95 protein-coding genes and 1 tRNA gene (2 of these 96 running past the window's edge) are annotated in these 115,343 nt (G+C 61.7%); 56 read left to right on the forward strand and 40 right to left on the reverse strand.

Features of this window, described 5'->3' with window-relative positions; all coding sequences use genetic code 11:
* Positions 1–1,625: the 5' portion of a carboxypeptidase regulatory-like domain-containing protein gene (locus QMN23_RS09035; protein WP_282003561.1), read on the reverse strand. The gene continues 2,053 nt to the left of window position 1, outside the view; the window shows 1,625 of its 3,678 coding nt (coding positions 1–1,625); its start codon is at positions 1,623–1,625; the stop codon falls past the left edge of the window.
* Between the two features lie 854 nt (positions 1,626–2,479).
* On the opposite strand from QMN23_RS09035, the gene pyrR reads away from it, so the two are divergent.
* The 9 genes from pyrR (at position 2,480) to QMN23_RS09080 (ending at position 12,024) form a co-directional block, all read left to right on the forward strand.
* The gene (gene pyrR, locus QMN23_RS09040; protein ID WP_282003563.1) at positions 2,480–3,016 is read left to right on the forward strand and encodes a bifunctional pyr operon transcriptional regulator/uracil phosphoribosyltransferase PyrR; all 537 of its coding nucleotides are present in this window, start codon (positions 2,480–2,482) and stop codon (positions 3,014–3,016) included.
* 20 nt (positions 3,017–3,036) lie between these two features.
* Complete coding sequence (locus QMN23_RS09045; RefSeq protein WP_282003843.1) at positions 3,037–3,972, forward strand: aspartate carbamoyltransferase catalytic subunit; 936 nt, start codon at positions 3,037–3,039, stop codon at positions 3,970–3,972.
* A 75-nt stretch (positions 3,973–4,047) separates the two neighbouring features.
* A complete protein-coding gene (locus QMN23_RS09050; RefSeq protein WP_282003565.1) occupies positions 4,048–5,322 on the forward strand; it encodes a dihydroorotase in 1,275 nt (424 codons plus the stop codon).
* Between the two features lie 70 nt (positions 5,323–5,392).
* Positions 5,393–6,514: a glutamine-hydrolyzing carbamoyl-phosphate synthase small subunit gene (carA, locus tag QMN23_RS09055; RefSeq protein WP_282003567.1), complete on the forward strand. Its 1,122-nt coding sequence runs from the start codon at positions 5,393–5,395 to the stop codon at positions 6,512–6,514.
* Positions 6,515–6,607: 93 nt separating this feature from the next.
* Complete coding sequence (locus tag QMN23_RS09060) at positions 6,608–7,510, forward strand: radical SAM protein (RefSeq protein WP_282003568.1); 903 nt, start codon at positions 6,608–6,610, stop codon at positions 7,508–7,510.
* A 3-nt stretch (positions 7,511–7,513) separates the two neighbouring features.
* A complete protein-coding gene (locus QMN23_RS09065) occupies positions 7,514–7,843 on the forward strand; it encodes a DMT family protein (protein WP_282003569.1) in 330 nt (109 codons plus the stop codon).
* 87 nt (positions 7,844–7,930) lie between these two features.
* Positions 7,931–11,173 (forward strand): carbamoyl-phosphate synthase large subunit, encoded by a 3,243-nt coding sequence (gene carB, locus QMN23_RS09070; protein ID WP_282003570.1) that lies wholly within the window; start codon positions 7,931–7,933, stop codon positions 11,171–11,173.
* A gap of 106 nt (positions 11,174–11,279) precedes the next feature.
* A complete protein-coding gene (gene greA / locus QMN23_RS09075) occupies positions 11,280–11,756 on the forward strand; it encodes a transcription elongation factor GreA (protein ID WP_282003571.1) in 477 nt (158 codons plus the stop codon).
* 70 nt (positions 11,757–11,826) lie between these two features.
* On the forward strand, positions 11,827–12,024 hold the full coding sequence (locus QMN23_RS09080) for a DUF1858 domain-containing protein (RefSeq protein WP_282003845.1): 198 nt from the start codon (positions 11,827–11,829) through the stop codon (positions 12,022–12,024).
* A 68-nt stretch (positions 12,025–12,092) separates the two neighbouring features.
* Here the strand turns inward: QMN23_RS09080 and QMN23_RS09085 are convergent, their stop codons facing one another.
* Positions 12,093–13,295 carry an MFS transporter gene (locus QMN23_RS09085; RefSeq protein WP_282003572.1) on the reverse strand — a complete coding sequence of 401 codons (1,203 nt, stop codon included), beginning with the start codon at positions 13,293–13,295 and terminating at the stop codon, positions 12,093–12,095.
* A 256-nt stretch (positions 13,296–13,551) separates the two neighbouring features.
* Between QMN23_RS09085 and QMN23_RS09090 the strand changes: the two genes are divergently transcribed.
* The 14 genes from QMN23_RS09090 to QMN23_RS09155 all read left to right on the forward strand — a co-directional run bounded on the left by QMN23_RS09090 (position 13,552) and on the right by QMN23_RS09155 (position 30,119).
* On the forward strand, positions 13,552–14,448 hold the full coding sequence (locus tag QMN23_RS09090) for a LysR family transcriptional regulator (RefSeq protein ID WP_282003574.1): 897 nt from the start codon (positions 13,552–13,554) through the stop codon (positions 14,446–14,448).
* 108 nt (positions 14,449–14,556) lie between these two features.
* Positions 14,557–16,851, forward strand: a complete 2,295-nt coding sequence (recG, locus tag QMN23_RS09095; RefSeq protein ID WP_282003576.1) for an ATP-dependent DNA helicase RecG — start codon at positions 14,557–14,559, stop codon at positions 16,849–16,851.
* 26 nt (positions 16,852–16,877) lie between these two features.
* Positions 16,878–18,155 carry a serine dehydratase subunit alpha family protein gene (locus tag QMN23_RS09100; protein WP_282003847.1) on the forward strand — a complete coding sequence of 426 codons (1,278 nt, stop codon included), beginning with the start codon at positions 16,878–16,880 and terminating at the stop codon, positions 18,153–18,155.
* Between the two features lie 2 nt (positions 18,156–18,157).
* On the forward strand, positions 18,158–18,616 hold the full coding sequence (locus QMN23_RS09105; RefSeq protein ID WP_282003577.1) for an acyl-CoA thioesterase: 459 nt from the start codon (positions 18,158–18,160) through the stop codon (positions 18,614–18,616).
* Positions 18,617–18,727: 111 nt separating this feature from the next.
* A complete protein-coding gene (locus QMN23_RS09110; protein ID WP_282003578.1) occupies positions 18,728–19,126 on the forward strand; it encodes a surface-adhesin E family protein in 399 nt (132 codons plus the stop codon).
* Between the two features lie 62 nt (positions 19,127–19,188).
* Positions 19,189–20,295, forward strand: a complete 1,107-nt coding sequence (locus tag QMN23_RS09115; protein WP_282003579.1) for a cytochrome-c peroxidase — start codon at positions 19,189–19,191, stop codon at positions 20,293–20,295.
* 11 nt (positions 20,296–20,306) lie between these two features.
* Entirely contained in the window at positions 20,307–21,380 is a 1,074-nt protein-coding gene (locus QMN23_RS09120; RefSeq protein ID WP_282003581.1) for a metallophosphoesterase family protein, read from the forward strand.
* A 17-nt stretch (positions 21,381–21,397) separates the two neighbouring features.
* Positions 21,398–21,808, forward strand: a complete 411-nt coding sequence (locus tag QMN23_RS09125) for a c-type cytochrome (RefSeq protein ID WP_282003582.1) — start codon at positions 21,398–21,400, stop codon at positions 21,806–21,808.
* A gap of 168 nt (positions 21,809–21,976) precedes the next feature.
* Positions 21,977–22,291, forward strand: a complete 315-nt coding sequence (locus QMN23_RS09130; protein WP_282003583.1) for a pyrimidine/purine nucleoside phosphorylase — start codon at positions 21,977–21,979, stop codon at positions 22,289–22,291.
* A 37-nt stretch (positions 22,292–22,328) separates the two neighbouring features.
* The gene (gene gluQRS / locus QMN23_RS09135; protein WP_282003584.1) at positions 22,329–23,264 is read left to right on the forward strand and encodes a tRNA glutamyl-Q(34) synthetase GluQRS; all 936 of its coding nucleotides are present in this window, start codon (positions 22,329–22,331) and stop codon (positions 23,262–23,264) included.
* 318 nt (positions 23,265–23,582) lie between these two features.
* Positions 23,583–24,857 carry a TolC family protein gene (locus QMN23_RS09140; RefSeq protein WP_282003586.1) on the forward strand — a complete coding sequence of 425 codons (1,275 nt, stop codon included), beginning with the start codon at positions 23,583–23,585 and terminating at the stop codon, positions 24,855–24,857.
* 42 nt (positions 24,858–24,899) lie between these two features.
* Complete coding sequence (locus QMN23_RS09145; protein WP_282003588.1) at positions 24,900–26,267, forward strand: efflux RND transporter periplasmic adaptor subunit; 1,368 nt, start codon at positions 24,900–24,902, stop codon at positions 26,265–26,267.
* Between the two features lie 79 nt (positions 26,268–26,346).
* Positions 26,347–29,484, forward strand: a complete 3,138-nt coding sequence (locus tag QMN23_RS09150) for an efflux RND transporter permease subunit (RefSeq protein ID WP_282003589.1) — start codon at positions 26,347–26,349, stop codon at positions 29,482–29,484.
* Between the two features lie 137 nt (positions 29,485–29,621).
* On the forward strand, positions 29,622–30,119 hold the full coding sequence (locus QMN23_RS09155) for a hypothetical protein (protein WP_282003591.1): 498 nt from the start codon (positions 29,622–29,624) through the stop codon (positions 30,117–30,119).
* A gap of 87 nt (positions 30,120–30,206) precedes the next feature.
* Here the strand turns inward: QMN23_RS09155 and QMN23_RS09160 are convergent, their stop codons facing one another.
* From QMN23_RS09160 to QMN23_RS09175, 4 genes are all read right to left on the reverse strand, one after another.
* Entirely contained in the window at positions 30,207–31,586 is a 1,380-nt protein-coding gene (locus tag QMN23_RS09160) for an IPT/TIG domain-containing protein (RefSeq protein WP_282003592.1), read from the reverse strand.
* 211 nt (positions 31,587–31,797) lie between these two features.
* The gene (locus QMN23_RS09165) at positions 31,798–32,244 is read right to left on the reverse strand and encodes a hypothetical protein (RefSeq protein WP_282003594.1); all 447 of its coding nucleotides are present in this window, start codon (positions 32,242–32,244) and stop codon (positions 31,798–31,800) included.
* Between the two features lie 27 nt (positions 32,245–32,271).
* Positions 32,272–33,027, reverse strand: a complete 756-nt coding sequence (locus QMN23_RS09170) for a TerC family protein (protein WP_282003596.1) — start codon at positions 33,025–33,027, stop codon at positions 32,272–32,274.
* Between the two features lie 223 nt (positions 33,028–33,250).
* A complete protein-coding gene (locus tag QMN23_RS09175; protein WP_282003597.1) occupies positions 33,251–33,439 on the reverse strand; it encodes a hypothetical protein in 189 nt (62 codons plus the stop codon).
* Between the two features lie 59 nt (positions 33,440–33,498).
* On the opposite strand from QMN23_RS09175, the gene QMN23_RS09180 reads away from it, so the two are divergent.
* From QMN23_RS09180 to QMN23_RS09190, 3 genes are all read left to right on the forward strand, one after another.
* Complete coding sequence (locus QMN23_RS09180) at positions 33,499–36,489, forward strand: cytochrome c3 family protein (protein WP_282003598.1); 2,991 nt, start codon at positions 33,499–33,501, stop codon at positions 36,487–36,489.
* 217 nt (positions 36,490–36,706) lie between these two features.
* Positions 36,707–37,489 carry an ABC transporter ATP-binding protein gene (locus tag QMN23_RS09185; protein WP_282003599.1) on the forward strand — a complete coding sequence of 261 codons (783 nt, stop codon included), beginning with the start codon at positions 36,707–36,709 and terminating at the stop codon, positions 37,487–37,489.
* Positions 37,479–38,267: an ABC transporter permease gene (locus QMN23_RS09190; protein WP_282003600.1), complete on the forward strand. Its 789-nt coding sequence runs from the start codon at positions 37,479–37,481 to the stop codon at positions 38,265–38,267. The genes QMN23_RS09185 and QMN23_RS09190 overlap by 11 nt, the downstream gene beginning before the upstream one ends.
* Positions 38,268–38,346: 79 nt before the next feature.
* Here QMN23_RS09190 and QMN23_RS09195 read toward each other — a convergent pair whose 3' ends face one another.
* From QMN23_RS09195 to QMN23_RS09295, 21 genes are all read right to left on the reverse strand, one after another.
* A complete protein-coding gene (locus tag QMN23_RS09195; protein ID WP_282003601.1) occupies positions 38,347–38,979 on the reverse strand; it encodes a carbonic anhydrase in 633 nt (210 codons plus the stop codon).
* A 246-nt stretch (positions 38,980–39,225) separates the two neighbouring features.
* Entirely contained in the window at positions 39,226–39,594 is a 369-nt protein-coding gene (locus tag QMN23_RS09200) for a response regulator (protein ID WP_282003602.1), read from the reverse strand.
* 72 nt (positions 39,595–39,666) lie between these two features.
* On the reverse strand, positions 39,667–40,014 hold the full coding sequence (locus QMN23_RS09205) for a hypothetical protein (RefSeq protein ID WP_282003603.1): 348 nt from the start codon (positions 40,012–40,014) through the stop codon (positions 39,667–39,669).
* Positions 40,015–40,353: 339 nt separating this feature from the next.
* On the reverse strand, positions 40,354–40,929 hold the full coding sequence (locus QMN23_RS09210; RefSeq protein WP_282003604.1) for a TetR/AcrR family transcriptional regulator: 576 nt from the start codon (positions 40,927–40,929) through the stop codon (positions 40,354–40,356).
* 433 nt (positions 40,930–41,362) lie between these two features.
* Positions 41,363–41,629, reverse strand: coding sequence for a hypothetical protein (locus tag QMN23_RS09215; RefSeq protein ID WP_282003605.1), 267 nt, complete (start codon positions 41,627–41,629; stop codon positions 41,363–41,365).
* 139 nt (positions 41,630–41,768) lie between these two features.
* The gene (locus QMN23_RS09220) at positions 41,769–41,987 is read right to left on the reverse strand and encodes a hypothetical protein (RefSeq protein WP_282003607.1); all 219 of its coding nucleotides are present in this window, start codon (positions 41,985–41,987) and stop codon (positions 41,769–41,771) included.
* A 452-nt stretch (positions 41,988–42,439) separates the two neighbouring features.
* Positions 42,440–42,913, reverse strand: coding sequence for a hypothetical protein (locus QMN23_RS09225; protein WP_282003608.1), 474 nt, complete (start codon positions 42,911–42,913; stop codon positions 42,440–42,442).
* On the reverse strand, positions 42,880–43,803 hold the full coding sequence (locus QMN23_RS09230) for a nuclease-related domain-containing protein (protein ID WP_282003610.1): 924 nt from the start codon (positions 43,801–43,803) through the stop codon (positions 42,880–42,882). The genes QMN23_RS09225 and QMN23_RS09230 overlap by 34 nt, the downstream gene beginning before the upstream one ends.
* A 27-nt stretch (positions 43,804–43,830) precedes the next feature.
* Positions 43,831–44,808, reverse strand: a complete 978-nt coding sequence (locus QMN23_RS09235; RefSeq protein WP_282003611.1) for an HNH endonuclease — start codon at positions 44,806–44,808, stop codon at positions 43,831–43,833.
* A 39-nt stretch (positions 44,809–44,847) separates the two neighbouring features.
* Positions 44,848–46,299 carry a hypothetical protein gene (locus QMN23_RS09240; protein WP_282003612.1) on the reverse strand — a complete coding sequence of 484 codons (1,452 nt, stop codon included), beginning with the start codon at positions 46,297–46,299 and terminating at the stop codon, positions 44,848–44,850.
* Positions 46,300–46,303: 4 nt separating this feature from the next.
* Complete coding sequence (locus QMN23_RS09245) at positions 46,304–50,680, reverse strand: NACHT domain-containing protein (RefSeq protein WP_282003614.1); 4,377 nt, start codon at positions 50,678–50,680, stop codon at positions 46,304–46,306.
* A gap of 97 nt (positions 50,681–50,777) precedes the next feature.
* Positions 50,778–53,906 (reverse strand): DUF3427 domain-containing protein, encoded by a 3,129-nt coding sequence (locus QMN23_RS09250; RefSeq protein ID WP_282003616.1) that lies wholly within the window; start codon positions 53,904–53,906, stop codon positions 50,778–50,780.
* Positions 53,903–54,307 carry a (deoxy)nucleoside triphosphate pyrophosphohydrolase gene (locus QMN23_RS09255; RefSeq protein WP_282003618.1) on the reverse strand — a complete coding sequence of 135 codons (405 nt, stop codon included), beginning with the start codon at positions 54,305–54,307 and terminating at the stop codon, positions 53,903–53,905. The genes QMN23_RS09250 and QMN23_RS09255 overlap by 4 nt, the downstream gene beginning before the upstream one ends.
* 430 nt (positions 54,308–54,737) lie before the next feature.
* A tRNA-Gly gene (locus QMN23_RS09260) sits at positions 54,738–54,812 on the reverse strand.
* Between the two features lie 149 nt (positions 54,813–54,961).
* Positions 54,962–55,147 carry a hypothetical protein gene (locus tag QMN23_RS09265; protein WP_282003620.1) on the reverse strand — a complete coding sequence of 62 codons (186 nt, stop codon included), beginning with the start codon at positions 55,145–55,147 and terminating at the stop codon, positions 54,962–54,964.
* A 290-nt stretch (positions 55,148–55,437) separates the two neighbouring features.
* Positions 55,438–57,141, reverse strand: a complete 1,704-nt coding sequence (locus QMN23_RS09270; RefSeq protein ID WP_282003622.1) for a cytochrome b/b6 domain-containing protein — start codon at positions 57,139–57,141, stop codon at positions 55,438–55,440.
* Positions 57,142–57,159: 18 nt separating this feature from the next.
* Positions 57,160–58,860: a nickel-dependent hydrogenase large subunit gene (locus tag QMN23_RS09275; protein WP_282003624.1), complete on the reverse strand. Its 1,701-nt coding sequence runs from the start codon at positions 58,858–58,860 to the stop codon at positions 57,160–57,162.
* Between the two features lie 60 nt (positions 58,861–58,920).
* On the reverse strand, positions 58,921–60,123 hold the full coding sequence (nrfD, locus tag QMN23_RS09280) for an NrfD/PsrC family molybdoenzyme membrane anchor subunit (protein WP_282003625.1): 1,203 nt from the start codon (positions 60,121–60,123) through the stop codon (positions 58,921–58,923).
* A complete protein-coding gene (hybA, locus tag QMN23_RS09285; RefSeq protein WP_348835258.1) occupies positions 60,116–61,222 on the reverse strand; it encodes a hydrogenase 2 operon protein HybA in 1,107 nt (368 codons plus the stop codon). Before hybA ends, nrfD begins: the two co-directional genes overlap by 8 nt.
* A complete protein-coding gene (locus QMN23_RS09290) occupies positions 61,209–62,360 on the reverse strand; it encodes a hydrogenase small subunit (RefSeq protein WP_282003629.1) in 1,152 nt (383 codons plus the stop codon). The genes hybA and QMN23_RS09290 overlap by 14 nt, the downstream gene beginning before the upstream one ends.
* Before the next feature lie 329 nt (positions 62,361–62,689).
* A complete protein-coding gene (locus QMN23_RS09295) occupies positions 62,690–63,298 on the reverse strand; it encodes a TetR/AcrR family transcriptional regulator (RefSeq protein ID WP_282003631.1) in 609 nt (202 codons plus the stop codon).
* A gap of 293 nt (positions 63,299–63,591) precedes the next feature.
* Between QMN23_RS09295 and QMN23_RS09300 the strand changes: the two genes are divergently transcribed.
* From QMN23_RS09300 to QMN23_RS09360, 13 genes are all read left to right on the forward strand, one after another.
* Complete coding sequence (locus QMN23_RS09300; RefSeq protein WP_282003632.1) at positions 63,592–64,524, forward strand: YeiH family protein; 933 nt, start codon at positions 63,592–63,594, stop codon at positions 64,522–64,524.
* A gap of 23 nt (positions 64,525–64,547) precedes the next feature.
* Positions 64,548–65,003, forward strand: coding sequence for a universal stress protein (locus tag QMN23_RS09305; RefSeq protein ID WP_282003634.1), 456 nt, complete (start codon positions 64,548–64,550; stop codon positions 65,001–65,003).
* A 333-nt stretch (positions 65,004–65,336) separates the two neighbouring features.
* Positions 65,337–65,792, forward strand: coding sequence for an SRPBCC domain-containing protein (locus QMN23_RS09310; protein ID WP_282003636.1), 456 nt, complete (start codon positions 65,337–65,339; stop codon positions 65,790–65,792).
* 81 nt (positions 65,793–65,873) lie between these two features.
* On the forward strand, positions 65,874–67,400 hold the full coding sequence (locus QMN23_RS09315) for a mercuric reductase (protein ID WP_282003638.1): 1,527 nt from the start codon (positions 65,874–65,876) through the stop codon (positions 67,398–67,400).
* A 314-nt stretch (positions 67,401–67,714) separates the two neighbouring features.
* Positions 67,715–68,419, forward strand: a complete 705-nt coding sequence (locus QMN23_RS09320) for a GntR family transcriptional regulator (protein ID WP_282003639.1) — start codon at positions 67,715–67,717, stop codon at positions 68,417–68,419.
* A gap of 114 nt (positions 68,420–68,533) precedes the next feature.
* The gene (locus QMN23_RS09325) at positions 68,534–69,850 is read left to right on the forward strand and encodes a citrate (Si)-synthase (RefSeq protein ID WP_282003641.1); all 1,317 of its coding nucleotides are present in this window, start codon (positions 68,534–68,536) and stop codon (positions 69,848–69,850) included.
* A 60-nt stretch (positions 69,851–69,910) separates the two neighbouring features.
* A complete protein-coding gene (locus QMN23_RS09330) occupies positions 69,911–71,503 on the forward strand; it encodes an acetyl-CoA hydrolase/transferase C-terminal domain-containing protein (protein WP_282003642.1) in 1,593 nt (530 codons plus the stop codon).
* Positions 71,504–71,532: 29 nt separating this feature from the next.
* Positions 71,533–72,135, forward strand: coding sequence for an acetate uptake transporter (locus QMN23_RS09335; protein WP_282003644.1), 603 nt, complete (start codon positions 71,533–71,535; stop codon positions 72,133–72,135).
* 378 nt (positions 72,136–72,513) lie between these two features.
* Positions 72,514–74,232, forward strand: a complete 1,719-nt coding sequence (locus tag QMN23_RS09340) for a SulP family inorganic anion transporter (RefSeq protein WP_282003646.1) — start codon at positions 72,514–72,516, stop codon at positions 74,230–74,232.
* A gap of 33 nt (positions 74,233–74,265) precedes the next feature.
* On the forward strand, positions 74,266–75,138 hold the full coding sequence (locus QMN23_RS09345; protein WP_282003648.1) for a polyphosphate kinase 2 family protein: 873 nt from the start codon (positions 74,266–74,268) through the stop codon (positions 75,136–75,138).
* A gap of 291 nt (positions 75,139–75,429) precedes the next feature.
* Positions 75,430–78,834 carry a right-handed parallel beta-helix repeat-containing protein gene (locus QMN23_RS09350; RefSeq protein WP_282003650.1) on the forward strand — a complete coding sequence of 1,135 codons (3,405 nt, stop codon included), beginning with the start codon at positions 75,430–75,432 and terminating at the stop codon, positions 78,832–78,834.
* A gap of 105 nt (positions 78,835–78,939) precedes the next feature.
* Complete coding sequence (locus QMN23_RS09355; RefSeq protein WP_282003652.1) at positions 78,940–80,616, forward strand: FecR domain-containing protein; 1,677 nt, start codon at positions 78,940–78,942, stop codon at positions 80,614–80,616.
* A gap of 22 nt (positions 80,617–80,638) precedes the next feature.
* The gene (locus QMN23_RS09360) at positions 80,639–82,582 is read left to right on the forward strand and encodes a CHASE2 domain-containing protein (protein ID WP_282003654.1); all 1,944 of its coding nucleotides are present in this window, start codon (positions 80,639–80,641) and stop codon (positions 82,580–82,582) included.
* 33 nt (positions 82,583–82,615) lie between these two features.
* Here QMN23_RS09360 and QMN23_RS09365 read toward each other — a convergent pair whose 3' ends face one another.
* From QMN23_RS09365 to QMN23_RS09385, 5 genes are all read right to left on the reverse strand, one after another.
* A complete protein-coding gene (locus QMN23_RS09365) occupies positions 82,616–84,085 on the reverse strand; it encodes a sensor histidine kinase (protein WP_282003655.1) in 1,470 nt (489 codons plus the stop codon).
* Positions 84,086–84,163: 78 nt separating this feature from the next.
* Positions 84,164–85,675 (reverse strand): circadian clock protein KaiC, encoded by a 1,512-nt coding sequence (kaiC, locus tag QMN23_RS09370; protein WP_282003657.1) that lies wholly within the window; start codon positions 85,673–85,675, stop codon positions 84,164–84,166.
* A 24-nt stretch (positions 85,676–85,699) separates the two neighbouring features.
* Positions 85,700–85,981 carry a circadian clock protein KaiB gene (kaiB, locus tag QMN23_RS09375; protein WP_282003658.1) on the reverse strand — a complete coding sequence of 94 codons (282 nt, stop codon included), beginning with the start codon at positions 85,979–85,981 and terminating at the stop codon, positions 85,700–85,702.
* The gene (locus tag QMN23_RS09380; protein ID WP_282003660.1) at positions 85,971–86,849 is read right to left on the reverse strand and encodes a PAS domain S-box protein; all 879 of its coding nucleotides are present in this window, start codon (positions 86,847–86,849) and stop codon (positions 85,971–85,973) included. Before QMN23_RS09380 ends, kaiB begins: the two co-directional genes overlap by 11 nt.
* Before the next feature lie 27 nt (positions 86,850–86,876).
* Positions 86,877–87,194, reverse strand: a complete 318-nt coding sequence (locus QMN23_RS09385) for a circadian clock KaiB family protein (protein WP_282003662.1) — start codon at positions 87,192–87,194, stop codon at positions 86,877–86,879.
* 730 nt (positions 87,195–87,924) lie between these two features.
* On the opposite strand from QMN23_RS09385, the gene QMN23_RS09390 reads away from it, so the two are divergent.
* The 3 genes from QMN23_RS09390 (at position 87,925) to QMN23_RS09400 (ending at position 91,094) form a co-directional block, all read left to right on the forward strand.
* On the forward strand, positions 87,925–88,386 hold the full coding sequence (locus QMN23_RS09390) for a (2Fe-2S)-binding protein (protein ID WP_282003663.1): 462 nt from the start codon (positions 87,925–87,927) through the stop codon (positions 88,384–88,386).
* Complete coding sequence (locus QMN23_RS09395; protein ID WP_282003665.1) at positions 88,383–90,626, forward strand: xanthine dehydrogenase family protein molybdopterin-binding subunit; 2,244 nt, start codon at positions 88,383–88,385, stop codon at positions 90,624–90,626. Before QMN23_RS09390 ends, QMN23_RS09395 begins: the two co-directional genes overlap by 4 nt.
* A 120-nt stretch (positions 90,627–90,746) precedes the next feature.
* The gene (locus QMN23_RS09400) at positions 90,747–91,094 is read left to right on the forward strand and encodes a hypothetical protein (protein ID WP_282003666.1); all 348 of its coding nucleotides are present in this window, start codon (positions 90,747–90,749) and stop codon (positions 91,092–91,094) included.
* A 12-nt stretch (positions 91,095–91,106) separates the two neighbouring features.
* Here the strand turns inward: QMN23_RS09400 and QMN23_RS09405 are convergent, their stop codons facing one another.
* Together QMN23_RS09405 and QMN23_RS09410 are read right to left on the reverse strand one after the other, a co-directional pair.
* Positions 91,107–91,418, reverse strand: coding sequence for a hypothetical protein (locus QMN23_RS09405; RefSeq protein ID WP_282003667.1), 312 nt, complete (start codon positions 91,416–91,418; stop codon positions 91,107–91,109).
* Positions 91,419–91,536: 118 nt separating this feature from the next.
* Complete coding sequence (locus QMN23_RS09410; protein WP_282003668.1) at positions 91,537–92,415, reverse strand: transporter; 879 nt, start codon at positions 92,413–92,415, stop codon at positions 91,537–91,539.
* Positions 92,416–92,865: 450 nt separating this feature from the next.
* Here QMN23_RS09410 and QMN23_RS09415 point away from each other — a divergent pair, with 450 nt between their 5' ends.
* Entirely contained in the window at positions 92,866–93,336 is a 471-nt protein-coding gene (locus QMN23_RS09415; protein WP_282003670.1) for a hypothetical protein, read from the forward strand.
* A 127-nt stretch (positions 93,337–93,463) separates the two neighbouring features.
* Positions 93,464–93,931 carry a hypothetical protein gene (locus tag QMN23_RS09420; protein WP_282003671.1) on the forward strand — a complete coding sequence of 156 codons (468 nt, stop codon included), beginning with the start codon at positions 93,464–93,466 and terminating at the stop codon, positions 93,929–93,931.
* 39 nt (positions 93,932–93,970) lie between these two features.
* Here the strand turns inward: QMN23_RS09420 and QMN23_RS09425 are convergent, their stop codons facing one another.
* Positions 93,971–94,450 (reverse strand): carboxymuconolactone decarboxylase family protein, encoded by a 480-nt coding sequence (locus QMN23_RS09425; RefSeq protein ID WP_282003673.1) that lies wholly within the window; start codon positions 94,448–94,450, stop codon positions 93,971–93,973.
* A gap of 301 nt (positions 94,451–94,751) precedes the next feature.
* On the opposite strand from QMN23_RS09425, the gene QMN23_RS09430 reads away from it, so the two are divergent.
* Positions 94,752–94,910: a helix-turn-helix domain-containing protein gene (locus tag QMN23_RS09430; protein ID WP_282003849.1), complete on the forward strand. Its 159-nt coding sequence runs from the start codon at positions 94,752–94,754 to the stop codon at positions 94,908–94,910.
* Positions 94,911–95,366: 456 nt separating this feature from the next.
* On the forward strand, positions 95,367–98,240 hold the full coding sequence (locus QMN23_RS09435) for an Ig-like domain-containing protein (RefSeq protein ID WP_282003674.1): 2,874 nt from the start codon (positions 95,367–95,369) through the stop codon (positions 98,238–98,240).
* Positions 98,241–98,416: 176 nt separating this feature from the next.
* Here QMN23_RS09435 and QMN23_RS09440 read toward each other — a convergent pair whose 3' ends face one another.
* The 4 genes from QMN23_RS09440 to QMN23_RS09455 form a co-directional block, all read right to left on the reverse strand.
* Positions 98,417–98,917, reverse strand: a complete 501-nt coding sequence (locus QMN23_RS09440; RefSeq protein WP_282003676.1) for a DUF2059 domain-containing protein — start codon at positions 98,915–98,917, stop codon at positions 98,417–98,419.
* Positions 98,918–99,479: 562 nt separating this feature from the next.
* Positions 99,480–100,508 (reverse strand): aldo/keto reductase, encoded by a 1,029-nt coding sequence (locus tag QMN23_RS09445; protein ID WP_282003679.1) that lies wholly within the window; start codon positions 100,506–100,508, stop codon positions 99,480–99,482.
* 63 nt (positions 100,509–100,571) lie between these two features.
* Positions 100,572–101,240: a flavodoxin family protein gene (locus QMN23_RS09450; RefSeq protein ID WP_282003680.1), complete on the reverse strand. Its 669-nt coding sequence runs from the start codon at positions 101,238–101,240 to the stop codon at positions 100,572–100,574.
* Positions 101,241–101,337: 97 nt separating this feature from the next.
* Positions 101,338–102,345 (reverse strand): aldo/keto reductase, encoded by a 1,008-nt coding sequence (locus QMN23_RS09455; RefSeq protein WP_282003682.1) that lies wholly within the window; start codon positions 102,343–102,345, stop codon positions 101,338–101,340.
* A gap of 231 nt (positions 102,346–102,576) precedes the next feature.
* Between QMN23_RS09455 and QMN23_RS09460 the strand changes: the two genes are divergently transcribed.
* The gene (locus QMN23_RS09460) at positions 102,577–103,485 is read left to right on the forward strand and encodes an AraC family transcriptional regulator (protein WP_282003684.1); all 909 of its coding nucleotides are present in this window, start codon (positions 102,577–102,579) and stop codon (positions 103,483–103,485) included.
* Between the two features lie 110 nt (positions 103,486–103,595).
* The gene (locus QMN23_RS09465; protein ID WP_282003685.1) at positions 103,596–104,060 is read left to right on the forward strand and encodes a nitrous oxide reductase accessory protein NosL; all 465 of its coding nucleotides are present in this window, start codon (positions 103,596–103,598) and stop codon (positions 104,058–104,060) included.
* 41 nt (positions 104,061–104,101) lie between these two features.
* Here QMN23_RS09465 and QMN23_RS09470 read toward each other — a convergent pair whose 3' ends face one another.
* The gene (locus tag QMN23_RS09470; RefSeq protein ID WP_282003686.1) at positions 104,102–106,888 is read right to left on the reverse strand and encodes a PAS domain S-box protein; all 2,787 of its coding nucleotides are present in this window, start codon (positions 106,886–106,888) and stop codon (positions 104,102–104,104) included.
* Positions 106,889–107,131: 243 nt separating this feature from the next.
* Between QMN23_RS09470 and QMN23_RS09475 the strand changes: the two genes are divergently transcribed.
* From QMN23_RS09475 to QMN23_RS09510, 8 genes are all read left to right on the forward strand, one after another.
* Positions 107,132–107,902, forward strand: a complete 771-nt coding sequence (locus tag QMN23_RS09475; protein ID WP_282003688.1) for a Ku protein — start codon at positions 107,132–107,134, stop codon at positions 107,900–107,902.
* 15 nt (positions 107,903–107,917) lie between these two features.
* Positions 107,918–108,706: a Ku protein gene (locus tag QMN23_RS09480; RefSeq protein ID WP_282003689.1), complete on the forward strand. Its 789-nt coding sequence runs from the start codon at positions 107,918–107,920 to the stop codon at positions 108,704–108,706.
* On the forward strand, positions 108,703–109,608 hold the full coding sequence (gene ligD, locus QMN23_RS09485; RefSeq protein ID WP_282003691.1) for a non-homologous end-joining DNA ligase: 906 nt from the start codon (positions 108,703–108,705) through the stop codon (positions 109,606–109,608). The genes QMN23_RS09480 and ligD (QMN23_RS09485) overlap by 4 nt, the downstream gene beginning before the upstream one ends.
* Positions 109,609–109,772: 164 nt before the next feature.
* The gene (ligD, locus tag QMN23_RS09490; protein WP_282003692.1) at positions 109,773–111,374 is read left to right on the forward strand and encodes a non-homologous end-joining DNA ligase; all 1,602 of its coding nucleotides are present in this window, start codon (positions 109,773–109,775) and stop codon (positions 111,372–111,374) included.
* Complete coding sequence (locus QMN23_RS09495) at positions 111,371–112,087, forward strand: DUF72 domain-containing protein (RefSeq protein ID WP_282003693.1); 717 nt, start codon at positions 111,371–111,373, stop codon at positions 112,085–112,087. Before ligD (QMN23_RS09490) ends, QMN23_RS09495 begins: the two co-directional genes overlap by 4 nt.
* 187 nt (positions 112,088–112,274) lie before the next feature.
* Entirely contained in the window at positions 112,275–112,565 is a 291-nt protein-coding gene (locus tag QMN23_RS09500) for a metal-sensitive transcriptional regulator (RefSeq protein WP_282003695.1), read from the forward strand.
* 12 nt (positions 112,566–112,577) lie between these two features.
* Positions 112,578–114,971: a heavy metal translocating P-type ATPase gene (locus QMN23_RS09505; protein ID WP_282003697.1), complete on the forward strand. Its 2,394-nt coding sequence runs from the start codon at positions 112,578–112,580 to the stop codon at positions 114,969–114,971.
* 119 nt (positions 114,972–115,090) lie between these two features.
* On the forward strand, positions 115,091–115,343 hold the 5' portion of the coding sequence (locus tag QMN23_RS09510; RefSeq protein ID WP_282003698.1) for a NifB/NifX family molybdenum-iron cluster-binding protein. Its footprint extends 125 nt past the window's final position; only the first 253 of its 378 coding nucleotides appear in the window; its start codon is at positions 115,091–115,093; the stop codon falls past the right edge of the window.

Below are 115,343 nucleotides of genomic sequence, written 5' to 3' on the forward strand. Positions count from 1 at the left end.
GGGTCTTTCTGTACGGTCTGGCGGATGTCCATTCCCATGAACCAGTCTTCGGTCATCGTGGTATCGGTATAGAGGTTGTAACGGCCGATCTGCTCCAGGGTGGCGGGGTCGAAGATCCCCAGCCCCAGCTCTTTCATACAGACAAACAGTTTGCCGCCGTAGAGCTTGAGGTCGATGGGGCCGCCCCAGGGATTCTCGCCGGCAAACTGCAGGGTGTAGCGGTCCAGTTCGACGAGCAGCGTGCCGTCCGTTTCCAGGATCGGGCCGGCTGCGCCGAGCAGGTTGGCCAGGGCGGTCTTGTGCAGGCCGTAGTCGCTGTCGGCAATGTAGAGGGTCGTGCCGTCGGTCTCCAGGGCCGCCACCGGCGCCGCCGTGCTGGAAATTACGTTGCCGGTGAGGATGTCGCCACCCCCCTCGGTGTAAGTGATGCCGTCCCGGTAGTAGTTGAGTCGGGCAACGTTCACCTGGCGCAGGGCGGTCGGGTCGGTGATGTCCACCACCACGATCCCGGCGGTCCCGGCGGAGAGCAGGGCGTAATTCACACCATTGAAAGTGACCAGGTCGATGTCGTTGATGAAGCCGGGGGCGTAGAGCGAATAGACGGCTCCTTTGCCGATGCCGATCGGCGTGACGCACAACCGGTTGCCGATGTTGAAGATGCTCCATTCGGCGCCATTGAAGGGGAACTTCTTGACTGCGGTGGTGGAGCCGCCGATCTGGATGTCGGCGCCGAGCACCGGGTACATGTCCGCCGGCTGGACAAATACGCTGACCTCCCGGGACGTCGGTACGTTATCGGCGCCCGTGACGGTAAGCCGGAAGACCAGTTCGGTGTCGACCGCGACGCTCAGGGCACTGACGTCGGCGGTGGCGGTGGTGGCGGCGGTGGCGGTCAGGGGGACCTTGGGACCCTTGACCTGGCTCCACTGGTAAGAGGCGACCGTTTCGGACAGGGTAGCCGCCAGGGAGACGGTACCGGCGGCCGCTTCGGTGAACAAACCGGGCGTGGCGGTCAGTGACGGGATACTGATGGTGACGGGAGCCATGGTTGCATTGCTGGTAACGGTTGTCCCTGCGTTGACGGCGAGCTGCTTGGTGATGGTGGCGAAGCCCGTTTTGGCAACGGTTTCGGTGTAGCTGCCGGCGGCTACGTTGGCGATGCTGTAGTGGCCGGCGGTATCGGTGGTCGTTGCGTAGCTGCCGGGGCTCAGGGTAACGGCTGCCGCCTGGATCGCGGCCCCGGTGGCACTGCTGGTAACGGTGCCGGTGATAGTGCCGGTCGTTGCGGCCTGTTTTGCCAGGGCGAAGTTGAGGGTGGTCTTGATGCCGCTCTGGATGGTGGCTGCTGCGGTCTTGGCGCTGAATCCCGGTGCCGTACAGGTTACCGAATAGCTGGCCGGTGGTAGCGCTACGGAATATGAACCCTTGGCATTGGTGGTTGCGGAAAATGTTCCCGCGCTGCCAGCGGCGGTTACCGTGGCTCCGGCAATCCCCGTCGACGAACCGGCAATCGTGACTTTCCCTGCCAGCGTGCCGTCTGCCGCAATGGCGGCGCCGGTGCCCAGGCAGAAGCCCAGTACCATGATGAAGAACAGACTCGGCCATCGTCTGAAATTCGTACTCATTTGCTTGCTCCTTTCCTTTCCCTTTCGTTGTCCTGCCTGCATCCTTCCGAAACTGTCGGCCCTCCTTTCCTTGGTTGTTTCGAGTCCCTCCTGTAATCCGGAATGTTTCCGGCGGTTTCCGCTCATTGCGCCGACCCTCACGATGTACAAAGATCGGCGAAGCAACGCCGGTGCCAGCATGGTGTGCAAACGTTAATTAGCCAATATTAAAGAGTATTCGGGAAAATCCCCGGGCGTACCGCGGGGAAAAGGGGGCAACCACGGTTGCCGGATTTTGCCAGTCATTGCCCGCCTTGCCTGGTCTATCGCCATAACGTAGCGGTTGCAGGGCGTTCCTTTCCCCTGTAGCGATGCAGGCAACAATGGTTGCACCGCAACTTTCGTTGCGGGGGTTCGACCTGTTGCCTCTGCGTTCTGTCCTGGCCTGTGCCGTCTCAGGGCGATAACTTCGGCTGCGGGTGCTTCGTTCCGTGGGCATATCGTAACAATTGGGCGACTGCGGGCGGGAACCTGGCAAACTGCGGGGGTCCGAGGCAAAGAGTGTGGAAAATATCATTAGCAAATTTTATTGCAAGCAAAAAGTGCCGGCGCTGGGGAGGGCCTCGGGATGAATTCGTCGCGCGGATGAAAAACTGCCTTGACTCTCTGGCGGGGTGATGCTATCTTCCTTGAAAAATCAGCTTCTTCCTTTTAATTTAACCCCGTGAGGTTAGAAAAGGTGGCAATGTTCGGACTCCTGAGACAGTCTTGAGAGAGCCTTTCCGCCTGCGCGTGGAAGGGCTCTTTTTCGTGATGCGCTTGCAGCTGGCAGGGGAGCGGTCAGACGACCGGCTTCCCGGGGAAAGGGGGCGAAGATGGGAGCAGAGAAAACGGTCATCCTCGATGGTGCGGGAGTCAGACGGGCACTGACGCGGATCGCCCATGAGATTCTCGAACGAAACAAGGGGGTAGCCGATCTGGTGCTGGTCGGAATCAGGACCGGTGGGGTCCACCTGGCCCGCGAGCTGTCGCTCCGGCTGGAGGAGATCGAGGGGGAGCGGCCGCCGGTCGGGGAGGTGGACATCACCCTGTACCGCGACGATTTCAAGGGGCACACCCCCCATCTGCCGGTCGGCAAGACCGATATCCCCTTCGCCATTGAAGGGAAGAAGGTGGTGCTGGTCGACGATGTGCTCTTTACCGGCCGGACCATTCGGGCGGCGCTGGACGCGCTGATGGATCATGGCCGGCCCGACTGCATCCAGCTGGCGGTGCTGGTCGACCGGGGGCACCGGGAGCTGCCGATCCGGGCCGATTTCGTCGGGCGCAACGTCCCGACCAGCCGCAAAGAGAATATCCTCGTCACGTTTGATGGTGATAACCGGCCGCTCGAGGTGGTCCTGGAAAAATGACGCACGACAAGGGGGGGACGATGGGGTTCAAGCACAAGGATATCATCGGATTGCAGGGCCTGACGCGCGAGGAGATCGAACTGCTCCTCGATACCGCCGAGAACATGAAGGAGATCATGGGCCGCGACATCAAAAAGGTACCGACCCTCCGCGGCAAGACGGTCGTCAACCTTTTCTACGAGGCGTCGACCCGGACCCGGACCTCTTTCGAGATCGCCGCCAAGCGGCTGTCCGCCGATACGATCAATATTTCCGCCTCCACCAGCTCGGTGACCAAGGGTGAAACCCTCTCCGATACGGCGCGCAACGTCCTGGCGATGAAGCCGGACATCATCGTCATGCGCCATGCCGCTTCGGGCGCCCATCACTACCTGGCCCAGCGGGTTTCCTGCTCGGTGATCAATGCCGGCGACGGTGCCCATGAGCATCCTTCCCAGGGGTTGCTCGACATGCTGACCATGCGGCAGAAGTTCGGCCGGCTCGAAGGGCTGAAAGTGGCCATCGTTGGCGACATTACCCACAGCCGGGTCGCCCGCTCCGACATTTTCGGCCTGACCACCATGGGGGCCCAGGTCTGCCTGGCCGGTCCGCCAACCATGATGCCGCCGGGAATCGAACGGCTCGGCAACGTCGTGGTCTGCAGCGACATGCGGGAGGCGATCAGCGGCGCCGACGTGGTGATGATGCTCCGCATCCAGCTGGAGCGGCAGGGAAAGACGCTGTTGCCGACCCTCCGCGAATACGCCCGTTACTACGGCCTCAACCCGGAAAAACTGAAGCTGGCCAAGCCGGAGGCCATTGTCATGCACCCCGGGCCGATCAATCGCGGCGTCGAGCTCTCCTCCTACGTGGCGGACGGCGATCAATCGGCCATCCTGACCCAGGTGGAGAACGGGGTGGCGGTGCGGATGGCGATGCTGTACCATGTTTCCGGTGGCGAGCTGCCGACGGCCTGAAACGTCCCCGGTCGCGTCAATGACCGTACCGGGGCCGAATCCAGAAATGAAAACCAAGATTCCGCGAGGTGACCAATGAATCTTTTGATAAAGGGCGGCCGGGTGATCGACCCGTCGCAGGGGATTGACGGAACGTTCGACATTCTCGTCGAGAACGGGCTGGTGAAGGAAGTCGGCAGTATGCTGCCGGCGCCGGCGGGGACCGAGACGGTAGACGCTGCCGGCCTGATCGTCACCCCCGGGCTGGTCGACATGCATGTCCATTTGCGGGACCCGGGGCTGGAGTACAAGGAAGATATCGTCAGCGGCACGAAAGCGGCGGCGGCCGGCGGTTTCACCACCGTTGCCTGCATGCCGAATACCAAGCCGGTCAACGACAACAAGGCGGTGACCAGCTATATCATCGCCAAGGCGCAGAACGAAGGGGTCGTCAACGTCGTGCCGGTCGGCGCGATCACCCAGGGGAGCAAGGGGGAGGCGCTGGCCGAGATGGGCGACCTCAAGGAAGCGGGCTGCGTAGCGGTTTCCGACGACGGCCACCCGGTGACCAACTCGGAGCTGATGCGCCGGGCCCTGGAATATGCCAAGGGGATGGGGATCATGGTGATCTCCCATGCCGAGGACCTGTCGCTGGTGGGGGACGGGGTGATGAACGAAGGCTTCACCGCCACCGAGCTCGGCCTGAAGGGAATTCCATGGGCAGCCGAAGACGCGGCGGTGGCCCGCGATGTCTACCTGGCTGAGTGTACCGCTTCGCCGCTCCATGTGGCTCATATCTCCACCGCCGGTTCGGTGCGGATCATCCGCAACGCCAAGGCGCGGGGCGTCAAGGTCAGCTGCGAGACGGCGCCGCACTATTTCTCCCTGACCGACGACGCGGTCCGCGGCTACAACACCAACGCCAAGATGAACCCGCCGCTGCGAGGCGCCGCGGCCGTGGCGGCGATCAAGGAGGGGCTGCGGGACGGAACCATCGATGCTATCGCCACCGACCATGCGCCGCACCACCTGGACGAGAAGGACGTTGAGTTCAATATCGCCCTCAACGGCATCGTCGGCCTGGAGACCTCGCTGCCGCTGTCGCTCAAACTGGTCGAAGAGGGGGTCCTCACCCTGCCGGCGCTGGTTGAGAAAATGTCCTGCAACCCGGCGCGGATCCTCGGCCTCGACCGGGGGACACTAAAGGTCGGTGCCGTTGCCGACCTGACGGTCATCGATCCGAATGCCGCCTGGACCGTGACGGCGGAAGGGCTGGCCAGCAAGTCGAAGAACTCGCCCTGGCTCGGTGAGCCAATGAAGGGTGGCGCGGCGTACACCATCGTTGGCGGAAAAATCGTCTATCAACGTTAATGCCGTCCGGGGCTGCTTTCGAGCTCGCCCCGACGGATCGTTTCAATAATTTGCAGACAGGAGCATGTTCATGAAAGCAGTGCTAGCGCTCGCGGACGGGCGCGTTTTCGAGGGAAAATCGTTCGGTGCCGCCGGCGAGGCGACCGGCGAGGTGGTCTTCAATACCGCCATGACCGGTTACCAGGAAGTGCTGACCGACCCCTCCTATCGGGGGCAGATGGTCACCATGACCTATACCCAGATCGGCAACACCGGGATCAACCCCGAGGATATCGAGAGCAAGCAGCTCTACCTCTCCGGCTTCATCGTCAAGGAGTACCTCGACTGTTACTCCAACTGGCGGGCGACCATGAGCCTCGACGCCTACCTGAAGGAGAACGGGGTGGTCGGCATCCAGGGGCTCGACACCCGGGCCCTCACCCGGCACCTGCGGGACAAGGGGGCGCAGAACGGCATCATCTCCACCATCGACTTCGACCACGAGAGCCTGGTGAAGAAGGCCCGGGCGGTACCGAGCATGGCCGGCCTCGACCTCGCCAGCGGCGTCAGCTGTACCGCGCCGTATCACTGGAGCGAGAAGCTCTGGGAGCTGGAGGCGGGATATACCGCCGCTGCGCCGCCGGAGCTGAAGTACAAGGTGGTCGCCTATGATTTCGGCATCAAGTACAATATCCTCCGCTGCCTGGTGTCGGCCGGCTGCGACGTGACGGTGGTTCCCGCCACCTTCCCGGCGGCGGAAGCGCTGGCGATGAACCCGGACGGGATCTTCCTCTCCAACGGCCCCGGCGATCCGGAGCCGATGACCGAGGTGATTGCCAACATTCGCCAGTTCGTCGGCAAGAAGCCGATCTTCGGCATCTGTCTCGGTCACCAGCTGCTCGGGCTGGCGCTCGGCGGTAAGACCCTCAAGCTCAAGTTCGGCAACCACGGCTCCAACCTGCCGGTAATGGACCTCGATACCCGGCGGGTCGAGATCACCGCCCAGAACCACGGCTTCTCGGTCGATATCGTCTCCCTCGGCCACGCCTGCGAACTGGCCCACGAAAACCTCAACGACCAGACGGTCGAAGGAATGAAACACAAGGAGCTGCCGATCTTCTCGGTCCAGCACCACCCGGAGGCGTCGCCCGGCCCCCACGATTCGCATTACCTGTTTGGCCGGTTCGTGGAAATGATGGAGCGCTGCAAGTAGGCGGCGACCGCTTTCCCGCCAGCCCGGCATTACCCGGGGGCTCCTTCCGGGCGTCGCCGGGCTGGCGAAGAATCGACCGCCGGACGATTTAACGTGAACTATCTCGATCTGTACACATCGGGCGAGCTGCTGGCGCGGGTCAAGGCGGCCTACGCCCGGCTGCGCAGCTGCGATCTCTGCCCGCACCGCTGCGGGGTGGACCGCCTGGCCGGTGCCGTCGGCAGTTGCGGGGCGGGGGCGCAGGCGCGGGTTGCCTCGGTCAGCGTCCATCACGGCGAGGAACCGCCGATCTCCGGCAGCCGCGGTTCGGGGACGATCTTTTTCTCCCACTGTACGCTGCACTGCCGGTTCTGCCAGAACTTCCCGATCAGCCAGCTGGGAAACGGCAACGACCTGACACCGCGCCAGCTGGCGGAAAAAATGCTCGGGCTGCAGCGGAAGAGGGTGCACAACGTCAATCTCGTCACCCCGACCCACATGTTGCCGCAGATCCTGGCGGCGCTGTACCTGGCGGTGCCTCGGGGATTCACCCTGCCGCTGGTCTGGAACTCCAGCGGCTACGAGACGGTGGATGCGCTGCACCTGCTCGATGGGGTGGTGGATATCTACCTGCCCGACATGAAATATGTTGCCGAGGAGCCGGCGGTCGGCTTCTCCGCGGCGCCCGGCTACCGGGCGGCGAACCGGGCGGCGGTGGTCGAGATGCTCCGGCAGGTGGGGCATTTCACCGCAGATGATAATGGTATCGGCGTCCGCGGGCTGATCATCCGTCATCTCGTCCTCCCGGAAGGGGCGGCGGGGAGTGGGGAAACATTCCGCTGGATCGCTGCACTGCTGGGAAAAGAAACCCACGTGGCGTTGATGAACCAGTATTTCCCGGCCCATCGGGCGCCGGAAACCCCCGGCCTGCAGCGGAAGATCACCGCCGACGAGTATGCCGCGGCGGTGGCGGCCCTGGAAGCGGCGGGGCTGGAGAACGGCTGGGTGCAGGAATAGCGGATGCGAACGATTGCTTTACTGGCGCTGTCGAATGTGTTCATGACCTTTGCCTGGTACGCGCACCTGAAGAACCTCCGGGCAGCCCCCTGGTACATCGCGGTGGTGGCGAGCTGGGGGATCGCCTTCTTCGAGTACCTGGTGCAGGTGCCGGCCAACCGGCTCGGCTACGGCACCTTCAATCTCGGCCAGCTGAAGATCCTCCAGGAGGTGATCACCCTGACGATCTTCATCCCCTTTGCCGTTTTTTACATGGGACAGCCGCTAAAGCTCAACTTCCTCTGGGCGGGCTGCTGTCTGGCGGGGGCGGTCTTCTTCATCTTCCGGGGGTGACATCGCCTTCGCCGCGCAATCGGTACATGGTGCGATCAATCACGTTTCTTGACAAGACGGACGCTTATTCAATAACAGGAGTCGTAGATGCCTAAAAGAACAGACCTTAACAAGATCCTCATCATCGGCGCCGGCCCGATCGTCATCGGCCAGGCGTGCGAATTCGACTATTCCGGCACCCAGGCCTGCAAGGCGCTGAAGGAGGAGGGGTTCGAGGTGGTGCTTTTGAACAGCAACCCGGCCACCATCATGACCGACCCGGATTTTGCCGACCGGACCTACGTCGAGCCGGTCACCCCGGAAGTGCTGGCGAAGATCATCGAGAAAGAGCGGCCCGACGCGGTGCTGCCGACCCTCGGCGGCCAGACCGCCCTCAACACCGCGGTGGCGGTGGCGGAGAACGGTACCCTGGAGAAGTTCGGCGTTGAGCTGATCGGCGCCAAGCTGCCGGCGATCAAGAAGGCCGAGGACCGGACGCTGTTCAAGGAGGCGATGGAGCGGATCGGTCTTGCCGTCCCCCGCTCCGGGCTGGCCCACAACTACAACGAGGCGATGGAGGTCGTCAGGCACGTCGGCTTCCCGGCGATCATCCGCCCTTCCTTCACCCTTGGCGGAACCGGCGGCGGCATCGCCTACAACATGGAAGAGTACGAGAAGATGTCGATGGCCGGCATCGACGCCTCGCCGACCGACGAAATCCTCGTCGAGGAGTCGGTGATCGGCTGGAAAGAGTATGAGCTGGAGGTGATGCGCGACACCGCCGACAACGTGGTGATCATCTGCTCCATCGAGAACTTCGACCCGATGGGGGTCCATACCGGTGATTCGATCACCGTCGCCCCGGCCCAGACCCTGACCGACAAGGAGTACCAGATCCTTCGCGATGCGGCGCTGAAGATCATCCGCGAAATCGGCGTCGATACCGGCGGCTCGAACATCCAGTTCGGCATCAATCCGCGGGACGGCCGGCTGGTGGTGATCGAGATGAATCCGCGGGTCTCCCGCTCCTCGGCCCTCGCCTCCAAGGCGACCGGCTTCCCGATCGCCAAGATCGCCGCCAAGCTGGCCGTCGGCTACACCCTCGACGAGATTCGCAACGACATCACCCGCGAGACCCCGGCCTGCTTCGAGCCGACCATCGACTACGTAGTGACCAAGGTGCCGCGGTTCACCTTCGAGAAGTTCCCGGCTGCCGATGCCACCCTGACTACCCAGATGAAATCGGTGGGCGAGGTCATGGCGATCGGCCGGACCTTCAAGGAGTCGTTCCAGAAGGCACTTCGCTCGCTGGAGATCGGCTCCTGCGGCTTCGAGTCGCGGCTCTTCGCCAACGGCGACAGCCGCCGGGCGCTGACCGACAAGGAACAACAGCTGCTCCACGACAAACTCCGGGTCCCCAACTGGGAACGGCTCTGGTATCTGGGCGATGCCTTCCGCTGCGGGATGAGCGTCGAAGAGGTTTTTGCGCTGACCGCCATCGACCCCTGGTTCCTCCACAATATCCGCCAGATCATCGAGATGGAGAAGGAACTGCGCGCCCTCGACATCAAGGCGGTGGGGCCGGAATTCGCCGCCCGGCTGCGGGAAGCCAAGCAGTGGGGCTTCGCCGACAAGATGCTCGGCCGGTTCTGGGGGATGAACGAGGAGGAACTGCGCCAGCTCCGGCTGTCGCTCGACATCCGGCCGGTCTTCAAACGGGTCGATACCTGCGCCGCCGAGTTCGTCGCCTACACCCCGTACCTCTACTCGACCTACGAAGAGGAGTGCGAGGCGGAGGTGACCGAGCGGCCGAAGATCATGATCCTCGGCGGTGGCCCGAACCGGATCGGCCAGGGGATCGAGTTCGACTACTGCTGCGTCCACGGGGTCTTCGCCCTGGCCGAAGACGGCTTTGAAACGATCATGGTCAACTGCAATCCGGAAACGGTCTCCACCGACTACGACACTTCCGACCGGCTCTACTTCGAGCCGCTCACCTACGAGGATGTCCTCTCGATCGTCGATATCGAGAAACCGCAGGGGGTGATCGTCCAGTTCGGCGGCCAGACACCGCTGAAGCTCGCCGTGGCCCTGGAGAAGGCCGGCGTGCCGATCATCGGCACCTCGCCCGACGCCATCGACCGTGCCGAAGACCGGGAGCGCTTCCAGGCAATGCTGCACAAGCTGAACCTCCTCCAGCCCGAAAACGGCACCGCTCGCTCCTTCGAGGAGGCGGAGGAGGTGGCCAACCGGATCGGCTACCCGGTGGTGGTCCGCCCCTCCTACGTCCTCGGCGGGCGGGCGATGGAGATCGTCTACGATGTGGATAACCTCCGCCGCTACATGCATACCGCCGTCCAGGCGTCGCCGGAGCACCCGATCCTGATCGACAAGTTCCTCGACAAGGCGATCGAGATCGACGTCGATGCTCTCTGCGACGGGACCGAGGTGGTGATCGGCGGGATCATGGAGCATATCGAGGAGGCGGGGATTCACTCCGGCGACTCGGCCTGCAGTCTGCCGCCGTATTCGATCTCCCAGGAGCTGATCGAGGAGATTCGCCGCCAGACCGAGCTGATGGCCCTGGAACTGAATGTCAAGGGGCTGATGAACGTCCAGTACGCCATCAAGGACAACGTCATCTATATCCTCGAAGTCAATCCCCGAGCTTCCCGGACCGCGCCTTTCGTCTCCAAGGCGACCGGCCGGCCGCTGGCGAAGATCGCCGCCCGGGTCATGGCCGGCAAGAGCCTCAAGGAGCTCGGCGTCGCCGGCGATATCGTCCCGCAGCATGTGGCGGTGAAAGAAGCGGTCTTCCCGTTCGTCAAGTTCCCCGGTGTCGATACGATCCTCGGTCCGGAGATGAAGTCGACCGGCGAAGTGATGGGGATCGACGAGAGCTTCGCCAAGGCCTTCGCCAAGGCCCAGCTCGGGGCGAACGTCCGGCTCCCCGCTGACGGCAAGGTCTTCATCAGCCTCCATAACGCCGACAAGAAACTTATTGTCGAATCAGCCAAAAAACTGTATAAATATGGTTTTAAGCTCGTTGCCACCCGCGGTACTGCCGCCTATCTGCAGGAGAAGGGGATCGCGGTGGAGACGATCAACAAGGTACTCGAAGGCCGGCCGCACGTCGTCGATGCGATCAAAAACGGCGAGATCGCCATGGTCTTCAATACTACCCAGGGAGCCCAGTCGGTGGCCGATTCCTTCTCGATCCGCCGCGAGACCCTGATGCACAACGTGGCCTACTTCACCACTGTCGCCGGCGCCAAGGCGGCAGTAGACGGCATCATCGCCATGAAAGAGGCCGAGCTGGACGTCAAACCGCTGCAGGAGTACCTCCGGTAGCTCCCCCGCGGCGGGCAGAGCCGACAACGAGAGCGTGAGCACTGACAGCGGGGCGGCCATCAACGGCTGCCCCGCCATTTTATAGTGAAGAGGAGCAGTAACGACGATGTCTCATTCGATTCCGATGACCAAGGAAAGCTACGAGTCTCTCCAGGAAGAGCTGAAACGGCTCATCCGCGAGGAGCGGCCGCGGGTAATCCAGGATATAGCCGAGGCCCGCGGGCATGGCGACCTGTCTGAGAATGCCGAATACGATGCCGCGAAGAATCGCCAGGCCTTCATCGAGGGGCGGATTCAGGAACTGCAGGGAAAACTGGCCCGCGCCTACGTGGTCGATCTTTCCAACATGAAGCCGGACAAGGTGGTGTTCGGCGCCACCGTCACCCTGTACGATACTGCCACCGAGGAGGAAGTTACCTACAAGATCGTCGGCGAAGAAGAGGCCGACATCAAGCTGGGGAAAATTTCCTGCACCTCGCCGGTCGGCAAGGCGTTGATCGGCCACAAGCTCGACGATTCGGTGAAGGTGAAGGTGCCGTCGGGGCTGCGGGAATACGAAATCATCGACATCAAGTATCTGTAACGGGGCAATCCCGGTTGGCAGGGGGTCAATGGGGGCTCCCGCATATCTGTCGATTATGAAAGGACGCATGATGAGTCAGAAATTCACCAAGGACATGACCTTTGCCCAGGCACTCCAGGCCCATCCGGAAGTCGGCCGGGTGCTGAGCAAGTATCATCTCGGCTGCATCGGCTGCATGGGGGCGCAGAACGAGTCCCTCGAACAGGGGTGCAGCGCCCACGGGCTCGACGTGGAAGATATCCTCCGCGATCTGAACGCGCTCGCCTGAGCGGTTCCGGAACGGAAAGACGAAACGAAAAAGGGGGTGCCGGTTGCGGCACCCCCTTTTTCGTGATCTCAGGCCGTGTCGGCCTGGCGGGTAGTGATGAGCAATGCCGAGGCCAGCAGCAGGCCGATCAGCCCGGCCACGCCCCCCCAGCCGGCGTGGGTCCAGCAGAAGCCGCCGGCAGTGCCGGAGATGCTCGAACCGAGGTAGTAGAAGAAGAGGTAGAGCGACGAAGCCTGGGCTTTGGCGGTCCGGGCGTGCCGTCCGACCCAGCTGGAGGCGACCGAGTGGGTACCGAAGAAGCCGCAGGTGAAGATGGCGATGCCGACGATGATCAGCGGCAGCGGCGCCGCCAGGGTGATGGCCGTGCCGAGCGCCATGGCGGTCAGCCCGGCGCGGATCAGCGGCCGCCGACCGAAGCGGTTCACCAGTGCACCCATGGCGCTGGAACTGTACGAGCCGAGGAAGTAGACCAGGAAGATCAGGCTGACCAGGGTCTGGCTGAGGTTGTAGGGGTGGCCGAGTAGCCGGAAGGTAATGTAGTTGTAGAGGGTAACGAAGCTCCCCATCACCATGAAGGCCAGGCCGTACAGGGCGAGCAGCGCCGGGTCGCGCAGCTGGCCGGCGAGGGAGGTGAACAGGTAGCGGACCGCGAAGGGGTGGCGGCGGAAATGGTTCGACGGCGGAAGATGGCGGATAAAGTAGCCGCTCAGCGCCAGGCAGGCGACGCCGATCAGTGCCATGGCCAGTCGCCAGGAGGCGAGATCGGTGACGGTGGCGGTGAAGATTCGCCCGGTCATTCCGCCGATGGCGTTGCCGCTGATGTAGAGCCCCATCGCCGCGCCGATGGACGACGGCGCGATCTCTTCGCTCAGGTAGGCCATCGCCACCGACGGCAGGCCGGCCAGGACGATCCCCTGGACGAAGCGGATGGCGATCAGCGAGGCAAGCGAGTGGCTGCAGGCGGTCAACAGCGCCAGCAGCGAGGTGAGGACGAGGGAAAAGACCATCACCGGCTTGCGGCCGAGGGTTTCCGAGATGGTCCCCGCCAGCAGCATGGCAACGGCCAGGGTGCAGGTGGTTACCGACAGCGGCAGGCTGGCCATTGCCGCCGGTACGCCGAATTCCCGGGCGAATTCCGGCAAGAGCGGCTGGACGTCGTAGAGGGTGATGAAGGTGACGAACCCGGCGGCGAAAAAGGCCAGGTTGGTCTGGCGGAAGGTCCTGCTGCCGCTTTCGATGAAATCTGCTTCCTGGACGGTCAGTTCGTTCATGGCTCCTGTTCCCTGTGCGGTGATGATTTCACCGTAGCACTTGTCTTTCGATAATTAAAATATATAATATCTATTGATGTGATAAATAATTTGTATGGTTGGCGATGAGAGTTTCACTCCCTCCCCCTTCGATGGGGGAGGGCAGGGGAGAGGGTGATAGCCGCTGCCCGGGGCATCACCCTCCCCCTTGCCCCCTCCCATCAAGGGAGGGGGCAAACAATTGGTGATAATCGGGATGTAGTGTGGGGAGGCAGCGATGGATCTGCGGCAGTTGAAATGCTTTGTCACCATTGCCCGCCTGCGCAATTTCACCCGGGCGGCCGAGGAGCTGCGGGTGGCCCAGCCGGCGGTAAGCGCGGCGATCCGCAAGCTGGAAGAGGAGCTGGAACTGGTCCTCTTCAACCGCCAGGACCGCCAGGTGTCGCTGACCGCCGAGGGGGAGATCTTTCTCGGCCACGCCCGGCGAATCCTCGACGACGTGCGGGCGGCGGGGGAGGAGATGGCCGACCTGCGCGGCCTCGGCAAGGGGGAGGTCCGGGTCGGCGTGCCGCCGATGATGAGCGCCTACTTCTTTCCGGCGATCATCAGTGCCTTCACTGCCCGCTACCCCAAGCTCCATCTGTCGGTGTCGGGCGAAGGGGCGGCCAGCATCCAGAAACAGATCGTGCAGGGGGAGCTGGACATGGGGGTGATCGCCGGCGGCCACGTTCCCGACAACCTCGAAGTGCGGCCGATCCTCCGGGAGGAGGTGGTGATCTGCGTTCCGCCCGACCACCCCTTTGCCGGCCGCGGGGCGGTTGCCATGGAGGAGTTCGCCCGGCAGCCGCTGATCATGTTCAAGGAAGGGTACTACCAGCGGGAGATGCTCTTCGAGGAGATGCGGGGGCTCGGCGGTCCGGCGGAGATCGTTTTCGAAACCAACCTCTACACCATGGTCAAATCGCTGGTGAAAAAGGGGCTCGGCATCTCGACCCTGCTCCGGATGGTGGTGGAGGACGACACCGAGCTGCGGGCCGTTTCGTTCACCCCGCCGCTCTACCTCGACCTGATGCTTGCCTGGAAGAAGCACAGCTATCTGTCGCGGGCCAACCGGGCGTTCGTCGACTTCCTGCTGGAAGAGGTCCAGCGATACGGCACGGCCGGCGGCCGCTGACGACCGGCGACGGGAGCGGTGGTCCCTGAAGGGGGTGGCAATTTACCCCCGATTGGTATATAAAATTGGCGTTATTCCGACCGTCTTCACTGACCAGCAGGGGATTGCATGCCGATCGTCTCCCTTTCCGCCGACAACCTGTTGCCGCTCCCCGCCGAGTTGGTGGCCCGTCTCGGCCTGCAACCGGGTGACCGCCTGACAGTCGAGGTGGATGGCGAGGGACGGCTGCTCCTGACCCCGTTGCGCCAGCCGTCGGCTCCATCGCTGGCCGACACCATCAACCGCAAGAACCTGGAAACGCCGATGCAGTTCATCAAGGGGGTCGGTCCGAAGCTGGCAGAGGTGCTGGCGAAGAAGGGGATCGTTACCGTCGAGGATGCGCTCTACCTCCTTCCCAACCGCTACGAGGACCGGCGCCAGGTGGTGCCGCTCGCCCGGTTGCAGCCGGGACGGACCGAGGTCTTCGCCGGCGAGGTGGTCAGTGCCGAGGCGGTGGTGACCAAGGGGGGGCGGCGGTTTTTCGAGGTGCTGATCAAGGACGGGAACAGTCTGCTCTCCTGCAAATGGTTCCATTTCAATCCGGCGTTCATGAAAAAAAGCTGGCAGCCCGGCCGGCGCGGCATCTTTACCGGCCAGGTGAGCCAGTACGGTCTGCAGCGGGAAGTCCACCATCCGGAGGCGGAGTGGCTGACCGAGGGGGAGACGGTCGAGGCGGCAATGGCCCGCGATCCGGTCAGCTTCGGCAGGGTGGTGCCGGTCTATCCGCTGACCGAAGGGCTCAACCAGAAGGTGCTCCGCAAGGTGATGAAAGAAGTGGTGGACCGCTTCGCTCCCTGCGTGGCGAGCACCCTGCCGCCGGCGGTGGCGGCGCGGCACGGCCTGCAGCCGCTGGCGGAGGCGCTGCGCGAGGTCCATTTCCCCGCTGCCGATGCCGACCTCCGGCAGCTGGAGGAAGGGGCGGGGGCGGGGCACCGGACGCTGGTCTTCGACGAATTCTTCTTTCTGGAGCTGGGCCTGGCGCTTCGCCGCCGGGGGGTGACCCTGGAGCCGGGGATTGCCTTTACCGTCCACCATACCTATACCAAGCCGCTCCTCAAGCTGCTCCCCTTTTCGCTGACCGCCGCCCAGCGCCGGGTGCTCGCCGAGATCAAGGAAGAGATGATGGCGCCCCACCCGATGCACCGGCTGATCCAGGGGGACGTGGGGTGCGGCAAAACCCTGGTGGCCCTGCTGGCGGCGCTGGTGGCGGTGGAGAATGGCTACCAGGTGGCGATCATGGCGCCGACCGAGATCCTTGCCGAACAGCACTATCTCAATATCCATCACTGGTGCGAGCAGCTGGGGGTCACGGTGCTCCTCTTGACCTCGTCGCTCAAGGGGAAAGCGAAGAGCGAAGTGCTCGGGCGGGTGGCGCGGGGTGAGGCGCAGATCGTCATCGGCACTCACGCGGTGATCCAGGACAAAGTGGAGTTCCACCGCCTCGGGCTGGGGATTGTCGACGAGCAGCACCGCTTCGGCGTCCTGCAGCGGGGCCTCCTCCGCCGGAAAGGGGATAACCCCGACATTCTGGTGATGACCGCCACGCCGATCCCCCGCACCCTGGCGATGACCGTCTTCGGCGACCTGTCGCTGTCGGTGATCGACGAACTGCCGCCGGGCCGGACGCCAGTGGCGACGAAGATCGTCTCCGAAAACCGCCGCCAGCAGGTCTACGGCATCATCCGCGAGGAAGTGGCCAAGGGGCGGCAGGCCTATGTCATCTATCCGCTGGTGGAGGAGTCGGAGAAGTCCGACCTGAAGGCGGCGACCCAGATGGCCGAGCACCTGGCCAACGAGGTCTTCCCCGAGCTGCGGCTCGGCATCCTCCACGGCAAGATGAAGCCGGAGGAGAAAGAGGCGGTGATGCGCTCGTTCAAGGAACGGGCGCTGGATATCCTGGTGGCGACGACGGTGATCGAGGTCGGGATCGACGTCCCCAACGCGACGGTGATGGTGATCGAGCATGCCGAGCGCTTCGGCCTTTCCCAGCTGCACCAGCTGCGGGGGCGGGTCGGGCGGGGGAGCGCCAGTTCCCGCTGCATCCTGCTGACGGCGGGGAAGCTCTCCGAGGACGGCGAGAAGCGGCTGCGGGTGATGGAGTCGACCAACGACGGCTTCCGGATCGCCGAGGCGGATCTGGAGATCCGCGGCCCCGGCGACTTCCTCGGCACCCGCCAGGCGGGGCTGCCCGACTTCCGGGTGGCCAACATCCTCCGCGACGGCCGGCTGCTGGAGGAGGCCCGTCAGGAGGCCTTCGCGGTGATCGCCGCCGATCCGGACCTGCAGCTTCCCGAAAACCGCCGGCTGCGGGACGAACTTGCCCGGCGCTGGGGCGGACGGCTCGAACTGGCGGGGATCGCCTGACAAAGAGAGGTGAATCGATGCATGATCTGGCGCTTTACCGGGAATTGATCAGCCATGAGGTCTTTCCGGCCCTCGGTTGCACCGAGCCGACCGCGGTAGCCTATGCCGCCAGCCTGGCGGCGGCGGAACTGGCAACGGCCCCGGAGACCGTTGCCATCGTTGTCGATATGGGGGTCTTCAAAAACGGCTTTGCCGTGACTGTGCCGAATACCGGCGGCGCCCGCGGGAACGTGATCGCCGGCGCCCTCGGCGCCCTGATCGGCAAACCGGAGCTGAAGATGGAAATCCTTTCGGCGGCGGATGGCGAGCTGCTCGACCGGGCCCGGACGATGGTGGAGGAAAAACGGGTGACCGTCGGCTTCGATCCGGAGCGGAGCGAGCTGTTCATCGACGTCACCGTCAGTGCCGGCGGCGAAACGGCCCGGGCAGTGCTGGCGGGGGGGCATACCAATCTGGTGCTGCTGGAGAAAAACGGCCGGGTGCTCCTGGAGCGGCCGCGGCCGACCACTGCCGGCGGCCATGCCTACCGGGAACGGCTGGCGAAGATGACCTTTGCCGAAATGATCGACCTGGTGGAGCTGCTCGAAGACGAGGACCTCGCCTACCTGCGGCGCGGGGTGGAGATGAACCTGGCAATGGCGGATGCGGGGAAGGGGCTGGAAAAGGTCGGCTACTACGTCGCCGATCTGGTCAGCAAGGGGTTATTGGTCAACGACGTGGTCTCGTCGAGCAAGGTGCTGGCCGCCGCCGCCTCGGACGCCCGGATGGCTGGGCTGCCCTACCCGGTGATGGCGAGCGGCGGCAGCGGCAACCAGGGGATTGTCGCCATCCTTGTCCCGTACAACGTCGGCCGGTTCTTCGAGATCGCCGAGGAGACGATCCTGCGCAGCATCGGCCTCTCCCATCTGGTGAACGGCTATATCAAATGCTTTACCGGCGATCTGTCGCCGATCTGCGGCTGCGCCATCGCCGCCGGGGTGGGGGCGGCCGCCGCCATCGTCTATCAGCAGGCCGGCAAGGACCTCGGCAAGATCGATCTGGCGGTCAACACCCTAGTCAGCGACCTGGGGGGAATGCTTTGCGACGGGGCCAAAGGGGGGTGTGCCCTGAAGGTGGTCAGCTCCGTCGATTCGGCGATCCGCTCTGCCTACATGGCCCTCTACGGGCACGGGATCAGCGACGAAGAGGGGTTCGTCGGCCGGAGCGCCGAGGAAACCATTCGCAACCTGAGCCGGATCAGCGAACGGGGGATGGCGCTGGTGGACGATACCATGCTCGACATCATGCTGGCCAAGAGGGGGTGACCGTGCCGATCGATCCCGTCATCGAGCCTGCGTTGCTTCCCCGCCTTTACCAGGGGACGTTCGCTGTCCCCGCCGAGGCCATCGACGAGAACGGCCATGTCAATAACGTGGTCTACGTCCAATGGATGCAGGAGTTTGCCACCCGCCACTCGGACGCCCTCGGGCTCACCCGGGCGAAATACGTGGAACTCGGCGGCTGCTGGGTGGTCCGGGCGCACCGGATCACCTACCTGCAGCCGGCTCTCCCCGGCGACCGGCTTACCGTTGCCACCTGGGTGGCAACGATGGACCGCTTTCGCTCGCTCCGCCGCTACCGCTTCGTCCGGAGCGCCGACGGCCAGATGCTGGCGACCGCCGAGACCGACTGGGTCTACGTCACCATCGCTGCCGGCCGCCCCTCCACCATTCCCGCCGCGGTGGCAAACGCCTTCGTCGTCCTGCCGGAGGCTGACGAGCCGTAGTAACGGTGCTGCCGCCTTTTCCTTTTTGCCCCATCCCTGTTCCCCGCCTTGACACCCCGATGTTTGGAGTTATCCTTTTGTTGCCAAACGTTAATCATGATGCGCAGTTGCGTGTTCAGCATAGTCGTTTTCCCGACCTTTTTGGCCGTCGCCGTCCCGGCAGGAGCGGCGGGCGACTGGCTTCCCCTCGGTAGTGCCGGGGCGGTGCGGCTTTCCCTGCGCCTAATCACGGAGGCGCCGCGGCAGCCGGCTGGCCGGCGGCTGGTTGAAGTCCGTCGCGACTTCCCGCCGGGAGACGACCGGTGCTATGCCCTCGACCGGGTGGAACTCGATTGCCGGAGCGGTACTTACCGTTATACCGGCATCGTCCTTTACGACCGGGACGGCGAGGTGGTGAACCGTTACCGGCCGGCCGACCAGTTCGTGCCGATTCCGGCCGGTTCATACCTGAGCCGCTGCCACACCCTGGCCTGTCCTTCCGTCACGATCCCTCAACCATTGCCCGACTGACCGGGCCTCCGCAGCCGCCACTCCCCGGCCGGTCGGTATCTTCGCAGCGTGGAGGTGAAGCGATGAGCAGAACGGTTGCTGGAGCAGTATTGGCCTTCGGGCTCGCCCTGGCGGGAGTGCCGGCCGGCACCTTCGCGGCGCCGCCACTGGGACTCCCGCCGGTGCCGATTCCGGCGGACAACCCGCAAAGCCCGGAGAAGATCAGCCTCGGCAAGCGATTGTTCGAGGACAAGCGGTTCAGCGGCGACGGTACGGTCAGCTGCTCGAACTGCCACGACCCGGCAAAGGCGTTCGCCGACGGCCTGCCGGTGGCCGAGGGGATTCGCAAGCAGCACGGGGCGCGCAACTCGCCGACGGTGATCAACGCCGCCTACTATGAAAGCCAGTTCTGGGACGGCCGGCGGCCGAGCCTGGAGGCCCAGTCTAAGGACCCCTTCCTCAACCCGGTCGAGCACGGTCTTACCAGCCATGAGCCGATCCTGGCGACGATCCGGGGCGACAAGGATTACCCGGGGCAGTTCCGCCATGCCTTCGGCGTCGAACCGGCAGCGCTGACCATCGACCACGTGGCGAAGGCGATCGCCGCCTTCGAGCGGACGGTGATCGCCGGCGATTCCCCCTTCGATCGCTATCTCTACGGCGGCGAGCGGGGCGCCATCCCAGCCTCCGCCATCCGCGGCCTGGATATCTTCCGGACCAAGGGGCGCTGCCAGGATTGCCACAGCATCGGCCAGACCACCGCCCTGTTCACCGACAACAAGTTCCACAATATCGGCGCCGGTTTCAGCCGGATCGCCGGGCGCTATCTCCAGGTCGCCAGCGCCTTCCGCAAGGCCCGCCAGCAAGGGAAGGAGGTCGACAAGAGCGTGATCACCGACCGTGATGCCTCCGAACTGGGCCGCTTTGTCGTCACCCTTCGCCCTTCGGACCTGGGGCGTTTCAAGACCTCGTCGCTGCGCAACATCGCGGTGACCGGGCCGTACATGCACGACGGCAGCATGAAGACCATGGAGGAGGTCGTCGAGTTCTACAACAAGGGGGGGGAGCAGAACCCGTTTCTCGATAGCGGCATCCGCCCTCTCAACTTGACCGCCGAGGAAAAGGCCGACCTGGTCGCTTTCCTGAAAACGCTTACCAGTCCGCAGTACGCCAACCTGGCACAGCCGTAAAGGAGGGGACGATGAAAGGACGAATCACTCGCCGTGCGTTTCTCAAAGAGGCCGGGCTGCTGACTGCGGCGGCGGCGTTGCCGTTGGGCCTCGTCAACGTCGCCTGGGGGAAGAAGCCGACCGACCGCTTCACCTTCGCCTACATTTCCGATTGCCACATCACCCAGATCCGCGGCACCGAATTCGTGGCCAATTTCGACAAGGGGCTGCAGCGGGCGGTGCTCGAACTGAGCTTCCTCGACCCGCAGCCCGATTTCGTGGTCTTCGGCGGCGATCTCGCCCAGCTCGGCAAGGTGGCGGAACTGGAACACGGCCTCGAAATGCTGAAGGGGGTTACCCTGCCGATCAAGTGGGTGATCGGCGAACACGATTACTATCTCGACCTGGGCGAATACTGGCAGAAACATATTTCGCCGCTCCACTACAGCTTCGATCACAAGGGGGTTCATTTTGTCGTCCTGAACAGCATCCTGACCGATGACGACTGGACCCACAACCGCTGGCCGACCGCCGAGGAACGGATGCACCAGATGGCCCGGCTCGACAACCCGCACGGTTCCCCGTTCATGGTCAAGCGGGAGCAACTGGCCTGGCTGAAGCAGGATCTGGCCAAGATTCCCCGGACGACGCCGCTGATCGTGCTCTCCCATTCGCCGCTCTACAAGATTTTCAAACCGTGGAACTTCTGGACCGACGATGCCGAAGCGGTCCAGGCGCAACTCAAACAGTTCCGCTCGGTAAAGGTGTTTCACGGCCACGTCCATCAGGTCCTCTACAACCAGCTCGGGCCGATCACCTTCAATGCCTTCATGGCGACCGCCTGGCCCTGGCCCTATCCGGTGACCTACAGCCAGCTGCCGAACAAGGTGCCGGAGCTGACGGTTTTCATGAACCGGGCCGATCCGTTCAAGGAGCGGGACGGCACCGGCTGGGGCTCCGTCCAGGTGGCCGACGGGCTGGTCCATCATTACGAACTCTGGGAAAACTCGCCGCGGACGGTCAGATCGCCCGGCGCCGGCAAACGGCCCGAAGATACGGTCTACCAGGATCCGGCCAAGCGGATTCCACCCCAGACCCACTATTGATCGAGAAGGAGGATGCCATGGCAATGAGAGCACTGCTCGCGGCTCTGCTCGGGCTGGCGGTGACGTTCGGTTCGTTGGCCGTCGCCCGCGCCGACGAGTTTACCAAGGACGATCTGAAAAAGTGGAACGACGCCTTTACCGCGGTGCGGCAGGAAGGGGAGAAGGTCTTTCACAGCTCGACGCTCGGCAAGAACTCCGTGTCGTGCGACATGTGCCATCCCCACGCCGCCAACACCCATCCGGAGACCTATCCGAAGTTCCAGAAGCAGCTCGGCAAGGTGGTCGGTCTGCGGGACATGATCAACTGGTGCATCCAGAATCCGCTGCAGGGAACGCCGCTGGCACTCGACGATCCGCAGCTGATCGCCCTGGAAGCCTATATCACCTGGGAACGGCGCGGTGTCAAATTGGCTCCCGGCAAGCATTGAGCCGCCGTCCCGTTGCCAATCCGTCGTTCAGAAAAGCCCCGGCCGCTCCGGGGCTTTTCCTTTTCCCGGCCCGGACCGCGGTCGGCACTTGAGTCTTGGCCGAAGATAGTGTAGTTTTCATCCGGTCGATGGCCTCTGCCCGACCGATTATCTTGCCAAGGAGTTCCCATGTCCGAATTCAGCAATGTCACCGTCGTTCGCGAAGCAAACATTTACTTCGGCGGTGCCGTCACCAGCCGCACCATCATCTTTGCCGACGGCACCAAGAAGACCCTTGGCGTCATGCAGCCGGGCGAGTACACCTTCAATACCGACGCCGCCGAGCTGATGGAGTTTCTGGCCGGCGAACTGGAGTACCGGATCGGCGACAGCGGGCCCTGGCTGCCGATGCGGGCGGGCGAGTCGTTCACGGTGCCGGCGAAATCGGCATTCACCATGAAAGTGGCGACGGTCGCCGATTACTGCTGTTCCTTCCTCGCCTGATCCGGGCGGCGCGGCTTTCATCCTCCTGGCCTCTGCCATGACCGATCAATATCCCGACATCGTAGGCCGCTTCGCCCCCTCTCCCACCGGTCCCCTCCATCTCGGCTCCCTGGTGGCCGCAGTCGGCAGCTATCTGCTGGCGAAGCGGGCGGGGGGGCGGTGGCTGCTCCGGATGGAGGACCTGGATACGCCGCGGCTGGTGCCGGGGATGGCCGACGACATCCTGCGGACCCTGGCGGGACTCGGCCTCGACTGGGACGGCGAGGTCCTCTGGCAGAGTCGGCGGGGTGCGGCATACCAGGCGGCGCTGGAGCGGCTTGTGGCCGACGGCTGGTGTTACCCCTGCGGCTGCTCCCGGGCGGAGATCGCCCGGGCGGGGAGCGCCCCCCACGACGGCGACGGGGAGCTGGTCTACCCCGGCAGCTGCCGCGACGGGCTCCCTGCCGGCCGGCCGGCCCGCGCCTACCGGGTCCGGGTCGGCATTGAGCCGGTCTGCTTCACCGATCTGCTCGTCGGTCCCACCTGTTACGACCTGGCGACCCTCTGCGGCGATTTCGTCGTCAAGCGGGCCGACGGGCTCTTCGCCTACCAGCTGGCGGTGGTCGTCGACGACGCCGCCCAGGGGGTGAACCAGGTGGTGCGTGGCGCCGACCTCCTTTCCTCGACCCCCCGGCAGATTTACCTCCAGCGGCTGCTTGGCCTGCCGACCCCCTGCTACGCTCACCTGCCGCTGGTTACCGGCCCCGGCGGCGGCAAGCTCTCCAAGCGGGACAATGCCGTCTCGCTGGCGGCCGGCTGCGACCTGGGGAGGAGCGGCCCCGGGCTGCTCCTCGCCGCGCTGGCCTTCCTCGGGCAATGCCCCGATCCGGCGCTGGCCGGCGCTTCTCCCCAGGACATCCTCGCCTGGGCGACCGCCCACTTTGACCCGGCAGCGATCCCTTGCCATGACGGCTTGCTGGCGGGCAATCACTAATCCTCTTTTTCTCATTAAAAAGTGCGTGACAGGTTGTGCAAAAGGCAGTATGAACTATACTTCACTGAAGGATTTTCTGCGCCCGGTGAAGAATATTCCTCAGCCGGGCGCGGCTCTCGACGGCACGATTTGCCGGCGACGTTTCGCCAAGCGGCAGCAGTCTGTGCCGGTCGACCTCCCGCCGATGCCCGCCCGGCGGGCCTTCAGCCGGCAGCCGGCGTGTGCCGGCCCCGGTTTTCGTCTGCTGAGGCATTGCCGGGCTGCGGTTCGGCACGAAGCGTGTAATTCCTTGGGCATGTCACCATGCCGGGAGATGCCATGAAGATTCGTTCCCTGTTCCTGCTCCTGACCCTTGTCGCCGGCCTTGCCGTCGCCGGCGCGGCCCTTGCCGCCGAGCCGCCGCCGGAAGACCTGACCAGGCTGGTGGCGGCGGCGCTCGCCAACAATCCCGAACTGAAGGCTTCCGCCGCCCGCTGGCAGCTGTTCAGCAACAAGGTCGCCCAGGCACGTTCGCTGGACGATCCGATGCTGATGCTGAAGATTCAGAACGGCGTGGTGACCGATCCGCTGAATTTCAGCCGCGAGCCGATGACCGCCAAGGTGATCGGCATTTCCCAGCAGCTCCCGTTCTGGGGGAAGCGGCAGCTAAAAGGGGAGGTCGCGACGCTGACCGCCGACTCGTACCGCTGGACGGTGGACGAGCGGAAGCTCGAACTGACGCGGATGGTCAAGGAGGCCTGGTACCAGATCTTCTTCATCGACAAGTCGCTCGGCATTGTGGCCAAGAACCTGCGCGTCCTCGACGATTTCATCACCCTCGCCGAAACCAAGTACGCCGTCGGCCAGGGGGTGCAGCAGGATATCCTGAAGGCCCAGGTCGAACGCTCCAAGCTGCTCGACATGCAGATCACCCTGGAGCAGCAGCGGCAAAGCGCCGCGGCCAATCTCAACACCCTCCTGTTCCGGCCCGCCGACACGCCGGTCGGGACCATCACCGAGGCGCTGCCGGCACCGGTGAGCCAGTCCGCCGCCGAGCTGCGCCAGCTGGCCTACGGCAACCGGCCGCTCCTGAAAAGTCTCGATGCCCAGGTCGCCAGGGGCGAGGCGGGGCTGAAGCTGGCGGACAAGGATTTCTATCCCGACTTCAACGTCTCCCTCGAATACATGCAGCGTGAGCCGGTGATGGGCAATGGCGGTTACGACATGTATTCCCTTGGCGTGACGTTCAATCTGCCGCTGCAGCGGGCGCGTCGCCATGCCGCGGTGGCGGAGGCCAACTCCGAGATCACCATGGCCTCGGAAGAGGTGCAGAACCTGAAGAACAGCATCAATTACGGTGTCGCCGACCTGCTCGCCCAGCTGGAGCGGCGCCGGAAGCTGCTGGAACTCTACAAGAGCGGGATCATCCCCCAAGCCAGCCAGACGCTGGAATCGGCGACCATCAACTACCGGGTGAACAAGGTCGACTTTCTCACCCTGCTCGACAGCCTGATGTCGCTCTTCAACTACGAACGGGAATACTACGACTCCCTGGCCGATTACGGGGTCAAGCGGGCGCAGCTGGAGGCGCTGGTCGGGACCGAGCTGCGCTAGCGGCCTGCCCGGGCACGCGAACAAACCGCGAGAGGACGGACGATGACTATCTCGAAAAAGACGGCGATGCCGATTGCAATCCTGCTCTTGGCGGTACTGGCCGCCGGCGGCTACTGGTTCTGGCGGCAGCGGCAGCCGGGCACTGGCCAGGCGACCAAGGCGGCGCAGGGGAAGGTGATCTACACCTGTCCGATGCATCCGTTCATCGAGAAGGAACAGCCCGGCGCCTGTCCGATCTGCGGGATGAACCTGGTGAAGAAGGTGGCGAGCACGCCGGCGAGCGGCCAGGAGATGAAGACCCTCGAACAGGTATCGCTGTCGCCGACCCAGATGGTGCTGGCCAACGTGGCGACCGACAAGGTTGACCGGGCGGCCCTGGCCAAGGAAGTGACGGCGGTCGGCATCGTCCAGTACGACCAGGCGCGGCAGGCCAAGGTGACCGCCTGGGTCAGCGGCCGTCTCGACCGGCTGTTCGTCGACAAGGTCGGCGATTACGTCTCGACCCGGCGGCCGGTGGCCGAGATTTATTCCCCCGATCTGGTGGCCACCGAGCAGGAGTATCTGCTCGCCCTGAAGAGCCGCGACCAGCTGAAGAGTTCGCCGATCAGCTCGATCGCCGCCGGCGGCGAGGGGCTGGTCGCCGCGGCCCGGCAGCGGCTCAAGCTCTGGGGGGTCAAGGATCAGCAGATCGCCGCCCTGGAGAAGTCGGGCCAGCCGAACATCCGCATCCCGATCTATACCCCGCTCTCGGGGATCGTCATCGACAAACTGGTCCTTGCCGGCCAGTACGTCAAGGAGGGGGACCCGCTGTTCAACATCGCCGATCTCTCCACGGTCTGGACCGAGGTGGAGATCTACGAGAACGAGTTCCCGTTCGTCAAGGTTGGCCAGCGGGTGGCGATCACCTCCCAGTCCTACCCGGAGCGGACTTTCAGCGGCCGGGTGTCGTACATCTATCCGTTTCTCGATCCGAAGACCCGCACCGTCAAGGTGCGGGTGGAACTGGCCAATCCCGGCCTGCGGCTGAAGCCGGACATGTTCGTTAACGCGACGATCAAGGTGCCGCTGGCGCCGACCCTGGTGGTGCCGGTGACGGCGGTGATGGACACCGGCCAGCGGCAGGTGGTCTGGATCGAAGCGCGGCCGGGAGTCTTCGAGCCCCGCGACGTCAAGGTCGGGGCCCGGGTCGACGACCGGGTGCAGATCCTTTCGGGACTCATGCGTGGCGACACCATTGCTGTCTCCGGCGGCTACCTGATCGACTCCGAAGCCCAGCTCAAGGGAGGGGGCGGCTCGATGCCGGGAATGAAGATGGGTGGCGAGAAGGAGAAGGGGCAGGGGGGGACTCCGCCGGCCCCCGGCAAGCCGGCGCCGAAAGACGACATGGATATGAGCAATATGAAAATGTGAGCTGCGGGATGCGCCTTCCGACCCGGCCGCCGAACGCAGCTGAGCTCCGCCGGGCCGGAATATCCTGCCAGGAATTGTTATGATCGAAAAAGTCATCGAATATTCGGCTCGCAACCGGGTGGTCATCCTGATGATCTTCGCCCTGGTGATCGGCGTCGGCATCTGGGCGGCCTATACGACCCCGGTGGATGCGATCCCCGACCTGTCGGACAACCAGGTGATCGTCTTCACCGAGTACCCCGGCCGCTCGCCGCAGGTGGTGGAGGACCAGGTCACCTACCCCCTGGCGGTGAACCTCCAGGGTTTGCCGATGGTCAAGGCGGTGCGGGCTTCGTCGGCCTTCGGCTTCTCGATGATCTACGTGATCTTCGACGACAAGGCGGATATCTACTGGGCCCGGACCCGGGTGCTGGAACGGCTCAATTACGCCGCCTCGCTCTTGCCGTCGGGAGTGACCCCCACCCTTGGCCCCGATGGCACCGGGGTCGGCCACGTTTACTGGTACACCATCGAGGGGAAGGGGTACGATCTTGAGCAGCTCCGTACCCTCCAGGACTGGTTCGTCCGCTACCAGCTCAACACCGTCCCCGGAGTGGCGGAGGTCGCCTCCATCGGCGGTTTCGTCCGCGAATACCAGATCGATCTCGATCCGACCAAACTTTTCTCCTACCACATCTCGGTCCGCGACGTCATGGATGCGGTCAAGCGCTCCAACAACGAGGTCGGCGGCCGGTTGCTGGAACAGGCCGATGCCGAGTACCTGATCCGCGGCACCGGCTACGTCCAGTCGCGCCGTGATCTGGAGAACATCGTCGTCGGCGCCGACCAGCTCGGGACGCCGATCTACGTCCGGAACCTCGGCACCGTCCAGCTCGGCGGTGCCATCCGCCGGGGGCTCCTCGACCTGAACGGCGACGGCGAGGCGGTCGGCGGGATTATCGTCATGCGCTATGGCGAGAATGCCAAAGATGTCATCAACCGGGTCAAGGAGAAGATCGCCGCCCTTTCCAAGGGGCTGCCGCCGGGGGTGAAGATCGTCGCCCGCTACGACCGCTCCGACCTGATCGACCGGGCGATCCATACCCTCAAGCGGGCGCTGACCGAGGAATCGGTGGTCGTCTCGCTGGTGGTGCTCGTCTTCCTTCTCCACTTCCAGAGTGCCCTGGTGATCGTCCTGACGCTGCCGATCGCCGTGTTGATCTCTTTCATCACCATGAAGCTGTTGGGGGTCACCTCCAATATCATGTCGCTGGGGGGGATTGCCATCGCCATCGGCGTGCTGGTGGACGCCGGGGTGATCATGGTCGAGAACTGCTATCGCCATCTTTCCGAACTGCCGCCGGAAGAGCGGCAGACCCGGAGGCTGGAGGTGATCATTGCCAGTGCCAAGCAGGTGGGCCGGGCGATCTTCTTCTCGCTGGCGATCATCGTCCTCTCCTTCGTGCCGGTCTTCCTCCTCGAAGGGCAGGAAGGGAAGCTGTTTCACCCGCTTGCCTTCACCAAGACCTTTTCGATGGTCGGTTCGGCGGTCATCGCCATCACCCTCGTTCCAGTGCTGATGTATTTTTTCATGCGCGGCAAGATGCCCCCCGAGAGCGCCAACCCGGTCTCCTCGTTCTTTATCAGGCTCTATTCGCCGGTGATCAAGTGGGTGCTCAAGTACAAGAAGACCACCATCGCCCTCAATATCCTGGCCCTCGGCATCGCCATCCCGATGTTCATGTCGATCGGTTCCGAGTTCATGCCCCCTTTGGACGAGGGCTCGATCCTCTACATGCCGGTCACCCTCCCCAACGTCTCGATCACCGAGGCGAAGCGGCTGATCCAGGTTCAGGACAAGATCATCATGAGCGTGCCCGAGGTTTCCCAGGCCCTGGGGAAAGTCGGCCGGGCCGAGACCTCCACCGACCCGGCACCGGTGTCGATGTTCGAGACGATCATCCTCCTCAAGCCGAAGGACCAGTGGCGCCCCGGGATCACCAAGAACGACATCATCTCGGAGCTGGACGCCAAGCTGCAGATTCCGGGGGTGCGCAACGGCTGGACCCAGCCGATCATCAACCGGATCAACATGCTTTCCACCGGGGTCCGGACCGACCTGGGGGTTAAGATCTTCGGCCATGACCTGAACGTGCTGAAGGACCTGGCGGTGCAGGCCGAGGGGATTCTCAAGACCGTGCCGGGGGCGGCGGACGTGGTGGCGGAGCGGGTCACCGGCGGCGACTACGTCGACATCGACGTCGACCGCCGGGCGGCGGCCCGTTACGGGATCGACGTCGGCGACATCCAGGACGTGATCGAGACCGCCCTCGGCGGCGAAGCGCTGACCACTGCGGTCATGGGGCGGGACCGCTTCCCGATTCGCATCCGCTATCTGCGCGACTACCGGGACAACATCCCGGCGATCCGGCGGATGCTGGTTACCGCCCGCGACGGCGCCCAGATCCCGCTGTCGCTGGTGACCACCGTCAAGGTTTCCACCGGTGCGCCGGAGATCGCCAGCGAAGGGGGGCTGTTGCGCTCGATCGTCTTCCTCAACGTCCGGGGGCGGGACATGGGGAGCTTCGTCGGCGCGGCGCGGGCGGCGCTGGAGAAGCAGCTCAAGCTGCCGCCAGGCTACTACGTCGCCTGGTCGGGGCAGTGGGAGAACCAGGTCCGGGCCAAAAAACGGCTGGAGATTCTGATCCCGATGGGGATGGTGATCATCTTCATCCTCCTCTACTTCACCTTCCATTCGGCGCTGGAGGCGAGCATGGTGATGCTCTCGGTCCCCTTCGCTTTGGTCGGCGGGGTCTATCTGGTCAAGGCCCTCGGCTACAACATGTCGGTGGCGGTCTGGGTCGGTTTCATCGCCCTCTACGGGGTGGCGGTGGAGACCGGGGTGGTGATGGTCATCTACCTGCACGAGGCGCTGGACAAAAAGCTCCTCGCCGGGCCGGTGACCGTCCAGGACATCTACGACGCCACCTACGAAGGGGCGGTGCTCCGGCTCCGGCCGAAGCTGATGACTGTGGCGGTGGCGCTGCTCGGCCTGGTGCCGATCATGTGGTCGACCGGCACCGGCGCCGACGTGATGAAGCCGATCGCCGCGCCGATGATCGGCGGGATGATCTCCTCGGCGGTCCACGTGCTGATCATGACACCGGTGATCTTCGTGCTGATGAAGACCCACGATCTGAAGAAAGGGAAGCTGAAGTATTCGGGGATGAAACATTAGGCGGGACGGCTTCGCTCTTTACGCCATCTCGACCCTGTCCTCGCCGGTCTGGCGCAAATATCGAAGCCGCTGAACAGTGGTAGTCAATCTCGAAGGCGTAAAACAACGGTGGTAATCACACAAAAAGGAGACACACTATGAAGAAACTGGTACTGGTACTCGCAGCAGCGACGTTCGCCCTGGCGGCCCCCCTGATGGCCGGCGCCGCCGAGCATGGTTCCATGGATATGGACCACGGTGACATGAAGATGGATTACGGCGCCATGAAGATGGAAAAGGGCGGGATGATGACCATGGGCAAGGTGATCCACCAGGGGAAGGTCGACGGGGTGAAGTTCACCGTCCGGGCCATTGACATCAAGGCGAAGATGGAAAAAATGGGGATGAAGGAAACGAACCACATCATGGTGATGTTCAGCGATGCCAAGACCGGCAAGGCCATGGCCGACGGCGAAGTGACGATGAAGATCGTCGGGCCGGACAAGTCGGAGCAGGTGAAGAAGCTGATGGGGATGGAAGAAGGGTTCGGTTCGGATTTCGTCCTGGCACAGAAGGGGAAATACGGCATCATGGCCAAATTCAAGCTGGGCGGCAACAAGGTTCAGCAGTTCAAGTTCTGGTACACCGTGAAGTAGCGGTTTCCCCGGACCGGTTGCCGGTCCGGGCAGGTTGTCGTGACGAGCCCATGGCGGGGGATTCCCCTGCCATGGGCTTTTTCGTTGTTAGCGGCGGGATTTTTTCGGCGCGGTATAGATGGCCCGGCTGGCGCTGCCGAACAGGGTGCGGACGGTGATGACGCTCCCCGGGGCGAAGTCCGGCGAAGTGGCGACGATCCGGCTGTCGCTCCAGAAGACGATCTCGGCCCGGCTGCTGCCGGTAAAGACGCCGAGTGCCGACGGATACTCCGCCGGGGGGGCCGCGCCGAAGCCGCTGCCGCTGACGGTCAGGGTGTTGCCGGCGCCGAGCAGCGCGGTGCGGACGACGAGCGCCGGGACGACGGTCAGGTTCCGCCGGTTGCTCAGCCGGTCGTCTTTGATCACCCGCAGCTCGTAATTACCGTCGGCCAGCGGCGGCACGGTCACTTTCAGCTCGCTTTCGGTAATCGAGAAGGGGATCAGCGTCAGGGAGCCGCTGGCGTTGGCGATCGTTATCCGTGGCTGGTAGACCACCACGCCGTCGGTGTTGGTGAAGCTCGCCCCGGCCAGGGTCAGGACCGTGTACGAGCCGGCGGTCAGGGCGAAGGCGCTCTGGCCGGTGACGACTGGTACCGTCGCCCCCAGTTCGGGGCCGGCGAAGCCGAGCCAGGAATCGTGGCAGCCGATGCAGTCCCAGCTGGCGCCGATATGTCCCCAGCCGGGATTCTCCTGGCCGTCGATAATCACCCCGAGGGTGGCGGGATTGTCGGAATCGAGCTGGATGTTGTGCAACGACTTGAGGCTGTGGCAGCGTTCGCAGGTCCGGATGGTGGTGAATTCGCCCGTGCTGTTGTGGCAGAGCGTGCAGGTCAGGCCGGTACCGTGGTGGAGGTCGGCGGTGGCAACGATCGGCCGGCTGGTGCCGGTGCGGGGATCGACGGCGTTCGGGTCCGCCTGGTGACAGGCGGCGCAGCCGTTGACGATGACGGTGGCGCCGGTCGCCGGGTCGACCTCGGTCCGGCCGTCCGGCAGCGGCGTCATGCTCGAGGGCGGGTAGGCCGGGATGTAGTGACCGTCGTCCGGCCGGTCGACCAGGCTGCCGTGGCAGGAGGTGCAGTCCCCTTGTTGCGCCGCGGCCGTGCTGTGATGGGGGGTGCTGGTGTGGCAGACGAGGCAGGTGCGGAAATCGGCCAGGGTATAGCCGCCCGAGCCGTCCGGGATCAGGGTGTGGCAGTCGAGACACGCCAGCCCCCGTTCCTGGATCAGGGCGTGGTGCCGCTGCACCATGAGCGGATGGCTGACGTGGCAGTCGAGGCAGTCGCCGGTGGTCAGGTTCGGGTAGCGGGTGTCGTAAATGCCGATAAACTGGTTTACCGGCGGCGGTAGCACCTTCGCCCCGGCGACGGCGACGATGCCGATGACAACGAGCAGGCTCCCGAGGCTGCAGCCCCATCGTTTCCCAACCATGTTCGCACCTCCCTGGCGTCGCCGGCCGGCTGGGCCGGCCGCGGCATTCCCTGTCGCGCTGTTTAACCCTCGGGAATTACTGGCGATGTCGGTTTGCGGGTCTGTTGGTAATATCTTGAATTATAAGGGGAATCGCTACGAGTGTAGCGTTGTGACGGCCGCTGTCAAGGATAAAATTAATCGGCGGTAATGATTGCCGGCCCCCGGCGGCTTACGGGCGCCGGCCGGTGCCGAGCCAGCCGGTGGCGAACAGGGCAAGCAGGACGGTGGTGAGCAGCAGGCCGCCGAAGGAACCGTTGAACAAGGCCACCAGCGGGGTCGAGAGGGGGAAGAGGAGGAGGTGGAAGAGCGCTTCGCCGGCGCTGAGCGGATGGCCGCCGGCGGTAGTGAGGAAGAGCAGAAAGTAGGCCGGCCCGCTCAGCCAGATGCCGAGCGCCATCGCCACCGCCCAGGAGGTGATGCGTTGGCCGGGAGCGAAGCGCCGGACCAGTAGCCGGAAGGTGAAGCCGCAGAGGGCCGGCAGGGTGACGCTCTTGGCGATGATCCAGTAGGGGGGCTGCCAGCCGCCGCCGATCAGCATCAGCAGGGCGTCGCCGCCCCAGAAAAGCAGGCCGCCGAGAACGGCCAGCGCCGCTAACGACAGGAATCTCGACATCATCGGACCTCCCCGGCGGCATCTCCGCCGTCATCCCTGCGGTGGCTCGCCCTCCTGGTACTGCTGGTGCAGCTTGACCGGGGTGCCGCGGGCCCGGACCTTCATGTTCAGCATCTCGACCATCACGGAAAACGCCATGGCGAAATAGATGTAGCCCTTCGGAATGTGCATGCCGAGGCCGTCGCCGATCAGCGCCACGCCGATCAGGATCAGGAAGGAAAGGGCGAGCATCTTGATTGTCGGGTGCCGTTCGACGAAGGTGCCGATGGCGGCCGAGAAGAGCATCATGAAGCCGACGGCGATCACTACCGCCGCCACCATCACCGCCAGCTGATTGGCCATGCCGATGGCGGTGATGATCGAATCGAGGGAAAAGACCAGATCGAGGAGCAGGATCTGGACGATGACCGCGCCGAACGAGGTCGCCGCCCGGCCGGTGACGATCTCCTCTTCGCCTTCGAGTTTCTCGTGGATCTCCATGGTGCTCTTGGCAAGGAGGAAGAGCCCGCCGGCGAGCAGGATCAGGTCCCGGCCAGTGATTGCCCGGTCGAGGAACGAGAACAGCGGAGTGGTGAGCCCCATCAGCCAGGTGAGGGAAAAGAGCAGTGCCACCCGGGTAAACATCGCCAGGGCGAGGCCGGTGAGACGGGCCCGGTTCTGCCGGGCGGCCGGCAGCTTGCCCGCCATGATCGAGATGAAGATGATGTTGTCGATACCGAGGACGATTTCCAGGGCGGTGAGGGTCGCCAGGGCGATCCACGCCTGGGGGTCGGTAAGCCAGGTCATGCTGCAGCCCCCTGATTCGCTAGTCGTGTTGCAGCAACCATACTGGTGCCCTCGGACCCTGTCAACTCCCTTTGCCGGATTCCCGGCGGCAGAGCCTTTCACCGAGGGTCCCCTGGTCGCCAGACAGTTCCCCGGCCGACCGGCAGTCACGGCAGGGCCAGCCATCCCGGTTGTCCGGCATCGCTCTCCCCGCTAAGCCATTTGCAGTAATTAATGTGGCGATTTAGCGAGTGAAATTCTCATTATTGCCATAACCGGCCGATATGAGGCAGTTGTCGAGATGGAATATCGTGTGCATAGTTTCATGAATTGTTTCACAGCCAACCGCAGGCACGTTGGCGATGAGCGAGCTGCCGCTGCCGGCTTCAACGCGATCAATCGCCCCGCCTTGCCGGGAATTGCCCTGAGTCATGCCAACCGGCCGTCTCCAGGGCGATGTCCCGGGGCCAATACGCTTAGGGGAGTGGAACCATGGGAAAAGAGCTGGGACGGTTACTGAACGCCTGCGTGCTCGTGGTGGTGACGGCATCGATCGCCCTGGCCGTCAACTCGCCCCATGTCGGAATGCTCGATTGTACTGGTTGCCACTACGATCTTTACAACCTCGAACAGACGGCGACCGGTCTGGATAACCTCTGCGTGCGGTGTCATAATCCAGCGGTGATGGCCACGGGATTCGGTCCCCGGGCGCTGGCCAATCCGTTCGGCTCGACAGTTATGGGGGGATATACCTCCGCCCTGCTGCAGACCTCCCACAACTGGGCCGCAGCCAACAGGGTCCCGGCCGCGGGGGCGGCTGCGGTCTCTCCGTCGTCCCCACTCTACAACATCGCCTCGACAGCGCCCCGCTACGGCATCGTCACCGGCGCGACCCTGGCCGAGACTGGGCTCATCAACTGCGCCAGCTGCCATGACCAGCACGGCAATAGCCGCACCAACCCCAAGCTGCTCCGGCTGACGACCGCCGGCGACCGGCTCTGCTTTGAATGCCATGGTGCCCGCAACCGGCAAAGCCAGCTGGATGGCACCCATCCGGTCAACGTCGCCTATTCCAGTGCGGTCGAACGCCAGCCGCAGAAGTATCATGCGCCGCCGCTCAACGCCAATCCGGCCAATCCGCTGTCCGATCTCGGCGCCAGGCTGGCTGCCGACGGCAAACTGCTCTGTTCGACCTGCCATGGGGTGCATTACGCCGATTCGCGGAGTGCCAATTACGTCAACGGCTTCAAGAATATCAGCAGCGGCGACGGCAACCTGCTGCGGACCGATCCGCGGGGGCGGAAAGTCGCCGCCGGCGAGCCCGATGCGCTGAACATCTGCACCAACTGCCATGCCGGCAAGGCAAATCACAACGGCGCGGGTCAGGATATCCAGTGCCTCGACTGCCACGCCGCCCATGTCGACTTCGATCCGCAGGACCCGACCGGGGCAGAAGGGACGAACGTCTACCTGATCCGGCGCAACCTGCCGGGAAACGCCAGCCGGATCTTTTTCCGCTACACCGGCTGCCGGCGCGAATACGTCAATGACGAGGGGACGGGCGTTTGCCAGGCGTGCCACACGCCGCCCCCCTCCATCCCGGACCATGCCAGCAGCGATCCCCGGGTCTGCAACAACTGTCATAGTCACACCAATGCCAACGGCTCGTTCACCGCGGCCATGCCGAGCCACGACGCCGATCTGGGCGCCGACGACGTCATCGTCTTCAGCAACGACACCGTCGACCACGGTGCCGGCTTCAGCATGACCGAAAACTGCACCCTCTGCCACGATGCAAACCTCGTCCGGCAGCACAAAAGCAATTGTTCGCTCTGCCATGGGGGTGCCAACCCGCCGGCGGCCCCCCTGATCGGCCAGTGGAACAAAGGGTGCGCGCAGGCTTCGTGTCACCCCGCGATCCATGCGGCAATGGGGGCCAATCATAACGGCATCTACTGGGACTCATCGGCGAGCTGCGACCTCTGTCATGACGGCGTCGGCGGTTTCCCCGGTTCGGGCGACAACTGCAGCCGCTGCCATGAGCCGGGCTACACGGCCGCGGCGGTCGGCGACCACCAGCCGCCGACAACCACTGCCGATGCCCGGACCGAGGTGCCGTACGTCGGCCCGACGGTCATCCATCTGGCGGCGACCGACGCGGGGGCGGGCGTCTCGGTTACCTTCTTCTACAACGAGTATCACCATCGCTTCGAAATCGGCAACGACGTCTACTATTCGGCACCGACCACCGGGGCGAAATCCCACACGCTGCAGTTCTACTCCATCGACCACGCGATGAACGTCGAGCCCGTCAAGTCGGTCACGTTCGCCATCCAGGCCGCGGCCGACACCACTCCGCCCACCACGACCTGTAGCGCGGTGGCGGGCAAGGTCTACAGCGGCAGCCAGCTGTTCACCCTGACGGCAACGGACATCGGTTGGGGAGTGGCGAGTACCTGGTACCGGCTCGACAGCGGCAGTTTCGCGACGGGGACGACGGTGCCGGTTGCGTCGCCCGCCTCGGGCAGCGCCAGCCATACCATCGAGTGGTATTCGCTCGACAAGGCAAACAACCGGGAAGCGACCAGGTCGGTTACCTTTACCGTGGCGGCGGTGCCGGCGCCGGATACCATCCCGCCGGCGACGATCGCCAGCTTCGCCCCGGCGGCCAACGCGCTCGTCAACGCCAACCAGACCGTCACCCTCGTCGCGGCCGACAACGCCGGCGGCTCGGGGGTCAAGGCGACCTTCTACAAAGTGGACGCCGGCGCCTTCGTCGCGGGGACGTCCTTCACCATTGCCGGCGAGGGGCTGCACAGCTTCAGCTACTACTCGGTGGATAATGCCGGCAACAGCGAAGCCCTCCATACCGCCAACACCTTCCGCATCGACACCATTCCCCCCCTGACAATCTGTACGGTCGCCGCCGGCGCCGCCTACACCGGCCCGCAGACCTTCACCCTCGCGGCAACGGACGGCAGCGGGTCCGGGGTGGCAAGCACGCTGTACAAGCTTGACGACGGCCCGTGGACAGTCGGCTCGGCAATCGCCGTGTCGCCGCCGGCCGCCGGCAGCGCCGCGCACACCGTCCAGTGGTATGCGATCGACAACGCCGGCAATCGGGAGGCGGTCCAGTCGGCCAGCTTCGTGATCGTCACGCCGGCAATCGTCTCCGGCACCACGACGATTTCGTTCCGGACCAACGCCTCGTTCGGCGGCTGGGCCTACGTGACCTGGGAAGTTCATGACGCCAATGGCACTATCGTCAAAGACGTCAACGGCAACGACTGCAGCTGGTGGAACGACGATCCGGCCCATCCGTCGTCGATGTGGAAGGATTACGTCGTGCCGGCCGGCGTTGCCTACACGCTGTACGGCGCGTGGGGACCGATGCCCGACGGCCCGGACAGCGACACCGGCCTCCGCACCGTCACCCCGGGCGAAGCAGCCCCGGGGGCGACGATCACCTGGTGGTGGTACTGATGGGGCCATGGCGCCGGGGATGAACAATAAGGGGGCCGGATTGAGAATCCGGCCCCCTTTGGTTTTCCCGGCGCGGGCAGCGCTTCGATGCGGATCGGGCACTTCGCTCGGGCGCGACGACGGGATAGCCATCGACTATTGGTGCCGACAACTATCAAAAATAGCGTATAGTGGTTTGCCGATCAGTATCTAAACCGGACAGACAAGGGTAGGGGATATGGAACGGACACCGCGGGCGAACGTCGAACTCGAAAAGGTCAGCGTTGTCCGGAAAAGCACCGGGGCGGCGGAGATCGTTCTCCTCCACGAGATATCTTTTCGCGCCGGCGGCGGGGAGACGACCACGATAATCGGTCCGTCGGGGAGCGGCAAAAGTACCCTGATCCGCCTGCTCAACCGCCTCGACGAGCTGTCTGCCGGGAGGATCACCCTCAACGGCGACGACATCACCGCGATCGACCCGCTCTTGCTGCGGCGCAGGGTTGCGATGGTGCTGCAAAAACCGTTCATGTTCGAGGGGACGGTGTTGGCGAACCTGCAACGCCCTTTCCTCTATCGTAAAGAGACGCCGCCCGGCAGGGAGAGCGAGACGGTGCGGCGCGCGCTCGGTCTCGCCCGGCTGTCGACCGGTCTGCTGGAGCGGGATGCCCGTTCCCTGTCGGGCGGGGAACAGCAGCGCGTCAACCTGGCCCGGGCCCTGATCAATCATCCGGAAGTTCTGCTGCTGGACGAACCGACCAGTGCCCTTGATCGCCCCACTGCCGACCACCTGGCGGCAACGCTGCACGATGTCTGTCGTGCCGAGCGCCTGGCCGTGATCATGGTCACCCATGACCTTCGCCTCGCCGAACATACTGCCGACCAGCTGATTTATCTGGAACAGGGGCGGATCGTCGAAAAGGGGGCCGCTGCCGAGCTGTTGCGGCAGCCGCAGACGGAGGCGTTCCGGCGCTTCCTCGCCGAACCGGCATGGGAAAAGGAAACCCGCCATGGAAACTAATCACGTTGTGCCGATGGACCTCGTCCAACTTTCCTGTGCCTATGGCCTGATACTCCTGGCCGTCGCGCTGTCCCGCCTGCGCCGGATCGGCCAGGAAAAGCAGCTCCTCTGGGCCTCGATCCGCATGGTGCTGCAGCTCCTGGCGGTCGGCTATCTGCTGCATCTGGTCTTCACGGTCCGATCGCCACTGCCGGTAATGCTGATGTTGCTGGCCATGAGCGGCTTTTCGCTCCAGGTAGCCGGAACCCGCATCAAAAGACGGCTGCCGCATTTTTACCGGATCGTCGGTTCCTCCATCATCATCGGCTGCGGCGGGGTGACCTTTTACTTCTGCCTCCTGGTCGTCGGTTACACCCCCTGGTTTGATCCCCGCTACCTGATTCCGCTGGCCGGGATGATCATCGGTAACGCCATGAACGGCGCCAGTCTGGCGGCCGAGCGCCTCTCTTCGGAAATGCACGACCGGCGGGAAGAGATCGAGACGGCCCTCTGCCTCGGGGCTTCGATGCGACAGGCCGCCGAACCGGCAGTGCGTGCGGCGTATACTGCGTCATTGATCCCGACCATGAATACCATGGCCGCCACCGGGATCGTGGCCCTGCCCGGCATGATGACCGGCCAGATCCTCTCCGGGACTGAACCGACTGTCGCCGTCCGCTACCAGATCGCCATCATGTGTGCCATCACCGGGGCGGTGGCGATCACTTCGTTCCTGATTCTCCTTCAGGGGTACCGGCACTACTTTTCCGCAGCGCATCAGTTGAAAGAAACAACCTGAAGGGATGGCGAACAATGAAACCGGGGAGGACATGCCATGGGGGAGGGGAGACCGGCGGCCGGCGCGTGACCAGGCCTTTTCACCCCTGGGGTTCGAAGGCGGCGGCCTGCGGATTGTAGCATAACAGCTGACCGGTCGCGATGTCGAAGTACCAGCCGTGCAGCCACAGATTGCCGGCCTCGACACGCTCGCGAATCCACGGGAAGGTGAGCAGATTTTCAAGAGAAACCAGGATGGCGGCCTGTTCGCAGGCCCGATCCTGCTTCTCCGGCTCTTTGCCGGCCAGTTCCGCCAGAACCCGGCTGCGAGCACGTTCGGCAATGCTGACCCAGGGGCCGATAAACTCCGCCGAACCCCCGTTGGCAATGCCGTGCATCAGGGCATTGATCCCGCCGCAACCGGAGTGCCCCAGGATAACGATGTGTTCGACCAGCAGATGGCAGACGGCATATTCCAGGGCGGCACTGACCCCGTGATGCCGAATCTCGTTTTCGCAGGGCGGCACAAGGTTCGCCACGTTCCGGACCACGAACAGCTCCCCGGGAGCACAGCCGGTGAGCAGTGCCGGGTCGACCCGCGAATCGCTGCAGCCAATGAGTAGGACTTTGGGATGCTGGCCGTCCTGGAGGGGGGCGAACAGGTGCTCCTCCTGGTCGAAATAGTGCTCCCTGAAGCGCTGGAATCCGGCTATGAAATGGGCGATATCTTTCACTGGGCGAGGGGAGGAGGCCGCATTTTCAGCAAGGCGTCTCCTGCAACACCCTTGGCAATCATGTCAAAGGTGTTGCCAGAATCTGTACCGTGATTCGTGCAATTATAGTGGCCGGCGCAACGGGGCAGCTGGTCAACCGAGGATCACCGATTAATGGGGGTATAGTACGCCTCGGCAGCGAGAAGTCAATCGGGAATAAGGGGCGGCAGCCAGCGTTGCCATGCTCCCACCTCCACCTGATGCAATCTATCGGACCCGTAATGATGATCTGATAATGGCCATCAGCTTTGTTACATTTACCGGCTTGGCTAGAATATGATTGATACCGGCGTTCGTTGCCGTCTCAACAACATTTGGAGAGATGTCGCCGGTAATCATGATGATGTATCCATCCGGATACGTTTCTCTTATCCTCGTTGCGAACTTAATTCCATCCATCCCCGGCATGTTGTAGTCAGTAATGATCATGCCGAATCTCGTATTGTTCAAGATGTCCAATGCCTTGGCTGCACTTGTTGCGGCGGTGATATTAAATCCTTTCGATCTGAGTAAAGCACTTAAAATGTGCAAATAATTTATGTCATCGTCCACGATAATGATGCTCTTCATGGTCATTGTTTTTGCCTTTTGCTGGTTATGATGTGTATTGCTTTAGTCGCAATAACCCACGTGTTTTGTGTTGCTTTATTAAAGACCCAATCTGGCGAGCAGTGAGTTCAAGTTTTTCTTCACGATTTCCATCTCGGCCAATGCATTTTGGTATTGGCGATATAATTTCACTTCATTTGTCAGGTCGGCATTTCCCCTTGCGCCAGCGTTTTTGTAATGGGTTTGTTTACTGCGAAAATAATTGGCCTCGGCAATAACACAATAGGCCAATGCTGCTTGCGCAATATCACAAAGGCCAAGAAACTCCGAAAAATCTCTCAAGTCAGTAAAGCACATCGCAATATCCCTGATATATTCGCGGGCAGTTGCCGGATCAGAAATAATCGACGTACCTTTGTCATAAACTAACTCGCAATTTCTGGGCATAGGGTGACCCGTCCTTGATCCGGCGGTGGACTTTAACAGTCAGTAATTACTGGAGCTTATAGTTGGTGAGCAGATAGATTAAATTGATTATCCCTTCGGGCGGAGGCTCACGAGACAGATAGTAAAGTGCCAGTATAATTGCCAGTAAGGCGATGATCCAATACAAGGCCATTCTGGATCTCTTCATGACACCCTCCTCTGTGGGACAAGCGGTGTGTTTGCGGGAAACCGACTGACCGATCACTCAGTATAGTGCTAAAAATATGCCGTGCGGAACTCGTCTGTCAGCCGAGAAAAAGCAATCGCCACGATATTCCTCCCGGAAATAATGGAGATTTCTTACTGCTTTATTGAATCCCAGCAGGCATTAACCGTTATCTCGATGAGTCGCTCATCGAGGTGGACGAAGCCGAGGACATGGTCGCGCGTCACGGCCAACAGTGGCCCAAAGGCCAGGGCATGGAGTACGACAAGGGGAATATCCTTAATTACGTGTTGTGCGATCCCTTCCTCGAAGAGTTCGTTGAATACATCGGATTCTTCGCTTGTTCCCGAGAGTCGGGCTCGACGAAATGCCACCCCGTAGGGTGAACTGAGGAAATGCTCCATATACTTAAATTCGTCCGTATTGTTAATAAAATGCCAGAGCAGAACGGTGCAGAGGTAATGGTACTTGCTTTTTACCGACTCTTCCGTCGGGTAACTTTCCATGATCGTGAAGGTGAATTGCTCTTTGATTTCCCGGAAAAGCTCGGTAATCAGTACATCTTTGCTCTCGAAATAGCAGTAGAGCGTGCCGGCTGCAACTCCTGCCTTTTGCGCGATCATGGATGTGGGGGTACCATGAAAGCCATGTTCCGCAAACAGGTTCAACGCGGCCTTGAGAATCTCTGTTCGTTTATCCGGCTTAGCCATTCTCTGCTCCCTCGCGATTGACTGACTGATTAATCAATTTATGTTTAAATTTACCTAATATATGCGAAAAGTCAACTCCCCAACTAGAGGCTGCAGGAGCGGCGCCGGCGATAGGCCGTGGGGCAAGTGATATCTCGACCGAACAATGAAGACCGGAGGTGGTTCGCTTTGCGGTTATCGCGGGAGATTTTTCCGATTGCTCTGCTGATGAATCCGGCCGATTGGCCTGACGTGACAGTGACCGCCGTTCCGCTGTGAATCCGACTAGCGTTCCGGCGAAAGCAACCAGGCTGATGTGGTCGCCGGGTGGGTAGGGCGGCCTGTCAAGGGGGACGTTGCTCTCTTGCCAACGGTATCAAGAGCCGATTGGCAAGCAACGTCCCCCCTGTGTTTGGCCGCCTTTAGCAAAAGAGCATGGTGCCAACGGCGGTTGTTATTTCCCCTTGCGCGGCAGTTCTTCCTTGTCGCTGAAGGTTCGAACCGAGGCGACCATTTTCCAGTCGTAATAGGTGTTGATCGCTTCTTTCTGGCCGTCCTCCTCGGAGATCCGCAGGAACTCATCCCCAAGGAACAGGGTCGCTTCGCTGAAGATCTTCCCTTCATTGACCTGGATCCTGATCCCTTTGCGCAGTTTGCGCGACAGGCTGCCGTGCACCGGCATTGATGCATACTCGAACACCTTTTCCCAAACCGTCTGCATACCCTTCCTCCTTGTAGAAAACGTTCGGCCGCCGGGACAAAACGCCTGGTTGCCGAATCCTCGATATGTCCGGCATCGTTGCCGGGGTGACTGTGGTGACAGTTTGTGCAGTAGACTCAACCGAGCCGGCGGGTGTGCGTTACATCGGGGGCTCCAGCGGTCCATACCAATCGCCGTTCAGGGTTTCGATCGGTGCCGTATCGGCAACGCCGTGCAGTAACGCAACCAGGTTGCCGTTGGCGTCAGGGCGAATGGCAACGATTCGCAATTCGTGCTTCTTGCGACCCGCCTCATGGTGACCATTCGGATCATACCAGTATTTCCCCGCAACAATCGGTTTTGCTGATGTCCATGCCATAGTTCTCTCCTCCTGTCTGGATTTGCTGCCCGTCTCCGGTACGTTCGTGTGCCTCAGCCATTGCCGGAACCCTGCCGATCATTCGTGAAAACAGCGATATGCCGTCCCGGTCGGCAACAAAAAAGCCCGCCATACCAGTAAGGTATGCCGGGCTCCGTTGCATGGCTTTAGCTATACATATTGATTGCAGCTGGTTAAAAGATAGCCGAACTACCGGCCTTGTTCAAGTGCACTACATTAAAAACTGGGCGGCGGTAAGGATGTCATTTTCATCCTTTCCTGATCGTTGAAAGCGGTGATTTAGCCCCCCAAGGCGGCGTACGTTCTATCTTGCTAACTTACACGATAAAGCTCACCCGCTGTGTTGATACGTGCTGCTTGCGGCATGGTTTTTTCGGTAGTTATCCCTTGTAAATGGTCAGAAGCGACCATCGCCCCCGAAGGTGCCTCCCCTAGTTCACCTGACTGATGTTATGAATGAACGTTTTTATGTCATTCGGCGATGTTAAGTGAAAAACACGTTTAGAAGCTGTTGAATTGGCAACAAGCTGGCGATATTTCGGAGTTAGCTTACGATGACAAAGCCACAGGACACAGTAACTATTAAATGTACCCTTCAGGATATGATTCTTTTCAGGCCAACCTTCCGGGTTAACAAACAAACCCTTGTGCAAACGCTTTGTCACCCATCTACAATGAGTAACGAGAGAAAGATCAATATAGATAAGCGTACCTGCCGCAGAGAAACGCTCCCAAGCGGACGCAACGCAGCCAAAACCATCAATGATCCATTCGTGATGTGTTAGAAGTTCGGCATGGATTTCCAGATATTTCTCGTGAGGAATCTCTTCGCCGCCTGGTCGGTAAATAAGAAATCTGTCCCTAATTGTCTCTATTTTTCTTCTCCCGGGAGAGATTTCTGGCATTCCCGGCAGAGAACCTGCCCTTTGAAGCGTGCTTTGTTGATGGTGCAGAAATAAACAACCTTCTTGTCGACTGCTGCTCCGCACTGTTGGCATCCCTTGTGGCCTGCCGCCGTGGGAACAGGTTGCCCTTTCTCCGGCTGAGGTGCAGGCGTGGTCGCTGCCGGCTGCTGTTCGGAAACACCGAACTTCGTCGCATAATCGAACGTGCCCGGTCGATGCAGCCGCACCAGCTTTTCTGCAAAATCGCGCAGCGCGTCGCTGCCGACGATCTTCGGCGCCTCGATGATCGATTTCTTGTCCATGATCTGCTCGATGTAGGAAACGAAGGCATCTGCCTTTACCACCGAGGAAAGGTCGAATGGCGCCTTATCCGGTCTGATAATTTTGGATGTCGGCGCCAGCAGTACGACATTACGATAATTGATCGGAATTGGGAAACCAAGGCGGCGAGGGGCGAGATTGCGGTCCTCGATACTCAGCTGCAGCGCCTGAATATGGCGGGCGTTCTGCTCGATGGGGGACTCGATGGCCTGGTACCCCTTGCCGTTCCAAACCAAAAACTCTCCTTCCGGAGTAATCTTGATCCCGTAGTAGTAATTCTTCGACTCAAGCACATAGACATCGAGATAGCGGTTGATCAGAAGATGGTCTATCTGGGCCACCCGCCCCCGATGCTCGATCCGCAGGTCATGGATCACCGCCCAGTTCGCGGAATCCTTGTAGCGAAAGTCCAGGTAATAGGCTGAATTCTGTTCGTTGCGATCGCCAGACTGCAGGCACTTCAGCTCACGGTCCACGAGAAAGCGTTGTTTGGCCGAGAGATTAAGCCCCAAGAGGCGGTTGAGTTCCTGAATGTCTTCCTGACGGCTGTCTTTACTTTTGAGAATCATGATACCTCGCGGGATACGTGGAAATGATCAAAGTCGCCACGCCCGGCGGTGCTCGGCAAGATACTCGCGGGCCGGCGATTTGTCCGGATCTGCCGGGGGGATGATGCCACGGCCTGAGAGGGTGAGGAGTAGACCGGGGAAATTGGGGTCGATGCCGATGTTGCGGGAGGTGATGACCGTGTAGCTGTCGGAGACGCCGAGCATCCCTTCATCGAAGCCCCAGTGGCAGGTGCGGCAGAGGGCCATGCCGTTGCGGATGTCATCATTCTTGCTCTTACTCCACGGCACGACGTGGGCCGCCTCCACCACCGTGTGGCCGTCGGGGGTGACGATGCGGATGCCGCACAGGGCGCAGCGGTGGTCATAGGCAGTGGTCACCACCTTGCGGAATGCCTGGTCCCGTACCACCGGCCGGTAGTTGTCCGCTTCGACGATCTCCTTCACCAGCGGCAGGTGGGCTTGCTCCTCCAGCACTTGGCTATAGTCGAACGCCTCCCGGTTGATGATCGACTGCTCCCGGAGCTGCGCCGCCGCCTCTTCCGAGAAGCAGGAGAGGAGCAGCGCTTCCCGCAGCGCCTCCCGCCCCTCCCCGCTCTGCATGACCCGGAACAGCCCCTCGTCCAGTTTGGCGCCGAGGGCGTACTTGCGCAGGTAGCTGACCGACGAGGTGTTGTTGATCACCGCATCGGTGATGGTCTTGCCCGGCTGTGGGACCAGCTCCCAGAACGGCTCGCGGGAAAGTCTGGAAAAGGGAAAGGCGATGCTGCTGGTCTGCCCCAGCGAAACGATCCGCCGCCAGTAGAGGTTGAACAGCTCGTTCAGCTCCACCAGATCGCCGCTGACGTCGATGAACGGCGTTGTGATTACGCCCCGATGCACCAGGTCCAGCACCGCCAGGAGCAGCAGCGGCTTGTGCGGCGCCTTGCGCTTGGTGGCCTCGGTCCAGACCGCGCCGGGGGCGCGGGAGAGGGAGGAGAAATATTTGATGCTGTCTATGATTATCATCTTGGAAGCGTAACCCAGCGACCTTATGAGATTTATTATTTAAGGTAATGACCCGTAGATCGTCTTTTCTTCCCACTTTCCGTAATCACTCTCTCGTTTCAGCACAGTCGCTTTCCAATAATATCTTGGGGTCATTTCAGCTACTGACCAAAGCTCTTTGCAGGCATCATTCCTGAGAATGAGACTTATTCCACAAGAAGCGTCCAATGCTTTGTCGTGCGTTGGACTCCATTGGTGGTTCCAATATTGGAATTCTCCGACATGCTTGCGCTCCATCGTGAGGTCCATTCCACCTTTACGAGGAGTCCCAATTAGCGGAACAGAACTTGAATAGTTGGCTGGAAGGTAAGGCATTCTGCCTACTAAATCGAACTGCAAATAACCAACAAATTGAGCGGCACAAGGCAACAATGCGGGAAGAATTCTTACGCCGCCATCCATAGTTAAGAAGCCTTCCAAACCTGTTTTGTTGTGTATAAAAAAGTCCCAGTCCTTTGTTCTTGGCAATTCAAATTGTCCAGGCAGAAATCGATGCAGTTTCATCATCTCTTCAGGAGAAAGATATTTTTCATCATGAAGGCAAGTAATTAATTCGACTTCTGCATTGTACGTGTCACCAAAAAATATCGGGGTATTGAGATGCAGCAATACACTATTAGGAGTATCTTCGACTACCTTATTGACAACAGATGAAAGTACTTTCTGCCACTCTTCAAGAGTGGAAGGTTTCTCAGCATAAAGAACATCAGTCCAATTAGGCCTCATCCCAGGTAACATTTTCAAGAATGATAAATCTGCTGGTGTCGCATATCTTGCTTCCCAAATGGCAATATCCTCAGGCATATCCCACTGGTCAACCGCCAGTGATAAAGTCCTTAGGTAAGCAGAGCGAGCAAGCTGTCCGCGACAAGTAATAAATTGTCCAGTCGCACGATCTCGATTGTTACCGATGAAATATTCCCAATGGCCATCTGACTGACATCCCGTACTGTCTCGTAAGCGGCAAAATTCGTAGGCCCATTGTCTGAGAAAATGTCTACGCGAATGTTTTTCCAATTGCGTCATTCTTGTTGCAAGGATTGGAGGAACAATTCTACCCTCAGTTAATTCTTCAATTTCCTCCCGCCCAGTGAATAACGGCGGTACCTCTCCTGAGTGAGCCTTGGACCATGAATTGATTAATAATGGATGGCCAGAGATTTCGTAAAGTAACAAGTCCGACAGGGGCGACGGCCTATTTATGGCCAGCTGGAGTTTTGCTCCTGACACAACCGACGTATTCTTTGCAAGAACAGCAATACATAAAGCCTCAGCGACCTCTGACTCTAATTCCAGACTCGAAATCCATTTAATGAAATCATCCCATAATTCGTGCTGGCAATTGTCGTTCTGCAGCGCATCAGCGACGCCATGAATAATAGCAAGCTTTGCCAATGGTATGGGAAGCCGCAGCCTACTAAGTCCAATCTTTGCTAACAGGGCAGCATCCATTTCACTATTTCCCGATATACCAGTAAGGCATGTCCAACGGTTGCTCGGAAACTTCTTCAATAACGGTTGAAATCATTTCCTCAGTCACTTCTTTTGCTTCGGGAACCTTGCCGATTGCCAATAATAAATGAACCAGACGATGACTTGGGATTACAAGTGCTTCAGTAGACTTTTGGTATGGTGATTTTGAGGTATCTATAACGAATTCCTGCCACCGGTCAGAATAGTGTTGTTTAATAACAGAAAAGCGCTTGAGAGCATCCTCTTCCGCATAGTATTCACTCCATCCGTGTCTGTATATCTGAGCAGCAACAATCCATTTATATGCCTTCTTCTTGCCCTCAAGTTTCAGGCTCATATTAAAGACATCATCCAATAGTTCGGCAACTTCATACGGAATGCTATCTTCGTTCAAAAAAGGTTCGATCCCTCTCAGTAATTCAAGTTCATGACGTTGTAATACCCAATACGTAAACCAATCTCTGACAGCTTTCCTATCACTAACATATTTTTTCTGCGTTCGTAGCTCATCTAGAAGAGCTTTAAGTGCGTCAGGAGCAAACGCTGTCACATCAATTCCGTGTTCTTCATCGGTGTGCGAGGAATTTGAATAACGTTCTTTGCCGAGATTTTCCCGTGTAGTCCCAAAAAATACTGCATTTTCGTCTATGATGTTATGTGCAGCCACTTCTCCTTTATCAGCTCGATCCCGAAGAGCGCCAACAGTGTGAGAGTCCCAGATGCCTGTCGTCACAACCTTAATAATTGGAGAATCAAGAGGCTCGTATTTCAACAGTATCGACAGTACCTGCTCAGCTTCGTACCATTCACCACTTTTCATAAGGTGCTCGAAGTATGCTGTATATGAAGCTGGCATTTGATTAAACAGCAATTCTGTCATTTCAAGTTTGATATGGCGTATATCATCACCATCGGTAAATTCATCAATATTGGCGATGGCTGGACACAGTCTACGGAGAGCATTTTGACAATAGCCGATATCTTGAGATGTAACTGCTTCTACCGCATTAAGAACATAAGACATTGTCATGTCCTTATGAGCCCCGTAGCCCATTACACAGGCCAGCCCCTTTTTCAACAATCGGCTGGCAAGCTCATTCATTCCATGAAAAACCGCCAATTCGCATAACTCAAGGTAAGTCTGAGCCCTGTCATTGAATTGGCTTACTCTTCCTAACTCTTTTGCAAGACGCCTTTCAATTTCGCAATGTACCACAACATCAGAGAGGAGTTTATGGCCGCTCGCAATGTAACCTTCGAGCCATTCGGAGAAAAGGAAGTGCTTTGAACCAGTGAGATAACTCCATTCTTTATCATCAATTTCCTTGCACCCAGACCGCAAAGAGGTGAGTAAAAAAGTGTCCATTGTGATGGCCAGCAAAGCCTTGCGAAATGTGTTGTAGTCACGGTAATTGTCATATCCATCTGGCATTTTTACCTCAGCCAGAAGGCGGTAGCAGTGGGAGAATCCAGGAGCATTTCCCCGTGCTAGCATAGCTCCAGTTGAGGATGCAATTCTTACTATGTGCTTAACGGCAGAGTTCAACCACGATCGATTATTAAAGTCAGCTATTGAAATTACAGGGGCTACCCCTGAAAGTTCGAGGCACTCCGCGAGAGTATGAAAAAATAGTCGATGAAGAAACTCAGCTCCTGTTTCTTCCAACGAGTTTATCGGAGATAGTTCGTCAATTACCGATATGTTAGGGGTAAAATCAATTTTCTTTGTTTTTTGTGGGGCATATAGGAGAGCCCAGCACGATACAAAAGGATGCGCTTGAAGTTCTACAAACTCAGGCCATTCGTGCAATCTTGCGTGACATACTCCTGCCAAGCGAAGCACAGACAACTCAAGATCAACTCGCTTGACATCAGATAAATCATGATTCAAGAAAACCGTAAGTAGACTCAAATCATTTCGTTTAGCCAACTCTCGAAGAAAATATATGAAAAGCTGATTTGAAATCTCCTTGAAACTTGAAATGCTTTTTAACAATAGCTCTGGCTTATACTGTCCTGTGGCAGCAGCCAATTCAAGAAACTGTTCAGACATTTTTTTCAGCGAGTTTTTATCATAGGCTCCTGCATGAAGGCGGTCATTAATTCGTTTTCGTATTTCCTCCTGGCATTCTGCCGTGTCTGCAACCCTATGCATCAAAAGGTATTGACGGCCAAGAAGGTGTAATTCATCGATTGTTGCAGCATGAAGGCCTGCGGAGAGATTCCGAAGAGGATAATCATCCTCGCATAAGGTCAAGGCACACTCATAGAGGCGATCAAAATTTTGGATTTGATACTTAGTGCCATTCTGCAGACGAATTTTTAACCATCTAAGGCGAACAGCGCGTGCAAATTGTTTTGACTCGAATGCAAAACGTTCTGCCGCTGAAAGGATTGCATCGGTTTGAGGTTGTGGATATCCTCGTGCAAGGCTATCAATAATCCAATCCCGTGTGGGGGTGTTCACTAGATCATTTTGCTGACCATTACGTGCCTTCATAAGCCACAGCCAGCCCCATTTGTGGTATTCCGGCGCTTTCTTCTCAAGCCATTCAATGACGAATGGGAGAAGATACGTTACACGTTTTTCGTGATCAATTACATCGCGCACAAACGCCAAAATACTGCCATGAAAAGGAACATTGCCGGCTTCTGTTGCATAAAACAAATGGCTGATCTCTCGATTCAATTCTCCTCCACTTATACCGAGACAATCTTCAAGACCGAAGGTCGGCCAGATGAATTTTGTTGCAGCAACTAAATGGAGGGCATCTTTAGCACCATAAGACAATTTTTGCCAAAGAGTACGATAGTATTTTTTTATGTCACCGTCTGGACATTCGGGCAATTCGTTCACTATATCCGGAGTAAGTTGTCTATGCTCGCGCATTAGAAATTCGAAGCTGTATGTCAGGTGGAGTGGGTGCCCGTCAGAAATTTGTTGGAATGATTCAGCCAAGTCTGTCAAAGGGTCATGATCAACGGGATAGTTCCGATTTGGAATCTCAAATCTCTGAGCGGAAAACTGCTTGTCCAGCCAAGATCGTATTGCGACCAATGACATCCTAGGCAGTTCTATCCAGTCATTATCTTCCGAAAACTTTAATAATTGGGAAGGAAGTTGCTCATCTGAAACTCGTTGTGTCCCTAAAACTACAGCTACATTATTCGTGCACGGCAACAACTGTGAGAAGAGACTTTCCAAGGGTCTCCTGTCGCGGTCATTTTCTCGCCAGACATGATCAAGTCCGTCGATGATTACGACAAACCTTTTACCTTCTACTGCATAGCACCGACCGCACGCCTCAATCCACTCACGAAGATGTTCTGGAGAATCTCGCAAACCCTGAATATGCACAGCATGAACATTTTCCATCTGTGCCATTAACGAATTGGCAACACTTGTTAACGAAAAGCGATCAGATGTGTCAGACAGGTCGAGGAAATAGTGGTGCCTGATGTATGGTACTGATAATTCGTCAAGTTTATCGCAAACAAAACTGAGATAGGTGCTTTTGCCTTGGCCCGGAGAGCCCCAAAGAATACTAAGATTTTGGTCCGATTTGGTTAGCCGCTCTATAAAAACGTCATTAAATGTAATGTCTGGTGGGCAATAACCATCAGGGACGCGAAAAGACTCGGAAATCGGCTCTGGTCTCCTTCTGTCGAGGGCTCCTCGGATCAAACCAAGAGTTATGCTTCCATCTGGTAAAGGAAAGTTTTTTCGTAACGCCCAATCTATGGCATGACTGAAAAGAACGTGCCACCCATGGTACGCCGTGTGCTTCGGGACATAACGGTCAAGAAGAGTCCGCTGTAACGAAAGATATCCCTTATGGCTATGGCGAAATTCAAAAGCTTGGAAAAATTGGTTTGCGATCTTCTCAGAGCCAAGCTGTTCGATAATGAGAGTTTTTGTTTCAAGTGAAACCTTGGAAAGAATGACTCGACTATTCGAATCAAGACATTCGTAAAAATCACGGTCAGGCCGTCGATTGCTGACAAGCGCTGCTTCGGCGATATTGTCAGCTCCTTCACCAACAAATGCAGATGTCCACTTCTGGAGAAGAGATTTCCCTTTTGGTTTTCGATGGAGGAGCCAGTCCCAAGTTATAAGGTTTTTTTCGTCAAATGGATCAACTGTGAACTTGACCTGCAATAGAATGCGTTTACCATTGCCCGCAAGTCTGGCGACGATGTCATCCAACCCTTTCGGTGTCTCATCTTCGTCAGCCTCAAATTTGACCCATTCGAATTTACCTGGGTCGTCAAGCCAGTCGCATAGAAGCTCTAAGCCGATTAGGTTCTGGTAAATGTAGCCACCAAATGTGATGGCAGAGCTTTTTATGAAACGATCCATAAGTTACCTGTCTGCTGCAAATCGATTAGCCTTGGAAGGTTAAACGTTTCTACATACGCAGTTTACGAGGCGTTGAATAACTGAATTTCCACAAGATCTATCCACCCCGCCGATTATCCTCAAACATCTCCACCGGCATGGCATACCTGAGCCGCCAGACCATCTTGATCGGCCGCTCGCTTTCGTAACTCACCATATCCACCGGCCCCAGGTAGGTGAACGGCACCGTCACGTGGTTCCGCTTCTTCTGCCCACGGGCAAAGACCAGAACAGTATAGCCCCGCTCCTGATGGTGAATCAGGTTCTGGCCGTCGGTGTGGTGCTGGGCGGTGTTGGCCTGTGACTCCCAGTGCAACAGTTCCCGGCTGATGGGGTAATCCGCATACATGGTGCTGGGGGAGAACTCCTTCTCCGTCTTCTGAAAGGTCACCAGCAGGGCATAGGTCTTGATGTCGGCAAAATGGAACGATCCGATCCCGGTCTGACCGGCGCTCTCCAGGTTGGCCCGGCCAAAGGCGGCTTGAATCTCTTTGTTGCCATACTGGGCGTGCAACTCCAGCGGCACGGCAAATGGCAGCTCCGGAGCGATTCCGGCGACCTCGGTGCTATCCAGTGACCAGGCCAGAATCTCATCCAGATCGGCGCAGACCGTCGGATTGGCGACCAGCCGCTGGAAGGCATCGGCCAGCGACGCTATCCCCACTTTCTCAGCCTTATCCCCCCATATGCGGTAATAGAGGAGCATGGCCGTTGTACCGGCCAGCTCCAGCGCCTCGGCCATCTGCCCGGCCGCCAGCATGGCCAGCACCTGTCGCAGCAGGGCCGCTTCACGTGGCCCATTGATGAAGGCTGCCCGGATCAGCGCCTTCTTCAGCCGCGCCAGATCGGGATCGACCGGGATCGGCGCCAACTGGGCCTTGGCTTTCCACTCGCTCCACGACTCCTTGGCCAGCAGAACCTCCGGCTCGTAATCGTGGTAGCGGATAAAGTTGCCAAAGGTCAGCTCCTGCCCGGTCTCGCTGGTAAAGGTCTGGAGCCGGTCCGGCACCTGCACCGCCAACCGGCCAAGGTTTTCCCGGATGTTCTCCAGCACGTACTGGCGGGAGAGCCGGTCAAGCTGGATGGCGCAGCCGGCCGGGAGGTGGGGGAAATCCTGCTCCACTTCCTTGTCGATGGAGAAGCGGTGCCGGGGGAGGAGCGCTTTCAGTTTGGTGTCGATGCGGTAGCGGCGGTGGGCCTGACCGACAAAGTCGAGCACGGTGAGACAGTCCTTCTCCGGGGCATGGCGCAGGCCGCGGCCGAGTTGCTGGAGAAAGACCGTCAGGCTCTCGGTGGGGCGGAGGAAGAGGACGGTGTTGATCTCCGGCACGTCCACCCCTTCGCTCAGCTTGTCTACGGTGAAGAGGAAGGTGAGCTGGCCGTTCTTTAGCCGGGCCAGCAGGTCGGCGCACTTGTCGCTGTCGCTGTTGGAGGTAAAAGCGGCGGACGGGATGCCGTGCTGGCTGAACTGCTCGGCCATGTATTCGGCATGGCGGATGGTGACGCAGAAGCCGATCCCTTTGAGGCTCGCCACGTCCGGCTCGTAGCGGTGCAAGGCGGTGATGATCGCCGCCACCCGCTGGCGGGCGCGGGCCGGGTCCAGCACGTAGACATTCTCCAGCGCGGCGGCGTCGTACTTGCCATTGCGCCAGAACTGGTCACCGTTGATGGCGATGGGGTCGGCAATGCCGAAATAGTGGAACGGGCAGAGAAGCTTTTCCTCCAGCGCTTCGGGGAGGCGGATTTCCGCGGCAAAGCGATTGCCGAAATCGGCGGCCACGTTGTCGCCGTCCATCCGCTCGGGGGTGGCGGTGAGGCCGAGGAGAATCTGCGGGGTGAAGTGGTCGAAGATGGGGCGATAGCTGCTGGCGGTGCCGTGGTGGGCCTCGTCAACCACGATGTAATCGTAGAAGCCGCTGCCAACCAGCTGCCAGAGCCGGCGGGAGGTGAGCATGCCGACGGAGCAGAACAAGTGCTCCAGACGGGTGGCTTCAAAAGGGCCGACCTGCAATTCGCCGAAGTTCTGGTCGCGCAGGATGTTGCGGAAGGTGCCGAGCGCCTGCTGGAGAATCTCTTGGCGGTGGGCCAGAAAGAGGAGCCGCGCCTGGCGCTTTCGCAGGTCATAGAAGCGCTTGAAGTCGAAGGCCGCCACCACGGTCTTGCCGGTGCCGGTGGCAGCGATGACCAAGTTGCGCCAGCGGTCGTGGGCGATTCGCTCCCGCTCCAGCGCTTCCAGAATCCGCTCCTGAAACGGGTGGGGGGTGAGGTCGAAGAAGACCGCCGGGCCGCTGGCATCTCTGTTCTTGGCGCGGGCCAGGGCACTGCGAAACTGCTCCGGCCGCTCCGGGTCAAAGGGGGCAAACTCCCGGCTGTTCCAGTAGGTCTCGAACTCGACGCTGAACTTCTCCAGCACATGGGCCATGTCCTGCGCGGTCACCTTCAGGTTCCACTCCAACCCGCTGGTGATGGCCGCCTGGGACATGTTGGCCGAACCGATGTAGGCGGTGGAAAAGCCGCTCTGGCGCCGGAAATGGTAGGCCTTTGCATGGAGCCGGGTCCGCTCGGTGTCGTAGGAGACCCGTACCTGCACATTGGGGAGCTTGGCCAGCCACTCCACTGCCGGGGCATCGGACGCCCCCATGTAGGAGGTGGTGATCACGCGCACCGGCACACGCCGGTCCCGCAGGTCCTCGAAGGCCGGCATCAGGAGGCGCAGGCCGGACCACTTGATGAATGACACCAGGATGTCCACCCCATCGGCGGAGCGCATCTCTTCGTGCAATTCATGGGCAAGTTGTGGTTCGTGGGGCGAGCCGGTAAAGAGGCTGCTTTCGGCGAGGGATGTATGGGGGCGTGGAAGACCTGATTGACCGTAATTTGGAGGGGTGATCTCCAGGAGGAGCGGCTTTTGTTCCTGGACGAGGCGATGTTTTTCCAGATGCCCCCTGCCCGGCTCACTGGCAACCTGGCCAAGGATCCGGTTGCAGAGGGCCAGACGCCGTTCCGGGTCTGTTTCTTCGCGCAGCGCCTGCTCCAGCACCTTTGCCACGAATGCTGCGTAACGGGGTGGCTGTTCCTCCTGGTCGATCTTGCCGAAGACCCTGCGCAGTTCCGGATGCTTCTCAAGGGTTTCGCGCAGGTACTCGTCTATGAGTGAATCATAGATGCCGGGAACAAGATGTTTCATCGGGAGCCCGCACCCCTTCCGGCACGATACGACGCGATCACCGGCAGATCGGCCTCGGCCCAGTCGAGGGTGTGGAGTTCATCGGGAGGAAGCCAGGTTATGGCAGCGTGTTCGTGGAGGATGATCTCTCCAGATTCGATAGTGCAGAGGAAGGGATAAAGGGTGATCGCGAACGTCGAGTACTGATGGGTGCTGACGGGAAGGCTCTGCCCCACGCGCACGTGGACCGCCATTTCCTCCACAAGCTCCCGCCAGAGGCATTCTTCGGGCGATTCACCGGGGTCGATCTTGCCACCGGGGAATTCCCACTTGAGCGGCAGGCTCATGGCGGCGCTCCGCTGGGCGGCAAGGACGAGGCCGTCTCGCTCGATGATGGCGCAGGTGACGTGGATATGCTTCAACGAGGACAACACCTGAAATTGCCTCCAAGTTCATTACTGGCCGTAGTCTTCAGGAGAAGACCTCCAGCCTCGGCCAACCATTAAAATGCCCTGCCCACCAACTTCAATCATCACGCAAGTGCAAGTATTCTTAATAAGCCATTTCATATTGCAGGTCAACCGGGAGAAATCCTGATAAGCTCTTTTGCAGCCCGCCCGAGAGAGTAGGCCCAAACAGGGTTACAGTCGTTTTTTCACGGTCAAACGAGAGCCGATTTTTGAATCTGGGCACAGTTTGGGCACAGGATGGGCACAGGCTTGACTGGTTCGATAGGGAATTTATTCCGGAGATGCCTTAAGGAGAGATCAAAGAGGTAAGCGGAAATCGCTAACAAACAGTAAATACGAACGAAAAAGGGGCCAGATTCTTGATCTGGCCCCTGGGCTTTCATGGAGCGGGAAACGGGATTCGAACCCGCGACTTCAACCTTGGCAAGGTTGCACTCTACCACTGAGTTATTCCCGCGCAACAGGTTCCCGTTATATAGCAAATGAGCTTTTAAGCGTCAACCATTTTTTTTCGTTCTCCCGCCGGTCGCGAGCCGGGAAAACAGGCCGTCGCGCCGATCATGCCGGATTTTGCGAGGGAAATTCCAGCTCACCGGCGACGCCCCGTCAGGCGTTGTTGAGCACGACCGGCAGCGGTTCCGATTCCCAGGTGACTTCAGGGTACAGCGATCGGTCGAGCCGGAGGTAAGTGCCGTCAATGCCGCTCTCCGCCCACCAGCAATTCCGGTCCCGGCGCGGCATATTGTTAAACAGATAGAGATCGCCATCCTTATCACGGGCAATGTACAACATACGTCTTCTCTCCTCAGCTACCGTGGCCCAGCCGGGCAATGCAATGCCGGACATAGTACCATGGCCATGTTTCATTATTGTTGCGAACCGCAAAACTGGCTGCGAACTTTGGCAACCGGTGCACGCCAGTATAATACCGCGCCGGGGCAATTGTTAAACGAATTCTTTTCCGCTGCCGGCAAGACGAAGGGGGCAGATCGTGTATCCGCCCCCTCGCCAGGCCGGCTGAAGGCCTGCATGAGATCCTTGTCACGATGGGCTGCGTGGTCCCTTGCGGCCCATTACGGCATTTATTCGGCTGTCGGCTTTTCCTCCTCTTCCCGTTCCTTTTCCCAGCCGGTCCACATCGTCCTGATTTCGGAGAATGGCGTCGGACCAAGGGTCGTCAGGTAGAAGTGGAAGAATACAAAGGCGCAGAGGCAGCAGGCTGTCAGAAAATGGAGCCCGTCGATCAGCTTGATTCCGCCCAGCGTGAACAGCATTCTCCGGAGCGGCATGATGTCCAGCAGCAGGAACCCGGTGACGATCACCAGCGGCATGAAGACAAACATGATTACGAGATAGGCGATCTTCTGCAAGGCATTGAACTTGTTTTCCGGGGTGGCATGGAAGGGGTTCGGCTTGCCGCGGAAATAGTTGAAAGCGTAGTAGAGTGCCTGGCGAATCAGGCCATGCTTCATATCTTCGCCGTTGGGAACGTAAATCTTGCCGATGCTGCGGGAAATCACCACGTAATACAGCACCCAATAGACCATGGAAACCGTCACCGTGATTCCGGCCGTGTTATGGAGATATACCGCCGCCTTGTAACTGCCGAACAGGTCGACCGTGTCGGGGAAACGAATCTGAACCCCGGTGGCGCATAAGGTGACAATGCTCAGGGCGTGAATCCAGTGCCAGATCCTGACTGGGGTCGGCTGCAGATAGACGATGACTTCCCGGGCGGGGAGGGGGGTGCCGTGTTCTCTTCTCCTGCGGGTCAGAAAACGGATGAAGCCATGGCCCATCGGGATGATGATCCCGCAGGCGATGAGGAGCGCGCCGATGATGCTCAGCTGTTTATTGCGGGTCGCGCCGGTCATGTAAAAGTCGGGGGTGCCGTAGAGGGCGTCGAGAACTGCCCCCTTTTCGACCGGTATTCGGATATAGCCGGCGGTCTTGGTCGGGAACGATACATAACACACCTGCATGATCTTGGTCCCCGAAACGTGGCAAAAGGTGCAATCCCAGCGGTTGTCGAGAATCTGGTAACTGTGGGTCATTATCCTGGGCATTATCGTGCCCCGCAATCGCATGCCGTTCGAGCGGGCCGTGCGGTTGAAGCTGCGCAATTCCGACAGCGAAATGAAATTGTCGCCGTTGGCGTCGATCAGCGACGATACTTCCCGGCCGCCGGTTGCCTCGTGCAACTCCTGGTAGTCCGGCATGTGGAAATTGCCCTGCCGGTCCTCTTTTTCGATAAACAGGTCGATAGCGTAGTTTTTTGAACCGGTATGGCAGGTGATGCAGGGCAGGGCATTCAGGTGGAGTTCCGTCTGGGGGAGCCATTGCCGGTGGCTTTTCACGCTGGCCGGCAGCATGTGGCACCGGTTGCAGATGGCGTTGATTTCCACGGCGGACATATAGGCCAGCTTCCGTACATGGTGCGGGTTGTGGCAATCGGCACAGGCGGCGTTCCTGGCATGCATGCTGGCGGCGTATTCCCCGACAATCGCACCATGGCATTCCCTACAGCTGGCATGCGCCGGCTTGATACCGTCCGCGGGGTGTTTGTCGGTCACCGAATCGTGGCAGGAGGAGCAGCCGACGAACCGATGGCTCGTTTCGGCAAATTGCTGCGGATCGATATAAAGGCGTGCTCCCCCTTGCTCGATGATGGCCCGCGTGCCGTGACAGCCGAGGCACTCGCTGTTCTCCCGCGCCGCCAGGGAGTGCGGTTGAAGTAACGCCATTGCCAGGGCTGTCGCCCACAATCCTTGCCAAATCCTTCGCATAATGCCTCCGCACTGTTCCTACAGCGCCCTGACCCTGACGATTTCCCTGTTTTTCCTGTCCACCATATGGATCGCGCATGCCAGACAGGGATCGAAGGAGTGAATGGTCCTGAGCACTTCAAGCGGTTTATCCGCCACGGCTACCGGCGTTCCCAGCAGCGAGGCCTCGTACGGTCCCGGCTGATCTTTGGCGTTTCGCGGGCTGGAATTCCAGGTTGACGGGACAACCGCCTGATAATTTTTTATTTTCATGTCCTCAATCACGACCCAGTGCGACAGCACTCCCCGGGGCGCCTCGTGTATGCCGACGCCGCTGATTTCGCCTTTGGGGAACTCCGGGGGGATAAAGGTGGCAAGGTCTCCGGTGCCGATATTTTCGATCAAGAGCTGCCACTGCTTGCGAAGTGTTTCGTAGAGCACGGCCGCCCGCACCGCCCGTGCGGCATGGCGGCCGATGGTGGACTGGAGGGCGCCGATGCCCATCGATTTCCCGGCAAGGGAGCCGATCATCGAAAGGGCCTTGTCCGTCTGCTTCCGGGTCGGCGCATGCCCTGCGGCATAGAGACAAAGGACGTTTGCCAGCGGTCCGACCTGGGCGGGCGCGCCGTTGAACGTCGGGGCCTTGACCCAGGAATACTTGCCGCCCTCCTGGAAATCGGTATAGTGCGGCTCCGTTTCCTCTTCCCATGGCGAACGGTCCCAGTCGCCGGCATACCAGGAGTGCTTGATACTCTCATTGACGCCCCGGCTGAAGAATTGATCGTGGAAGCCGGTGATCGGCCGGTACTGCGCAAGGTTCCCGTTCGGGATGTACCCGCCGGGGAGGTCGAAGGCGGTCCCTTTGCTGTCGAGCGGGTACTCGGGAACGGAGAGATAGTTCGTCACTCCCGCGCCGTGTTCGGTCCAATCGCTGTAGAACGCGCCGATGGCGCACACATCCGGGAGGTAGACGTTGTCGATGAAATCGCCGAGTTCGTCGATGAGCGTCTTGACGTAGTAAAGCCTTTCCATGGAAAGGGCGGACGGGCTGTCGTTGTTGAGCGGGTTGGCAACGCCGCCGACCGCCAGATTCTGGATATGCGGCGTCTTGGCGCCGAGGATCGCGATGATCATGTTGGCCCGGCGCTGTACCTCCAGCGCCTGCAGATAATGGGTGCAGGCCAAAAGGTTCACTTCCGGGGAGAGCTTCATTGCCGGATGCCCCCAATAGCCGTTGGTGAAGATGCCGAACTGGCCGCTGTCGGCAAGTTTTTTCAGCTTCTCCTGCGTCTGGGCCAGTTCCTGAACGCTGTTCAGGTGCCAGGAGGAAATCCCCTGGGCAAACGATGCGCTTTTGGCGGGATTGGCCTTTAGTGCCGCGGGCACATCGATCCAGTCAAGGGCGGAAAGGTGATAAAAATGGACAATATGGTCCTGAATGGCATGAGCGGCGATCATGATGTTGCGGATGTATTGCGCATTCAGGGGGATCTCCATGTTAAGGGCGTTTTCGACCGCCCTTACCGAGGCTATTGCATGAACGGTGGTGCAAACGCCACAGATTCGCTGTGTATAGAGCCACGCTTCGCGGGGATCGCGCCCTTTGAGGATAACCTCCATTCCCCGCCACATTTGTCCCGACGCCCAGGCCTTGCTCACCCTGCCGCCGGCCAGTTCGCAATCTATTCTGAGGTGACCTTCTATCCTGGTTACCGGATCAATGGTGATTCGTGTTGACATACCATCCTCCCTGTTGTCCACGCGGTTGATCTGAGTCCACCGGCGCCAGCCGAATCGTGCTCAATGATCTGTTTCGGGAAACAGATTCAGGTATTTTGCGCAGACCTTGAAGCCGAGAATCGCAAAGGCAATCATCCCGGACGTAAGAATGAGCTCCATCGCCGAGGGGAAATAGTCCGCCCCCGTCCGGTTCGCGTAATCCGAAATCGCGAAGATGCCGACATCGAGCCGATTGAGAAGCACCCCCAGGATCACCAGAATACTCGCCACGAAAATTGTATCAAGATTCCTCCGGTTTGACCTCTTTGCCAGCAGGGCGACGGGGATGACCACCCCGACCGCCATTTCCAACAGCCACATGACTCCCAGGAATCCGCCGTCGATCAGCGCGCCAAATCCCGGCCCGGCGGCAAGGAGGCCGATCTTCATGGCACAGTAGAGTGAACCGACGAGCACAACTCCCCTGGACAGGCCCTCAAGCACATCGAGCGGCGTTTTATGGTTGAAAACCTTGCCCGTCAGGATGGTTTCGAAGCTGACCATCGACAGCCCCATCATGATCGACGAAACGAGGAACAGGTAGGGGAGGAGCTTGCTGTACCAGAGCGGCGACAACTTGCCGGGCACGATCAGGTAGTTGGCACCCAATGACGACTGGTGAAGCAGTGAAAGGGCGACCCCGAACATCACCGCCCCGATCATGCCGCGGCCGACGATATGCAGGGCGCGTTGCCAGCCGAGCTTCTCGAAAACCATCGGGCTCGATTCCGTTGCCAGCGTGCTGAGGTAAAGCACGAGATGGAGGGCAACGATGAACATGACCGAGTTGACCTGCCACATGATCAGCGGGTGCCAGATGACAAACGAGCGGCCGACGTCGAGGGTGATGGAGATGGCTGCCAGCAGGTAGCCGAAAAACGCATTGAGGATCGAGGCCCGGGCGATGCATTGGTATTTTTTCCAGTTCAGGATATAGACCGCGCCGGCAATCAGGAATGCCCCTGCCGCCATTGCCACCCCGCCCAGTACGTCGAAGGATATCCAGAGGCCCCACGGCCAGTAGTCGTTCATGTGGGTCGAGGCCCGCAGTCCCCAGCCGAGGCGGTAGACCGCCACGAGAGCCGCCGCTGCCATCAGGAGAATAAGGAAACGGGTGAAGGGGGTATCCATCTTTATGCCGAGATGCTTGCTGTGGCTGTCGTCGAGGAGCCTGTTCATCGCTCCGCCGGCGGTTTGGCCGATATAGCGGGTAAAATCAATCATGGCCGCCCCCTTTCTCTTTGCGGTTCTTGTCCAGGCGACCGGTTATGGCGTGAATGCCGGTTCCACCAACAAATACCGCGAGAAAGACCCATGGGATTTTGGCGATGTATGCCCAGGTAAGATCCGGCAGGGCGGAATCGGGGATTTTCTTGCTGAAACCGAGCAGGTCAAATGAAATCCCCGACAGCATGAGGTTCTGTGTCCCTCCCGCCTCATTCAGGCCATAGATCCGGTCCGCATAGGGGGCAACCGTTCTGGTATTTACCTCCTTCGCGCCCAGCGTCCGGATGGGGTAATCGTACCGGGAGCCCGGCTTCAGATTGAATCTTCTTTTCGCCTCTTCGCGGAGCTCGACGACTTTTCCGAAAATGGTGGCGCCGGTCGGGCAAAATTCCGCGCAGGCCGAATATTTCCCCTCCTTGAAGCGATGGTGGCAGAGCTGGCATTTCCTTACTTCGGGCCAGACCGAATCCCATTCATAGCGGGGGATGTTGAAGGGGCAGGCAATCTGGCAGTAACGGCAGCCGATGCAGCGGTACGCTTCATAGTAAACCACGCCGTTGTGCGGGTCCTTGACGAACGCCCCCGCCGGGCATACCGAAACGCAGGCCGGGGTAATGCAGTGCAGGCACTGCTGTTTGAAAAAGGCATGACCGTTTACCGGGGTATCTTTGCGTTCGCCGCTACCGTTTCGATAGGCCTTGATGATACTGAGCGTTTTCCCGGAAAGATCCTCTGCCGCATCCCAAACCCCTTCATTTCCCTCAATCCCGTCGGTTTCGTAAGGGGGAGAGGCCATTTTCTCCGTCTGTTCGGTTTTGCTGCACCGCAGGGAATCGGTAACTCCCGACGCGACACCTTCCTTGTAGAGGGCACCGCCAGGCACGCTGTTGTAAATTTTGCAGTTGACCATGCATGACTTGCATCCGATGCAGAGGGTCGCGTCATAGAGCAACCCGACCGCTTCCGGAGGGAGTTTTTTGCTCATTCTGGCTTCGGTTGATGAGACTCCAGCCGCCAGGACAAGCCCGCTCCCGGCAACACCTTTCAAAAATTGACGTCTGCTGATGGACATGGCGCTCCTCCTAACCCTGATCATGCCCTTCGCTACCGGAGTCAGGTCCGTGTTGGTCCTTTTCGCGGCTTTTCCCCAGACCGGTGAGCATGGCCGCGCCCGCCGCACCGACCACCAGGCCGGCTGTCCCGCTCGCAAACGCTTTCAGCCCCGCCGGTACCCCCTGTTTGTTGGGGAATGCTTCGGCAAAGAAGGTCGGCGGCGTGAACTCTTTAATGGTCGCAAGCGTATGCAGCGGCGTTGAAAAACCGACCCCTCTCTCGGCGCAGCCGAAGCAGGGATGGCCGGTCCCGACCGGCCAGGATCCGGCCCCGACATCGCCGAACTGTACCGACGGGCAGTTCGCGTGGGTCTCCGGTCCCTTGCAGCCGAGCTTGTACAGGCAGGCCCCCTTTCTGTGCAGCTCGTCGCCGAACTGGGTGGCAAACCGGCCGGCATCGAAATGCGGCCTTCGTTCGCAGTTTTCGTGGATGAGCCTGCTGTAGGCGAATTTCGGCCGCCCTTGGGCGTCGAGCGCGGGAAGCTTGTGGTAGGTGATGTAATAGAGCAGGGTGGAAAGCAGATTGTACGGATTCGGCGGGCACCCCGGGATCGTCACCAGCGGTTTCCCGCCGACGAGCGCGGGAATTCCCTTCGCTTCGGTGGGATTCGGTGCTGCCGCCGCCACGCCCCCCCAGGAGGCGCATGAGCCCATCGCCACTATTGCCGCTGCATGCCGCGCCGTTTCGTTGAGGATCTCCAGGGCTGTTTTCCCGGCGATCTTGCAATAGATGCCGTTATCTTTTGTCGGGACGGCGCCGTCTACTACCAGGATGAACTTGCCGCGGTTGTTTTGTATCGATAGTTCCCTGGCCGATTCCGCCTGACGCCCGGCAGCGGCGGCAAGGGTTTCCGAATAATCCAGGGAAATCAGGCTGAGGATCAGCTGTTCAATCGTCGGATGGTTGGCACGCAGCAGGGACTCCACACAGCCGGTGCATTCCTGGAATGAAAGCCAGATTACCGGCGGCCGACCCGGATTGACGACGGCATCGGCAATCCTGATCCCCGCACTGACCGGCAAACCCATGCTGACGGCCATAATCGAGCAATACTTGATGAAGTCGCGACGGGAAACCCCACCAATGTGCTGGTTCGCATCATTCGAGTCGTTAGTTTTCATCGGGATCTCTCCTCTACCAAACCCCGCAGCATAAGCAGGAATATTGTGACCCAATGAGCAGTTCGGTTGCTCCTCTCCCTCCCTTGTTATCTGTCGATTGCACAGTTAATGGGCTTGGCTAACCAAGCGCGGTTCAATCGGTCCAATTCGTCACCCATGCCTGTCTCTGGCGCGCTTGCTGAAATCAGGATTGTGCCGGTGCGTTCTCATGTCATACACCTCCTTTTGTCAGCGCAATCGTCTGGCGACAGTTAACACAACAATGCACGGCCCAACATGCCGCTGTCAGGCACATGCTTTGTCTCTATTTATAGTGTCTTGTAGCGATGCTAATACGTTACGGTTTCACTAATACTGTCGTGCAGCAATTGGATAACATGCTCTGCCACCACCTGCGGATCGTCCTGATGGGGCAGGTACCCCGGCATGAGATGGCGTGTAGCTCCCGCCTCAAAGTGGAAATACACCAGGCCGATGATTGAAATCGCCAGCAGGTGCGGGTCGTATCGGTCGTCAAGTTCTGAGGCCAGGTGATAGATGGCAATGAACAGGTCCTTGAACACACAATGCGATAATTTTTGCAGTCTCGCTTCGTTGCTATCCAGTGCCGCCCACTGCATCAGCCGGATAAAGTTCTTGTCCGTTGCCATTACCCGGGCATTTTCGGTGATGAATTCCTCAAGCCGTTGCCGCGGGGACCCTCCGCCGGCAAGGATTTTCTTCAGCACGGCCAATCTCTCCTCGAATGCGTACGCGACGACGTCGAGGTAGAGATTTTCCTTGTCCGGGAAATGGTAATAAAGCGCGGCCGGGGTAACGCCGACTGTCGAGGCGATATCGCGCATCGCCACCCCATCGTAGCCGTACCTGGCGAACAGGGGAACCGACAGTTCAAGAATCTCTTCACGCGTTTTCCTTTTGGCTACGACCTGGAGCATGGCACCTCCATATAAACTTAACAAACGTTTAGTAAAAAAATATCACATTCGAATGGAATGGCAAGCTGCCGGGAGTTCTCCCCTAGCCCGTAGGTCGTGTCATCCCGGCGGCGCGGCGCCGGGATTTATCGGTCGGGATAGGGGCGTGCCGGTAATTTGTCCGTGGGGGGAGGCGACTCGTCGCTGGAGTTGGCTATATAAATTGCATTGATGATAAATATGAATATTATTGATTTTTACTTATGACTGTTTTCCTCTATGATACGCTTAACCTATGGCGAAAGGAGACGAGGATGAAAGCTGCCAGCGGATTGCGGATTCTCTTTTGGGTATTGTTAGTGGGGTGCTGCTGGCCGGGGGTATCCGCCCCCATGGCGTTGGTTGCCGGCATCACCTTCGGCATTGTGGTCGGCAATCCCTGGGGCGCCACCACGTCGAGCTGGAGCCGGCGCCTGCTGCAAGCGTCGGTGGTCGGCCTGGGGTTCGGCATGAATCTGCCGGAATTGCTCAGAACGGGCAAAGAAGCCTTTGTCTACACGGCGATCAGCATCAGCTTCACCATGATCGTCGGGTATCTGCTCGGGAAGTTTTTCCGCACCCCGCCACGCATTTCTTCCCTGATCTCGTTCGGCACCGCCATCTGCGGCGGCAGCGCCATCGCCGCCATGGCGCCGGTGATCAAGGCGGAGTCGGAGGAGACCGGCGTTGCCATGGCAACGGTGTTCACGCTCAATTCCATTGCCTTGCTGCTCTTCCCGCCGGTGGGGCATCTTCTCGGGATGGGGCAGCGGCAGTTCGGCCTCTGGTCGGCGTTGGCCATCCACGACACGAGTAGCGTCGTCGGGGCGGCGGCCGCCTATGGCGGGCTTGCCCTGGCGGTCGGCACGACGGTCAAACTGACCCGGGCGTTGTGGATCATGCCGTCGGCCCTGCTTGCCACCTGGTTCACCAAGTCCGAAGGGAAGGTGAAATTCCCGCTCTTTATCATCGGCTTCATTGTCGCGGCGGCCGTCAAGACGATGCTGCCCCAGTTTGACAGCGTCTGGCACCCGTTGAACAGCGTGGCGAAGCAGAGCCTGGTGGTGACCCTGTTCCTGATCGGCACCGGCCTGACCAGGGAGGTCCTGGGGAGGACCGGCGTCAAACCGCTGGCCCAGGGGGTAATACTGTGGGCGATCGTCTCGGTGACGAGCAGTGCCGCCATAATGCTGGGCTGGATCAACTGAACTCCCGGGCGAAAGGAATGATCATGAAAACGATCGAAACGATACTGTTTGCCACCGATTTTTCGACCATCAGCGACTACGCCTTCGACTATGCCGCAACCCTGGCGACGACATGCACGGCGCGGCTGGTGGTTATCCACGTGGTCCCCCACCAGGAAGACCTGCGGAGTTTTTACGTGCCCCACATCGCCTTCGACGAGCTGGACAAGGAAGTCGAGGCCGGGGCGCGCAAGAAAATGGCGGAGTTTACCGAAAAATATCTGGGGCGGTTTCCCGGGGCAACTTCCTGCGTGGTGACCGGGGTGCCCTACGAGGAAATCCTCAACAAGGCCGCCGAAGAAAAGGCATCGCTGATTGTCATGGGGACCCACGGCCGCAAGGGGTTCGAACATTTTATCTTCGGCAGCACCGCGGAGCGGGTCGTGAAGACCTCGCTCTGTCCCGTGCTGACCGTGCGGCCGCCGCAGCACCACGATTGAGGGCCAGCCGGGGTGGCCGCCAGGCAGGCTGCACACGGGAGGAGCCCCGCCCTGTGTCTGCCGGCGGCCGCCCCCTTCCTACCGCTCATGGTATCCGAGCACGCGGGCATCGTCTTCCGGGCTTTGTTCCCGTCGTCGGTTGCCCCCGCCTTCCCGCCCGCTCGCCCCGTGGCGCCCGTTGCCGCGGGACAATCCCGCAAAGCATGTTATATTCTTGGCAGCACATCTCCCGTGACCGACTGGCCCGGCTCGGCCTCCTGCGGGGGCTGAGGCCCGGCCGCCAGCCTGTCGTCGCGGGATGGGCAATACTATGGATCATCGAGGAATACGGCGGTGCATGAAATCACAACGGAATTGACGCTGGCGGCGCCGGTCGACCGCATCTGGGAACTGCTCACCGACTGTCCGCTCTACCCGCAGTGGAACCCGCTTTTCCCCCGGGCCGCGGGGAGGCTGGAGACCGGCGGACGCCTGGAAATCCAGGTAAAGCTCCCCGGCATGGAGCCGTTCACCATCACCCCCGAGGTGGTGTCGGCCGAGGCGCCGAGTTGCGTCTGCTGGCGGCACACGCTGCTGTTCGCCGGGTTGTTCAGCTGGCGTTACTGTTTCGAGCTGGAAGCGTCGGCCGCCGAGCAGGTCAGCTTCATCCAGCGCTCAACGTTTGGCGGCGTTCTGGCGCCGCTCTTTACTCTTGCTCTCGGCGCTTTGCTCAAGGAGGGCTTGGCGGAACTGAATCGGGCGGTCAAGCGGTGGGGGGAAAAGGGCAATGTCCGCTGTCTCAAGTGCTGAAGCCGCCGAGTCTCGGTCGTCGGTCGCCGGCGAGCGGTTCCGGGCGGGCGACGCGCCAACGAGACGGCGAGAGGAGGGTGGATGAGCGACGGGCCGTTGGTTCTCCCGGATAACGGTTTCAACCGTGCCCTGGTCGGCAATGTTCATCCTGCCGACTGGACGAACCCCGAACCGGCCGGTTGCTATAACCTGGTAGTGATCGGCGCCGGTACCGCCGGGCTGGTCGCCGCCGCCGGGGCCGCGGGGCTCGGCGCCAGGGTCGCCCTGATCGAACGGCATCTCCTTGGCGGCGACTGCCTCAATTACGGCTGCGTCCCCTCCAAGGGGCTCATCCGCGCTGCCAGGGCCATTTATGACGTGCAGCGTTCAGCCGAATTCGGCGTGGCGGGCGGAGCAGGGCTCGCCAGCGATTTCGGCGCGGTGATGGAGCGGATGCGGCGGCTCCGGAGCAAGATCAGCCCCCACGACTCGGCCCGCCGTTTCCGGGACGAGCTCGGGGTGGATGTCTTCTTCGGCACCGGGCGTTTCGCCGGGCCGGACACCATCGAAGTGGCGGGGCAGCTGCTGCGTTTCAAGCGGGCCGCCGTCTGCACCGGGGCGCGGGCTGCAGCACCCCCTATCCCGGGGATCGAGGCGGCCGGATACCTCACCAACGAGACGGTCTTTTCGCTGACCGCCCTTCCTCGCCGGCTCGCGGTGATCGGCGGCGGGCCCATCGGCTGCGAGCTTGCCCAGACCTTCGCCCGGCTCGGCAGCAACGTCACCGTCGTCGAGCATGTCGGGCATCTCCTCCCGCGGGAGGATGCGGATGCCGCCGCGGTTGTCCAGCAGGCGCTGCTGCGGGACGGGGTCGAGCTCTGCCTCCGGGCGAAGGTCGTCGGGGTGACGGCAACGGGACACGGCAAAACGATCAGCGTCGAACAGGATGGTACGCCACGGGAACTGGTCGTCGACGAGATCCTGGTCGGCGTCGGCCGGGCGCCGAACGTGGCGGGACTTGACCTGGAGCGGGCCGGGATCGCCTACGACCCGCAACAGGGGGTGACGGTCGACGAGCGGCTGCGGACCACCAACCGGCTGGTCTTTGCCGCCGGCGACATCTGCTTTCCCTACAAATTTACCCATACCGCCGATGCCCTGGCCCGGATCCTCATTGCCAATGCCCTGTTCATGGGCCGGCAGAAAACCTCGGCGCTGGTCGTCCCGTGGTGCACCTATACCGATCCGGAGGTGGCCCACGTCGGGATGAGTGCGAAGGAGGCGGCGGCCAAGGGCCTCGACGTCACCACCCTGACCGTCCCGCTGGCCGAGGTGGACCGGGCGCTTTTGGACGGCGAGAGCGAAGGCTTTGCCCGGGTGCATCTGCAAAAGGGGACCGACACGATCCTCGGCGCCACCATCGTCGCGCGTCACGCCGGCGAGATGATCAACGAGCTGTCCCTCGCCATGACCGCCGGGGTGGGGCTCTCCGCCATCGGCCGGACCATCCATCCCTATCCCACCCAGGCGGAGGCGGTGAAGAAGCTGGCCGACGCCTACAACCGCACCAGGTTGACGCCGTTGGTGAAGCGGCTGCTGACGACGTGGCTGAAATGGCAGCGGCGCTAACGGCGGCCGCTGCTTTGCCGGGCTAATCCTCAGGTCCCATCCCGTCATCCGGTGCGCTGGCTTTTGCCCCACCCCCGCAGTATTTTGCCTACCGCTTTCAAGTACCCGGGGTGGGGGGGCGCCCCCGTTGCATCCCTTTCAGCTCTATTCCCGCCGATCACCTGCGCCGGGGGCATCGTCCGCGCTCCTGTCTATTTATTGCGAGTGTAAAAATTTACCTAAAATAAAACTGTCGACACTTTTTGCTTGATTAACGGTTTTGTTGGCGTTATTTTGCCTGTGAAGCGGCTGATACCAAAGGAGGTGTCGACAAAATGGATTTACCGTTGAGCGATAACGATCAATCCGCCACTCCGTTAACCGACCGGATCTTCGACCTCTTGCAGGATGCGATTATCAAGGGCGAGATCCCCGCGGGGGGCAAAATCTCCGAGCCGGAACTGGCCAAGACCTACGGCATAAGCCGGGGTACGCTCCGTGAAGCCCTGAGCCGGCTCGAAGAGCGGCAACTCGTGGTCAGGTCACCGAACCACGGCGCCCGGGTCATTTCGCTGTCGTATGAGGAGCTGATCGAAACCTACCAGATTCGGGAAGTCCTGGGAGGGTTGGGGTGCCGGCTGGCCGTCCAGAACATGACCGATGGCGAGATCGAGGAGCTGAAAAGGCTTCTTGACGAGCATGAGAAGAGCATCAAGGAAGATCAGGGCCTTTCCTATTACCAGAAGGAGGGCGAGTTCGATTTCCATTACCGGATTCTGCAGGGGAGCCGCAATAAGAAGCTGTTGGCCATTCTGGATGGCGGGCTTTACCAGCTGATCCGGATGTACCGCTACCAGTTCAGTACCGACAGCCAGCGGCCCTTGCAGGCGCTCAAGGAACATCGCCGGATCGTCGACGCCATTGAAGAGCGGGATGAGGAACTGGCGGAACTGCTGATGCGGCGCCATATACGGACGGCGCGCCTCAGTGTCGAGGCCCGGCAGATAAAAGCGATGGCCGGCGAAAGGGGCAAGGGCTGAGTTTACGTTAACCAAGTATGCGGTGGCCGTATCGAACGAACGGAGAAAGGAGGTTGTGCAGCCGGTTCAGGATTGATCATTTCAGGGTAATCACCACGAAAGGAGAGCAGTACGATGGCATTGAAAGAAACACTGAGACAGAAAATCGACGAATTTCGTCCCCGCACCACCAGGCTGGCCAAAGAGTTCGGCAAGGTCAAGATCGACGAGGTCACCATCGAACAGTGCATCGGCGGCGCCCGCGACATCCGTTGCCTGGTTACCGATATTTCCTATCTGGACCCGCAGGAGGGGATCCGGTTTCGCGGCAAGACCATTCCCGAAACCTTTGCCAGCCTTCCCAAGGCCCCGGGGTCGGATTACCCGACCGTCGAATCATTCTGGTATTTCCTGCTGACGGGCGAAGTCCCCAGCCAGGCCCAGGTCGATGCAGTGCTGGCCGAATGGAAGACCCGCCAGGAAGTTCCCCCGTATGTTTTCGATACCATTCGAACATTGCCACGGGACAGTCATCCCATGGCGATGCTTTCGGTGGGGATCACCGCTATGCAGCGGGATTCCAAATTCGCCGCCCTCTACAATTCCGGCGCATTCAACAAGTTGACCGCCTGGGAAACCGTCTATGAAGACGCCAGCGACATCGTCGCCCGTATCCCGGTCATTGCCGCCTTCATCTATAACCTGAAATACCAGGGGGATCGGCAGGTCGCCATCGACCCCACGCTGGACATGGGGGCCAATTTCGCCCAGATGATCGGGCAGGGGGAGGCGTACAAAGACGTGGCGCGGATGTACTTCATCCTGCACTCCGATCATGAATCGGGCAATGTCTCCGCCCACACCACCCACCTGGTGCATTCCGCGCTTTCCGATCCCTACTATGCCTATGCCGCCGGTTTGAACGGCCTGGCCGGGCCGCTCCACGGCCGCGCCAACCAGGAAGTGCTCGACTGGACCATCAAGTTCCAGGAGAAGTACTGCAAGGATCGCGAGCCGACCAAAGAACTCATTACCAAGGCATTGTGGGATACCCTCAACTCCGGCCAGGTGATCCCCGGTTACGGCCATGCCGTTTTGCGCAAAACCGATCCCCGCTATATTTCCCAGCGCGAGTTCTGCCTGAAGCATCTGCCGGAGGACCCGCTCTTCAAGCTGGTGTCGATGATTTTCGAGGTGGCACCGGGCGTTCTCACCGAGCATGGCAAGACCAAGAATCCGTGGCCCAACGTCGATGCCCAGTCCGGCGTCATCCAGTGGCATTACGGGGTCAAGGAGTGGGACTACTACACCGTTCTTTTCGGGGTCGGCCGGGCGCTCGGCTGTATGGCCAATCTCACCTGGGACCGCGGGCTCGGTTATGCTATCGAGCGACCGAAATCGGTGACCACCCCCATGCTTGAGGAGTGGGCGGCGCAAGGCGGCCGGCGGTAGTCCCCGGTCTAAAAATTTGTCTGTACTGTATACAATAAAACAAAACAGGAGTTTAACGTTATGGAATACGGCACCCTGCAGGAGCGTGTGCGCTGCAAATCGTTACTGAGCAAAGTCATGAAGGCGGAAGATACCATTCCTTTCTTCAAGGACGGGATGAGCCTCGGCTGGTCGGGCTTTACCCCCGCCGGTTATCCCAAAGCGGTCCCCATTGCCCTTGCCGACCACGTGGAGAAGAACAATCTTCAGGGGAAGCTGCGCTTCAACGTCTTCACCGGCGCATCTGTCGGTGCCGAGACGGAAGATCGTTGGGCCACCCTGGACATGATCGATCGCCGTTGGCCCTACCAGACCGGCAAGAACATCGCCGCCGGCATCAATGAAGGGCGGATCAGAATGGGCGACAAGCATCTCTCGCTGTTCGCCCAGGATCTCGGCTACGGGTTCTATACGAAGGATACGCCGGGCGGCAGACTGGACCTGGCGATCATCGAGGTATCGGCAATCACCGAAGAGGGGGGGCTGGTCCCGACCTCTTCCGGCGGCGTCATCCCCGAAATAGTCACGATGTGCGACCGGATCATCGTCGAGGTCAATGTGGGACAGCCTTCCTTCGAGGGGATGCACGACAACCTCATCTGCAACAATCCACCGAACCGGCAGGTGCTGAACATCACCAAGGCCGATTCGCGGATCGGCACCACCTTCGTTCCGTGCGACCCGGCGAAGATCGTCGCCGTTGTCGAATCCCGCCATCGCGACAACGGGCGGGCCTTCTCCGAGCAGGACGAGACCTCCGAGGCCATCGCCAACCACATCATCGACTTCTTCAGTCACGAGGTGAAGGCCGGCCGTCTGCCCAAGAATCTGCTGCCGCTCCAGTCGGGGGTCGGCTCCATTGCCAACGCCGTCATCGGCGGCCTGGCGAAAGGTCCCTTCGCCGATCTCAGCGTCTATACCGAGGTGCTGCAGGATACGATGCTCGACCTGATCGATTCGGGCAAACTCGCCTGCGCCTCGTCCTGTTCGCTCTCCCTTTCCAAGGATGAAGGCTTTCCGCGCTTTTTCGCCGCGATGGACAAGTATGCCGGCAAAATCCTGCTCCGGCCGCTTGCCATCTCCAATGCCCCGGAGCCGATCCGCCGCCTCGGGGTCATTGCCATGAACACCCCGGTGGAGATCGATATTTACGCCCATGCCAACTCGACCCTCGTCGGCGGCACCAGGATGATCAACGGGATCGGCGGTTCCGGCGATTTCCTCCGCAACGGTTTTCTCAAGATCATGCACACCCCGTCGAGCCGTCCCTCCAAGACCGACCCCACCGGTATCACCTGTGTCGTGCCCCACTGCTCGCACATCGATCATACGGAACACGACCTCGATTGCGTGGTGACCGAACAGGGGCTGGCCGACCTGCGGGGGCTGGCGCCGAAAGAGCGCGCCAGGCGGATCATCGAGAAGTGCGCCCATCCCGACTACAAGCCGATCCTTGCCGAATATCTGGAGATTGCCACCAAGGAATGTCTCGCGCGGAAAGTGGGCCATGAGCCCCAGCTGTGGGACCGGGCCTTCAAGATGCAGCTGAATCTGGCCCAGAACGGCACCATGAAAATCAAGAACTGGGATATGAAGATCGATTTGTGTGAATGACCACCGACACTTTATAAGGAGGCGTATGCATGACCCTGAAATCACAAGAAACGGCAACGGTACTGGAACTCAACGATACGACGGCCAACCCGGCGCCGCTCGGGCTCCTCGGCTTCGGCATGACGACCGTTCTGCTCAATCTGCACAATGCCGGAATGTTTCCCCTCGATGCGATGATCCTCAGCATGGGAATCTTCTATGGCGGCCTCGGCCAGATTATTGTCGGCATCATGGAGTGGCGGAAAAACAACACGTTCGGAGCGACCGCCTTTACCTCCTACGGCCTTTTCTGGTTGACCCTGGTTGGCCTGATCATCCTTCCCAATACCGGTTTCATCCAGGCCCCGGATACCTCCGCCATGACGGCGTATCTGGCGATGTGGGGGCTCTTTACCGCCGTACTGTTTATCGGTACGTTGAAAATGAACCGGGCGCTGCAGGTGGTCTTCGGTTCGTTGACGGTACTCTTTTTCCTGCTGGCGGCTGGTGATGCAACCGGCAGCCACGTCATCAAGATCATCGCCGGCTATGAAGGTATCTTCTGTGGGCTGTCCGCCATATACGCCGGTCTGGCCCAGGTGATCAACGAGGTCTACGGGAGAACGGTCGCTCCCCTTGGCCTCGCCGGCTGATCCGCTCATAGGGGGGGGCGTCCCCGCTGATTGCGCGGAGAATCTCCGGCAGAAATGGCGGCGGCCGGCAAAAGGCCGCTGCGGAAGCTGGCAACTCATCTGGCGGCCCGGAATCCGATTGGATTCCGGGCCGTTTGTTGTGCCGCGCTGCAGCGGCGGTCCAGCGCCCTCAGGCGGGGAAATAAATCCCATTCGGCAAACCTTGCTTTTGCAATCCGCCGGCTAATGACGTAATCTTTCCCTACGGAACAAGCGGACGAGGGGGATTATGGGAGGTCAGCGCGACATCGCCGGACAGGGTGCAGCCATCGGCAGGGCCGGGGCGGGGATGAATTGTCATCGTCGGCCGTCGGTCGATCCGGCAGGGGGACACCGGTTATGACCAATGCCGCCGCTCATAACGGCCGGCGCCGGTTCGCCGTGTTCCAGGGGCTCCTTCCGGTCGACCGTTCGCGGGTGCCGGCCGACATCATCGCCGGGATAACGCTGGCAGCCCTGGCCATCCCCGAAGTGATGGGCTACACGAAGATCTCCGGTACCCCGGTCATTACCGGCCTGTACACGATCCTCATCCCGATGATCCTGTATGCCCTGTTCGGTTCGTCCCGCCACCTGGTGGTCGGTGCCGATTCGGCCACGGCGGCCATCCTCGCCTCCAGCATCGCCGGCATGGCGGCCCCACGCTCGGGGGAGTGGGTTGCCCTGGCCGGGCTGCTGGCGCTGATGGCGGCCGGCTTTCTGCTGCTGGCCCGGCTTGCCCGGCTCGGATTCCTGGCCGACTTCCTCTCCCGGACCGTGCTGGTCGGTTTTCTCTCCGGGGTCGGCATTCAGGTCGCCGTCGGCGAGTTGGCCGGGATGCTCGATCTGCCGGTGGCCGGAGACGGCACCATCGCCAAACTGCTCTTTACCGTCCGGGAGATTCGCCAGGCCAATCCCGCTTCGCTGGTGGTGGCGACGGCCGTCCTGGCGGTAATCGTCGGCTCGCGCCGGCTCTCGAAGAAAATCCCCGGGCCGCTGATTGCAGTCAGCGGCGCTATCGTCGCCAGCTGGGCATTCAACCTGCAGGCGTCCGGCGTCCAACTCCTCGGACCGGTGCCGAGCGGACTGCCGACACTGGGGCTGCCGGCGGTAACGATCGACCTGGCGCTGATCGAGCGTCTGACTCCTACCGCCTTTGCCATGTTCGTGGTCATCCTCTCCCAGAGCGCCGCCACTTCTCGCGCCTATGCGGCACACTACAACGAGCGCTTTGACGAGAACGTCGACCTGGTGGGGCTCTGCCTGGCCAACATCGGCGCCGGCCTCTCCGGCACCTTTGTCGTCAACGGCAGCCCGACCAAGACCCAGATGGTCGAAAGCGCCGGGGGGCACAGCCAGCTCTCGCAGCTCACCACCAGCTTCATCGTCCTGATGGTGTTGTTGTTCTTCACCGCGCCGCTGGCCTTCCTGCCGAAGGCGGTCCTCTCGGCGGTAGTGTTCCTGATTGGCCTCGAACTGGTCGACCTGAAGGGGCTGAAGCGGATCTACGCCGAGCGGCCGTGGGAATTCTGGGTGGCGCTGATCACCATGGCGACGGTCGTGCTGGTCGGGGTCGAGCAGAGCATTCTGCTGGCCATTGTGCTGTCGCTCGCCGTCCATACGCGACACGGCTATCTGGTCAACAACATGCTGCTCGTCCACGACCGGACTCTCGGCTGGCGCCAGCGGCCTCTCGGCACCGGCGGGCAGGCGGTCCCCGGCCTGATGATCTATCGCTTCATGCACAACATGTATTACGCCAACAGCCAGGTGCTGAGCGACCAGATCGGCGAACTGGTCAGGAGTGCCGAGCCGCCGCTCGCCTGGTTCTGCATCGATGCGGTCGCCGTCAACGACGTGGATTTCACCGCCGCCGAGACGCTGCGGATCATCTATTACAACCTGGCGAAGCAGGGGGTCAGGCTGGTCTGGTGCGAAGTTGTCGACGAAGTCCGCGCCGGGCTCGACCGCTCCCAGCTCAGCGATCTGTTCGGCCGGGATGCCTTTTTCCCGACGTTCGACGCCGTGGTTGCCGCTTACCGGCAGCGGGACCCCGCCGCGACAGCCCCCTCGTCATGACCGTCGGCCGCCTTGCGGCGCAGGAGGAACAGCATGAACTACCTTGAAAAATTCCGCGTCAAGCCGGGGAGTATCGTCCGGCTGGACAAGATCGATCCGTCGTTCAAGGATAAACATGAGGACCACGCAGCGGCGCTCGACGAGATCGAGCGCTATACCAAACGGCTCCGCGAGCTGCAGTATCTGCTCTACGCCGAGGACCGCCGGTCGCTGCTGATCATCCTGCAGGCGATGGACGCCGGCGGCAAGGACGGCACCATCAACCACGTCCTCGGCAACATGAACCCCCAGGGGGCCCGGGTCTACGGTTTCAAAGTCCCATCTGCCGAGGAGGCGGCCCACGACTTTCTCTGGCGTATTCACCAGGCCGCGCCGCCGCGGGGACAGGTGGCGATCTTTAACCGCTCCCATTACGAGGACGTGCTGGTGACCCGGGTCCACGACCTGGTGCCGAAGAAGGTCTGGGCCAGACGCTACGAGTTGATCAACGACTTCGAAAATAACCTGGTCGCCAACGGCACCCACATCCTGAAATTCTACCTGCACATCGGCAAGGACGAGCAGCTGCGGCGCTTCAAGCAGCGGCTCGACGATCCCGCCCGGCACTGGAAGATCAGTGAGTCCGACTACTCGGAGCGTGAATACTGGGACGACTACACCCGGGCCTTCGAAGACGCCCTGAGCAACTGCAGCACCGACCAGGCGCCGTGGTACGTCATTCCGGCCAACCACAAATGGTTCCGCAACCTCGCCGTCTCGCGGATCGTCGTCGAGACCCTTGAAGCGCTGCGGATGGAGTTCCCGCCGCCGAAGGTGGATATCGGCGAGATCACGGCGCGCTACCACGCGGCGGCGGCGGAAGCGGCGCCGACGGGCGGGGGGAAAGGGAAGAACGGCAGCAGATAGTCGCCGCCGCAGTCACAGCTTCCCCAGTCAGCAGCCTACCCCCGTAACAATCCTCCTTCGCCGGCCGGCGGTTCCGCGGGCAGCGCGTTCCGTGATCTGCCGCCCGATTTTTGCCGCGCCCGGCTTGCAAGTTGTTACCAGTATGGTTAGATATTGTTAACGCGGTGGCGCCGCGCCGGGTGTGTTCGTTGCGGCAGCCACCGGCGGGGCTGTGCCATGCGATGGCAGGAGGGAGGCTGACCATGGTTCCGGAAAGGAGATACGGGCTGTTCGGCAGTAAAGGGAGGAGTTATGAAAAGGTCAATTCTGTGCCTCGTCATCCCCCTTGCCCTGATTGCGCAAGGAAGCGCCTCTGCAACTACCTTCTACGTTCAACCATCGGGAAGTGACAGCAATTCCGGCCTCACCTGGCTGCTGGCCAAGAAGAGCGTCAGCGGGGCCATCGCCGTCGCCGCCGCCGGCGACGAAATCTGGGTTGCCGCCGGGACCTATGCCGAGCACCTTCGGAATCGCATCGTCGGCGACACGCCGGTCGACATCAAACTGTACGGCGGCTTCAACGGCAGCGAGACCCTGCTCGGGCAGCGGAACTGGCAGCTGAACCCGACCATCCTCGACGGTGGGGGCGGCGAGCCGCCGCTGCCGCCGGAGAGCGGTTCGGTGATCACCATTACCGGCGGGGCCGGCCCGGGGATGGTGATCGACGGTTTCATCATCACCGGCGGCCATGCCTACCTCGGCGGGGGGATCGCCATTGTCGGCTCGGCGCCGACCATCACCAGCAACTACCTTCGGGACAACCACGCCGAAGTCGGGGCGGGGATTTACGCCGTCAACTACAAGGTGACGCCGCCGGTGGCCCAGCCGCTGATCGCCGGCAACATCATCGCCTACAACTATGCCGACGACGGCGGCGGCATCGCCGTCGAGGGGGGGGACGCCATCGTTCATCTGGCGAGCGCCGCGGCGGTGATCCGGGAGAACCTGATCATGGCCAACGTGGCCGATTTCACCGCCGGCGGGATCGGCAGCTGGGGGCACTCTTCGCCGGTCATCGCCAATAACCTGATCCGGGCCAACGCGGCGAACTACGACGAGGGGAGCGGCGAGCCGGGCGGCGGGGGAATCCTCTCCACCGCCGACGACCTGGAGGGGGAACCTGTCCAGTACGCCATCGCCGCGCCGCTGATCGTCAATAACGTCATCGCCGCCAACGGCGCCAACCAGGGGGCGGGAATCTACTTCGTCGACTACCGGCCGGCGCCGGACCCGGAACTCACCCCGCCGCCGCGGGTGATCAACAACACCATCGTTGCCAACAACGGCGCGGGGATCTTCTGGGACAACGCCTTCCCGATCATCAGCAACAACCTGGTCGCCTTCAACACCTGGGGCGTGCAGCAGGGGACGATCGGCAGTTCGGCGCCGGTCATCCGCTACAACGACATTTACGGCAACACACTGCAGGGCCAACGGACCGATTACCGGGATCTGGCCGACCAGGGCGGGACCGCCGGCAACATCACCGCCGATCCGCTGCTGGCGAACGCAACGATCGGCAACTATCACCTCGGCAGCGGCTCGCCGTGCATCGATGCCGGCCTGTCGAGCGATGCCAGCGCCGCCTGGACCGACCTGGACGGCCTGGCGCGGCTTGGCGGCGCCGCGGTCGATATCGGTGCCGACGAATGGGATGGCACGGTCTGGCACGTCCCGACGCCGGTTTACTATGTGAGCCCCGCCGGTTCGGATGGCGACGGCCTCAGCTGGGCCGGCGCCAAACGGACCATCCAGGGGGGGATCAATGCGGCGGCGGCGACCGGCGGCGAACTTTGGGTGGCGACGGGGACCTATCACGAGCATCTCCGCATCCCGGCCTATGTCTATCTCTACGGCGGCTTTGCCGGGAGCGAAACGAGCCGGGCGGCGCGGGACGTGGCGGCTCACCCGGCGGTCATCGACGGCGATGCGGTGCCGAACGTGGTTTATAGCGCCTATGCCGGCTACCTGGTCAGCGCCCTGGACGGCTTCACCATCCAGAACGGCGGGGCGTATACCGGCGGCGATTACCTGATCTTCCTCAATAATCCCTCCTCGGGCTACAGCGGCCGGGGCGGCGGGGTGGTCAACCGGGTCGGTTCCCTTTACCTGGAGAACTGCACCATCCGTCGCAACTCCCTCGGCAACCCGTTCGACAACGCCAACAAGCTCGCCTACGGCGGCGGCCTGTTCGGCTACCTGAGCTACGCGCTCATCCGGGGGAACACCTTCGCCGACAACGAACTGCTGAATACCATCGACGGCAGCGGCGCCGGCATCTACCTGACCCGCTCCGCGCCGACCATCGACGGCAATGTCTTCACCGGCAACCGGGCGCTCCGGGGGGCGGCGATCTACGCCTACCGCACTACGCCGCGGATCACCCGCAACACCGTCAGCGCCAACTCCTTCTACATCCCCTATCCACCGGCCAGCGCCGGGGCCCAGACCGGGGCGATCACCCTCGAACTCGGCCCCGCCTTCCTGATCGACGGCAACCTGATCAGCGGCAACCAAGCCGGCCAGGGGGCCGGGATCAACGTTAGCACCAACTTTGCCGGCAGCATCAGCAACAACCTGCTCGTCGGCAACAGCACCCTCGCTTCCCCTGCCAACAGCCTGGGGGGCGGCGGCATCTATTGCCTCGTTCAGGATAGCGCCACCGCCATCACCACCATCGTCAACAATACCATCGTCGGCAACAGCAGCGGCGATCTGCCGGGGATCGGCGCCCAGGGGGGCGGGATCGCCATCTCCCTGCCGCCGCCGTTGCCGACCCCGTCGCCGCCACCGGCGGGGAAACTCCTGATCGGCAACAACATCATCGCCTTCAACAGTTCGGGGATCTCCGAGACCCTCACTTATCCGCTGCTCGCACCCACCCTGACCAGCAACGATCTCTACAACACCGGTGCCAACTACACCCTGGTGACCGCCGGCGCCAGCGACGTCTCGGTCGATCCGCTGTTTGTCGACCGGGCCGGCGGGGACTACCGGCTGCAGGCGGCTTCGCCGGTCGTCGACAGGGGCAGCAACGCCCTGGTGCCGGCCGGAGCGGTCGATTATGCCGGCAAGCCGCGGATCGTCGACGGCACGCTGACCGGCACCCCGGTGGTCGACCTGGGGGCGCTGGAGTTGATGGCCAACCACACCCTGGCACTGGTGATCGGCGGCAGCGGCCTCGGCAGCGTGGCCATTTCGCCACCACCCACCGGCTGCAGCGTCTCCTGCAGCAATTCCTATCCCAGCGATACGCCGCTGACGCTCCGCGCCACTCCCGACCAGTATTCGCTGTTCGACGGCTGGGCCGGCGGCGGCTGCAGCGGTACCGCGGACTGCCTCCTGTCGCTCGTCGTCGATACCACCGTCACTGCCAGCTTCACTCTCGACATTGTCCATGCGGTGCTCGGCAGCGCCGCCGTTGCCGATTACTACCCGTCGCTGCAGCAGGCTTACGATGGTGCCCTGGCCGGCGGGACGATCAAGAGCTGGGGAATCGAGTTCGATGAGAACCTGACCTGCGCTGCGGCCAAGGGGGTGACCCTCAAAGGAGGGTGGAACGGCACGTATACCGCCAATAGCGGCCTGACGGTCCTGCACGGCCGGTTGACCATCCAGCGGGGGACGCTGATCGTTGAGAATGTGCTGATCAAGTAGCCGGCGCCCCGGCGGCGTGTCAGTGCTTGCATCTGCTACTTAACTGATATTATTTGTATTTTGCTCTTCCATCCCGTGGGGAATCGGGTAAACTGGTTCTAATTTATGTCGGGGGAGGTTTTCATGGTCTGCCGGGGGAAATTGCCGTCGATGAAGGCGCTGGTCGCCGGTGCGCTGCTGGTGGCGGCCGCGTCTCCCGCCGCTGCCGCCGGGGTGGAGTCGATTGTCGTTCGGCAGGGGGATACGCTCCTGGGACTCTGCCGCCAGCAGCTGGAGAACCCGGCCCGCTGCCGGGACGTCTACCGGGTCAACCGGCTGCGCAATCCCGATCTCATTTATCCGGGCCAGCTCATCGCCATCCCGGTTGAGTTGCTGAAGGGAACCCCGGTCGCCGGGATCATCACCTTCGTCCGGGGGGGCGCAACCCTGGCCGGCACCGGCGGCAACCGGCAGCCGCTCCGGCTCGACGAACGGGTCGGCGAAGGGGCGCGGATCGTCACCGGCGCCGACGGCGCGGCCGAGATCACCTTTCCGGGCGGCAGTTCCGTGTTGCTCCGCAACGACAGCGAGTTGCAGCTGGTCCGTTCCCGGGCGAAGGGTGAATTCCACCTGCTGCGCGAACTGCGGCTCGGCCTTGGCCGGGTCATCTCCCGGATCAGGCAGGCGACCGGCCGGGAGCAGCGCCACCTGATCATCACGCCGTCGGCGGTGGCCGGGGCCCGGGGGACCACCTACCGGGTGTCGGTCGACCGGGATGCCCTGACCCGCTCGGAGGTCCTCGACGGGACGGTGGTGGTCGGGGCGCAGGGCAAAGAGGTGGCGGTCGGGGGGGGGGAGGGGACCATTGTGCGGAAAGGGGGGGCACCGCACAGCCCCATCGCCCTGCTGCCGCCGCCGGCGCCGCTCGACCTGCAGCCTCTTTACCGGGCCGACCCCCTGCGGATCAGTTTTGCCAATGTCTCCGGCGCCGTCGCCTGCCGGTTCATGCTCGGCCGGGACCGGGAGGTGAAGGAGGTCGTCCGGCAGCAGCTGGTCGCCGGGTGCGAGGCGTTCGCCGCCACCGGCCTGGACGATGGCAGCTATTACCTGCAGACGGAGAGCATTGATCAGTTCGGGCTGGCGGGACTCCCTTCCGCCCCCCTGCCGGTCGTGGTGCGCCGTCACCCGCTCCCCCCCTACACCATGACGCCGGCGCCCGGTGCCAGCGTCAGGCAGGGGCCGGTCGATTTCCGCTGGCTGAAGGTCGGCGATGCGACCTCCTACCGGCTGCAGGTGGCCCCGGCGGCCGGTTTCGCCGCGCCGCTCCGGGACGAACCGGCGGCAGGCACCGCCTGGCGGGCCGACTCTCTGGCGGCGGGCAGTTACCTGTTCCGGGTCGCTTCGGTCGCCGCCGACGGTTTCCAGGGCGAGTGGTCCGACCCGCTGGCGTTCACGGTTATCCCGCCGCCGCCGACGCCGGCGGTCGCCCCGCCGGAGCAGGCGGGGGGGGAGATGCGGATCCGGGTCAACGATGTCTGTCCGGGGATGACCTATCGCTTCCAGCTGGCCCGGGACGCCTCCTTTGCCGAGGTGCTGCTCGACCGGCGGGAACCGCGGCCGGAAGTCGCCTTTCCCGCCCCGACCGCGCCGGGCAGTTACCTGGTGCGGGTGCAGTGCATCGATACGGACGGCTCTGCCGGGGCCTTTTCGCCACCGCAGAGCTTCGAGGTGCCGCGGCATATCCCCTGGTGGGGGCTGGGGGTGCTCGGCGGAGTCGGGCTGATTCTCGGGCTGGTGCTGTGACGGGCGGCGCGCGGCGGGGGGGATGATGGCGCGGCAGGAGCGGAACAGATGGCGGCGGGACCTGCTCGTCGTTGCGGCGGGGCTTTTGGCGATCGGCCTGATTGCCCATCTCGGCGCCTTCGACGGGGTCAATTCCTACTGCTACGACCTCGCCTTCCGGGTGCGGGGGACGGTACGGCCGCCCCGGCAGCTGCTGATCGCCGCCATCGACGAGCCGACCCTCCACGAGCTGGGGCGCTGGCCCCTGCCGCGGCGCTATTACGCGACGCTGCTCGACCGCCTCGCCGAAGCCCGGGCGGTGGGCTTCACCATCATCATGACCGAGCCGTCCGCCGATGATCCCCTGCTGGCCGCAGCCGCCCGCCGGCAGGGGCGGACCGTCCTGCCGCTTTACATCGACGACCGTCTCCGCACGGAAAATCCGGCGCCGGCACTGGCCGGGCTTCCCGTCGGGCATCTCCATCTCGAACAGGATCTGGACGGGGTGGTGCGGCGGGAGTTCCTCTACCTGCGGCACGATAGCCGTACCGTCCCCGCCCTCGCTGCCGCCGTCGCCGCCTGGGCCGGCGCCGCGGTTCCGACCGTTCCTCCGCCGGAGGGGGGGAAGGGGCAGCTCATCGCCCAGGGGAGGCCGCTCAACCTCAATTACTACGGCCCGCCGGGGACGATCCCGACGGTTTCACTGGCCGATCTGGTTGCCGGACGGTTGGCGCCGGCCCGGCTGCGGGGAAAAGTCGTCCTGGTCGGGATCACCGCGCCGGGGATCGAAGAGCGGTTCATCACCCCCTTCGGCCAGCAGCGGAACCGGATGGCCGCCGTCGAGGTCCAGGCGACCGCCGTCGGGAACCTGCTCGACGGCAGCGCCATCCGGCCGGTCGTCGAGGGAACGCGACTGGTGCTCTGCCTCCTCTTTGCCGCCGGCCTCTATCTCCTGTTGTTGCAGCTTTCCGAAACCGGCGCCGTCCTGACCTGGCTGGCGACCGTCGGCGGCGTCACCGTCACTGTCTATCTCCTCTTCACCCAAGGCCATCGCTGGCTGGCCCCCGGGATCTTCTACGTCGCGGCAACCTATCTCTGTTGCGCAGCGCTCCTTTTCCGCCTCAAAGATGCCGCGGCACGGCTCCAGCAGTACTACGCCGCGGTGGCGAGCCATCTGGAAGCGGAGGGGGAGGCGGCCGTACCGCAGGATGGGGGGCTCCGGCAGTATCTGTCGCCGGGGGGAATCAATGCTCGGATCGCGCTCCTGGAAAAGGTCAACCGGCAGCTGCTCGACCGTTCCGTCCAGGCTGAAGCGGCCAACCGCGAGCTTGAAGCGTTCAGCTATTCGGTATCCCACGACCTGCAGGCGCCGCTACGGCGGATCGGCAGCTTCGTCGACGCGCTCGGCGAGGATGCCGCCGACCGGCTCAACGAAACGGAACGGGATTACCTGAACCGGATCGGCATCGCCACCGGCCGGATGCGCAATCTCATCGACGCGCTGCTCGACCTGGGGCGACTGTCGCGGCTGCCGATCCGTCGGGAAACGATCGACCTGGCCGACATGGCCCGGGAGATTGCCGCCGAGCTGCAAAAGGCGGAGCCGGAGCGGGCGGCAACTTTTATTATCCCCGACAGGCTGGTTGTCAGTGCCGATGCCCGGTTGATGCGCAACGTCATGGAGAATCTGCTCAACAACGCCTGGAAGTACAGCCGGCAGCGACAGCCAGCCCGGATCGAGTTCGGGGTCGACGCCGCGGGGCAGGAGCCCGCCTATTTCGTCCGCGACAACGGGGCGGGATTCGACATGCGTTATGCGGACAAGCTGTTCACCCCGTTCCAGCGCCTGCACGACGAAGGGGCGTTCGAAGGGAACGGCATCGGCCTGGCGACGGTCCGGCGGATCATCAGCCGCCACGGCGGGACGGTCTGGGGGGAGGGGATAGTGGGGGAAGGGGCGACCTTCCATTTCACCCTAGGCCGATGATCCTTTGCCGCGGCCCGCGCCGGGCGCAACCGTTCAGGGCGACGCACCGTCATGGGCGAGGGTGAACCAGAAGGTCGCCCCCTTGCCCGGTTTCCCTTCGGCCCAGACCTTGCCGCCGTGGCGAAGCACGATCCTTTCCACGGTGGCCAGCCCGACGCCGAAGCCCTTGAACTGCTCGGGGCCGTGTAACCGCTGGAACGGGACGAAGAGTTTCCCCGCCTCCTCCTCGACAAAGCCGCTGCCGTTGTCCCGGACGAAATAGACCGTTGTGCCGTCGCGCTCCGCGGTGCCGAACTCGATCACGCCGTTGTCCCGTTCGCCGGTGTATTTCCAGGCGTTGCCGAGGAGGTTCGCCAGGACCGTCCTGAGGAGGTTCCGGTCGCCGAAGGCCGTAACGCCGCCGGCGATCCGGAAGGAACAGTGGCGTTCCGGGTGCATGATCTGTTGCTCGACGGCAATTTCCTGCGCCAGGGCGCTGAGGTCGATCACTTCCCGGTGCAGCTCGACGTGGGACATTAGCGAGAACCGGATCAGGGCATCGATGAGCTGGCTCATGCGCAGGGTACCGTTGTAGGCTTCCGCCAGGTATTCGTTGCAGGTGTCGTCGAGTTTTGTGCCGCAGAGGTCCCTGATGACCTGGCAATAGCTGCTGATGACGTTCAGCGGGCCCCGCAGGTCGTGGGCCACCGTGTAATTGAATGCCTCCAGCTCCCGGTTGGCGGCCTCCAGTTCGGCGGCCCGCGCCTCCAGCTCGGTGTTCAGCCGCAGGATCTGTTCCGCGGCCCGCTTCTGCTCGGTGGTCTCGTTACCGACCGCAATGAAGTTGACGACGTTCCCTTCCGTGTCCCGCACCGGCGAGATGGCGAGCGACTGCCAGTAGATCTCGCCGTTCTTCCGGGGGCAGGCCAGCTCGCCCCGCCAGACGCTGCGCGCCCGGATGGCCGCCATCATCCCCTCGAAGACCTCCGCGCCGACGACGTCCGAACGGAGGCAGAGCGGTTTTTTGCCGGCTATATCCGTCAGCGAGTACCCGGTTACCTCGCAGAAGCGGGGATTGACGAATTCGATTGCCCCGTGGGGATCGGTGATGATGACCATGCTCGGGCTTTCCAGAACGGCCCGGTACATCTTGCGGAGCTCTTGCTCGGCATGCCGTCGCTCGGTGATGTCGCGCAGCACCAGGAGCCGGGCGGGCCGGCCCTCCCAGGCGGTCTCGGTGACCTGGACCTCGACGCAGGCCGGCCGACCGCTCCGGACGATATCCAGTTCCGTCGTTTCGCCGGCAACGATCGGAAACCCGAAACTTTCCCCCAAAAGCTCCTCGGTGGCCCGGTTGAACAGGGCGGAGGCCGCCGGATTGACGAGCATGATGATGCCGTGCTCGTCAACGATGATCATCCCGTCGGCGCTGGCGGTCACCACGTTGCGGAATCGCGTCTCGCTGGCCTGTAGTGCCTGGGAGAGGTCTTCCAACTCTTTCGATTCCCGGTACCGTCTGTTCATGGATCACTCCCCACTGTTGTCCGGCCGGCCGCCTGAGGCGGCTGTCCCCCCCGGGGGCGCCGCGCCGGCAGCTGGCCCCTATTCGCTTTTGAACAGTTCGTTGAGCCGTTCGATTTCATCGACTGTTGCCTGCACCGGGTTGCCCGCCAGGATGCCGGAAACGCCCCGGAACGGCTGGCCGATGTGCAGCCCGTCGTCGTCGATGGCGTACTCGCGGATATCCTTGTCATGCCGCGAGCCGCGCATCTTGAGGACCGTCAGGCCGCGCCGGACCTCGCCGTAGGTCTCGACGTAGCGGAGCAGGAGGATGGTATCGGTGATGGTGGAAATATGCGCTTCGGTTACCGAGGCGCCGCCGAGCAGGGTCGACGTTGTGGCGGTGAAGAGGCCGGCAATCTCCCGATGCTTGACGAAGGAGGTGAGGGCGACGATGAATTCCCGGTAACCCTTGACCGTGGCGCCCCGCTCCAGGGCCGACATGCTGTCGATTGCCAGCCGGTTCGGCTGGAAATCGTCGATGGCCCCCTTGATGTCGAGCAGGTGGTCTTCCAGGGTGTTCGCCTCGGGATAGGAGCAGACGATCCGCAGCTTCCCCGCCCGTTCCAGTGCCTCCAGGTCGTCGCCCCAGCCGGCGGCGTTGCGGATCAGCTGTTCGCGGCTCTCCTCGAAGGCGAACAGCAACGCTCGCTCCCCCCGTGCCGTCCCGCCGGTCAGGAATTTGGTCGCCAGCAGGGTCTTGCCGGTGCCGGTGGCCCCCGAAGCCAGGATTACCGAATCGCGGAAGAAGCCGCCGCCGCACATCCGGTCCAGTTCCTCGTTGCCGGAGTAGATGCGCGTCGACGAGGAACGCTGGTTGAGCTCCATCGCCGAAAGCGGCAGCACCACGATCCCCGCCCCGCTGGAGACGGTGAACGGCCATTCCCCTTTCTGGTGGTAGGTTCCCCGGAACTTGAGAATCTCCATGGTCCGCCGCCGCCGCTCGTCTTCGAGGATGTTGCGCAGGATGACCACGTTATCGGCGACGAACTCCTCGACCCCGAAGCGGGCGATCTCGCCGTATTCGTCGGTCCGTTCCGCCGTCAGGACCGCGGTCACGCCCAGCTCCCGCAGGGCGGCCACGATCCGGAAGAGTTCCCGGCGGACCGTGGAGAAATCCTTGAACCGGGCGAAGACGGCACCGATGGAGTCCATCGCCACGCGTCGGGCGCCCACCTTCCGGACGGCGTGCTCGATCCGGGCCAGCAGGGCGCCGAAATCGTAATCGCCCACCACCGCCATCTCCTGATCCGGCTCGGGAGATGCGTCGACGAAGGCCCATTGCTCGCGCTTTTCGAACTGGCCGATGTCCCAACCGAAGCCCTTCATATTGCGGCGCAGGTCGTCGGGCGACTCTTCGAAGGTGACGAAGACGCCGTTCTCCCCGGCAATGGTTATCCCGGCGACCAGGAACTGGGCCGCGAAAACCGTTTTGGCGCTCCCCGAGGTTCCCGCGACGAGGGTCGTGCGTCCCTTCGGCAGCCCGCCGCAGCTGATATGATCGAAGCCGGCGATGTGGGTTGCCAGTTTTTCGATGTCCCGATATGGTTTCATCAGGTTCCGCCTCCTTTTTTGCGCTTAGTCGATATCCTTCACGTCAAGGCCGATCAGAACCTTTTCCCGGTCCGAGAGATCGCCGATCAGGCGCCGGACCGGCGGCGGGAGCTTTTTGATCAGGGTCGGCGTTGCCAGGATTTTCTCGTCTTCCGCCAGTTGCGGCCGTTCCAGGACATCGATGACTTCCAGTTCGTACTCGCCCTCGAGCTCCCGTTCGCAGACCGCCCGGAGGTTGGCGATGCACTTCTCCGAACGCGGCGTTTTCCCCGAAATGAATAATCGCAGCAGATATTTACCGGCCATCTTCTCCTCCTTGATTCGCCGTGGCGGGGCCGGATCGCTCTTCCCGTTCCCGGTCGGCAAGTGCCCGGTTGCGATAGTACGTGGCCAGGTGACCCATCAGTTCTACCAGCAGGAAGTGTCCTGCCTCCAGATAGCCGCGCAGCCGGGCCGGCGGTGTCGTCGTGCTTTTTTCCCGCAGGGCCGCGCCGTGCAGCTCCACCACGTCGCGCGGGGTCGCCTTCAGGAACCCGAGCCGGGCGGCCAGTTCGCCGAGGGCGGTGTCGGTTCTTTCCCCGTTCCGGTGGATACGCGATTCCAGCTCTTCCTCCATGATCCGCCCGTAGGCGTCGAGCAATTCGGTAAAGACGCCACCTTTCGCCTCTTTCAGCGGCGGCATCCCCATCAGGCGGGCGGTTACGGCAGCGGCCGGCGGTCGGGCGACCACTTCGAGGCTGCTGAGCGCCGTTTCCAGCTCCCTGATCCTGTCCGTCATGAGATTATTCTTTTCTTCCTCACGGCGCTTGCGCCCGGTGATGTCGCTCACCAAGGCCATCACCAGCAGGCGGTGTCCTTCGCCGGCATGGCTCAGGGCGATCTCCACCGGGAATTCGCTGCCGTCCTTGCGCCGGCCGACCAGTTCGAGGCCGTTGCCCATCGCCCGGTTGCGGGGCTCGGCGAGGTAGCCGGCGCGGTGAACCCGGTGAGCTTCCCGCCGGGACTCCGGCAGCAGCGCTTCCACCGGCTTGCCGAGCAGTTCCGCCTGCCGGTAACCGAAGATTGCCTCGGCGGTGACGTTGACCATGCGGATGCGCCCCTCTACATCGACGATGACGATCCCTTCGGCCGCCGCCTCCAGGAGAGTGCGGAAGATGTTTCCGGTCCTCTTCATGGGGTTCTCCTTCGCTCCGGTCGCCTGTTACGGCGGCTTCCCCGTGCCGTGCCTGCCCGGCTCACTCCTGCTGCCGCCGGACGGGATACCGAGGTAGGACAGCACCCGGGCCGGATCGGAAACATCGCCGACGACCCGGCGGCAGGGCGGGGGTGACGAGAGCACGAGGGTCGGTGTTGCCATGACCTTCTCCTTTTCCGCGATCTGGGGCTCCTCCAGGATGTCGCAAACAGTCAGTTCGTATTCCGCCGCCGCATTCACCATCATCCGGTGCACGCCCGAAACGATTCGTTCCGCGTGCGCATTCTTTCCCGCTATGAAAAGCGTGAGCTGAAACTTTGGCATTGTCACCTCGGCCACTTTCTACGAGCATCTTCCTTATAAGTATTGTATCGCTATGACATAAAACGGCAAGGCAATGGCAACGATACGCAAATCAATTGATGAACTCCGCACAGCACTGCATGCTATTACCGAGTGCAACGATTCATGAGTCGGGCAAAGCTGTTTTATGGCAGTTGCGAAAAAAGATGTTATACTAGTTAAAGCTGTGTGCAGATAATTGCGCCGGTTATCTATAAAGTCGATGGGTAGAAATAACTCTGCCCATTCCCGTCTATTGTTGGTGATAATGCCAGTGATTCCAGTGGGCTGTATTGTATTGACAGTCGGCGCACAGTGTTTAATTGTTTTTTATTGATTAATTGTTATTACTGTAGCGGCGCCATCGCTTGGTAATCTCTGCCGTTCATTCCCTGCCTCAGGTAACGCCTCCAGCGCCGGATGCCGGCCGGCCGGTCGATTGACTTCCCCCCAAAATGGGGTATATGAGTTGTGAAATCGGCGCCGGCCGGCTCGCTCGCCACCGGCGCCGCTGCATGGAATGCCATTCCCCGGGCCCTTCCGTTGTCCGGCATGTTTCGGCTCCGGCCACAGCCGCCACCCGTTTCAACGATCAGCCAGACATACCGCCGTTATCGCCGGCCGGTCCTTCGACCGTGACGAGTGAACAGCGATTTCTTCGTCGCCGACCGGTAGGGGCGGCATCAACCGATCCGCAGAGGAGGGAGCACAGATGAAAAAGATCACCTTCATGGTAAACGGCACGAGCCACGCCTTCACCGGCGACCCGGAGATGCCGCTCCTCTGGTATCTTCGCGACGAACTGCAGCTGACCGGCACCAAGTTCGGCTGCGGCCAGGGGCTCTGCGGCGCCTGTACGGTGCACCTCGACGGCGAGGCGGTACGGAGCTGTATCACGCCGATGAAACTGGTGGCAGGGAAAAAGGTCGTCACGATTGAGGGGCTGGGAGCCAGCGGCGATCATCCGCTGCAAAAGGCCTGGCGGGAACTCGAAGTGCCGCAGTGCGGCTACTGTCAGAGTGGCCAGCTGATGCAGGCGGCGGCGCTCCTTCGAGACACGCCGCGGCCGTCGGATCGGGAGATCGACGAGGCGATGGCGGGGAATCTCTGCCGCTGCGGGACTTACCAGCGGATTCGCCAGGGGATCAAACGGGCAGCGGGGGTGAAATCATGAGCGACGTGTTTATCGTCAGCCGGCGCGGCTTCCTCAAGGCGACGTTTTCGGCCGGGGCGCTGATCCTCTGTGCCCGGCTCTTTCCCGGCAGGGCTCTGGAGGCGCTGGCGGCGGACGACGAGTGGTCACCCGGGGTCTACCTCGGGATCGAGCCGGACGGCACGGTAATCATCATTGCCCACCGCTCGGAGATGGGGACGGGAATTCGCACCGCGCTACCGATGGTAGCGGCCGACGAGCTGGAAGCCGACTGGGGGCGGGTCCGGGTGGAGCAGGCCCTCGGCGACCCGAAGTATGGCGACCAGAATACCGACGGTTCAAAATCGATCCGCGATTTTTATGCGGTGTTCCGCCAGGCGGGAGCGACGGCGCGGCTGATGCTCGAACGGGCTGCCGCGACGAAGTGGGGGGTGCCGGTGGCCGAGTGCCGGGCCCGCAACCACCAGGTCGTCGACACCGGCGGCCGGGCGCTCGGTTTCGGCGAACTGGTGGCGCTGGCCAGGAAACAGCCGGTTCCGGCGGCGACGGAACTGCGGCTGAAGAGCCCCGGCGAATTCCGCTACATCGGCAAGGGGGTGCCGATCGTCGATCTGGACGCCATCTGCACCGGCCAGGCGGTCTACGGCATCGACGCCCGGCTGCCGGGGATGGTCCATGCCTCCATCGAGCGGTCGCCGGTCCTTGGCGGCCGGCTCAAGTCCCATGACGACCGGGCGGCGCGCAAGGTCAGGGGGGTGCACGGCACGGTGGTGATCGAGCCGGCTACTCCTCCCTACGGCTTCCAGGCGCTCGGCGGGGTGGCGGTGATCGCCGACAATAGTTGGGCGGCGCTGCAGGGGCGGCAGAAGCTGAAAATCGTCTGGGAGCCCGGCGCCAATGCCGGCTACGACTCGGCGGCCTTCAAGGAGTCGCTCCTGGCGACGGTGCGCCGGCCGCAGCAGGTGGTGCGGAATATCGGCGACGTCGACGCCGTCTTCGCCAAGGGGGGGGCCGTGCACGAGGCCGAGTACTATGTCCCCCATCTCGCCCATGCCACCATGGAGCCGCCGGCAGCGGTGGCCGACTACCGGGACGGCACGGTCACCATCTGGACGGCGACCCAGAACCCGCAGGCGGTGCAGGAGACGGTGGGCAAGGCGTTGGGGATCGCCCGGGAAAAGGTGTTCTGCCACGTCACCCTGCTCGGTGGCGGCTTTGGCCGGAAGTCGAAACCCGATTACGTCGCCGAAGCGGCGATCCTGGCGAAAAAGCTCGGCAAGCCGGTGCGGGTCACCTGGAGCCGGGAGGACGACATCCGCCACGACTATTACCACACCGTGGCGGCGATGTACCTGAAGGCGGCCACCGACGGACGGGGGAAACCGACGGCCTGGCTGCAGCGCTGCGCCTTCCCGCCGATCCCCTCCACCTTCGACGTCAACGCCGTCCACGGCAGTACCGGCGAGCTGTCCCAGGGGTGGCTGGACGTGCCGTTCGCCATCGCCAACCTGCGGGCCGAGAACGGTCCGGCCAAGAACCATGTCCGGATCGGCTGGTTCCGTTCGGTGGCCAATATTTACCACGCCTTCGCGGTGCAGTCGTTCGTCGACGAACTCGCCGCCGCGGCGGGCCGGGACCGGATCGACTATTTCCTCGACCTGCTCGGGCCGCCGCGGACCATCGACTTCAAGGCCGAGGGGACCACTTACGCCAACTACGGCATGCCGCTCGACCTCTATCCGTGGGAGACCGGGCGGTTGCGGCGGGTCGTCGAGCTGGTGGCGGAGAAATCGGGCTGGGCACAGCGGCGGCCGGAAAAGGGGCGCGCCCTCGGCTTTGCCGCGCATCGGAGTTTCCTCAGCTACATCGCCGTCGTCGTCGACGTCCGGGTCGACGCCAGGGGGCGGATCTCCATCCCGCGGATCGACGTGGCGGTCGATGCCGGGCGGGTGGTCCATCCCGAGCGGGTCAGGGCCCAGTTCGAAGGAGCGGCGGTCTTTGCCGCCAGCCTGGCGCTGATGGGTGAAATCACCGCCGCCAAGGGGCGGATCCAGCAATCGAATTATGACGATTACCCGGTGGCTCGGATCAACGAAGCCCCCTACGAGACCCACGTGCATCTCGTCCCCGGGGACGGCTTGCCGACCGGCGTCGGCGAGCCGGGAGTGCCGCCGATCGCGCCGGCGATCTGCAATGCCCTGTTCGCCATAACCGGCAAGCGGATTCGCCAGCTGCCGATCAAAAATACCACACTTATTTGAAGCTGGTGGGGTGCGTGTTTTAGCCGGGCCGGGGGGTGTCCTCCGGCCCGCTCTTTTTGCGGCCGGAGCATACTTGCCGATCACAACGAAGAGGCGTATGATTCGCGGCGGAGGTGACCGATGACGAAAAAAATGGCGCTAGTCCTGGCGCTCTTGATGCTTGCCCTGGTCTGCTGGGGATTGTTCATGGAGGGTGGGGCGACCCGGATCATCGTCAACGGCCAGGAGTTGACCGGGCCGTTCAAGGGGGCGGTGGGGGCCGCCGGGCTGATCGTCGCGGCGGTGGCGTCGTTCTGCGCGGCGATCTTCCTGGCGTTCGTCATGGCCGGGGCGGGGCTCTTTATCCTCGGCTGCGTGATCTTTTTCGGCCTGTTGCTGGCCTGGCTGATGTTTCCCTACCTGCTGCTGGTGCTTCTGCCGCTGGCGGTGGTCTGGGTGTTCGTCGCCCTGGTGCGGCACAAACGCTGAAGGACTGGTGGCTCAGAGGAAGAATGGCGCCGCGGCCATCGCCACGCAGGCGATGACGAGCAGGATGGTGCTGCTGATGAAATAAGGGACCACGCAGAGCCCCAGGCCGCTGAACAGCATCTTGAAGTTGGCGTTTTTCTTGCCGTAGATGAAATAGCCCGAGCCGATCAGCCCCGCCACAATGCTGATGAAGAGGCCGGTCATGCTCATCCCGCCGAGCAGCGAGCCGAGCCCCAGAGACGATGATCCCGTCCCGGCCGAACCCGACTGCAGCTTCGTTGCCAGATCGTTGATTCCCGCAATGCTTTGCGTCATGTCCGCCATGCTGACCTCCATTTGGGGGGTAGGAGGATTACTCCTAAAATATCGTACTCCTTTCGTTCGGCGAAGTGCCAGGCAATTATCTTTCAGGAAGATCGGCTAATGTTTTGAATTACCCGTTTCAGAACTGATAGTTGACCTCCGCTCCCAACGCGAAGGAGGGCGTGCCGTCGGTTAACCCTTCGCCGAGATAGCCGTTAACTCCCCACCGGTCGCTGATTTTGTAGAGCGCAGTTTCGCGCAGTTGGCAGTACGGGGGAGACCCGTCGCCCGGGTTTGTTGTCCCTTTTAGCGCCAATGCGGGCAGGAACCGGTCAGTCACCTGGTATCCCACTCCCAGGTCATAACTGAAGTAATCCTTCAGCTGGAAGTCCGAAGATTTGCCGATGTAGTTGTAAACCCCCTCGCAGTAGCCGTTCCAGTCGCCAAGCCACTTGTTCAGCGTCACACCCACGCCGGCATCGAATTCCCCGGTACCGAGCCCCTTGTCTTTGTCGGCGGTGGGGAACTTGACATAGGCTTCGGGGCGGATTTCAGGCACCGCATTCCTTTCCTGTACGACAATGTACCCCCCCTTGAGGACCAGGTCGCCGATGCCGCTCTGCGACTTGTTAACATCGAAGGTGGAGGCGAATGCCGATGAGCCCATACGTCGCGGCCCGGAGCTCTGCCCCTGTCCTCCCGACTGCATGGTGGCGGTCCTGAAACGGCCCATGCCGAAGGGGGTAGTCGTGCTGTTGCTCTGATACAGGTAGGGGATTTCCAACGAGAGGTCCAGGCGGTCCGTCGGATACCAGCCGAGTGTCAGTTTCGTGGTCACGGAGTCGGTCGTGATGCTGGTCCCGTAATCGCCGGTGCCGTACTCGACGCTGAGCGCCGCAAAATAGTTGGGTTGAGATTGTTCCTTGGGGGCCATTTTTTCCGCGGCATTGACCTGCAAGGGCGAGTAAAGCGCTAAAGCGAGAACTGAGGCAAGCAGGACCTTCTGGCTGGGTTCCATTTTCATCTCCTCAATTTGGCGGCAGAATGTAAGAACAGATCTTCAAAATTCTATCAGCTGGGACCGGCCCCGCAACTAGTTGCACAAAATTCATTTTAGATATCGTGGAAAGCTGTCATGAAAATTGGCCGGAAGGGTACGAATCGAGTCGGCGACAATCAACTCCTCGACATTCGGATAACAAGTACTGTTACAGCCAGTTAGCATTTTTCTTAAATTATGGCAGTACTCTTTTAATTTTGCTTATTAATACTGGTTAACTGGCGACGGGCCTGGATGGTGCAATTATTTTCTCGTGGAGGTGCAGAATCTTGCGCCGGTCATTCAGTAAGGTGTTCCAACTTTTCTGTTAACGTGCCGAAATAACATGCGATAGCAGTCGTATTTGTCGTTGGCACAGGCCGTGTAATATCCCCTGGCAGGAAGTCAACCACAGGGAGGTTCATCACAATGAAAAGAAACACGACTATTTCGGCAGTACTGGTCTTTGCATCGTTGGCGCTTGCCGGCCAGGCGTTCGCCTTCGGTGGCGGCATGGGGGGAGGCGGAGGCTTTAGCCGGGGCGGCGGTTTTGGCGGCGGCAATGCCTTCAACCACCAGCGGAGCACGTCCAACTCCCAGTCCCGCAGCAGGTTCTCCGGCAACAATTCCGGCCGGCATCTCGCTCTCGGGCAGCAGAACGGCAGTCGGAGCGGGTCGGGCTCTTCCATGGCCGGATCTTCCGGGAGAGCCACGCAGGGGATGAATGGCGTCACCTCGGGGCAGGGTGGATCAGGGGCATCGGCCTCCGGCATGAGTTCATCCAGCCGATCGGGCAGCCAGCACGCCCAGAATCGGCGGACGGGCGGCTCGAATTCAGCCCGGGGGCACAGCGGTTCTTCTTCTCCTGCTAGTGGCACCAATTCCGGTCAGCAGGGGTAATGGAGACTTCAGCCGACAGGTAAAAGTCGGACGAGGGGCTGTTTGGCGGACAACAGCCCCTCGTTTCCTGAATCGCCGGGTAATAGGAACATGATTTGAGACCCGCACAACGGGTTACGAGGATACTATGAAAAAGTTAGTTATCGGTCTGTTGAGTGTAGCGCTGCTCACTATTTCGGTAGCCGGCGCTCATGCTGCCAACGTCAATCTGGGGATCAACTTTGGCAACTTCCTGGTTTCGGTGGGTGCCTATCCCGACCAGCCGCCCGAATTCGTCGCGCAGCCCGGGTTAGGTTTTTACGCTGCTGTCGGCGTCCCGTACGACATGTTCTACGCGGGCAGCCGTTATTATCTGTGTCGGGACGACATCTGGTACGCGGCGCCTTATTACAACGGGCCGTGGGTACAGGTCGGCTTCAGCGCGCTCCCTTGGGGGCTCCGCAGGTACCCGATCGGCAGGCTGCGCTATCTCAGGGCTGAACGAATGGGTCATTACCGCGACGGCGACGACGACGGCTACCGGTATTATCGCCCCGAATGGCGGGGACCCATGCAGGCCCGATGGGAGGGCAGGAGACACGGCATGGGGTGGTAACGGCGTAGAGTGTGCCCGGAGCAATTGGGCGGGTTTCCCTCACCGGTTCTGGAGCAGCTTGTCAGACATGCCGGCCCGGTAGCCCCCAACCGGGGAGCGGAAGCCGATGGCCAGCCGGTTCCGGCCGTTGATGGCGACGATCGCCAGGCTGAGATTCACCAGCTCGGCCTCGCTGAACTGGCGGCGCGCCTCCTCGTATGTCTCGTCAGGGGCGTGGGTCTCGGCGATCAGGGGCAACGCCTCTGTCCAGGCGAGGGCCGCCCGTTCCCGCTCGCTGAAGAAGGGGGGCTCCCGCCAGGCGTTGAGCAGGTAGAGCCGCTGCTCGGTTTCTCCCGTTGCCCGGGCATCCTTCGAGTGCATGTCCAGACAATAGGCGCAGCCGTTGATCTGCGGCGCCCGCATCCGTACCAGATCCAGCAGCGAGGCCTCCAGCCCGCAGTCGTGCAGGTATCTTTCCAGACCGAGCATCACCTGCCCGGCGCCCGGTGCAACCTTCCTGAGATTGATTCTTGCAGCCATGATGTGCCTCCTTCCTTCCGAACCAGCCGGGGGAAGAACGTCCCGGTCCGATGTGCGGCGTGACTTCGCCCCGGAGTTCCCCAATTTATTTCAGCTCATTATCTGTCCAACGGGGCACTCCCCTGCCTTTTTGGGAGATCGGCGCCAGTAAGTCACCGGTATCTATATGTAGATGCTTGTATTCTGTATGCGGGAACAAAGAGGGGGCGCGTCTGCATTCCAAATCTTGTGTAGAATGAAGACCTAACCCTTCGCTGCCGAAACCGGCACGACTCCTGCCCGCTATGTCGAACAGCTTCGCCTGGAGCAGGCGATTCGGCTCCTTGAAGAGAGCGACCTGCCAATCGAGGTGCTTGCCGAACAGAGTGGTTTTGCGAATATCGAGCAGTTTCGCCGAACCTTTTTCCGCCATCTGCGGATCACTCCGCTCGCCTACCGCGAGCGCTTCTGCGCCCGCTGAGCATGGAGCGCCATTTACCCGCCCCATAACGACGAGCAGTTATCTTTTTACCCTTTCAGCCAACAGGATTATGCCGCCGGTTGTTTCTGTTTTGGTAGGCAATGTTCTATTTTGCTGATGGTATGTAAAATGCTGTACATGAATTAATGTTCACCGTTCTGTTTCTGTTGGTGGAGAAGTACGCGAAATGATTGGATCCGTTTCGCTAGTTCACTGCCAGAGACTAACAGGGCGGTGCCGATAGACAGTCTGGTGCGGGTAAAATAAGTTGCTGTGCCTGTTTATCTCTTGCCGGAGTCTGTTATTATTAATCTAAGTAGCGTCTGATCCTGCAATGCTTCCATTCAATGCTCACCGATAATTCTTCACTGATATTCTCATTGACGCCACCTATGGCAGTTAGTCCGGAAGTTTTTGCATATGAGCTCCGCTTTTTTGTCACATGAGGAGGTTCCCATGCAAAGCCATGCAACGTCGGCACGGAACGGGTCGCTGCTTGCTCGCGGGATAACGGGGATTTTGAGCGTCGTGCTCCTGGTATGTTGCACCACCATTGCCTGGGGGGCGCTGACGCCGACGGGCTACACGCCGGTCGGCGAGGCGAGTACCGCGACCACCGTCACCGCTACCTTCAGCTCGGCAATGGACGCCTCGTCGGTGACAGGCAACAGCGTTCTTCTGTCGCGGTTGGTCACCTTCAAGGCCCTGGCTGCCGGGAAAGGACATACCGTGGCGCTGAAAAAGGACGGCACGGTGGTGGCCTGGGGCGACAATGGTTTTGGCCAGACGACGGTGCCGGCAGGCCTTGCCGGGGTGACCGCCATCGCTGCCGGGCATGACCATACCGTGGCGTTGAAGGAAGACGGGACGGTGGTGGCCTGGGGGGACAACAGTTCCGGTCAGACGACGGTGCCGGCCGGCCTTAGCGGGGTGACCGCCGTTGCCGCCGGGTACTACCATACCGTGGCGTTGAAGAGCGACGGGACAGTGGTGGCCTGGGGGGACAACAGCTCCGGCCAGACGACGGTGCCGGGCGGCCTCACCGGGGTGACCGCCGTTGCCGCCGGCTATTCGCATACCGTGGTGCTGAAAAGCGACGGGACGGTGGTGGCCTGGGGGGGCAACAGCGCCGGCCAGACGACGGTGCCGGCGGGCCTCGTCGGGGTGGTCGCCGTTGCCGCGGGTGGGCTGCATACCGTGGCGTTGAAAGAAGACGGGACGGTGGTGGCCTGGGGGGACAACAGTTACGGCCAGACGACGGTACCGGGCGGCCTTACCGGGGTGATCGCCATTGCCGCCGGCTATTACCATACCGTGGCGTTGAAGAGCGACGGGACGGTGGTTGCCTGGGGCGACAACAGCCTCAACGAGACCGCGGTGCCGGCGGGCCTCACCGGGGTGACCGCCATTGTCGCCGGGGTTTTCCACTCGGTGGCGTTGAAGAGCGACGGCACCGCGGTGGGGTGGGGCGATGACAGCTTCGGCAAGACCGTGGTGCCGGCAGGGCTCAGCGGGTTGACCGGCGTTGCCGCCGGCCAGTTCCATACCGTGGCCCTGAAGCTGGACGGCACAGTGGCCGCTTGGGGTGGCAACAACTATCAGCAGCTGGCGGTGCCGGCCGGCCTTGCCGGGGTGACGGCGCTTGCCGCCGGTTACCAGCATACCGTGGCGTTGAAGAGCGACGGGACGGTGGTCGCCTGGGGCGACAACGGTTACGGCCAGACGACGATACCGGCGGACTTGGCCGGGGTGATTGCCGTTGCGGCGGGGGATGCCCATAGCGTGGCGCTGCAAGGGGACGGGACGGTGGTGGCCTGGGGCGCCAACGGTGCCGGCCAGACGACGGTGCCGGCGGACCTCGGCGGGGTGATTGCCATCGCTGCCGGTTATTCCCATAGCGTGGCGCTGAAGAGCGACGGCACGGTAGTCGCCTGGGGCGACAACAGCTATGGCCAGACGACGGTGCCGACGGGGCTTAGTGGGGTGACCGCCATCGCTGCCGGCTATTACCATACCGTGGCGTTGAAAAACGACGGGACGGTGGTCGCCTGGGGACGGAACAGCTCCGGCCAGTGCACGGTGCCGCCGGGACTGAGCGGCGTGATTGCCGTTGCCGCCGGGGGGGCGCATACCGTGGCGTTGAAGGGCGACGGGACGGTGGTCGCCTGGGGCGATAACACTTCCGGCCAGACGGCAGTGCCGGCCGGCCTCAGCGGCGTGACCGCCATTGCCGCCGGCGGCGCACATACCGTGGCGCTGAAGAGCGACGGCTCGCTGGTGGCCTGGGGGTGGAACGGTTACGGTCAGACGACGGTGCCGCCGCTTCTCTCGCTGTACCAAAGCAGCGTTGCCGCAACGGTGACTTACGATCCGGCGATGCTCACCGCCACTCTGACGCCGACCGCCTCGCTCTTCAACTCCACAACCTACACGGCGACGGTCAGCGGGGTGCGCAGCCAGGCCGGCGAGCATCTGGCGAGCATCCTGAGCTGGGACTTCACCACCTTCCCGCCGCCGCCGGCTGCGCCGGCCATGGCACCGGCCACTTCGATCATCTCCAGCGCCTTTACCGCCAACTGGGGAACGGTCGCTGCCGCCACCGGCTATCGGCTCGATGTGGCGATCGACAGCGGTTTCACTATGCCGGTCCCGGGCTACGACAACCTCGATATGGGAACCGCCACCAGCTACACCGTCGCCGGGCTCAGCCCGAGCACCACCTACTACTGCCGGGTGCGGGCGACCAATGCCGGTGGTGCCGGCGCTAATTCCGATACCCTCACGGTGGTCACCCTGCCGCCGCCGGTCACTGTTTCGGCGGCCGTTGACGGCAGCACCGGCACCGGGAGCGGGACGGTCACCAGCATCCCGACGGGCATTTCCTGCGTAAAAGGATCGTCCGCCGGCTGTAGCGCCTCCTTCGAGATCGGCACGGCGGTCAGCCTGATGGCGACGCCCGACTGGCGGTCGCTCTTTATCGGCTGGTCAGGCGATTGCAGCGGCAGCGACAACCCGTGCAGTGTCGGCGCGGTGACCGTCGGCAAGTCGGCCACGGCGACCTTCATGCCGAACATCCAGTGCATCAACGCCGATTCCGACGTCGGCTATGCGGCGCTGCAGGATGCCTATGACGCCGCCGCCAGCGGCGCCACCATCAAGGCGCGCAGTTACGTTTTCTACGAGAACCTGGTGCTCGATGCGGCAAAGAACATTATCATCGATGGCGGCAAGGACAGCAGTTATCTGTCTACCATCGGCCAAACGACGGTGCACGGAACGATAACTGTCAAGCTTGGCAAGGCGACCATCGGCTACCTGGAAATCCACTGACCGCCGTCGGGCAGCAGGCCGGAAAATAACCGGGGCGGGTCCCGAAACACGACGTCGTTTTCGGAACTCGCCCCGGTGTTGTTTTGCGCCGCTGCGGTCGGTGGGCCTTTATTTCCCCATCATTCACTCACCGTAAAAAGAAGTTTCGTAGTGTGAGAGGGTGGGGTGATAAGTGATTACCATAACTGTATGTTTTCTTTTAGTAATCGTCGATCGACCCGATTTGCCAGCTCTTCGCCTAGACTTTTTTGCCACTCTTCGCCAGCAGCCAATAGCTCTTTTGTCATTTGAGGTGTAACAGCAACAACTTTTTTACCCAATGGTGATTCATAGAACTTTATCAATTCGGATATTTCTGATTCCGTGTAGTTTTTAGCCCATACTGGTGCAACCTTTGCTGCGTATTCCCCTCTATTTATTGAATCTTTTATAACGGCCTTCGACTCTTCTTTAAGAATTTGAATTATTTGGTCGGAAATATCCGGCCGGACTTTTTTTATTTGGTTGTAGTAGTCTTCAGATGTTGTTTCGCTGGAGATCACCGCAGCTTTGGTAACTCCTGTGATTTCGATTAGTTTTAAAATGTTGTCCATCTTATTAAGCTGTTGTTCCTCGGCATACACCGGTGAACAGGTAAGGAGATAGGCGACGGCATAAATAAAGATTGTTTTTTTCATGATTTACCTTTTCCCGTTATACCCTCAGGTAACGATGTGTAGAAACTACCTTTCAGCGGACAACCACTTTGTTATGCACTCGCTCTGGTGGTTTTGTTCTGTCATATTCCTAGATCAAGCACAGGAAAAGGGACAAGCACAGGAAAAGGGACAGGCTACTTTTTCTCCCCCCTCCTCAGCTGAACTTCAAAAAGTAGCCTGTCCCCTTTTCCGTGTCGAGTACGTTAAAGCAAATTTATAATATTTTTCTGAGCTATCTATCCAGCTTTTGCATGCCGCCGCGAATCAACCGATTTTGCTCAATTTACCACCAAACCCTACCATATAGGCCCACGCTAACAAAGCCTAATTTGCTGCTTAACTTTCCGGAATTTCGAAAAGTTACTACATATAGTAACCTCGGGAAAATCTTTTTGGCAGATGGGAGAGGTGATGTGGACGGAGACCTTGGGGGGGATTGCCTTGCAGGCGGTGTCGGCGGCGCTGCCGACAAGCTGGGGAGGATTGTCGTCAGCAGCGCCGCCGTGATGACCGGGACAGTGAAGAGGTGTTATGTTCGCCGTTACGCCTGCCGCTCTTTCAGGTGCTGCTCGTAAAGGGCGTAATTGGCCTTGAGGATGGCGGGAATGGACAGTTCGTAGGGACAGCGCTTGCTGCAGGCGCCGCAGTCGGTGCAGCCCGGCACCGTCTCCATCACTTTCCGGCAGAACTCGACGGCCACCGGTGGCGACATCCGGGCGGCGACGATCGGGTAGCCCATCGCCGGGGTGATCATGACCCCCTGCGGGCAGGGCTGGCAGTATTCGCAGCGCCGGCAGAACCGCTTGCCCAACTCGCGGCGATAGTTGTCCATGATGTCGCGGTCACGGTCGGTGATGACGTTGGGCTGCTCGTACAGCGCCAGCACCTCGTCCACCTGGGCGCACGATTCGAAACCGGGGATCGGGATGATCCCGGCGTGGGCGCGGAGATATTTGAAGGCGATGGCGGCATTGTCGAGCACCCCGCCGCCGAACGGCTTCATGCAGATGAAGGCCATTCCCCCCTCCCGCGCGGCGCCGAGCAGTTCGTCCTTCGCCCCTTCCTCGATCAGGTTGAAGGGGAACTGGATGGTGGCGAACAGCCCGCTGCGCACCAGCTTCAGGGCCATCTCCAGACTGTGCGAGGTGACGCCGATGTGCCGGACCTTGCCGGCGGCCTTGGCTTTCAGCACCGCCTCCAGCGCGCCGCCCGGCCCGGTGACTTCCTGCCAGTCCTTTTCCTGGGCGATCTGGTGCAACTGGTAGAGGTCGAGGTAATCGGTCCGGAGCATCCGCAGGCTGTTTTCCAGATGCCCCGTTACCCCCTCGGCGCTTCGCAGCAGGCTCTTGGTGGCGAGAACGACCTTGTCGCGCATGCCGGCAAAGGCCTGGCCCATTTTTTCTTCACTGTCGCGGTAGGCGTTGGCGGTGTCGAAGAAGGTGATGCCCCGGTCGAAGGCGTGGCGGAGCACCCGGATCGCCTCGTCGTTGTCCAGGCGGATGATCGGGATGCAGCCGAAGCCGCATTCGGAAACAATCAGGCCGGTCCGGCCAAGTTGCAGATAGTTCATTTCGTTACCTCTCTCATTCGTCTCCCCTTGACCCGCCGTCAGAACGGTCGGCCGGGAGGTCGGTCAGGATTCGGCAGCTATTCTTGCGGCCTGTAGCACCAGCCGGGCGCCGAGCTCCGCCGCCTTCAGGCACTCTTCGGGGAAGGCGGCGCGGTACCGTGCCCGCCGCTCTGCCGGGTCGAAGTAGTCGAAGACGACCTTGTCGTAATCCTCGAACTGGAGGGTTTCACAGGCGCAGAGCGTTTCTGCCCGGCCGAAAATCCGGGCCAGGTACTGCTCGTTGGCGCCGAAATGGATCGGGTAGTGGTACTCCTGCATTAGTTCTGCCGAGACGTTCATGGTGTAGATGAACGCCGTGGGGATCTTCCGGGGGAAGAGCGAGCCGGGCGGGCGGCTGTAGGTCAGGTAGGGGAAAAGGAGCCGTTCCATAAAGGAGCGCATCTCGCCGGTCACCGTGCCGAAATAGACCGGCGAGCCGAGGATGAATGCGTCGGCCGCGGCGAGGCGGGCCAACAGCGGGGTCAGGTCGTCGTTCATGGCGCAGCGGCCGTAACTCGCTCCCCCTTTGAGCTTGCAGGCGAAGCAGCTCGTGCACCCCTTGAAATCCAGGTCGTAGAGATGGATCAGCTCCGTTGCCGCCCCCTGCGCCACCGCGCCTTCGAGGGCGTTGTCGAGGAGGGTGGCGGTATTCCATTTCTTGCGCGGGCTGCCATTGATGGCAATGACGTTCATGCGGGTCCTCCGGGTAAAATTTCATTCGCAAAAATAATGGCATGGGGCAACGCTGTTTAACCGTTGCTCGATCTTTCCCCGGCAGCGGCCGGCGGCGCTATCGGTTGATAAAGCCGATCATGCTCGCCGGGTACCGTTCGCCGGCCACCGCGTCCCGAGGGATGACGGCGGCGATCTCGGCCAGGTCGTCCGCCGTCAGTTCGAGCTGTGCCGCGGCGACGTTCTCCTCCAGGTATTTGATCCGCTTGGTGCCGGGGATCGGCACGATGTCGTCTCCCTGGGCCATGACCCAGGCGAGGGCCAGCTGCCCCGCCGTTGCTCCCTTGCGGCCGGCCAGTTCGGTGACCTTCGCAACCAGCTGCAGATTTTTAGCGAAGTTCTCCCCCTGGAAGCGGGGCGACTGGCGCCGGTAGTCGTCGGGGGCGAAATCATCGCAGCTTTTCAGCTGGCCGGTGAGGAAGCCGCGGCCGAGCGGGCTGTAGGGGACGAAGCCGATCCCCAGCTCGCGGAGGGTCGGCAGGAGGGATTCCTCCGGCTCCCGGCTCCAGAGGGAGTACTCGGTCTGGAGGGCGCTGATCGGGTGAACGGCGTGGGCGCGGCGGATGGTCTGCGGCGCCGCTTCGGAAAGGCCGAGGAAGAGCGCTTTCCCCTCGCGGACCAGTTCGGCCATCGCGCCGACCGTCTCTTCGATCGGTACCTCGCTGTCGACGCGATGCTGATAGTAGAGGTCGATATGGTCGGTGCCGAGACGTTTCAGCGATGCCTCGCAGGCGGCCCGGACGTATTCCGGTCGGCCGCAGATGCCGGTGACCGGAGCCCAGCCGCCGTTCGGTCCCGGGCTGGCGCTCCGGACCATGCCGAACTTGGTGGCAACGATCGCCCCGGCGCGGCGCCCCTTGAGCGCCCGGCCGAGCAGTTCCTCGTTGGTGAACGGGCCGTACATGTCCGAGGTGTCGAAGAAGTTGACCCCGAGCTCCAGGGCGCGATGAATAGTTGCCACTGCCTCCCGCTCGTCCCGTTGGCCGTAGAAGTCCGACATCCCCATGCATCCCAGTCCCTGGGCTGAAACGATCAGCCCCTGGCTGCCGAGTTTGCGCTGCTGCATTGCTGTTCTCCCTTGTTCGCTCGGCCGTTTGTCGCCGTGCCGTTGTGACAGGCAGGCAAGGCCGGTACTGTCCGGACAGGATAGGCCGGAAGGGCGGTGAGTTCAATAGCCGTTCCTGCCGAAGAATTGCCCGTTTCTGTCGACGACCGGAAAATATTCGCAGTTTCTTGCTGAAATCTGCTACGTTACTTCCTGTTAACGGAATTCTGCGGAGCGGTGGAGGTGCCGACCATGGACAGCGGGACAATGGAATTGATGCAGCGCGAACGCGTGGCCGAATTGCTCGGCATGCTGGCGGTGACTGAGGGGGTTTCCCCGTCGCGGCTCGATGGGGTCCGTTTCGTCCGGGCCAGCCGGTCGAAGCTGCGGGTGCCGATCGTCTACGAGCCGAGCATCATCATCGTCGGCCAGGGGCGAAAACGGGTCTATCTCGGTGACCAGTGCTATATCTATGACCCCTACAACTACCTGGTCCTCTCCGTGCCGCTCCCCCTCGAATGCGAAACGGAAGCTACCCCGGAGAAACCGCTTCTGGCGATCTCGATCAAGGTCGATCCGGTGATGCTCGGAGAGCTTCTGATGGAGATGGATGAAGGAGGGGAGGTGCCGGGGACGGTCTGCGGCATCTACTCGACGGCACTGACCGACGAACTGGCCAGCGCCACCATCCGGCTGCTGGAATGTCTCCGTTCGCCGATCGAGAGCCGGGTCCTCGGTCCGCAGCTCGTCCGGGAGATCACTTTCCGGGTGCTGCGCGGCGAACAGGGGGGGGCGCTGCGCGCCGTGGCGGCCCGGCACAGCCGCTTCGGCCAGATTGCCCGGGTATTGCGCCGGGTCCACCAGGAGTACCACCGGGAGCTGGATGTGGAAACCCTGGCGCGAGAGGCAAACATGAGCGTCTCGACCTTCCACCACAATTTCAAGGCGGTCACTGCCACCTCGCCGCTGCAGTATCTGAAAAGCATCCGGCTGCACAAGGCGCGGCTGCTGATGGTCCAGGACGGGCTCAACGCCAGTATCGTCGCCGAACGGGTCGGCTACCTGAGCGCCTCGCAGTTCAGTCGGGATTACAAACGGTTCTTCGGCAGCAGCCCGGTCAGGGAAACCCGGGAGATGCGCTTGCTGCGGGAAGAGCCGTGAGCTGACAGCCACGTCCGCCAGCCGCATCGCGGCGGATGCGGCATCGCCTCGCGTCGCCGGGCCGATTTTTTCATTCCCTTTCCGGGAACACTCTGTTAAAGAAGAGCATTATGGCTAAAGCGCTTGCCACTGTCCTGACCATTCTCGCCTTCGCTGTTTCAGCCGTGCCGGCCGTGGCGGCGGAAAAAATCGAAGATCCCGCCTCCTGCCAGGCGTGCGGGATGAGCCGGGCCGCCAGCGCCCGCAACCGGCTGCTCATCGCCTATGCCGACGGGACGACCATCGGCACCTGCAGCCTCCATTGCGCCGCCACGCTGATGCGGGTGAATAACGCCAGGCTGATCGCCTCGATCAAGGTGGCCGATTACACTACCGGCCGGCTGATCGACGCCCGCACGGCGAGCTGGGTGATCGGCAGCAGGAAGAGCGGCGTGATGTCCAGCGCCGCCAAGCTGGCTTTCGCCAGCCGGCAGGAAGCACAATCCTTTGTCGAGCGCACCGGCGGTGTGATCACCACCTTTGACCAGGCATTGAACCTGGCGCGGATGGAAGGGGTCCTCGACCACAAACCGTGACCGTGCTCTTCCCGCCGGGCCGCTTTGGCCGCATCGGCACGTCAAACGGCGCTCTTCCCCCCCGCCAGGGTGAAGTAGAAGGTCGCGCCGCTGCCCGTTTTCCCTTCCGCCCAGACCTCGCCACCATGGCGGCGGATGATCCGCTGGACCGTCGCCAGCCCGATGCCGATCCCCGGGAAATCCTCCTCCCGGTGTAGCCGCTGGAACGGCTTGAACAGCTTGCCCGCGTAGTCCATCTCGAAACCAACCCCGTTATCCCGCACAAAATAGACCCGTCGGCCGTCGGTTTCCCTCATCCCGAACTCGATACGTGCCGCTGCTTCCCTTGCCGTGTATTTCCTGGCGTTGCTGAGCAGGTTGTCCAATACTGCCCGCATCAGTTCGGGATCGGCCTGGACGACGATGCCGTCCTCGATCTCGACCCTGACCCGCCGCTCGGGTTGCGACTTGACGAAATCGGCGAAGATTTCCCGCGCCAGGTCGGAGAGGTTGACCGGCAGGAGATTGATCTTGTTGAGCGTCATTCGCGACAGGTTGAGCAGGGCGTCGACCAGGTTGTCCATTTTGACCGCCGCCCGGCTGATCCGGTGGAGAATCTCCCGGTCAGCCTCGTCGAGCTTGTCGGCGCACTCTTCTTCGAGCATCCGGCTGAAGCCGTTCAGGTGGCGGAGCGGGGCGCGGAGGTCGTGGGAAACCGAGTAGTTGAACGCCTCCAGTTCCCGGTTTGCGGCTTCGAGCTGGGCGGTCCGCTCCTGAACCCGCTGTTCAAGGCCTTCGTTGAGCCGGCGGATCTCTTCTCCGGCCCGCTTCCGCTCCGTGACGTCCTCTACCATGTCGATTGTGTATCCCTGTAAGCCGTTCATTGATTCGAGCGTGGTGACAGTAAGGTTCCCCCAGAGAGTCGAACCGTCCCGGCGGAAATAGCGCTTTTCCATCCGAAAGACATGTTCGCCGCGGGAGATGGCCTCGTGGATGCGGCGCACCGTGGCCTCTTCGTCGGCCGGATGGCTGATCTCGGCGATCTGTCGGCCAACCAGTTCGTTGCGCGGGTAGTCGAGAATCCGTTCCATCGCCCGGTTGCAATGGATGATCCGCCGCTGTTCATCGGCCAGTATGATGCCGATACCCGCCTCCTTGAAAATGGCGCGAAATTTCTGCTCGCTCTGGCGCAGTTCGGCGGTCTGTTCGGCGACCCGCTGTTCCAGCGACTCGTTAAGCGATTGCAGCTCCTGGATGTTTCCCCGCAGCGTCGTTGTCATCTGGCGAACCGTGCCGATCAGCCGGCTGATCTCGCGGATGCCGCTTGTCGGCCACACGACCGTCGGGTGCAGGGTCAGATCCCCGGTGACGGTGGCGGAAATCCGGTCGAGTTCGACCACCGGCTTGACGATCGCGGCACTGGCTGCCTGGGCGACGGCCACGGCGAAGATGACGAGAATGAAGACCAGGGCGAGCCACCGGCTGGCGTCATGGTAGAGGGTGTTCTGGTACTGTTTCATCGGCATGCTGACGACGATCGTCCAGGGAACGGCGGCGTTGAGGGGTGAATCCATGCCGAAGCGGGCTTCTTGCGCGCGGTACAGCGGATTCACTCCTGCAGCGGGGACGACTTCGTAAACCGCATTGGCCAGCCAGTGAAATTCGCCGCCACGGCGCGGCTCCAGATGTTTCATGATCGGCATGGCCGGATCGGTGCTGGCGATCACCTGCCCCTTGCGATCGAGGAGGGAGATGTCCACGGCACGGTTCTGGGCGACGATCCGCAACAGTCGGGCGAGTCGCGCGGTGTCGACTATCCCGGCGCAGTAACCGCGGAACTTCCCGTTGATGACGATCGGCGTGAAGAGTGCCAGGCGAGGGGTCCGGGTGACGAGTCCGTAATCGATGTCGGAGACGACCGGCAACAGCGTCTTTTCCAGCAGCTGACGATAGGGGTGGCGTGAATAATCCTTGCCGATATTGGAGTGGCCGGCAGTGTCCAGCGCTGGCGAGAACGCCACCGAAACGGCCTTCGTATTCTGGATGGAGGTGGCGATAAAATCGGGGGATGTCTTGTTGAGCAGCTCAGTGTACCACTGGACCTGCCTGGCGGGTGTACGCGCCGGGTCTCCGACCAGGGTTGCCAGAGTTGAGAGCCGCTCGATCCGTTCGTTGAGCCAGGTTTCGATCGTTGCGCGGGCGATGCCGGTACAGGCGTTCAGCCGCCTTTCGACCTGCAGTTCCTCCTGGGCCTCTTTCTGGTGCAGGTTCACCAGGCTGAATGATGTTCCCTGAATGAGAATGGCGGCGACCATAATGATCACCAGCACCTGGTGCATGGCGGGCGAGGGGAGTTCCCGCGACTGCCTGAAGAAGGGTACAAGAGTGGCCAGATAGAGGAGGAAGGCGGCGGCGAGGACGTTAAAAATGCCGTTGATCCCTTGCTTGAGCGTCATCAGGATGGCCAGTGGCAGTGCAGCGTGGAGCAGGAAGCGACTGTAGAGGAAGACGAGCGGCATGCCGATGGCAAGCCAGTAGCCGGTGTCGAGCAGGACTATGTTCCGGGTGCGGCGCAGCAACCGGCCGACGAACAGAACCTCGCCCAGCAGGATCAGGTACAGCCAGGGGTGGTGCCAGAAGATGAGTGTATAACTGCCGGCGATGGCGGCTGCCAGCAGCCCGGCCGGCACCCCGTAGAGAAGCAGGGCCAGCATGACGAACAGTGAGCCGAAAAGGATGTGAATGTTGAAAACCAGCGGGACGCCGAACCAGTTCCCGGCAAAGCCGAGGATGCCGAACACGACCGCGGTAAGGATCGTTGTGCGACGCGCATTCCGGGTGACGAGCATGAGTGGGTGCCCCCTCATACCTGCTGGAGAAGTAGGTGTGTTACCCTCATGGTGCGGCTGCGTAATAGTAGACCAATCGGCAGTGGCTGGCAATAAAAAGTATTAGGAGGGTGTTGCCGGCAACGCGGCGAGCGGCCCGGTCTCGCACCGCGGGCAAGTCGCCGGCTTGCCGATGGACAGCGGGCAATTTTGTGCGAGACTTCACTTACGGGGGTACGGCCGTCCCGGGGGAAGGAGTGACTCATGGCGGGAACGTCGATCTGGAAGGGGGCCATCCGGTTCGGGGCGCTGGAGGTCCCGGTGAAGTTGCATGCGGCGGTGAAGGAGGAGCGGCTCCAGTTTCACCTGCTGCACAAACGGGATCTGCGCCGATTGCATCAGCAATTGATCTGTACCTACGAGAAAATACCGGTGCCGGTGGCGGCCCAGACCAAGGGGTTCGAGGTCGAAGAGGGTAAGTACCTGCTTATCGACCCGGCGGAGCTGGATGAGCTGTCTCCCGAGAGCAGCCGGCAGATCGAGGTCCACGAGTTTGTCGGCGCCGGGCAGCTTGCGCCGCAGTTCCTCGACCACGTCTACTACCTGGAGCCGGATTCGGAGCTGCCCGGCTACCGGGAACTGGCGGCGGCGCTGGCCGCGCTGGCGGTGGCGGGAATCTGCAGCTGGACCATGCGCAAGCATTCCTATCTCGGGGCGCTTCAGGCGAGCGGGCCGCTCTTGCGGCTCACCACCCTTCGTTATGCCGATGAACTGATCGCCGTGGCGTCGCTCGGGCTGGCAGAGATCTCGGTCAATGAAAAGGAACTGGAGATCGGCTGCCAGCTGATCAATCAGCTGACGGCACCGTTCCGGCCGGAAAAGTTCGTCGATGAGCATCAACAAAAACTGCGGGCGCTGATCGAACAGAAGGCCCGCGGCGAAAAGATTACCGTTTTGCGCCCCCGGCTGCTGGAGCCGACGGCGCCGGACCAGCTGCTGCAGGCACTGGAAGCCAGTCTGCAGAAGGTCGCCTGACCGGGAGGAGAGCCGATGGCCCCACAGGGAATCTGGAGTGGCACAGTCAGTTTCAGTCTGGTGGCGATTCCGGTGCAGCTGGTCAGGGCGGTCTCCCCCGGCCGGATTTCGTTTCGCCTGCTGCACGACGCCGATTATGCGCCCTTGGCGCGGCAGATGTTCTGCCCGGAGCGGGAAGAAGCTGCGGTCCCCGCGGAGGAGATCGCCAGAGGGTACGAAATTGCCCCTGACCGCTACATCCCGCTCACCGACGAGGAACTGGCGTCGGTCACCCCCGAACGGAGCCGTACCATCGAAATCGTCGAGTTCATCGACCTGGCCGAGCTGGACCCGCTCTATTTCGATCACCCTTATTATCTCGTCCCGCTGAAGGGGGGCGAAAAGTCCTACCGGCTGCTGGCCGAGGTGCTGCAGCGGACCAACCGGGCCGGGCTGGCGAAATTCGTCCTTGTCGAGCGAGAGTATCTGGTGGCGGTTACCGGCCACGGCGGCGCGCTGACTGTCACTACCCTCCATTATCCCGGCGAGATCCTGCCGGCGGCCGGGTCGGCGCCCCGCGAGGCGGTGAGCGATGCGAAACTGCAGGAGCGGATGCAGGAGGCCATCGCCCGGCTGACGACCGACTTCGCGCCGGGAAAATACGCGGACGAGCGGCGGGAGAAACTCCTGGCGCTTTTGCGACGGAAGGCGGCGGAACAGGCGCCGGTGACCGCGCCGGTCAGCGGTGAAGAGGAGGCTGAAGGGCCGCCCGATCTGGTTACGGCGCTGGAGGAAGCGATGCGCGACATGAAGAGGGTCCGGTGAGCCGGCAGTTCGTCGAGATCGCCGGTCGACGGCTGTCGCTCTCCAATCTGGAGAAGACGCTCTATCCTGCTGCCGGCTTTACCAAGGCGCATGTTCTGGAATATTACCGCCGGTTGGCGGCGTTCATCATCCCCCATCTGCGCGACCGGGCGCTGACCCTGAAACGCTATCCGGACGGGGTGGCGGAGGAGTTCTTCTTCGAGAAGCGCTGCCCGCCCCACCACCCGGAGTGGGTGGCGACGGCCGAGGTCGGCGGCGCTGGCGGCGAGCGGCTGACGGCCTGTCTGGTCAACGACCCGGCAACGCTGATCTGGGTGGCGAACCTCGCCTGTCTCGAACTCCACGTCCCGCTGGCCCGGGTCGGCTCGCCCGAGACGCCCGATTCCCTGGTCTTCGACCTGGACCCGGGCGATGGGGCGGATGTCCTGGACTGCGCCCGGTTAGCGCTGCTCCTGCGCGAACTCCTTGCCCGGCTGGGACTTGTCGGCTGGGTGAAGACCTCAGGGCAGAAAGGGCTGCACCTGTTCGTCCCGCTGAACCGGCCGGAGGCGACCTTTGCCGCGACCCGGACCTTTTCGAAGACGGTGGCGGAAATCCTGCAGAAACATTATCCGGAGCTGGTCACCGCCAAAATGGCCAAGGAGCAGCGGCAGGGGCGGGTGTTCATCAACTGGTCGCAGAACGATCCGACGAAGACGATGATCGCGGTCTATTCGCTGCGCGCCCGGGAAGAACCATTTGTCGCCACGCCGCTGACCTGGCGGGAGCTGGAGACGCTGGCAAAGGAGGGGAACCCGGCCCGCTTCCTCTTCAGCCCGGCGGCGGTGATGCGGCGCGTCGGGGGTGAGGGGGACCTGTTCGGCGAGATGTTGGTGAAACAGCAAAAACTGCCGCATCTTTGATGGCGTGCGCCCGTCTTTACGCCCTCTTCAGCCGGTCTTCGGTCGCGCAATCCTCGATGTAGTGCTGCTACGCCTGCGGCTTTGCTTGTCAGACCGACCAACTCCGGCGCAAATCCGGACGCGCGAGATGCCCGGGGAGCGTGGGGAAAGGACTCTTGCCTGCGATGGACCTGAAGGAATACGCCGCCAAAAGGAAGTTCGGCGTGACGCCTGAACCGGCACCGGGACCGGCGCCGGCGGCGGACGAGCTCGTCTTCGTCGTCCACAAGCATGCCGCCCGGGCTCTCCATTACGATCTCCGGCTGGAGCTGGACGGGGTGCTGAAGAGCTGGGCGATTCCCAGGGGGCCGTCGCTCGATCCCGCCGTGAAGCGGCTGGCGGTGATGGTGGAAGACCACCCGTTCGCCTACCGTGAGTTCGAAGGGGTGATCCCGGAGGGAAATTACGGTGCCGGCAGTGTGATCATCTGGGACCGGGGGAGTTACCGCCACCCCGCCGCCCGGGACCGGGCAGCGGGTGAACGGCTGCTGCGAGAGGGTCTGGCCAAGGGAGATCTGAAATTCATCCTGGAAGGGGAAAAACTGCGGGGCGAATTCGCCCTGGTAAAGACGGGGCGGGATGACAGGTCGTGGCTGCTGTTGAAGAAACGGGACCGCTACGCGACTGGCGACGACGTGCTTGCCGACAATCGCTCGGTGGTTTCCGCCCGCACCCTGGAGGAGGTGTTTGCCGGCCAGCCGGCGGCGCGTGACGGCGAGCGGAAGATCGAGCGGCTCCGCCTCCGGGAGGCGCTGGAAAGCGAGACGCTGCATGGGGCGCCGCTCGCCGCGCAGCCCCATGCCGTCAAACCGATGCTGGCGACGTCGGTGCGGGAGACGTTCGATGACCCGGCGTGGCTGTTCGAGGTGAAATGGGACGGCTACCGGGCGATCGCCGAGCTGCGGGATGGCGCCGTCAGCCTCTATTCGCGCAACCTGCTGCCGCTGAACGAGCGCTATCCGCTGCTGGTGGAAGAGTTGCGCCACATAGGGGTCGAAGCGGTGCTGGACGGTGAGATCGTGGTCGTCGATGAGCGGGGCGAACCCGATTTTCAGCTGTTGCAGAATTACCGGCAACGCGGTGGCGGCCATCTCCTCTATTACGTGTTCGACCTCCTCCACCTCCAGGGACACGACCTGACCGGATTGCCGCTCGTCGAGCGAAAAGAGTTGCTGAAAAGGATTCTCCCGGCGTTGCCGCACCTCCGCTTCAGCGACCACGTCGTGAGGGAGGGGAAGCTGTTCTTTCAGGTGGTCCGGGAGCGGGGCCTGGAGGGAATTATCGCCAAGCACGCCCGGAGCGCCTACCGGCCGGGGAGCCGGAGCCGGCAGTGGCTGAAAGTGAAAAGCCGGCCGACCCAGGAGGGGGTGATTGCCGGCTTCACCGCCCCCCGCGGCGGGCGAAGGGATTTCGGCACCCTGGTCCTCGGGGTGTACGAGGGGGGCGAACTGGTCTTCATTGGCCACGCGGGCGGGGGCTTCACGGCGCGGGAACTGCGGGATGTCCGGACACGGCTGGCGCCATTGATCCGCCCCGACTGCCCGTTCCGGGTCGTGCCGCCGACCAATGCCCCGGTCACCTGGGTGGAGCCGGCGCTGGTCTGCGAGGTTGCCCTGGCCGGCTGGACCGGCGATGGGGTCATGCGTCAGCCGGTGTTCCTCCGGTTGCGTGAGGATAAATCGGCCGACGAGGTGGTGCGGGAGAGCGGCGAGGGAGGGGCATCATGAAGCTGTATGTCGGGACGAGCGGCTACGCCTACCAGGAGTGGAAGGGGATTTTCTATCCGGAAAAGATTTCGCCCAAGCAGATGCTCCATTATTACGGCGAGCGCCTCAACGCGGTGGAGATCAACTATACGTTTCACCATATGCCGACGGAGCGGGTGCTTGCCCCGTGGGCGGATCAGGTGCCCGACGATTTCGCCTTCGCCCTCAAGGCACCCCAGGTGATCACCCATTTGAAGCAGCTCCATAATGTGGCAGAGGAGGCCGACTACTTTTTCCGGACCCTGAAGGTGCTCGGCAACAAGCTCGGACCGGCCCTGTTCCAGTTCCCGAAGAGCTTCCACGCCAGGACGAAGCGGCCGGCGCTGGAGGAGTTCCTGACGCTGATCCCCGACGGCGTTCACTGTGCCTTCGACTTCCGCAGCCCGAGCTGGCTTGAAGCGGGGGTGGCCGACCTCTTGCGCGACAAGGGGTGCAGCCTCTGCCTCGAAGAGATGGATGAAGCCCCGACGCCGGAGATCGTCGGCACCGCCTCCTGGGGATACCTGCGGCTGCGGCGTTCCCGCTATGGCGATGCCGAGCTGCTCCACTGGCTGGAGCGGATTCGCGGCCAGGACTGGGAGACGGCCTTCGTCTTCTTCAAACACGAGGAGGAAGGCCCCGGGCCGATCGTCGGTCCCGAACCGGCGCTCCGTTTCCGGGCGCTGGCCGGATGACCGCCGTTCTCCTGTCCGCTGCTCTTTGCGCCGTTGGGCGCCAACCGTTGGCGGGGCCATTTCTCCTCCCTGCTGGTGGAGGGCGCCGACCAGCCCCGCCGAAGTGATATCCCCTTGACGCTGATACCCCCTTGGGGTATATTGGGAGGGTAATATACCCTGGGGGGGTATTGTGAAGGGAGTGCCGATGAACAGTGAATCGCAAAAACGATTGACGGCGCGGGTCAAGCGGATTGCCGGGCAGGTGACGGGGATCGAGCGGATGCTGGCGGAGCGGCGCTATTGTGTCGACATCCTGAACCAGATCGCCGCGGTTCGCTCGGCGCTGGACGCCTTGGGGGTCGAGCTGCTGACCCGGCATCTGGAGACCTGCGTGCTCGGCCACGGCAGCGGTTCGGAACACGAAAGCGCCGCACCGATGAGCCAGGAACAGCTGTTGGCCGAGGTCAAGACCGCTCTGGGGCGGTTTTTGAAATAACGGGAGAGCATCATGCAAAAAGCCACTTTTGCCGTCAGCGGCATGTCGTGCGTCAACTGCGCGGCGCGGATCGAAAAGGCGCTTGCCGAGCGGGCCGGGATTGCCCGGGCCGCCGTCAACTTCCCGATGGAAGAGCTGCTGGTCGAGTTCGACGAGGCTGTCGTCAGTCGCGAAGAGATCGAGGCGCAGGTCGTCAAACTCGGCTACGGCATCCGGGTCCGGGCGGGGGCCGGCGAGCTCCGCTTCGGCGTCAAGGGGCTGCACTGCGCTTCCTGTGTCAACAACCTGGAGAAACACCTGCTCGCTGCGCCGGGGGTGACGGCAGCGGTGGTGAACCTGGCCCAGGAATCGGCGCTGGTCCGCTTCGATCCGGCGGTCATCGGCCAGCCGGAGCTGTTCGCCGTGGTAACCGCCGCCGGCTACGAGCCGGTGCCGGCGGGGGCGGGAGAGGAAGACGAGGCGAAAGCCTATCGGAGCCAGCGCACCTGGTTCATCGTCAGCTTCGTCCTGGCGCTGCCGATCATGCTCACCATGGGGATGCATGGCAACCGGGCAGTGGGGTGGCTGAACCTGCTCCTCTCGACGACGGTCCAGTTCACCGCCGGCCTGATCTTCTACCGCGGCGCCTTCTATGCCCTGAAAAGCCGCAGCGCCAACATGGACGTGCTGGTGGCGCTCGGTACCTCCGCCGCCTACTTTTATTCGCTGTTCGCCTTCTTCGGCCTCTTCGGCGAGCACGGCAGTGAGGTGTTTTTCGAGACCTCGGCGATGCTGATCGCCTTCATCCGGCTCGGCAAGTACCTGGAGGCCCGGGCCCGCGGCAAGGCGGGCGAGGCGCTGAAAAAGCTGTTGAAGCTTCAGGCCGACAAGGCACGGCTGATCACTGCCGACGGCGAACAAGAGGTGCCGGCGTCGGCGGTGCGGGTCGGCGACCTGCTGCTGGTCCGGCCCGGCGAAACCGTGCCGACCGACGGCGAGATCGTCGACGGGACGGGGAGCCTTGACGAATCGATGGTCACCGGCGAGTCGGTACCGGTGGAAAAGGGGCCGGGCGACGCCGTCACCGGTGCCACCATCAACCGGACAGGCCTTTTGAAGGTTCGCGCCACCCGGGTCGGGGAGGAGACGCTCCTCGCCCAGATCGTCCGGATGGTCCAGGAGGCCCAGGCCGACAAAGCGCCGATCCAGCGTTTTGCCGACCGGGTTTCCGGGGTCTTCGTCCCGGTGGTGGTTACCCTGGCGCTGGCTACCTTCGCCCTCTGGTATCTCGTGCTCCATGAACCGTTCCTCTTTGCCTTCAAGCTTGCCATCGCCGTGGTGGTGATTGCCTGTCCCTGCGCCATGGGGCTGGCCACCCCGACCGCCATCATGGTCGGGAGCGGCGTCGGTCTGGCCCGCGGCATCCTGATCAAGCGGGGATCGGTGCTGGAGAATATCTCGCGGCTGCAGGCGATCCTCCTCGACAAGACCGGCACCCTGACCGAGGGGCGGCCGACGCTCACCGAGGTGGTTGCCGTGCCGGGCGTGGCGGAAGCCCGGCTGCTGGAGTGTCTTGCCGCAGCCGAAGCCCCGTCGACCCATCCGCTCGCCCAGGCGGTGGTTGAGGGGGCGGCGGCACGGGGGATCGTTGCCCCGGCGGTTGCCGAGTACCGGGAACAGGGGGGCTTCGGCGTCTCCTGTACCCTGGACGGGGTGCCGCTGGCGGCCGGCAGCGCCCGGTTGCTTGAAGAGGCGGGCATCGCCACGGCCCCGCTGGCTGATAGCGCGGCCCGCCTGGCCGGCGAAGGGAAATCGCTGGTCTACGCGGCGGCAGGCGGTGAGCTGCTCGGCCTGGCGGCGCTGGCCGACCGGCTGAAGCCCTCGTCGGCAATGGCCGTGGCCGAACTGCGCCGGCTCGGCATCACCACCTGCATGATCACTGGCGACCAGCGGGTGGTGGCCGAGGCGGTGGCGCAGCAGGCGGGGGTGGACGCCTTCGAGGCCGAGGTGCTCCCCGAGCGGAAGCAGCAGGTGGTGCAGGAGTACCAGGCCAAGGGGCTGTCGGTCGGCATGGTGGGAGACGGGATCAACGATGCCCCGGCCCTTGCCCGGGCCGACATCGGCATCGCTATCGGCAGCGGCACCGACGTGGCCAAGGAGACCGGCGACGTGATTCTGGTCCGCAACGACCTCCTCGACGTGGTCCGGGCGGTGCGGCTCGGCCGGGCAACGTTGGCCAAGATCAAGCAGAATCTTTTCTGGGCGCTCTTCTACAACATCCTCGGCATTCCGCTTGCCGCCGGGGCGCTCTACTATCCGTTCGGGATCACCCTCCGTCCCGAATTCGCCGGGCTGGCCATGGCCTTCTCCTCGGTGTCGGTGGTGACCAACTCGATCCTCTTGCGGCGGGTGGGCAAGCGGCTGTGATTCATAGTTCGGTCCTGGTTTGAACCTCCGGGTGCGGGGCGGGAAAGTTCCTTGTTGACATTCCCGTCCCCCATGCATATATTGTGCATATGCACAAAATAAACTCGGAGGATGCTCGCATGAAAATCTGTTTTCCGGTAGAAGAGAACAACGGTCTGGCCAGCCACGTTTACAACCATTTCGGCTCGGCAACGAAGTTTGTCCTGGTCGACACCGAAAGCGGCGACCTGCTCGCCATCGACAACAGCGACCAGCAGCATGCCCACGGCTCGTGCAACGCGCTCAAGGCGTTGGCCGGCAATCCGGTGGACGCGGTGGTGGTGGCCGGCATCGGTGGCGGCGCCCTCGCCATGCTCAACCGGGCCCGGGTCA

Origin of the sequence: Geotalea uraniireducens (assembly GCF_027943965.1) — a bacterium.
In the GTDB taxonomy this organism is placed as follows: domain Bacteria; phylum Desulfobacterota; class Desulfuromonadia; order Geobacterales; family Geobacteraceae; genus Geobacter; species Geobacter uraniireducens.

Excerpts from the sequence above, each read along its gene's own strand:
- pyrR (WP_282003563.1), top strand. The coding sequence starts at position 2,480 with ATGGGAGCAGAGAAAACGGTCATCCTCGATGGTGCGGGAGTCAGACGG.
- QMN23_RS09045 (WP_282003843.1), top strand. The coding sequence starts at position 3,037 with ATGGGGTTCAAGCACAAGGATATCATCGGATTGCAGGGCCTGACGCGC.
- QMN23_RS09050 (WP_282003565.1), top strand. The coding sequence starts at position 4,048 with ATGAATCTTTTGATAAAGGGCGGCCGGGTGATCGACCCGTCGCAGGGG.
- carA (WP_282003567.1), top strand. The coding sequence starts at position 5,393 with ATGAAAGCAGTGCTAGCGCTCGCGGACGGGCGCGTTTTCGAGGGAAAA.
- QMN23_RS09065 (WP_282003569.1), top strand. The coding sequence starts at position 7,514 with ATGCGAACGATTGCTTTACTGGCGCTGTCGAATGTGTTCATGACCTTT.
- carB (WP_282003570.1), top strand. The coding sequence starts at position 7,931 with ATGCCTAAAAGAACAGACCTTAACAAGATCCTCATCATCGGCGCCGGC.
- greA (WP_282003571.1), top strand. The coding sequence starts at position 11,280 with ATGTCTCATTCGATTCCGATGACCAAGGAAAGCTACGAGTCTCTCCAG.
- QMN23_RS09080 (WP_282003845.1), top strand. The coding sequence starts at position 11,827 with ATGAGTCAGAAATTCACCAAGGACATGACCTTTGCCCAGGCACTCCAG.
- QMN23_RS09085 (WP_282003572.1), bottom strand. The coding sequence starts at position 13,295 with ATGAACGAACTGACCGTCCAGGAAGCAGATTTCATCGAAAGCGGCAGC.
- QMN23_RS09090 (WP_282003574.1), top strand. The coding sequence starts at position 13,552 with ATGGATCTGCGGCAGTTGAAATGCTTTGTCACCATTGCCCGCCTGCGC.
- recG (WP_282003576.1), top strand. The coding sequence starts at position 14,557 with ATGCCGATCGTCTCCCTTTCCGCCGACAACCTGTTGCCGCTCCCCGCC.
- QMN23_RS09115 (WP_282003579.1), top strand. The coding sequence starts at position 19,189 with ATGAGCAGAACGGTTGCTGGAGCAGTATTGGCCTTCGGGCTCGCCCTG.
- QMN23_RS09120 (WP_282003581.1), top strand. The coding sequence starts at position 20,307 with ATGAAAGGACGAATCACTCGCCGTGCGTTTCTCAAAGAGGCCGGGCTG.
- QMN23_RS09125 (WP_282003582.1), top strand. The coding sequence starts at position 21,398 with ATGGCAATGAGAGCACTGCTCGCGGCTCTGCTCGGGCTGGCGGTGACG.
- QMN23_RS09130 (WP_282003583.1), top strand. The coding sequence starts at position 21,977 with ATGTCCGAATTCAGCAATGTCACCGTCGTTCGCGAAGCAAACATTTAC.
- gluQRS (WP_282003584.1), top strand. The coding sequence starts at position 22,329 with ATGACCGATCAATATCCCGACATCGTAGGCCGCTTCGCCCCCTCTCCC.
- QMN23_RS09140 (WP_282003586.1), top strand. The coding sequence starts at position 23,583 with ATGAAGATTCGTTCCCTGTTCCTGCTCCTGACCCTTGTCGCCGGCCTT.
- QMN23_RS09145 (WP_282003588.1), top strand. The coding sequence starts at position 24,900 with ATGACTATCTCGAAAAAGACGGCGATGCCGATTGCAATCCTGCTCTTG.
- QMN23_RS09150 (WP_282003589.1), top strand. The coding sequence starts at position 26,347 with ATGATCGAAAAAGTCATCGAATATTCGGCTCGCAACCGGGTGGTCATC.
- QMN23_RS09155 (WP_282003591.1), top strand. The coding sequence starts at position 29,622 with ATGAAGAAACTGGTACTGGTACTCGCAGCAGCGACGTTCGCCCTGGCG.
- QMN23_RS09160 (WP_282003592.1), bottom strand. The coding sequence starts at position 31,586 with ATGGTTGGGAAACGATGGGGCTGCAGCCTCGGGAGCCTGCTCGTTGTC.
- QMN23_RS09165 (WP_282003594.1), bottom strand. The coding sequence starts at position 32,244 with ATGATGTCGAGATTCCTGTCGTTAGCGGCGCTGGCCGTTCTCGGCGGC.
- QMN23_RS09170 (WP_282003596.1), bottom strand. The coding sequence starts at position 33,027 with ATGACCTGGCTTACCGACCCCCAGGCGTGGATCGCCCTGGCGACCCTC.
- QMN23_RS09175 (WP_282003597.1), bottom strand. The coding sequence starts at position 33,439 with ATGACTCAGGGCAATTCCCGGCAAGGCGGGGCGATTGATCGCGTTGAA.
- QMN23_RS09180 (WP_282003598.1), top strand. The coding sequence starts at position 33,499 with ATGGGAAAAGAGCTGGGACGGTTACTGAACGCCTGCGTGCTCGTGGTG.
- QMN23_RS09185 (WP_282003599.1), top strand. The coding sequence starts at position 36,707 with ATGGAACGGACACCGCGGGCGAACGTCGAACTCGAAAAGGTCAGCGTT.
- QMN23_RS09190 (WP_282003600.1), top strand. The coding sequence starts at position 37,479 with ATGGAAACTAATCACGTTGTGCCGATGGACCTCGTCCAACTTTCCTGT.
- QMN23_RS09200 (WP_282003602.1), bottom strand. The coding sequence starts at position 39,594 with ATGACCATGAAGAGCATCATTATCGTGGACGATGACATAAATTATTTG.
- QMN23_RS09205 (WP_282003603.1), bottom strand. The coding sequence starts at position 40,014 with ATGCCCAGAAATTGCGAGTTAGTTTATGACAAAGGTACGTCGATTATT.
- QMN23_RS09210 (WP_282003604.1), bottom strand. The coding sequence starts at position 40,929 with ATGGCTAAGCCGGATAAACGAACAGAGATTCTCAAGGCCGCGTTGAAC.
- QMN23_RS09215 (WP_282003605.1), bottom strand. The coding sequence starts at position 41,629 with ATGCAGACGGTTTGGGAAAAGGTGTTCGAGTATGCATCAATGCCGGTG.
- QMN23_RS09220 (WP_282003607.1), bottom strand. The coding sequence starts at position 41,987 with ATGGCATGGACATCAGCAAAACCGATTGTTGCGGGGAAATACTGGTAT.
- QMN23_RS09225 (WP_282003608.1), bottom strand. The coding sequence starts at position 42,913 with ATGCCAGAAATCTCTCCCGGGAGAAGAAAAATAGAGACAATTAGGGAC.
- QMN23_RS09230 (WP_282003610.1), bottom strand. The coding sequence starts at position 43,803 with ATGATTCTCAAAAGTAAAGACAGCCGTCAGGAAGACATTCAGGAACTC.
- QMN23_RS09235 (WP_282003611.1), bottom strand. The coding sequence starts at position 44,808 with ATGATAATCATAGACAGCATCAAATATTTCTCCTCCCTCTCCCGCGCC.
- QMN23_RS09240 (WP_282003612.1), bottom strand. The coding sequence starts at position 46,299 with ATGGATGCTGCCCTGTTAGCAAAGATTGGACTTAGTAGGCTGCGGCTT.
- QMN23_RS09245 (WP_282003614.1), bottom strand. The coding sequence starts at position 50,680 with ATGGATCGTTTCATAAAAAGCTCTGCCATCACATTTGGTGGCTACATT.
- QMN23_RS09250 (WP_282003616.1), bottom strand. The coding sequence starts at position 53,906 with ATGAAACATCTTGTTCCCGGCATCTATGATTCACTCATAGACGAGTAC.
- QMN23_RS09265 (WP_282003620.1), bottom strand. The coding sequence starts at position 55,147 with ATGTTGTACATTGCCCGTGATAAGGATGGCGATCTCTATCTGTTTAAC.
- QMN23_RS09270 (WP_282003622.1), bottom strand. The coding sequence starts at position 57,141 with ATGCGAAGGATTTGGCAAGGATTGTGGGCGACAGCCCTGGCAATGGCG.
- QMN23_RS09275 (WP_282003624.1), bottom strand. The coding sequence starts at position 58,860 with ATGTCAACACGAATCACCATTGATCCGGTAACCAGGATAGAAGGTCAC.
- nrfD (WP_282003625.1), bottom strand. The coding sequence starts at position 60,123 with ATGATTGATTTTACCCGCTATATCGGCCAAACCGCCGGCGGAGCGATG.
- hybA (WP_348835258.1), bottom strand. The coding sequence starts at position 61,222 with ATGATCAGGGTTAGGAGGAGCGCCATGTCCATCAGCAGACGTCAATTT.
- QMN23_RS09290 (WP_282003629.1), bottom strand. The coding sequence starts at position 62,360 with ATGAAAACTAACGACTCGAATGATGCGAACCAGCACATTGGTGGGGTT.
- QMN23_RS09295 (WP_282003631.1), bottom strand. The coding sequence starts at position 63,298 with ATGCTCCAGGTCGTAGCCAAAAGGAAAACGCGTGAAGAGATTCTTGAA.
- QMN23_RS09300 (WP_282003632.1), top strand. The coding sequence starts at position 63,592 with ATGAAAGCTGCCAGCGGATTGCGGATTCTCTTTTGGGTATTGTTAGTG.
- QMN23_RS09305 (WP_282003634.1), top strand. The coding sequence starts at position 64,548 with ATGAAAACGATCGAAACGATACTGTTTGCCACCGATTTTTCGACCATC.
- QMN23_RS09315 (WP_282003638.1), top strand. The coding sequence starts at position 65,874 with ATGAGCGACGGGCCGTTGGTTCTCCCGGATAACGGTTTCAACCGTGCC.
- QMN23_RS09320 (WP_282003639.1), top strand. The coding sequence starts at position 67,715 with ATGGATTTACCGTTGAGCGATAACGATCAATCCGCCACTCCGTTAACC.
- QMN23_RS09325 (WP_282003641.1), top strand. The coding sequence starts at position 68,534 with ATGGCATTGAAAGAAACACTGAGACAGAAAATCGACGAATTTCGTCCC.
- QMN23_RS09330 (WP_282003642.1), top strand. The coding sequence starts at position 69,911 with ATGGAATACGGCACCCTGCAGGAGCGTGTGCGCTGCAAATCGTTACTG.
- QMN23_RS09335 (WP_282003644.1), top strand. The coding sequence starts at position 71,533 with ATGACCCTGAAATCACAAGAAACGGCAACGGTACTGGAACTCAACGAT.
- QMN23_RS09340 (WP_282003646.1), top strand. The coding sequence starts at position 72,514 with ATGACCAATGCCGCCGCTCATAACGGCCGGCGCCGGTTCGCCGTGTTC.
- QMN23_RS09345 (WP_282003648.1), top strand. The coding sequence starts at position 74,266 with ATGAACTACCTTGAAAAATTCCGCGTCAAGCCGGGGAGTATCGTCCGG.
- QMN23_RS09350 (WP_282003650.1), top strand. The coding sequence starts at position 75,430 with ATGAAAAGGTCAATTCTGTGCCTCGTCATCCCCCTTGCCCTGATTGCG.
- QMN23_RS09355 (WP_282003652.1), top strand. The coding sequence starts at position 78,940 with ATGTCGGGGGAGGTTTTCATGGTCTGCCGGGGGAAATTGCCGTCGATG.
- QMN23_RS09360 (WP_282003654.1), top strand. The coding sequence starts at position 80,639 with ATGATGGCGCGGCAGGAGCGGAACAGATGGCGGCGGGACCTGCTCGTC.
- QMN23_RS09365 (WP_282003655.1), bottom strand. The coding sequence starts at position 84,085 with ATGAACAGACGGTACCGGGAATCGAAAGAGTTGGAAGACCTCTCCCAG.
- kaiC (WP_282003657.1), bottom strand. The coding sequence starts at position 85,675 with ATGAAACCATATCGGGACATCGAAAAACTGGCAACCCACATCGCCGGC.
- kaiB (WP_282003658.1), bottom strand. The coding sequence starts at position 85,981 with ATGGCCGGTAAATATCTGCTGCGATTATTCATTTCGGGGAAAACGCCG.
- QMN23_RS09380 (WP_282003660.1), bottom strand. The coding sequence starts at position 86,849 with ATGAAGAGGACCGGAAACATCTTCCGCACTCTCCTGGAGGCGGCGGCC.
- QMN23_RS09385 (WP_282003662.1), bottom strand. The coding sequence starts at position 87,194 with ATGCCAAAGTTTCAGCTCACGCTTTTCATAGCGGGAAAGAATGCGCAC.
- QMN23_RS09390 (WP_282003663.1), top strand. The coding sequence starts at position 87,925 with ATGAAAAAGATCACCTTCATGGTAAACGGCACGAGCCACGCCTTCACC.
- QMN23_RS09395 (WP_282003665.1), top strand. The coding sequence starts at position 88,383 with ATGAGCGACGTGTTTATCGTCAGCCGGCGCGGCTTCCTCAAGGCGACG.
- QMN23_RS09400 (WP_282003666.1), top strand. The coding sequence starts at position 90,747 with ATGACGAAAAAAATGGCGCTAGTCCTGGCGCTCTTGATGCTTGCCCTG.
- QMN23_RS09405 (WP_282003667.1), bottom strand. The coding sequence starts at position 91,418 with ATGGCGGACATGACGCAAAGCATTGCGGGAATCAACGATCTGGCAACG.
- QMN23_RS09410 (WP_282003668.1), bottom strand. The coding sequence starts at position 92,415 with ATGGAACCCAGCCAGAAGGTCCTGCTTGCCTCAGTTCTCGCTTTAGCG.
- QMN23_RS09415 (WP_282003670.1), top strand. The coding sequence starts at position 92,866 with ATGAAAAGAAACACGACTATTTCGGCAGTACTGGTCTTTGCATCGTTG.
- QMN23_RS09420 (WP_282003671.1), top strand. The coding sequence starts at position 93,464 with ATGAAAAAGTTAGTTATCGGTCTGTTGAGTGTAGCGCTGCTCACTATT.
- QMN23_RS09425 (WP_282003673.1), bottom strand. The coding sequence starts at position 94,450 with ATGGCTGCAAGAATCAATCTCAGGAAGGTTGCACCGGGCGCCGGGCAG.
- QMN23_RS09435 (WP_282003674.1), top strand. The coding sequence starts at position 95,367 with ATGCAAAGCCATGCAACGTCGGCACGGAACGGGTCGCTGCTTGCTCGC.
- QMN23_RS09440 (WP_282003676.1), bottom strand. The coding sequence starts at position 98,917 with ATGAAAAAAACAATCTTTATTTATGCCGTCGCCTATCTCCTTACCTGT.
- QMN23_RS09445 (WP_282003679.1), bottom strand. The coding sequence starts at position 100,508 with ATGAACTATCTGCAACTTGGCCGGACCGGCCTGATTGTTTCCGAATGC.
- QMN23_RS09450 (WP_282003680.1), bottom strand. The coding sequence starts at position 101,240 with ATGAACGTCATTGCCATCAATGGCAGCCCGCGCAAGAAATGGAATACC.
- QMN23_RS09455 (WP_282003682.1), bottom strand. The coding sequence starts at position 102,345 with ATGCAGCAGCGCAAACTCGGCAGCCAGGGGCTGATCGTTTCAGCCCAG.
- QMN23_RS09460 (WP_282003684.1), top strand. The coding sequence starts at position 102,577 with ATGGACAGCGGGACAATGGAATTGATGCAGCGCGAACGCGTGGCCGAA.
- QMN23_RS09465 (WP_282003685.1), top strand. The coding sequence starts at position 103,596 with ATGGCTAAAGCGCTTGCCACTGTCCTGACCATTCTCGCCTTCGCTGTT.
- QMN23_RS09470 (WP_282003686.1), bottom strand. The coding sequence starts at position 106,888 with ATGCTCGTCACCCGGAATGCGCGTCGCACAACGATCCTTACCGCGGTC.
- QMN23_RS09475 (WP_282003688.1), top strand. The coding sequence starts at position 107,132 with ATGGCGGGAACGTCGATCTGGAAGGGGGCCATCCGGTTCGGGGCGCTG.
- QMN23_RS09480 (WP_282003689.1), top strand. The coding sequence starts at position 107,918 with ATGGCCCCACAGGGAATCTGGAGTGGCACAGTCAGTTTCAGTCTGGTG.
- ligD (WP_282003692.1), top strand. The coding sequence starts at position 109,773 with ATGGACCTGAAGGAATACGCCGCCAAAAGGAAGTTCGGCGTGACGCCT.
- QMN23_RS09495 (WP_282003693.1), top strand. The coding sequence starts at position 111,371 with ATGAAGCTGTATGTCGGGACGAGCGGCTACGCCTACCAGGAGTGGAAG.
- QMN23_RS09500 (WP_282003695.1), top strand. The coding sequence starts at position 112,275 with ATGAACAGTGAATCGCAAAAACGATTGACGGCGCGGGTCAAGCGGATT.
- QMN23_RS09505 (WP_282003697.1), top strand. The coding sequence starts at position 112,578 with ATGCAAAAAGCCACTTTTGCCGTCAGCGGCATGTCGTGCGTCAACTGC.